We start from the raw sequence: 84,534 nt of genomic DNA on the forward strand, positions 1-84,534 counted from the left end.
GATGCTCGATGCTGTGAGTGCCCACACAGATTGCTTGATTCAAATTGTTAAAGAGCGTGGCGCTTGTCGCGCTGAGGTGGCGTATAATACCGACCTCACTTCGAAAGTCAAGCGCTTGTTTTCGCTTTTCTTTCGGCGCTGGCTTCCAGAGGAAGCGAGCTTATCAGGTTGGCGTGGACCGCCGTGCTGGTAGGGGCGCATTATAGGGAGCCGCGCCGGGATGACAAGGGAAAATATGCAAAAACATTCCTTTTTCTTACTTTGAGCCTTCGAGTGCTTATTTATCCAACAAAAAGCCCCGCATCAGCGGGGCCTCGGGCAATGAAAGTGCCATTTTGCTATCTTTTTGACCAGAACTCGCGGGCAAAGGCACGTACCTTCTCCCAATCGGTGAACTCGATATTCTGGCTGGTATCGGTACTGCCACCGGTGATTTTCATGATCAGCTGGATAATGCGGGTCTGCCACCAGTTATAGCGTGAGTATTGCAGCGCCCCGGCGAACACGCCCTGAGTCTTCGGCTTCCAGGGGGAGAGACGCAGGAACTTCTTCATATAGGCATTGGTCTGCGGCGTCTGTTTCTCGGGCTTGCGGGCCGTCAGATTGACACAGAAGAAAGCCGCATTGGCCACCTCCAGCTGCTCATGATGGGCATGGATGAAGCTCAGCAAGCTGGGATGGAAATTGCCGTAACGGATGGAGGCGCCGATCAGCACCTTGGCATACTTGCTGAGGTTACACTTGGGCAGAGTATGCAAGTCATGCATCACCACCTCACACCCTGGTTTCTCCTCCAGCATGGCATCCACGATTTTCCGCGTTTGCCCGTCCCGAGAAGAATAAAGCACCAAAATCTTGTCCATACCTACCTCAACTACGCCAGAATGCTGGAGTAAACAGTACCAGAAGCGTGAAAATTTCCAATCGGCCAAACAACATGGCCACGATCAATATCCACTGGGCAGTGGCCGAGATATTGCCAAAGTTGGCTGACACTTCCCCCAGACCGGGCCCCACGTTGGTAAAAGCAGCGGCCACGGCGGAGAAAGCGGTCACCTCGTTCAATCCCGTCATCAACAGCAGCAGCATGAAGATGAAGAACAGGATGATATAAGTGGCGAAGTAGCCCCACACCGCTTCGACAATCCGCTCAGGCACGGCACGGCGCCCCAGTTTCAGGGTGTAAATGGCGCGCGGGTGCACCAGGCGTTTGAGCTCGCGCATCCCCTGCAGGAACAGGATCATGAAGCGCATCACCTTGATGCCGCCACCCGTGCTGCCGGCGCAGCAGCCGATGAAGGCAGAAAACATCAGCAACATGGGCAGGAAGGAGGGCCAGTCCGCATAGCTGGTCGTGCTGTAGCCCGTGGTGGTACCCAGCGACACCGCCTGGAACAGGCCGTGATTGAGCGCCTCCTGCCAGGTGGCGTAGTGGCCGTGGAACAGCAGGGATATGAAGCAGATGAGTACCAGCACACCCTGGATCCCCAGGAACACCTTGAGCTCGGAGTCGCGCAGATAGCTGCTCAGCCGCACCGGCTTGTGGGCAAACACCATGAAGTGCAGGGCGAAGTTGACGCTCGCCAGCAGCAGGAACACCACGGTGATCAGGTTGATGGCCGGACTGTTGAAGAAGCCAATGCTGGCGTCATGGGTCGAGAAGCCTCCCACCGACAGGGTGGAGAAGGAGTGGCAGATGGCATCGAACAGGGTCATGCCCGCCATCCAGTACGCCAGGGCGCAAAGAGAGGTGAGCAGCAGATAGATGAACCAGAGCGCCTTGGCGGTCTCGGCGATGCGCGGGGTGACCTTGTTGTCCTTGACCGGCCCCGGGATCTCGGCGCGATAGAGCTGCATGCCCCCGATGCCAAGCAGCGGCAGTATGGCGACCGCCAGCACGATGATCCCCATGCCCCCCAGCCACTGCAGCAGCTGACGATAGAAGAGGAAGGCCTTGGGCAGGTTGTCCAGCTCCGTCAGCACGGTCGCCCCCGTTGTCGTCAGGCCGGAGAACGACTCGAAGAACGCCTCCGAGACCGTCATACCGGGCACCTCGCCGAGCAGGAAGGGCAAGGCCCCCACGCTGCCCAGCACCACCCAGAACAGCACCACGATGAGGAAGCCTTCCTTGGATCTCAGGTCTTTCTTCTGATGACGGTTGGGGAACCAGAGCATGGCGCCCAACAGCAGGGCGATGAAGAAGGCGTTGACGAACTCGGCACCACCGCCATCACGATACCCAAACGCCACCATCGCAGGCAACAACATGGTTGAGCTGAACAGCGCAACCAGAAGGCCCACGATACGAATGATGCTCAGGATCTGCATTTCGGCTCCCTTTTCGGACTAAAAGAGCGATGGATTCTAGCCATCTAAGGGACGAAGTGATACCCGGCCGTGGGTTCTGTCGGTCAATTCCTGAGCCACCTGAGCCCAGATCTCGTCATCCCAGGCCACCTGGAGACTGACCCGCTGGCCATAATCCGCCGTCAGCAGGTGCCCCTGACGGACACTGATCAGCGCTTCCACCGTGCCCATGTCGCCGTAGTCACATTGGATGAGGGAAGGGCGTTGCAGCCGCTTTTGCTCGGTCACCAGCACTTTCAAGGCGGCGCCGACACCGCCCCCATAGGCTTTGACCAGGCCGCCGGTACCGAGCAGCACGCCACCGTAATAACGCACTACCACGGCCGCTATCTCGCCGATGCCGGAACCCATCAGCTGGGCCAGCATGGGCTTGCCCGCCGTGCCAGAAGGTTCGCCGTCATCGCTGAAGCCGTAAACCTGGCTATCGTGCGGCGCCCCTGCGACAAAGGCCCAGCAATGATGCCGGGCCGTCGGATGTTGCCGCTTGATCTCTCCTACCCAGGCTTTGGCCTCGTCCACCGTCGCCTTGTGCGCAATCAGGGTGATGAAGCGGCTCTTCTTGATCTCCTCGCTCAGCTCCAGTGGCGCCGCCGGAATGGCATAGGCTGCCGCCATCAGAGCCCCGCTTGCCGGGTGAGGTTCTCCACCCCGTCCCCGTGCAGCACCACGTTGTCCTCGATGCGGATGCCGCCGTAGGGGCGCAGTGCCTCCACCTTGTTCCAGTTGATGCGCTTGCCCTGCTCACCCTGGCGCAGCGGCTCCAGCAGGCTGTCGATGAAATAGAGACCGGGCTCGATGGTGAACACCTGGCCCACTTCCATCACCCGGGTGCAACGCAGATAGGGGAACTGCTCGGGAGCGGACAGGTGAGTGCCGCGCTCATCCTGCATGAAGCCACCGGCATCGTGCACCTGCAGGCCGAGGAAGTGACCCAGCCCATGGGGGAAGAAGACATTGGTGACGCCGGTATGGATCATCTCGTCCACCGACATGTCCACCAGTTCAACCGATTGCAGCAGGCGCGCCAGTCTGTGGTGCATCTGCAGATGCAACTCGCTGTAGCGACGACCCGGCTTTATCTCGCCGATGATCTCCTGCTGCTGGGCATCCAGCGCGGCGATGAGGTCGGCAAACTCGCCACGGCGCCAGGCCCAGGTGCGGGTAATGTCGGAGGCGTAGCCTTGATAGTCCACCCCGGCGTCGATCAGGAAGGAGTAGCGCTCCGCATCCGGGATCCGCTGGGTGGAGAGGTGGGTGTAGTGCAGGATGGCCGCATTGCGGTTGATGGCGATGATATTGCCATAGGGTGCCTCGTTGGCCCCCTGCCCCACCGCCTTCATGTAAGCCAGGTTGATCTCGAACTCGCTCGCCCCCGCCATGAAGGACTCCTTGGCGGCGATGTGTCCACGCACACCGATGCGGTTCGCATCGCGCAGGCATTCGAGTTCATAGGCTGTCTTGTAGGCCCTGTGATAGTGCAGGTAGTTGAGTACGGCTTCGGGATTGGGATGACCCAGCCCCAGCAGTTCGGCCACCTCGAGGTGTCCCCCCAGATAGGCCCACTCCTGCTTGTTGGCAGGCAGGTGATCGGCGACCTGCTCCGGCCTGGTCAGGAAGCGGATGTCAAAGAAGTCGACCCAGAACGCAGTGGGCAAGTCCGCCACCTTGTGCCAGAAGTCCACCGGCCGGTAGAACAGCAGCACCGGCTTGTTCACCCCATCCACCAGCAACCAGCAATGGGGGTTGTCCAGCACGGGCAGCCAGGCCTTGAACTGCGGATTGACCTTGAAGGGATAGTCCTGATCGTCGAGGAAGATGCGATGGGTCTGGCCCGAGTGAATGGCCAGGCCACCCAGTCCCTGCTGTTGCAAGATGTCGCGGGTGCGCTGCTGCAGGGTATCGAGATGCTGGGCAAAAAGTTGGCTGTAACTGCTCATGGCGTCCTGCTCCGGGCAAATGTGGGATCAGCATAACATCAAGCGGATCAAGGCTCGAGCCGTCAAGCTTTCCCTTCGTGAGGTAACGCATAGGTTACAGGGTTTTGTTATGAAGCAAAAACCAGGCATTAACAAATTGAGAACAATTCAATACACTGCCTCCAGACAGTAGAAATCAGCCGTCAGGAACGACTCATGCAAAACCTTTGTCTGTGGCAGCCGGATCAGGACAGGATGCAACACTCCAACCTTCATCAGTTCATGGCCGAGGTCAACCACTTCCACGATCTGCAGCTGCGCAGCTATGCCGACCTCTATCAATGGTCGGTGGAGAAGACCACCCGCTTCTGGCCGCTGGTCTGGCAGCACTGTGGCGTCAAGGGTGAGCTGGGAGACATAGTGGCGGAAAACCGCCAGGAGATGCAGCGCGCCCGCTGGTTCCCGGACAGTCGCCTCAACTTCGCCGAGAACCTGCTGCGCCGCCATGACGAAAGCCCGGCCATCATCTCCCGCATAGAAGGCGGCGAGAGCCGGACGCTGAGCTGGGCCGAGCTGGGGGAACAGGTTGCCCGTCTGAGCCAGTGGCTGCGCAGCCAGGGCATAGGCCGCGGTGACGTGGTGGCCGCCTATCTGCCCAATATCCCCGAGACAGTGATCGCCATGCTGGCCACCACCAGTCTGGGGGCGGTCTGGACTTCCACCAGCCCGGACTTTGGCGAGGCCAGCGTGGTGGAGCGCTTCGGCCAGACGAAGCCCCGCGTGTTGTTCGCGGTGGATGGTTATCGTTACGGCGGCAAGGCCATCGACATCCAGGCCAAGGTCGCCGGCGTGGTCGCCCAGATCGACAGCATCGAGCAGACGGTCATGATCCCCCTGCTCGGCAATTCCTTGCAACTCGGTCAGGAGTGGGGCCAGATCCTGGCAAGCCAGACAGACGCAACCCTGCGGTTCGAGTCCATGGGCTTCAACGACCCTCTCTACATCCTCTATTCGTCCGGCACCACGGGCAAACCCAAGTGCATCGTGCACGGCATCGGCGGCACCTTGCTGCAGCACCTGAAAGAACACCAGCTGCACTGCGACATCAAGCCGGGGGAGCGGGTCTTCTACTTCACCACCTGCGGCTGGATGATGTGGAACTGGCTGGTGAGCGCCCTGGCCTCCGGCGCCACCCTGGTGCTCTATGACGGCTCCCCCTTCTATCCGGATGGCAACGCACTCTGGGATCTCGCCCGCGACGAAGAGGTCGCCCTGTTTGGTACCTCGGCCAAGTATCTGGATGCCCTGCACAAGCAGGGCTATGCCCCCATCAAGAGCCACGAGCTGCCCAGGCTGCGCCTCCTCTGCAGCACTGGTTCCGTGCTTTCTCCTGAAGGATTCGACTACGTATATCAAGGGATAAAGCAGGATGTTCTGCTGAGTTCCATGTCAGGCGGTACGGATATCTGCTCCTGCTTCGTCATCGGCAACCCCCTCAGCCCCGTCTATCGCGGCGAGAGCCAGGGACGCGGCCTCGGCCTCGCGGTTCAGGTGTTCAACGAGGCGGGTCAGGCGGTGAAAGGGGAAAAGGGGGAGCTGGTCTGCACCAAGCCCTTCCCGGCCCAACCCATCTATTTCTGGGGGGATGATAAGGGCGACAAATACCACGCCGCCTATTTCGAACGCTTCCACAACGTCTGGTGCCACGGTGACTGGATCGAGCTGACGGACCATGACGGCATCCTGTTCTACGGGCGCTCCGATGCCACCCTCAACCCGGGAGGCGTGCGTATCGGCACCAGCGAGATCTACCGCTACGTGGAGCAGCTCGACGAGATCGAGGAGAGCATCGTCATCGGCCAGCAGTGGCAACAGGACGAGCGGGTGGTGCTGTTCGTCAAGCTCAGGACTGGGCTCAAGCTGGACGACCCCCTGCGCGAGCGCATCCGCCAGCAGATCAGGGAGCACTGCACCCTGCGCCACGTCCCCGCCCGCATCCTGCAGGTGGATGCCATCCCCCGCACCAAGTCCGGCAAGATAGTGGAGCTGGCGGTACGCGAGGTGGTGCACAACAGGCCGGTCAACAACACCCACGCCCTCGCCGATCCCGAGGTGCTGAGCCAGTATCGCGACCGGCCTGAACTGGCCAGCTGACCCGGATACCCCACGTGAAAGGCGCCCAGAGGCGCCTTTATTCTGCCTCCTCCCCGGACAAGAGCTTTTACACCAAAAGTGTTAAACGAATGTTTTAAATAGGTGTTGTAATTGTCTCGCTTTGGATCAATATTGAGCCTCGCCCCCTGCTGGGGAGAAAGGAGCAAAGCCCCCCACCACGTGGGAACAAGGAGACACTCTCATGATCTACCAAGGCGAAACCCTGTCGGTCAGCTACCTCGAACACGGCATTGCCGAACTGAGGTTTGATGCCCCGGGTTCAGTCAACAAGCTGGATCGCGCTACCCTGCTCTCGCTGAGCGAAGCGATCGCCACATTACAACAAGAACGTGAACTAAAAGGTCTGATCCTCACCTCCGGCAAAGACGCCTTCATCGTCGGCGCCGACATCACCGAATTCCTGGAGCTCTTCGATCTGCCGCAAGAAGATCTGCTCGGCTGGCTGAAAAAGGCCAACGACATCTTCAGCGCCATCGAAGATCTGCCGGTGCCGACCCTGTCCGCCATCAAGGGCCACGCCCTGGGCGGCGGCTGCGAGACCATCCTCTCCACCGACTTCCGCCTGGCCGACACCAGCGCCAAGATTGGCCTGCCCGAGACCAAACTCGGCATCATGCCGGGCTTTGGCGGTACCGTCCGCCTGCCGCGGGTGATCGGCGCCGACAATGCGCTGGAATGGATCACCACCGGCAAGGATTACCGTGCCGATGACGCCCTCAAGGTTGGCGCCGTCGATGCCGTGGTCGCCCCCGCCGCCCTGCAGAGCGCCGCCCTGCAGATGATCAAGGATGCCATCGCGGGCAAGCTGGACTGGCAAAAACGCCGTGCCGCCAAGAAGGCCCCGCTGCGCCTGTCCAAGCTGGAAGCCATGATGAGCTTCAGTACCGCCGCCGGCATGGTTGCCGCCGTGGCGGGCAAGCACTACCCGGCTCCGATGACGGCGGTGAAAACCGTCGAGGCCGCCGCCGGCATGAGCCGTGACGAGGCCCTCAACGTCGAGGCGCAGGGCTTCATCAAACTCGCCAAGACCGACGTGGCCAAGGCCCTGGTCGGCATCTTCCTCAACGATCAGCACATCAAGGCCCTGGCCAAGAAGGCCGCCAAGCAGGCGAGCAAGGCCACCGGCCACGCCGCCGTGCTGGGTGCCGGCATCATGGGGGGCGGTATCGCCTACCAGTCCGCCAGCAAGGGCATACCCGCGGTGATGAAGGACATCAACGAGAAGGCGCTGGCACTCGGCATGGGTGAAGCCACCAAGCTGCTCAACGGCCAACTCGAGAAGGGCCGCATCGACGGCATCAAGATGGGCCAGGTGCTCTCCGCCATCACCCCGACCCTGAGCTACGACAACGTCAAGCACGTGGATGTGGTGGTCGAAGCCGTGGTGGAGAATCCCAAGGTGAAGGCCGCCGTGCTCGGCGAAGTGGAAGGCATCATCGGCGATGACGCCGTCCTCGCCAGCAACACCTCCACCATTCCCATCTCCCTGCTGGCCAAGGGCCTGAAGCGCCCCGAGAACTTCTGCGGCATGCACTTCTTCAATCCGGTGCACCGCATGCCCCTGGTTGAGATCATCCGCGGCGAGCAGACCTCGGGTGAAACCATCAACCGCGTGGTGGCCTACGCCGCCGCCATGGGCAAGTCCCCGGTCGTGGTCAACGACTGCCCGGGCTTCTTCGTCAACCGGGTGCTGTTCCCCTACTTCTTCGGCTTCACCAAGCTGGTCGCCGATGGCGCCGATTTCGTGGCCGTCGACAAGGTGATGGAGAAAGAATTCGGCTGGCCCATGGGCCCCGCCTACCTGCTGGACGTGGTCGGCATCGACACCGGCCACCATGCCGGTGACGTCATGGCGCAGGGCTTCCCGGCGCGCATGAGCAAGGACGGTCGCACCGCCATCGACGTGATGTACGAGGCGAGCCGCTTCGGTCAGAAGAATGGCAAGGGCTTCTACGCCTACGAGCAGGACAAGAAGGGCAAGCCGAAGAAGGTGGCGGACGCCGCCGCTTACGAGCTGCTGGCTCCCATCGCCAAGGCGCAGCAAGCCTTCGACAAGGACGCCATCATCGCCCGCATGATGATCCCCATGATCAACGAAGTGGTGCTCTGCCTGGAAGAGGGCATCATCGCGACGCCGGCCGAAGCAGACATCGCCCTGGTCTACGGTCTGGGCTTCCCTCCCTTCCGCGGCGGCGTGTTCCGCTATCTGGACACCATAGGTCTGGATACCTACGTGGCCATGGCCGACCAGTATGCCGACCTGGGCCCGCTCTATCGCGTCAGCGACAAGTTGCGCGAGATGGCCGTCCAGGGCAAAACCTTCTACTGATTGCGGAAAGGAGATCCATTCATGAAAGACGTAGTCATTGTCGACTGTATCCGGACCCCCATGGGCCGGTCCAAGGGCGGCGCCTTCCGCAACGTGCGTGCAGAAGACCTGTCCGCGCACCTGATGCAATCCATCCTGCTGCGCAACCCCGACCTCGATCCGAACGAGATCGAGGACATCTACTGGGGCTGCGTGCAGCAGACCCTGGAGCAGGGCTTCAACATCGCCCGCAACGCCGCCCTGCTGGCCGGCATTCCGAAGCAGGTCGGTGCGGTCACCGTCAACCGCCTGTGTGGATCTTCCATGCAGGCGCTGCACGATGCCTCCCGCGCCATCCAGGTCGGTGACGGCGACATCTTCATCATCGGCGGCGTGGAACACATGGGCCACGTGCCCATGAGCCACGGGGTGGACTTCCACCCCGGCATGGCAAAATCCGTGGCCAAGGCCTCCGGCATGATGGGGCTGACCGCCGAGCTGCTCGGCAAGCTGCACGGCATCAGCCGAGCGCAGCAGGACGAGTTCGCCGCTCGCTCCCATCGCCGCGCCCATGCCGCGACCGTGGAAGGACGCTTCGCCAAGCAGATCGTCGGGCTGGAAGGCCATGACGCCAGCGGCGCCCGCTTCTTCTACGACTATGACGAGGTGATCCGCCCGGAGACCACGGTCGAAACCCTGAGCCAGCTGCGCCCTGTGTTCGATCCGGTCAACGGCACCGTCACCGCCGGCACCTCCTCGGCCCTGTCCGACGGCGCCGCCGCCATGCTGCTGATGAGTGCGGACAGAGCCAAGGCGCTGGGGCTGACCCCGCGCGCCAAGGTGCGTTCCATGGCCGTGGCCGGCTGCGACGCCGCCATCATGGGCTACGGCCCCGTGCCCGCCACCCAGAAGGCGCTCAAGCGTGCCGGCCTGACCGTGGCTGACATCGACCTGTTCGAACTGAACGAGGCATTCGCCGCCCAGTCCCTGCCCTGCGTCAAGGATCTGGGGCTGATGGATCAGGTAGACGAGAAGGTGAACCTGAACGGCGGCGCCATCGCCCTGGGTCACCCGCTCGGCTGCTCCGGTGCCCGCATCTCCACCACCTTGATCAACCTGATGGAGGAGAAGGATGCCACCCTGGGGGTCGCGACCATGTGCATCGGTCTGGGCCAGGGTATCGCCACCGTCTTCGAGCGCGTGTAACGAGAGGCCCTGCGTCGACCGGGTCGGTCGCGCCGGGCATCGTCAGTCCCCCTGCGAGGGACGCTAGTCTTGTCAATTTTCGGGCCGCTCTTGCGGCCCTTTGTCGAGTCTGTGGAGCCCACCACACGGGGTAGCTCCTGCCGTCGGCATCTGCGCATGGCCGTCCCGTTTGGGTCGGCCTTTTTTCCTTGCCGCCACTGAAGATCCGCGATTCCGGGGTTATATTGCCCATAACTTCACATTCGAAGGGGGCCTTGCTTGCTTTTTACTCCCCCGACAGGTTCAATCTGCACAAAAAAATGGGTGGATGCACATACATATGTCAACGAGCAAACAACTGCTGATCGTCGACGACGACCAAGAGATCCGCGAGCTGCTCAACGAATACCTGACCCGGGCGGGCTTCGAGGTATTGACCGCGGCCGAAGGCAACGAGATGCGCAAGCAACTCGCCCAGCACAGCCCGGATCTGATCATTCTGGACATCATGATGCCCGGCGACGACGGCTTTACCCTCTGCCAGCAGATCCGCCGCGACTCCCAGGTGCCCATCATCATGCTGACCGCGGCCTCCGACGAGGCGGATCGGGTGATCGGCCTCGAGCTCGGGGCAGATGACTACATCGCCAAGCCGTTCAGCCCCCGCGAGTTGCAGGCCCGCATCAAGGCGCTGTTGCGCCGCGCCGAATTTCGCCAGCCGGAGAAAGAGAAGGAGCCGAGCCGCCGCCTGCGCTTCGCCGACTGGACTCTGGACACCCTGAGCCACCAGCTGACCCACGACGATGGCAGCCTGCTGGATCTCTCCGGCAGCGACGCCCTGCTGCTCGGCATGTTTTTGCAGCAGCCCGGCGTGGTGCTGGACAGGGACACCATCTCGGACGCCACCCGTGGCCGCGAGAGCCTGCCCATGGAACGGGGCATCGACGTGCAGATCAGCCGCCTGCGCCAGAAGCTGGGTGACAACGGCAAGAGCCCGCGCATCATCAAGACAATTCGCGGCAGCGGCTACATGCTGATCGCCGAAGTCCACGAGATCCCCTGAGCGCACGCTGACGCGGCGGGATCCACTACAGGTGCACCAGACCCCATGACAGGCAGACTCCGCGGTAGCGACCCGATGCAGGCAGACAAGAGGTACGAAACCCCATGAGAGGTCGGCGATTCTGGCAAGCCCTGGTGCCCCGCTCCCTGCTGTCGCGGATGTTGCTGCTGTTGCTGCTCGCCATCCTGCTCTCCCAGACCATACTCACCGGCATCTGGATGCAGCAGATCCAGAAGCGGGAGCTGGAGGGCATGCTCAGCACCACCCGCAACCTGGCGCTGTCGGCGGCCTCCACCGTCAACTTCTTCAAGTCCCTGCCCCTGCAATACCGCCACATCGCGCTGGATCAGCTGCGCAACATGGGGGGCAGCCGCTTCTTCGTCTCCCTCAATGAAGAAGAGATCCACATCAGCGCCATTCCGGACAGCGAACGCAAGACGCTAGTCCTGAAAGAGGTGCAGGATGTACTGGGCCGCAAGCTCTCCGATGCCATGGCCATCAAGGTGGACTTCTCCCGCCCCGAGGAGTTGCACGTCTTCAACAACGACACCCTGCTGGCGGACTTGCCCTCCTCCTGGGCCCGCTACACCCTGTCGCTTGAACCCATCAACCCGCCGGTGCTGGTGACCCAGATCGAGATAGAACCGGGGGAGTGGCTCTATCTGGCGGCCTTGCTGCCCGCCCCCTACATGACCCTCGACGACACCGTGATGCCGAGCAACCAGGTGCGCTTCATCGCCCTGATGACGGTTTTCCTCTGCTTCTTCACCTTCATGCTGGTGCGCTGGCAGACCCGGCCCCTGCGCCGGCTCGCCAAGGCGGCGGCCAACCTTGGCAAGGACATCGATCAGCCCGCTCTCAAGGAGGAAGGGGCCTCGGAGATCGTCGCCGCCACCCGCGCCTTCAACATCATGCAGCAGCGCATCCGCCGCTTCATCGACGATCGGGAGCGGCTGTTCAGCTCCATTTCCCACGATCTCAAGACCCCCATCACCCGGCTGCGGCTGCGGGTCGAGCTGCTGGACGACGAGGTGCAGATCGCCAAGTTCAACAAGGATCTGGACGAACTGGAACTGATGGTGAAGGGGGCACTGCAGACCGTCAAAGAAACCGACATTCACGAGAACATCGAGCAGATCGACGTCAACGCCCTGCTGGAGCAGATGGCGGAGTCCTTGAACCTGCACGAGGACCTGCTCTTCATCGAGGGGCAGTGCAAGTGGCCCTATCGTGGCAAGCTGCTGGCGCTCAAGCGCTGCATCGGCAACTTGGTGGACAACGGCATCAAGTACGGCAACCGGGTGCGCATCATCATCATGGATGACGAAGAGATGCTGATCCTGTTCATCATGGATGAGGGGCAGGGCCTCCCGGACGATCAACTCGAACGCATCTTCGAACCCTATTACCGGCTGAGCACGGACCCCTCGGGCACCGGCCTTGGCCTTGGCATCGCCCGCAACATCGCCCATGCCCATGGCGGTGATCTGGTGCTGGAAAATCGCCCCCAGGGTGGCCTGCAGGCCACTCTCTCCCTACCAAGGCAGTAATCATGAAGTGGTCCCCGTTCGCCGTCGTCACCCTGCTCTCCCTTCCTGTCAACGCTTCGCAAGTGGAGGTGCTGCACTGGTGGACCTCAGGTGGCGAAGCCAAGGCCGTGGAGGTGCTCAAGTCAGAGTGGGCCGAGCGCGGCAACCAGTGGAACGACTTCGCGGTACAGGGCGGCGGTGGCAAGAGCGCCATGACGGTGCTGAAAAGCCGGGCGCTCGCGGCCAACCCGCCGGAGGCGGCCAATCTCAAGGGCTATGAGCTGGATGAATGGGCCAGCCTCGGCTTCCTGCGCGACCTCAGCCCCATGGCCGAACACCTCGGCTGGTATCCCAAGATGCCGCCCATGGTGCGGGATACCCTCAGCCACAACGGCACCCTGATGGCCGTCCCCATCGGCATCCACCGGATCAACTGGCTCTGGCTCAACCGCGCCGTCTTCGAGCGGCTCGGGCTCACCCCGCCCACCGACTGGGATCAGTTCGTGACGGTGGCCAAGCAGCTCAAGGCCAAGGGGGTGACACCGCTCGCCATCGGCAATGAACCCTGGCAGCTGACCGTGCTGTTCGAAACCGTGGTGCTGGGGGAAGGAGGCAAAGCCTTCTATCGCAAGGCCTTCCTGGAACAGGATCCGGCCACCCTCACCGGCCCCGAGATGGTGCGGGCACTGACCCGCTTCCAGCAGCTGCGCGACTTCGTACCCGAGAAGTACGCCGGGTTGAAGTGGCATCAGGCCACCAATCTGCTGGAGAGCGGCGGTGCCGCCATGCAGATCATGGGGGACTGGGTGAAAGGGGAGTTGAGTGCCGGCAACTATCGCCCGGGGGAAGACATCGAGTGTCTGCCGAGCCCCGGCAGCGCGGGCCTGTTCAGCTACAACCTGGACTCCATCGCCATGTTCAAGCAGCGGGACCCCGCCCAGTTGCAGGCTCAGGGAGAGCTGGCCCAGTTGCTGATGACGCCCGAGTTCCAGGCTCAATTCAACCGGGTCAAGGGCTCGATCCCGGCGCTGAGCCAACCTGACATGCGCCAGTTCGATCGCTGCGCCATCCGCTCATACCAGGACTTCCAGCAGGCGGAGCAGGATGGCAACCTGCTGCCCAGCATGTCGGACGGGATGGCGGTGCCCACCAATATGCGCCAGGCGATCATGGATGTACTGAGCAGCTTCTTCAACGACCCCAGAGCCAACCCCGAGCAGACGGCGCTGCAACTGGAGCGGGCCATGCGTTCGACCCGCAGCGGCACCGGCGCGGAGCAGGAATGACAAAGGCGGACCGGGTCCGCCTTTGAGTCGTCATCTTGGGGTCAGGATCGATCGTTTTCGTCCTCATCCTCGTCATAGTAGTCGCTGAGCTCTATCCAGAGTCCCAACCCTATCATCACCATGGACCCGAACCAGGTGCCGGTGTTTCCGATGGGGCTGCCCAGCACTATCATCGCGAATGACAAGAACCCCATGCCTGCGTAGGCTTGCAATCTGCCGTAGGAGACCTGCATATTCACACCTCCTTGTTGAATATGGTTCAATTTTTATATTACTCATCGGGCGGGGTGTGAATAGAGCCAGATCACACTTTGGTTACATATGCTGCCAAATGGCCTCCCGATTTGATTATTTTTTCGCCTTGAGTATCATTGGCAGCTGAATTGGTTGAAGGTTTATTATTGATGAGTGCTTTATTCTGCGACGCAACTCATGAGTTGGACGCAATTGGGCTTCGTTGTCCCGAGCCCGTGACGATAACGCGCAAGAAAGTGCGGCTGAAGGTTGATTATTAATGAGTACTTTATTCTGCGATGCGACACATGAGTTGGACGCAATTGGGCTTCGTTGTCCCGAGCCCGTAATGATGGTGCGTAAAAAAGTGCGGCTGATGGCCGAAGGCGAGACCCTGCTGGTCAGTGCCGACGATCCCTCCACCACCCGCGACATCCCCAGTTTCTGCCGCTTCATGGATCACACCCTGATCGCCAGTGAAACCGAGCAGGCCCCATACCGTTATCTGATCCGCAAGGGTCAGTGATCCCACAGCAGGAAGAGCCCATGACAGCCATTACCCGAGTCGGTACCACCCAGCGTTGGTCAGATGTCGTCATTCACAACGGCACCCTCTATGTGGTGGAAGTGCCCGCCACGGATGAAGCCGACATCCATGAGCAGACCCGCGAGGTACTGACCAGCCTGCAACGCCTGCTGGAAGCCAATGGCTCAGGGGTCGACAAGATCCTGATGGCCAACATCTATCTCAAGGACATTGGCGACATCGCCGCCTTCAACGCCCAGTGGGACGCCTGGATCCCGGCAGGCACCGCCCCGGTGCGAGCCTGCGTGCAGGCCCGCCTCGCCCACGAAGGCTACAAGGTCGAAGTACAGCTGACCGCCGCCGTATAAGTCGAGCGCGCCGCCTGGATCCTCTCGCCAACACGGCCCCGGTGCGAGCCTGCGTGCTGGCCCGTCTCGCCCACGAGGGCTATAAGGTCTAAGTGCAGCTGACCGCAGCTGTCTGAGGCGGGGTTAGCCCCTCATCCCCAACCCTTCTCCCGCAAGGGGGAGAAGGGGGCAAAGAACACAGGTCATGTCCCCATGAAAAAGGCCCCGCCAGATTGGCGGGGCCTTTTTGTTTGAACGAACCGCAGCGTTATCAGGCGGTCGGAGTCAGGGTGATGGTTACCCGACGGTTCTGGGCCTTGCCTTCGGCGGTGCTGTTGGTGGCGACCGGCTGATCCGGGCCCACCCCGGTGGTGGAGATGCGGCTGCCGGTGACACCCTGGCCGATCAGCTGGGCGGCGACGGCGTCGGCACGCTGGGCGGAGAGCTTCATGTTCAGCTCGCGGGAACCGGTGCTGTCGGTGTGACCGACCACATTCAGGCGGGTCTTGTCGAACTCGGCGACCACCATGGCGACACCGGACAGGGTGTTGGCACCGGCCGCCTTCAGCTGGGCGCTGGAGCTGTCGAAGGTGACATTGTTCGGCATGTTGAGGATCAGCTGATCGCCGTTGCGGGTCACGCTGACGCCGGTGCCCTGCAGCTTCTCGCGCAACTTGGCTTCCTGCACATCCATGTAGTAACCGATACCGCCACCCAGGGCGGCGCCAGCGGCCACACCGGTCAGGATACCCTTCTTGCGATCCCCCTTGCTGGAGGAGAGCGCGCCCACGGCGGCACCGGTGGCGGCACCGGCCAGCGCGCCCCAGGCTCCCTTGGAGGTCTGGGATTCACCGGTGTAGGGATTGGTGGTGCAGCCAGTGATGGCGATGGTCAGTGCAAGGGCGGGAACAAGTTTCTTGAAATGCATGGGACAACCTCTGAAGAAGAATGACTCTGGCCAATGGCCCGGCATTCTACCCGAGAGGGGCGCCAGAGTGTGACGCTCGAAAACAAGAATCACCACGAGGGCGCAGGGCTCCCTCGTGGTGACATGGCAGGCGAGCCAGCCTCACCTCAGTATTTGATTTCCCGGGCCTTCTGGCGCCCTTCCTGCTTGTCATGACGGTGATCCTGACGGCAATCGGCATTGCCCACCAGGCCATCGCGGCACTCCTGCTTCTGCTCGCGGGACTCCTGGCGCGTTTCCTGGCGAACGTCGCGCGCCTCGCGGCGCTGCTCACCCTGAACGGTGGCCTGGGCGGGCAGGGCGGCGGCCAGCAGCGTGGTGGTGGCCAGCAACATCAATACAGACTTTTTCATAAACACTCCTCGACTCAGTACCCCGACACGGGCACGGCATCTGTGCGATCAAAAGAGATATTTTGGCTCTTCAGGCTGTATCCAGGCTGTACCAGAGGCAAGAGAGCCCTATGACTGCTGACACTCGGCGTGGCAGGGACAGGTCACCAGATGATCGTTCACCATGCCCACCGCCTGCATGAAGGCGTAGCAGATGGTGCTGCCGACGAAGGTGAAACCCAGCTTCTTGAGCGCCTTGGCCATGGCGTCGGATTCGGGTGAGGTGGCGGGAATGTCGCCGTTGCCCTGGCGCTGGTTGACGATGGGCGCGCCGCCGACGAAGCCCCACAGGTAGTCAGCAAAATCGATACCCTGCGCCTCGAGCGCCAGATAGGCGCGGGCGTTTTTGATGACTGACTGCACCTTGAGGCGATTGCGGATGATGCCGGTGTCCTGCATCAACCGCTCCACATCCTGCTCATCGAAGCGCACGATGAGGTTGGGATCGAAATCCGCATAGGCGCGATAGTAGCTGTCGGTGCGTTTGAGAATGGTGATCCAGGAGAGGCCCGCCTGCTGGCCGTCGAGGCAGAGCTTGGCGAACAGCTCTCGCGGATCGCGTACCGGCCGCCCCCACTGTTTGTCATGATATTCGATGTATTCCGGGTCCTTGGTCACCCAGGCGCAGCGCAGTTCCATTCTTTGTCTCCTGTGATTGAATCGTCGCCTCTCGGCGGGATTTCGACGATGAGATCATGCCGCCATCACCCCGGCCCCACCAGGCCGGATGCAGCATTCCCCCACTAATCCCCTGTAATTTCGCCTATTATCCGACCATGCCAGACGGTATACTCCTTCGGTTCACATTCAGCAAATCTTGCTCTGATTTCACTTCGCGCGAAAAACACTATGCAAAAATTCGATGTCAAAACCTTTCAGGGCCTGATCCTGCAGCTGCAGGACTATTGGTCCCGCCAGGGCTGTACCATCATTCAGCCGCTGGATATGGAAGTGGGTGCCGGTACCTCCCACCCCATGACCTGCCTGCGCGCCCTGGGCCCGGAGCCCATCGCCTGCGCCTACGTGCAACCGTCCCGCCGTCCCACCGACGGCCGCTACGGTGAGAACCCGAACCGCCTGCAGCACTATTACCAGTTCCAGGTGATCATCAAGCCGTCCCCCGACAACATCCAGGAACTCTACCTCGGCTCCCTGAAAGAGCTGGGCATGGATCCCGAGATCCACGACATCCGCTTCGTGGAAGACAACTGGGAAAACCCGACCCTGGGTGCCTGGGGTCTGGGCTGGGAAGTGTGGCTCAACGGCATGGAAGTGACCCAGTTCACCTACTTCCAGCAGGTTGGCGGCCTCGAATGCAAGCCGGTCACCGGCGAGATCACCTACGGTCTCGAGCGTCTGGCCATGTACATCCAGGGCGTGGACAGCGTCTATGACCTGGTGTGGTCCGACGGCCCCCTGGGCAAGACCACCTACGGCGACGTGTTCCATCAGAACGAGGTGGAACAGTCCACCTACAACTTCGAGCACGCCGACGTGGACTTCCTGTTCCACTGCTTCGAGCAGTACGAGAAGGAAGCCCAGCACCTGCTCGGGCTGGAAAAACCGCTGCCCCTGCCCGCCTACGAGCGCATCCTCAAGGCCGCGCACTCCTTCAACCTGCTGGATGCCCGCAAGGCCATCTCGGTCACCGAGCGTCAGCGCTACATCCTGCGCATTCGCACCCTGACCAAGGCCGTGGCCGAGGCCTACTACGCCTCCCGCGAGGCGCTGGGCTTCCCCATGTGTCAGCGCACTGAGAACAAGCAAGGTTAAGGAACGGACATGGCACAACATACATTTCTGGTAGAGATCGGCACCGCCGAGCTGCCCCCCAAGGCCCTGCGCTCCCTGGCCGAAGCCTTTGCCGACAACTTCAAGGCCGAGCTGACCAAGGCCGATCTGGCCTTCGGCGGCGTCGAGTGGTTCGCCTCCCCGCGCCGTCTGGCACTGAAAGTATCCGAACTGGCCAGCGATCAGCCGAGCAAGAGCGTCGAGAAGCGCGGCCCGGCCGTCTCCCAGGCGTTCGATGCCGATGGCAAGCCGACCAAGGCTGCCGAAGGCTGGGCCCGTGGCAACGGCATCACGGTCGAACAGGCCGAGCGTCTGGTCACCGACAAGGGCGAGTGGCTGGTCCACAACGCCAAGGTTGAAGGCCGCCCGGCCAAAGAGCTGCTGGGTGATCTGGTCGCTGCCGCATTGGCCAAGCTGCCTATCCCCAAGATGATGCGCTGGGGCGACAAGACCATCCAGTTCGTGCGTCCGGTGTTCACCGTGACCCTGCTGCTGGATGGCGAGCTGGTGCCCGCCACCATCCTGGGTATCGACTCCGCCCGCACCCTCCGCGGCCACCGCTTCATGGGTGAGAGCGAGATCATCATCGACAAAGCCGGCCAATACCCGCAGATCCTGCTGGAAAAAGGCAAGGTAGTAGCCGATTTCATGGCCCGCAAGGCCAAGATCAAGAGCGATGTCGAAGCGGCCGCCACCGCCTTCGGTGGGGTCGCCGATCTGGACGACGCCCTGCTGGAAGAAGTCACCGCCCTGGTCGAATGGCCGGTGGTGCTGACCGCCAACTTCGAAGAGAAGTTCCTGGCCGTGCCCGCCGAGGCGCTGGTACACACCATGAAGGGTGACCAGAAGTACTTCCCGGTCTATGACAAGAGCGGCAAACTGCTGCCCAAATTCATCTTCGTCACCAACATCGAGTCCAAGGACCCGAGCCAGATCATCAGCGGCAACGAGAAGGTGGTTCGTCCCCGTCTCTCTGACGCCGAGTTCTTCTTCAAGACCGATCTGAAGCAGACCCTGGCCTCGCGCCTGCCGCGCCTCGAAACCGTGCTGTTCCAGCAGCAGCTCGGTACCGTCAAGGCCAAGGTCGAGCGCATCGAGACCGTCGCCGGCTTTATCGCCGAGCGCATCGGTGCCGACGTGGCCAAGGCCAAGCGTGCCGGCCTGCTCTCCAAGTGCGATCTGATGACCAACATGGTCGGTGAGTTCGCCAGCACCCAGGGGGTGATGGGGATGCACTACGCCCGTCACGACGGCGAAGACGAAGTGGTGGCCGTGGCTCTGAACGAGCAGTACATGCCGCGCTTCGCCGGTGATGCCCTGCCGTCCGGTCTGGAAGCCTGCGCCGTGGCGCTGGCTGACAAGCTCGACACCCTGGCCGGTATCTTCGGCATCGGCATGCTGCCGAAGGGTGACAAAGACCCGTTCGCCCTGCGCCGCGCCGCCATCGGTGCCCTGCGCATCATGACCGAGAAGCAGCTGGATCTGGATCTGGTGGAATTGGTGGAAGAGGCTGTTCGCGTCTACGGTGACAAGCTGACCAACAAGACCGTCGTCACCGACGTGGTCGACTTCATGCTGGGCCGCTTCCGCGCCGCCTATCAGGACGAAGGCATCGGTGCCGACGTGGTGCTGGCCGTGCTGGCCCGCCGCCCGACCCGTCCGCTCGACTTCGATCGCCGCGTCAAGGCCGTCAGCCACTTCCGCAGCCTGGATGCCGCCCTCGCCCTGGCCGCCGCCAACAAGCGCGTGAGCAACATCCTTGCCAAGGTGGAAGGCGAGCTCCCGACCGTGGTCAAGACTGAGCTGTTGCAGGACGCCGCCGAGAAGGCGCTGGCCACCCAGGTTGCAGCCCTGCAAGCCGAGCTGGCCCCGCTGTTCGCCGCCGGCGACTACCAGGCCGCCCTCACCCGTCTGGCCGCCCTGCGCGAGCCGGTCGACACCTTCTTCAACGAGGTGATGGTGATGGCCGACGACGAGGCCCTCAAGGCCAACCGTCTGGCGCTGCTGAACAACCTGCGCAACCTGTTCCTGCAAGTGGCGGATATCTCCCTGCTGCAGTGATCTTGGTTGGGTTGAGTGATATTAAAAACGGCGCCGAGAGGCGCCGTTTTTTAACTATTAACCAAGAGCCTATAAAATTAAATATTAATAATCATTCCCCTATATATTTATCAAAAACCCAACTATTTTTCTCTCAGTTAGAATTTTCCTACAATAGTTAGCAAGGCCATAAATAACTAGCAGCTTAACAATGACATCATTAATTTCTTCTTGGTTTTTTGGTATCTTAATATCTTCGGCTATTAATAGCTGTCTATTCAACCGTTCAAATTCTAAAGCATGTGTATCTGCGACACTGGAAAAATCAACTATTAACTGTTTTAAATCAAGTGGGGCCGTTTCAATATAAATGCTTAAATACTTAGCAACAAATATTTTTATTTCTCCAGCCTCATTTTTCTCAGACAAAGAAAGACCTGCAAAAAAACCAAAGCCCTCATTGATTTTCAATATGGCCTCATCAAACAAGTCGTACTTGTTCTTATGAAAATCAAATATCCTTTCATGAGCCTTGAATTTATTAGCTTCAACAAGATCCTTCACCTTAATCTTGAACTGAAACCTAGCTGTAAAATAGGCAGCCAATGCTGTTATTATTGCAGGCCCTAATATTTTAACTGATTCCAATGCAACATCTTGCCAAGTCGTACCCATCACATCCCCTAACAATTAATTCAGAGAGTACAATAAAAAATACTTTATCAAAAAGTTGAGATACCTACCTAGACCTAAACCAACGTTACAAGTCACTCATCACATACTTTCTTTAGATAGCTTGTAGGTTCGATTAGCCGTCAGGCGTAATCGGACGTTCGCGTAAATCGATTCTCCCGCCATCACAGCCAGCCGAGTTTCCCCCTCCGGCTGGCTGCCCCTGTTTCATGGCAACAATCGCCATCAAAGCCTCTCGATCGTCCGATTAGGCTGCGCCAATCGAACCTACAACGGCTTTACCAACGCGGCGACAATCTTTTCCACGCTCTGGGTGACCGACAGGGTGGCGCTATCCAGCACCAGACGCTCACTGTCCCAGGGTTCATAGTCGCGGTCGATCACCGCCTGCCAATCCGGCAATGCAAATCCCGTAATATCGGTCGTCCGGCTCTCGACCCGCTCACGGTGCAGCTTCGGATTGGAGCAGACCACTTCGACATCGAGACAGGGCACCCCGACCGAGAGGGCGATCTCGTGGTAAGCATCCCGGGTGAGCCGCATGGGATTAACGGAATCCGTGATGACAATCGAGCCAAGTGCCAGGTTCTCTCTGGCCAGCCCATAGGCAACGAAATAACCGGCGGGCCCCATCTCGTGATCCACCTGCTCGGCGGCACGAATGGCCTGCTCTATGGTATCGATGCGCAGGTAGACGGCGCCCAGCCGCTGGGCCAGCGCCCGCGCTATGGTGCTTTTTCCGCTGCCCGGCAAACCACTGAAGATGATCAGCATGTTCCATTCCTGTGATGAAAGAAGACCAGAGCCACATGGTATCGGATTGCCATCGCGCCCACAGCGCCTTGTTCAAGGCGGTACAGGATAGGGTGCTGGGCCACCCACCTGTTTGGACGGCAAGACCCTCAAGGCCAACCGGCCGGCGCAGCTCGACAACCTGCGCAACCTGTTCCTGCAAGTGGCGGATACCTCCCTGCTCCAGTCATTGGGTTGAGTGACATTAAAAACGGCGCCGCAAGGCGTCGTTTTCTTCCAGATGCATCAACAAGGTCGCGTTGAGGCACGGATCCTTGGTGCACAGCCCACCTTTCCAGATACAGTGGTGCCGTTATCACTTCCATCAAGGATAAAGGAATTAGCCATGCTGGAATCACAGCTGACGACCCTGCACGTGGTCTCGCTGGCGCTCGACTACCTGTGCGAGGAGGCTTCCCCCCAGCAGCAGGAGCGGATCACCGCCGCCCTGCTGGCCCACAGCGCTATCGATGTGACCGACGTGCACAACAACGACGCCCGCATCACCCGCCAGCAGGAGCTGACCGTGTGCGCCAACGGCCTGTCTCACCACCCGGATCTCGGCCTGCAGCTGGGACAGCGCATGCATATCTCCGCCTATGGCCTGCTCGGCTATGCCGCCATCTCCAGCGCCACCCTCGGCGACGCGCTGCAGTTGATGTTTGCCTACCCCTCTCTGCTCGGGACCTACTTCCACCTGCAGCTGCGCATCAATGGCGATCTGGCCTGGATCTGTGCCAGTCACTACCGCCAGCGTGAAGACTTGCGGCGCTTCAACATCGAGATGTGCCTGGCGTCGCTGCGCCAGACCTGCAGCGATCTGGTCGGCCAGCCGCTGCCGGTACGCCGCGCCGAGTTCAGCCAGCCCGAGACGAGCTACGCCGACAGCTACCACGCCAGTTTCGGCCCCCACATTCGCTACGACAGCGATCAGGATGCCTTTGCTATCGACACCCGTGCCCTGAAAATGCGGCTGCCGCTGGCCAACCCGGTCACCCACAACGAGATGCTGGTGCGCTGCCGCAAACTCAACGCCGAATTCAACACCCGCCAGCGCTGGCTGGCCCGGGTACGCGAGCTGCTCGGCACCCAGCTCTCGGCCCCGCCCCGGCTGGAGGCCCTGGCCGAGCAGATGCACTGCTCCGCACGCACCCTGCGCCGTCACCTCTATGAGATGGGCACCAACTATCAGGAGCTGCTCGACGATCTGCGCTTCGAGCGCGCCAAGCAGTTGCTGGCGGAGAAACGCCACGCCATCTATCAGATCGCCGAAGAGCTGGGATTCAGCGAGAGTGCCAGCTTCCGCCACGCCTTCCAGCGGTGGAGCGGTGTGCCCCCCAGCCAGTTTCGCCATTGATGTGCGCATAAAAAGGGCAATCAGGCCGTCCAGATTGGCCTGATCTGTCCCCTTTTGGCCGCAGCCAGCATTCACATATTTGCAACACTCTCCAACAATGGTGCTGTCACCCCAGCAAAAGGAGAGCCGCAATGCTCACCATCTACAGCGATGATCACCATCTGCACCACGGAAGATGCGAGCTGATCGACGGTCAGTTGATGCCCTGTTTCGAAAAGCCGGAGCGGGCCGATTTCATCCGCGAACGCCTGCTGGCACGCCAGCTCGGCCCCATACAGCCAGCCCAGGATTGGGGACTGGAGCCAATCCTTCGGGTGCACGATCAGGGGATGCTCGACTTTCTGCAAGGCGCCTGGGCTCGCTGGGCGGCCCTCGGGCAGGAGGGGGATCTGCTGCCCTACACCTGGCCGACCCGCACCCTGCGCCAGCAGAAACCGGACAGCGTGCATGGCCAGTTTGGCTACTACAGCTTCGATGCCGGCGTCCCCATCACCGCCGGCACCTGGCAGGCGGCCTACAGCTCGGCCCAGGTGGCACTCACCGCCCAGCACCATATCACGTCCGGTGCCAACAGTGCCTTTGCCCTGTGCCGTCCCCCCGGCCACCATGCCGCCGCCGATCTGATGGGGGGCTACTGCTATCTCAACAATGCCGCCATCGCGGCGCAGGCCTTCATCGATCAGGGCTATCGCAAGGTGGCCATCCTCGATGTGGACTATCACCACGGCAACGGCACCCAGTCAGTCTTCTATGAACGCAGCGACGTGCTGTTTGTCTCGATCCACGGCGACCCGGCCATCGAGTTCCCCTTCTTCCTTGGCTATGCCGACGAAACCGGGATCGGTGCGGGAGAGGGTTGCAACCTCAACCTGCCGCTGCCCGCCGGCAGCGACTGGCCGGTCTGGAGCGCGGCACTGGAGCAGGCTTGCCAGGCCATCGACGACTATCAGCCCGAGGTGCTCGTGGTCTCGCTCGGGGTCGACACCTTCGAGCAGGATCCCATCTCGCGCTTCAAGCTGACCAGCCCGGATTACCTGACAATGGGCAAGCGCATTCAGGCGCTGAACCTGCCGACGCTGTTCGTGATGGAGGGGGGTTATGCGGTGGAAGCCATCGGCATCAATGCCGTGAACGTGCTGGAAGGGTTTGAACAACGCTGATTTGCAACCGTTTTTGCAACATGGAGATTACTGTCATGAAGACACTCACCCGTTTGTATGCCGCCAGCCTGCTGGCTGGCACACTGCTCTCCCCCGTCGCCCAGGCCAAGAGTGGCGAGCTGCATGTCTACAACTGGTCAGACTATATCACCGACCAGGCGCTGACCGATTTCAAGGCCCAGACCAGGATCAAGCTCACCTATGACGTCTTCGATACCAACGAAGCGCTGGAGTCCAAGCTGCTGGCCGGCCGCTCCGGCTACGATGTGGTGGTGCCGTCCAACATGTTCCTGGCCAAGCAGGTGCAGGCGGGGGTCTTTCTCAAGCTCGATCGCGACAAGTTGCCCAACTGGCAACACCTCGATCCCAAGTTGATGCAACTGCTGCAGACAAACGATCCCGGCAACGAGCACGCCGTGCCCTACATGTATGGCACCGTGATCATGGGTTACAACGTCGACAAGGTAAAAGAGGCGCTCGGTGACCAGGCGCCGGTGGACAGCTGGGATCTCATCTTCAAGCAGGAGTACGCCAGCAAGCTGGCCAAGTGCGGCATCACCCTGCTCGACTCGCCGGCCGAGATCATCCCCATCGCCTTGAACTATCTGGGCTTGCCCCCCAACAGCACCAACCCGGCTGACTACGAGAAAGCCAAGGTGCTGCTGCTCTCTGTCAGGCCCTATATCCGCTACTTCCATTCGTCCAAATACATGAACGACATCGCCAGCGGCGATATCTGCGTGGCCGTGGGCTACTCCGGCAGCTTCTACCAGTTCGGCAACGTCGCCAAGGATGCCGGCAACGGGGTCAAGGTGGCGATGCGCCAACCCAAGGAAGGGGCCCCCATCTGGTTTGACATGCTGGCCATCCCCAAGGATGCCCCCAATGTCGACGAAGCCTACCAGTTCATCAACTTCCTGCTGCAACCCAAGGTCATTGCGCCCATCAGCGACAAGACCGGCTATCCCAACCCCAACAAGGATGGCATCGGGCTGGTGAAGGCCGAGATCCGCGACAACCCGGATCTGGTCCCCACCGCCGCGCAGATGGCACACCTGTTCCCGCTCAAGCCGCTGCCGGCCAAGGCAGAACGGGCACGCACCCGTATCTGGACCGCCATCAAGTCAGGGGTCTGACACAGGCACACCGAAGGGGCCGTCCGGCCCCTTCACTTCAGCCATGCCCTCCAGACGGCCTCCCCCGCCCGCACCAGGGTGCCCGTCTCTCTCGCCCATAGGCAGCCCATCGATTTGGGCCTATCTTGTCTGGGTGGCTCTGCCAGAGTGACAGGGCCCTCCTCACGAGGTGCAACAATGAAAAGAGCGATCCAGGCCGCCCTGCTGGCCATGACGCTGGTGGCCGGGGCCCAGGCGGCCGACAAGGTCACCACAGTGCCGGTGCAATTTGCCAAGGGGGCACACAGCGCCCAGATGAAGGGCAACTTCAAGGGCTACGACAGCATCAACTACACCCTGGTCGCCAAGGCGGGCCAAACCATGACGATCAGCATCGCTGGCAGCAGCAATGCCAACTTCAACGTCTTCGCGCCGGGGGCCGTGCCCGGTGAGGCCGAGGCATTGGGATCCGGCGCGGTCGGCAAGAAGTGGCAAGGCGCCCTGCCCGCCGCCGGCAAGTACCAGATCCAGGTCTACCAGATGCGCGCCTCCGCCCGCCGCGGCGAACAGGTGCCTCACACCCTGTCGGTCAGCATCCAGTAAGCCCCCATATGCGCTCTCGGCTCGTCCGGGCCCGTTCGCCGCAGAGAATGCCGCCATGCCCCCCAGACCGGGATGGGCATGGCGGCGTTGCGCTGTTAGGGTGGGGCATCATTTCATCAACGCGCGAGGCATCATGCAACGCAAGACAATCGCCCTGCTGCTGGCCACTCACCTGCTGGTGGGGGGCGCGGGCTTTGCCGCCGGCATCTATCTGCTGCCGATCCTGATAGCACCGCCCGGCCCGAGCGGCGAGCAGGTGGCGGCCAGCCAGGCGCAGGCGACCTATCAGGGCACCTTCAAGCGAGAGCTCAAGGACAGCGATCGGCTGCACTGGGGAGAGGGCCGGGTGAGCGTCGGGCCCACCGCCATCAGCCTGATGGGCAGGCTGGCGCCCGGACCCGACTATCAGCTCTATCTGTCGCCGGAATTCGTGGAAACGGAGGCGGATTTTGCTCGCCTCAAGGGTCGGATGGCGCACGTCGGCGCGGTGAAGACCTTCGACAACTTCATCGTGCCGCTGCCGACCGATGTGAACCCGGCCGATTACAACAGCGTGATCGTCTGGTGCGAGACATTTGGACAATTCATTACCGCTGCCCAGTATCAAGATCGCCGATCACCCTGACTACAGCAGCCATAATGACAGCACGAAACGCTGCAATAACCCCTCTCGTCTTTGCACCAATCAGGTTTCCGCCTCACCACTGAGCTAGGCTGGTAACTGTCGCGCCAGAGTAGGCTGGCGGACATTCAGGGAGCCGGTATGGCATTTGTATCGCGATGTTTCATGCTGATGATGGTACTGCTGGCCCCCTTTGCCATGGGGGCCAGCGGACCGGATCAGATCACTCTGGTGAGTTCCACCGAGACCAAGGAGTCCATGTATGGGCGCTGGCTCGAACTTATCTATCGCGATGCCTTTACCCGCCTCGGTTATCGCTTCACCTATCTTGGCTATCCCGGTGGACGGGCTCCCTATCTGGCGGCCAGGGGAGAGGTCGATGGCGAGATCCACAGACCGGCGATCTACCAAAGCCAAACCCAGGCCCTGTTGCGAGTGCCGGAGTCTCACTTCCCCCTCTCCTACGAGGTCTACACGGCTCTGCCGAACATACGGCTGTCAGGATGGCAGAGCCTGCAACCGACCTCCTATCGGGTGGAGTACAGGCGCGGAGCCAAACTGCCGGAGATCGAACTCGGCAAAGTGGTCAGCGGGGAACGACTCTCCACCATCGGCACCGTGGCCCAGGGCATGAACAAGCTGCTCAAGGGCCGCAGCGATATCTACGTAGAACAGTCCATGATTGCCCGCCAGGCTCTGCAACATCTGGTGGTTCACTCTGTCGACTACCAACGGATCTACTCCGCCGGCGTCATGATCACGGCGGATTCTTTCGTCTATCTGCACCGGCGCCATCAGAGCATGCTCGGCCCTATCGCCGCCGTGCTGAAACAGATGAAGCAAGAGGGCGTCATCGAACGATACCGGAAGCTGGCACTGCAAGAGAGTGGCACCACCACCTTGGCGCCTCCCTCTGCCCCCACGTCCCCATAAAAAACGGCGCCGGAGCGCCGTCGTGATGACTCGTCCGTCACTCAACTCGGCGGAAAGTGGCCGCCAATGCTGATGACATTGACCTGCTGCAGGGTGCCGTTGAGGGTAAAAGCGACCCTGTGCTCCTGGCTGAGGCGTATGGTGTAGATCCCCTTGTTCACCCCGGCGAGCTGCTCGTAGTGCATGTCGCCCACCTTGTCGGCGGCATTCTTGGGGTGGGTGCCGCGCTCGATTTCCCGTCGCCATTCGTGATACTTGCTCATGCCCGCAGGGGGCACGGCCACGTGCTTGCCCTTGTTGTAGAGGATGCGTTGTTGAGAGTCATCGATAGTCCATGCCATGGTCGGCTCCTTGTTTAGGCTCAAAAGAGAACCAAAGCATAGTCAAGGCATGGAGGATGGGGATCAATCAGATCCCAAAATGTTGTCACGGCAGGCGTTGGCCGCCGGGTGTCAGGCTCAGCGCGCAGCGATCGAGTACGCGTACCAGCAAAGACGGCGCCCGCAGGCACCGTCTTTGCTGTTCTCCGGCACACACGCCGGGGGTCATCGGTCTCAGCCGGTGTAGGCAGGTAGCCAGCCCACCATGTTGAGCAGATGGAAGGCGGCGGTCAGCACCCCGAACAGGATGATCAGGCCTATCATCAGCACCCCGCCCGGCGCCCGGAAGCCTTCGCCCTGATCCTTGCCCGCCCGTACCTTCCAGGCCAGCAGGGGCGGAATGATGCAGGTCCAGAGGGTGGCGACGGCACCGGCGTAGCCGATGGCCACCAGGAAGCCGAACGGGAACAGCAGGGAGAGCACCAGGGGCGGCAGGAAGGTGGCGGCCCAGGACTTGGCGCGGCCGCCCCGGCTGTTGTCGAACTTGAACAAGTCCGCCAGATAGTCGAACACCCCGAGCCCCACCCCGATGAAGGAGGAGAGGATGGCCGCCATGGAGAAGGCGTTGAGGGCGCTCGCCACCGCCTTGGATTCGATGACGGAGCCGAGCGCCTTGAGCAGGGCATCCACGTTGCCCCCCTCGGCGATCACCGGGCCGAACTCGCTGCGGGGCAGGTTGCCAAACACGCTGGCCAGCCAGACGAGGTAGAAGGCGAGCGCGATGACGGTGCCCCCCAGGATGGCGCGGCTGGCGCGGCGCTCCTCGCCGTAATAGGCGCGCATGGAGGAGACGGAGTGGTGATAGCCGAAGGAGGTGAGGGCCACCGGCAGCATCACCAGGGCATAGGGAGCATAGTGACTCTCGCTACCGACCCGATCCAGCAGCAGGTCGAGGCGGATGTTCATGGACATGCCGGAGATACCGAAGGCGAAGCTCAGCCCCATCAGGATCACCAGCAAGATCGAGATGCGGTCCACCGCCCGGGTGGAGTGCCACACCACCAGGGAGAACACCAGGGTGAAGAGGATGGAGGAGAGCTTGCTGCCGAGCCCGGTCATGCCCTCGATAATGAGGCCCGCCGAGGTGATGTAGGCGTAGAGCAGAATGCCGCCCACGAAGTAAACGCTCAGATTGTTGAGGGCGTTGACCTTGTTCCCCAGCAGATCCCGGGTCACGGTATCGAAGGAGACGCGCAGGGGATAGCCCCTGTAGGACTCCAGCAGCATCCAGCCGGAGACCGTCATCACCACCATGGTCAGCGCCACCGCGAGCATGGACCAGAGGGTCCAGGCGCCCGCTCCCGCACTGGGCAGCCCCAGCATACCGGCTCCGACACAGACGCCGGCAATGATGCATGCCCCGCCCACCAACGATGGTTTATGTTCCATTTATTTCCCCAAAGACGATTGTTGATCTGGTCGCGACCGCGGACCGTTGCATCTGCTACGCCGGTTGTCATCGTAAGATCGCGCTCATCTGTACTATCGGTGCCCAGCCGCTTGCTGCTACATCGGCGGCAGAAGCTGTACTATCGGCGCCCAGCCACTTGCTGCTGCGTCAGCGGCAGAAGCTGTACTATCGACGCCCAGCCGCTTGCTGCTGTATCGACGGCAGAAGCTGTACTATCGGCGCCCAGCCACTTGTTGTTGCGTCAGCGAGACAAGACGTGGCTGAGGCTGGCTACCGATCTCAAAATGGCAGCAGGGCCGCCATTTTTGAGGGTGAGACTTTACCCTGCATGCCCCCGGGTATCAAACCCGAAGGACGCAGAGAGTGAGGTGCAGGCGGTTTTCCACCAGAGGGGGAGTGGGCAGGAGGCAACGCAAGGGCGCCCGCTGGCGCCCTCTCGATATGACGGGAGGGGGGCGACTCAGCCCCCATAGACGGGCAGCAGACCCGCCATGGCCAACAAGTGGAAGATGGCGGTCAGCACCCCGAAGGCGATGACGGCGACCACCATGGGTTGCCCCCCCGGCGCCTGGAAGCCGACCCCTCCCCCCTCGCTCTCCCGCGACTTCTTCGCCAACAGGGCGGGGATGATGCAGGCCCAGACGGTGGCGGCCGCACCGGCGTAGCCGATGGCGACCACGAAGCCAAACGGGAATAGCAGCGAGAGCAACAGGGGCGGCAGGAAGGTTACCGCCCAGGACTTGGTGCGACCGGCGCGGCTGTTGTCGAACTGGAACAAGTCCGCCAGATAGTCGAACACCCCGAGCCCCACCCCGATGAAAGAGGAGAGAATGGCCGCCATGGAGAAGAGGTTGATGGCCTGGGACACCTGGCTGGACTCGACCACCGAGGCCAGCGCCTTGAGCAGCACATCCACGTCCCCGCCCTTGGCGATGACGGGGCCAAAGTCGCCGCGGGGCAGGTTGCCGAAGATGCTGAGCAGCCACAGCAGGTAGAGCGCCAGCGCGATCAGGGTGCCGCCGAGGATCGCCTGCTTCGCCTTGTGCTCCTCCCCGTAGTAGGCCCGCATGGAGGCGACCGAGTGGTGATAGCCGAAGGAGGTGAGGGCCACCGGCAGCATGGCCAGGGCGTAGGGGGCCTGGCGCATCTCCTCGGCAAGGCTATTGAACAGCAGGGCGGTGTCTATCTTGGCCGCCAGGCCCGACACCCCAAACACGAAGCTCAACACCATGAAGACGATGAGCACCACCGAGATGCGATCCACCGCCCGGGTCGAATGCCAGACAAACCAGGAGAACGCCAGCACGAACAACACGGAGGCAAGCTGGCTGCCGATGTCGAACAGGCCGCTCAAAATGAGGCCGGACGACGTGATATAGGCGTAGAGCAGAATGCCGCCGACGAAATAGACGGTCATATTGTTGAAGATATTTATTTTATGGCCGAGCAGATCCTTGGTCACCGAATTGAAAGAGGCGCTCAACTCATAACGCTTGAATGCCTCCAGCAACATCCAGCCTGAAATAGTCATTATTATCATGGTCAGAATAATGGCCAGGGATGACCATGTGGTCCAGGCACCGGCGCCAGCACTCGGCAGGCCAAGCATGCCGGCACCGACGCACACGCTGGCAATAATACAGGCCCCTCCTGCAACGGATGGTTTGGCTGTCATCTTGTGTTACTCCCAAATATTCACAGAGCTGTGAAATAAAAGGGGCACCCAATAGGGTGCCCCTGACTCGTTATGCTTCTATTAATTTTTCGCTCTTGCTGGCGGTCGTTTTCTGTTGAGTGTCGACTTCTTTGAGCCTGGCGGTGAAGTGGCGCAATACCGCCGGTTCGTAGATGAAGTCCAGACCCTTCACGTTGCTGGCATTCTTCTTCACCTCGCCGAAGGCCTCGATGACAAAGTCCATGTGGGTTTGGGTATAGGTCGCGCGGGGGATGGTCAGGCGCAGCAGCTCCGCCGGGCAGGGGTGCTGCTTGCCGGTGGCGGGGTCGCGCCCCAGCAGCAGGGAGCCTATCTCCACCGCCCGGATGCCGGCCACCTTGTAGAGCTCGCACGCCAGGGCGTGGGCCGGGAACTGATCCGCCGGGATATGGGGCAGCAGCTTGCCCGCATCCACGAAGGCCGCGTGGCCCCCGGCCTGCTGGCACACCACGCCGATGGCCTCGAGGCCATCCACCAGGTACTGCACCTGACCGATGCGATAGGCCAGCCAGTCCTGGCGCATGCCGTCGCGCAGCCCCACCGCGAGCCGCTCCATGGCGCCCCCTTCCAGGCCGCCGTAGGTCGGGAAGCCCTCCTGCACCACGCACAGGGTACGGCACTCGGTGTAGACGTCCAGCATGCTGTCGTCCTTGAAGCAGAGCAGGCCGCCCATCTGCACCATGGCATCCTTCTTGGCGGACATGGCGAGGCCGTCCGCGTACTTGTAGGACTCCAGGGTGATCGCCTCTATGGACCAGTCGGCGTAGCCGGGTTCGCGCTGCTGGATGAAGTAGGCGTTCTCCGCGAAGCGGGCCGAATCCATGATCACCGGGATGTCGTACTTGCGGGCGATCGCGTACACCGCCTTGAGGTTGGCAATCGACACCGGCTGGCCGCCGGCAGAGTTGCAGGTGATGGTGCTGACGATGTAGGGCACGTTGGCCGGGCCCGCCTCCAGGATCGCCTCCTCCAGTTTCAGCAGATCGAAGTTGCCCTTGAAGTCGGCGGTGACCGAGGTATCGAACGCCTCCTGGGTGTAGACGTTCTTGGCCACGCAGCAGTTGATCTGGGTGTGGCCCTGGGTGGTGTCGAAGAAGTAGTTGGAGAGCGCCACCATCTTCTTGCGATCCAGCCCCTTCTCCTGCTCCCGCTTCTTGATGAGCACCGGAATGTAGATCTGCTCGGCGCCGCGCCCCTGGTGGGTGGGGATGGTGAGGGCATACCCGAAGATGGCCTGCACCGCCTGCTGCAGGGCGTAGTAGCTGCGGCTGCCGCTGTAGGCCTCGTCACCGCGCAGCATGGCGGCCTGCATGTCCTGGGTGATGGCACCTGTGCCGCTGTCGGTCAGCAGGTCGATGAAGACGTCCTCGCTGTCCAGCAGGAAGGGGTTCATGCCTGCGCGGACGATCGCCTCCTCCCGGTAGGCGCGGGTGGTGCGCTTGACCGGTTCGATGACACGGATGCGGAACGGCTCGGGCAGATGCTTGAAGTTTTCCATGATATGAAGATCCATATTTAAATATTCAGGATGAATCTCACCCTCCACCAGAAATAATATTCAGGCAGATATATATGAATGAGATAAAGGGGCACGTCAGCGTCTCGCCAATCTATTTGGCGAGCAAGCTTGAATGCTATTTAAAATCGGGATGGGTGCGGACCATCATATTGTCAGCAATATGAAAGACACCGCGGGATATTACAGCGGGAAGAAGAAGGCGATCTTGTGATCCAGGGTGAACCATTTCGGTGAGGCGATCATGGTAGCCATGTTTTTGCTCATCTGGTTGGAATGAATAACGCTCAATTAACGTACTCCATTATGGTGTACGTTAATTGATTGGCAATTATGAAATGAGCAATTTGGGATGACGCTAACAGTTTTATCGGCGCCGCTGATCTTCCTCGCCGCCCCCTGGGGCGGCGAGTGTCCAGTCAGTGGCTCAACCCGGGCAACATCTGCAGCAGGTAGGCGCGATCGGACAAGGGAGTCTGGCTGACCCAGGTATCCAGCAGGCCATGGGAGAGCAGTGGCAGCACCAGCAACAACAGGCAGAGCAGGGCCAACAGCCAGGCCGGGCTGAGCCGGCGTTGCCGGGTGCCGAGGTGGAGCGCATCGGCTCGCTTGGGGCAGGCGGCCACGCAGCTCATACAACTGGTGCACTCCAGGCTTCGCACCGCAATCAGCTGATGCACCTGGATGCGTGACGGGCAGGCCCGGCTGCACTTGTCACAGTCGTGACCCTGGCTTCGCAGGCAACGAGCCGGGTCACGGCGGATGCGCAGGGGCGTGAGCAGCCCGAGCAGGGCCAGCCAGGCGCCATAGGGGCAGAGGTAGCGGCAGAATCCCTGCCTGAAGGCCGCCGTGAGCAGCAGCACCCAGCCCAAGCAGAGGCCGGAGATCAGGGTCAGGTTGAAGAAGAAGGCCCCCATCTTCATGTCGGCGGCCTGATGATAGGGACTGGCGAGATAGCCTGGCAGGGCGGCGGTCGGCACCGCGATCAGCACGATGAACAGCAGGAAAGCCAGCACCAGGAATTTCTGGCCGCGCAGGACGAGATCCAGCCAGCGCGGCGGCGTCCACTCTCCCGGCAGCAGGCGCGCACGCAGGCCGTGCAGCCACTCCCCCACCAGCCCGAGGGGGCAGAACCAGGCACAGAAAGCCCGCCCCAGCAGCAGGGCCGACAGACAGAGCACCAGCACGGTGACGGTAGCCGCCGGATGGTGAGGATCCACCAGCCCCTGAGTCAGCCAGGCCCGCAACCCGAGCCCGCCGGCAATGGGCAGGAAGCCGTCCACCACGTCCGGACGCATCAACCAGGGGGTCATCCCCGGCCCGAGCCGCTCGATATGGACGACATATTGCACCGCCACCAATCCCCAGCACAGCAGCAACAACTGCCTTGTCGTGGTTCTAAGACGCTGGCTATCCATGGAAGCCAGGATTGGCAGGGGTTGATGGCGCCGCCACAAAGCGAGCCCCGTGGCGACCAGCCCCAGCGCGAGCCAGAGCACGGAGTCCGCCGCCAGCAACCAGAGGACAGCGGCCAGCAACAGGGAAAGCGTCCAGCCCCAACCACGGCGACGCTGCCATAGCAGCAGGATCAGATAGACCAGACCAGTGGTCATGGTCAGGGCTTCCAACAGGCTCATGTTTCCCTCACAGTGCTCATCCGAATCGAGGGGGCAGGATAACGAACATCTGAATTGACAATTTTGATCTGCATGGGCAGGGGGAGCGATTTCTCCCCCTGCCCCACGCTCACGCTTTGCGACTGCCGAACGCGGTTATTGGCGGCTGTTGAACCCTATGCTTTTCGGCTATTGAACAGCGGCTGATCCGATTCGGCCTGCTCGGCCCAGAAGTGAATGTTGAAGCGGGCATCCTCCGACAACTCGACCCTGTGCCAATACTGGGGCGGGCTGGTGGCGAACTCCCCGGCCCGGATCACCAGGCTTATCTCCGGTTCCTCGGCCTGCTCGTCGGCGAAGCCGTGATAGGTGACGCTGCCCTCCATCACGCAGAGCTGACCGAACACCCCGGCGGCGGTGTTGTGATGGGTCAGCAGGGCGGCGGGCACGTTGTCACGGGTGAAGAAGGGGGTGGAGCGACGCACCACCCAGTGGGACGGGATCAGTTTCATGGACATGGTCATTCTCCTCAATCTGGCCGGGTCATCCCGGCCTTGGCATATTGAACAATCAACGGGGCAGCTGGCGCAGCAGGGGGAAGGCAACGCTCATCTGATCGCCTCCCACCACGAAACCGCACAGCTCTCCATCGGCACCGCGGGCCTCGGCCACCATACCCAGGTGGTTCCAGCGGCACTGCCAGGCGAGATCGTCGCCCCGGGTGCGGCCCGCCAGTTGCAGCGGGTAGTGCGGTGTCTTCACCTTCACCAGCATGGGGGGCAGGGTCAGCGCCGTCGGGGTGCCGAGCAGGGTCTTGGCCAGGGCGTTGGCCCCCAGCACGATGGGCTGCAGGAAGGGTAGCAGCTCACCCCGCCATTCGATGCCATCCCCCAGGGCATAGATATGGGGATCGCTGGTTCCCAGGCTGTCATCGACCCGAATGCCCCGTCCCACCTCGAGTCCGGCATTCTCGGCCAGGGCAAGATTGGGGCGCAGGCCGATGGCGGCGATCACCAGATCCTGCGAGCTGGTCTGGCCGTCATCCAGGGTGACTCGCCAGCCCTCACCGGGCAGCGGGTCGATCCCGCTGATGCCCTGCCCCAATTTCAGGCTCACTCCCAGCGCGCGCAGCGCCTGCTGCAGCGGCTGACTCAGGGTCGCTGGCAGCAGGCTGGCGAGCGGGCTGGGAGCCATATCCACCAGAGTGACCGCTTTCCCTGCGCTCGCCATGTCCATCGCCAGCTCGCAGCCGATGAGGCCGGCGCCCAGTACCAGGATGCGGTTGGCCCCGCGGATCCGCTCCTCGGCGGCGGCATACTCCTGCTGGCTGTTGAGGGTGACCAGGTAGTCGCTGCCCGGAATGTCGGGACGCACCGCACTGGCCCCCGTGGCCAGCACCAGCTTGCCGTAGGGATGCTCCCCCGCGGCGGTCTGCACCAGACGGCGAACGGGGTCGATGGCGAGCACGGGGCTGTGGGGCAGCAGCGTGATGCGCTGCTGCTCGGCGAATTCGGCTCCGGAGAGCCGGGTCATGGCGGCGGCGCTGCAATCCCGGCTCACCACATGGCTGAGATCGGGCTTGTTGTACTCGTCACCACCGTCGGCGGTGATGAGGCGGATGGGCCTCTCACCGTCGAGCTTGCGCAGGCTCTTGACCAGCTGCTGGGCGGCGAAACCGCTGCCGATCACTACTATCTCGTCACTCTTGGGAAGCGGGCTCATACGCAGGCCTCCACCGCGCAGGGTTCGAACACCTCCTTGCCGATGCCGCAGCCCGGGCAGAGGAAGCAGTCCGGCACCTGGGCCCAGGGGGTACCCGGCGCCACCAGCTGATCCGGCTCACCCAACGCCGGGTCATAGACCCACTGGCAGACGGTGCAGAGCATGGCCTGGTCGTCATCCCACTCTGCTGCCACCGGTGCGGCTTGCGGCGCCGGGGTCACCGCAGCCGCCATCGCGGGAGCCGGTGCCTTTTCGGCCTGGGTTGTGGTGATCGGGCGGGGCGCGTCCAGGGGATGCAGCGCCCACTGGCGAGCGATATGGCGGCCGTGCTCGCGGCATTCAGCCAGGGCAGAACCGTCAGGGCGCCACTTGGCCTTGAGGGAGAGGCTGATGTCGAAGCCTGCGTCCATCAGCCGGGTCTGGATGCGATCCACGGCACCGCCGGTCCAGCCGTAGCTGCCGAAGGCGGCGGCACGCTTGTTTCTAAAGCGCAGGCCGGTGATCTCTTCGAGCATGCCCGCCACCTTGGGCATCATGACGTTGTTCATGGTGGAGGAGCCCACCAGAATGCCCTTGGAGCGGAACACCTGGGTCAGGATCTCGTTCTTGTCGTGGCGGGCCACGTTGTAGATCTTCACCGCCACGCCCGGGTCCACCTCGTGGATCCCCTGGGCGATGGCATCGGCCATCATGCGGGTGTTGTTGGACATGGAGTCGTAGAACAGGGTGATGCGATCCTCCTGGTAGTTGTCCGCCCACTCCAGGTATTTGAGGATGATCTGGGTGGGATCCTCGCGCCAGACGATGCCGTGGGAGGTGGCGACCATGCTCACCGGCAGGTTGAAGCCCAGCACCTCCTTGATCTTGGCGGTCACCAGGGGGCTGAACGGGGTGAGGATGTTGGCGTAGTAGCGCTGGCACTGCTCCATCAGTTCGGTCTGATCCACCTCGTCGTTGAACAGGTGCTCGTCGCAGTAGTGCTGACCGAAGGCATCGTTGGAGAAGAGCACGGCGTCCTCGGTCATGTAGGTCATCATGCTGTCGGGCCAGTGCAGCATGGGAGTCTCGATGAACACCAGCTGCTTGCCGTTGCCGATATCCAGGCTGTCACCGGTCTTGACCGGCTGGAAGTTCCACTCCGGGTGGTGATGGTGACCGGTGATGGAGTCGATGGCGTTGTGGGTGCAGTAGATGGGGGTGCCGGGGATGCGGGCCATCAGCTCGGTCAGGGCGCCGGCGTGATCCTCTTCGGCGTGGTTGATCACCACATAGTCGATGGAGGCGAGATCGATCTCGGCGGCCAGGTTCTGCACGAACTCGCGGCTGAACTTGTGATCGACGGTATCGATCAGCACGTTCTTCCCTTCACGGATGAGGTAGCTGTTGTAGCTGGTGCCCTTGTGGGTCTTGTACTCGGTGCCGTGGAAGTCGCGCACTTCCCAATCCCGTTGACCGACCCAGTGGATGTTGTTCTTGACGTGAATGCTCATCTGGCTGTTCCTTGAATGCAAAGTGTATGTTCGACTGAACTGGCTATTGCAGCGGACGTGCCAACTTGTAACTCATTGTTTTTAAACAACACCAACATCCATGATTGTCATTAAGACACATCATCATTATAGTCAAAACAACAAACACACTGTCATTTGGACAATTACCGTGATCTCGACCGACAGCCTGGCGCGCATCGCCCTCGACCTGCAACTCGGCATCTCCCATCAGGACAGATTCCATCGTCTGATCCAGAGCGTGCGCAGCCTGCTGAACTCCGATGCCTCGGCCCTGCTGCGCTACGAAGGGGGGCAGTTCGTGCCGCTCGCCATCGACGGCCTGATGCAGGACGTGCTGGGGCGCCGTTTCGCCTTGCGGGATCATCCGCGCATGGAGGCCATCGCCCGCGCCGGCGACGTGGTGCGCTTCCCCGCCGACAGCTTGCTGCCCGACCCCTATGACGGCCTGATCCCGGATCACGATGACTTCAAGGTGCACGCCTGCGTCGGCCTGCCCCTGTTCGCGGATCAGACGCTGATCGGCGCCCTGACCATAGACGGCATGAACCCGACCCAATTCGACGACATCAGCGACGAGGAGCTGCGGCTGGTGGGCGCCCTGGCGGCGGCGGCCCTCAGCAACGCCCTCTTGCTGGAGCGGCTCGCCCGCCAGAGCAGCGAACCCATCGCTCCGGGCCCGCAGGCCGGCCAGGGCCAGCCGGAGATGATCGGCCAGTCCCCCGCCATGGCGAGGTTGCGCCACGAGATAGAAGTGGTGGCGAGTTCGGAGCTGAACGTACTGATCCTGGGGGAGACGGGGGTCGGCAAGGAGCTGATCGCTAAGGCGGTGCACCAGGGCTCCCAGCGGGCGGAGAACCCCCTGGTCTACCTCAACTGCGCCGCCCTGCCCGAATCGGTGGCGGAGAGCGAACTGTTCGGGCATGTGAAGGGGGCCTTCACCGGCGCCATCCACAACCGGGCGGGCAAGTTCGAACTGGCGGACAGGGGCACCTTGTTTCTGGACGAGATCGGCGAACTCTCCCTGGCGCTGCAGGCCAAGCTGCTGCGGGTGCTGCAATACGGCGATCTGCAGCGCATCGGCGACGATACTCCCCTCAAGGTGAACGTGCGCATCCTGGCAGCCACCAACCGGGATCTGAAGCAGGCAGTGGTAGAGGGGGCCTTCCGGGCCGATCTCTATCACCGGCTGAGCGTGTTCCCGATCCATGCCCCGGCCCTGCGGGAGCGCACGGGCGACATCCCCTTGCTGGCGGGTTACTTCTGCGAGCGCTGCCGGGTCAGCCTGGGGCTGGAACGGCTGCGCATCCAGCCCCAGGCCCTGCAACTGCTCGAGCACCACGACTGGCCGGGCAACGTGCGGGAGCTGGAACACGCCATCCACCGCGCCGCCGTGCTGGCGCGGGCCGAGCAGGGCAGTCAGACCCCCAGCCTCGCCAGCCACCACTTCACGCTGGGAAACGGTGCCCCGCCGTCCACCAGCCCCAGTGTGACGCCCATCCAGCCACCTCTGCCCGCCGGCCTGGGACTGCGCGCCGCCACCGACGCCTTCCAGCTCGCCCTGATCGAGCGCACCCTGGCTGCCCACAATGACAACTGGGCCGCCACCGCCCGGGCTCTCGAACTCGACAGCGGCAATTTGCACCGCCTCGCCCGGCGGCTCGGCCTCAAGGCCTGACCGTCCTGCAGCAGACGATAAATCCCAAAAACAAAAACCCCCTCGCGAGGGAGGGGGTCTGGGGCAACCGGGGTGGGGTCAGCGCAGGGATTTGACCGAGCTGCGCACGATGAGCTCGGGCTGCACCGTCATGGACTCCACTTCCAGCTCCTTGTTGCGGATCCGGCTCACCAGCTGCTGCACCGCCAGCAGGCCGAGTTCGGCCTTGGGGTGACGGATGGTGGTCAGCGGCGGGCTGGAGAAGCGCGCCATCTCGATGTCGTCATAGCCGATCATGGAGATGTCGTCCGGTACCTTGACCCCGGCTTCCCAGGCGGCGCAGATGGCACCGATCGCCATGGGATCGTCGAAGGCGAAGACGGCGGTGGGACGCGGCTGGAGTGCCAGGATGCGCTGCATGGCATCGTAGCCGCTCTGGCTCTCGTAATCCCCCTCGAAGATCTGCTCGTCCTTCAGGGTCAGTCCCTGCTCGGCCAGGGCGTCACGCACCCCGTCCAGCCGCTGCTGGGTGGTGGGCTTGGCGAGATGGCCGGTGATGCAGACGATCTCCCGGTGGCCCAGCTCCAGCAGATGGCTCACCGCCAGACGCGCGCCGATGCGGGCGTTGTCGTTGATCACGTTGGCAAAATCACACTCGTTGCCCCAGTCCAGCACCACCTGCGGCACATTCTTGTGGATCCGCAGCATGTCCCGGAACTGGGTATCGATGTCGGTCCCCAGCACCAGCAGACCATCCACCCGCTTCTCCATCAGCATGCGCAGATAGTGCTGCTGACGGGGCGGCTGGTTCTCGGTGTTGCACAGGATCAGGCTGTAACCCTGCTCGAAGCAGTAGGCTTCCACTCCCTGTACCACTTCCGCGAAGAAGGGGTTGGCACTGGTGGTCACCAGCATGCCGATGGTCTTGGTCGAATTGATCTTGAGACTGCGCGCCACCGAGTTGGGCGCGTAGTTCAGCTCTGCCACCGCCTCAAGCACCTTCTGGGTCGCGTCTTCGCTGACCCGGCGGGTGTGATTGAGTACATGTGAGACGGTGGAGATGGATACGCCTGCGCGCGAGGCGACATCCTTGATAGTTGCCATCTCTGTCTCCTGAATAACAAAGGCGGAACAGTAGCAGATTTCCCGAATAAAGGCTTGGTTTTAACGGGCACTGCCAGTGAATTGTCAATCTCGGCTAATCTAGGCGGTCGTTTCTATTTGCGCAAACGAATTTTGGTCAAAATGAGAGCAGACGCAGAACGAAATGTCGTCAGTTTTTTACTCTGAAAATTGTCACCATGACAATTTGTTGTCAGTATGTTAATTGGCATTGACGATATTAAATTCCACAAACGAAACTTAAACAGGGCTTTTGTTTCATAAAACCCCTACCCGACCCGCTCCGGTTAGTATCTTTAACATCTTGTTATTGCCTGGCGAGGAATGATAGAACCTTACCTATTACCGGGCCCGCCGGATACAGGCTCGGAATGATGCCCATAAAACGAAACAATTCACTGATTAAGGGACGAATCAATGCATAACTTCAGCAAAATTGCAGTCAGAGCAGCGGTTTCTTTGGCTCTGTTTGGCTCGGTTTCCATCGCCAATGCCGCCGATACCATCAAGATCGGCATCGCCGGCCCCCTGACCGGCCCGGTCGCCCAGTACGGTGACATGCAGTTCACCGGCGGCAAGATGGCGGTCGAGCAGATCAACAAGGCGGGTGGCATCAAGGGCAAGCAGATCGAAGCCGTCATCTATGACGACGCCTGCGATCCCAAGCAGGCCGTGGCCATCGCCAACAAGGTGATCAACGACGGCGTCAAGTTCGTGGTCGGCCACCTCTGCTCCGACAACACCCTGCCCGCCTCCGACATCTATGAAGATGAAGGCGTGCTGATGATCACCCCGGCCTCCACCAACCCCAAGATCACCGAGCGTGGCTACCAGCTGACCATGCGCACCATCGGTCTGGACAGCGATCAGGGCCCGACCGCCGCCAAATACATCATCGAGCAGGTCAAACCCCAGCGCGTGGCCGTCATCCACGACAAGAAGCAGTACGGTGAAGGCATTGCCTCCAGCGTGAAAGCCGCGCTGGACAAGGCCGGCGTCAAGGTCGTGGCCTTTGAGGGCATCACCGCCGGGGACAAGGACTTCTCCGCCCTGATCGCCAAGCTGCAGAAAGAGAACGTGGACTTCGTCTACTACGGTGGCTACCACCCGGAACTGGGTCTGATCCTGCGCCAGGCTGGCGAGAAGGGCCTGAAGGCCAAGTTCATGGGTCCGGAAGGGGTGGGTAACAAGGACATCTCCGCCATCGGCGGCCCGGCTTCCGAAGGCCTGCTGGTCACCCTGCCGAACAAGTACGACCTGGTGCCGGCCAACGCCCCCATCGTCGCCGCGTTCAAGGCCAAGGGTCAGGACTCCTCCGGTCCGTTCGTCTGGACCACCTACGCCGCGGTACAGACCCTGGCTGCCGGTATCGCCAAGGCGGGTGAGGATGATCCCGCTGCCGTGGCGGCCGCCATCAAGGCCGCGCCGATCGACACCGTCATGGGCCCCCTGAGCTGGGCACCGAACGGTGACCTGAAAGGCTTCGAGTTCGGCGTCTTCCAGTGGCACGCCGACGGCACCTCCACTCAACTCAAATAATCTGCCGGTCGGGGGTGACAAGCGTCACCCCCTCCTTTCTTTGCGGGCAAGTACAGGGAACGCAGTATGTCCGAACACCTTCTTTATCTGGTTCAGCAGTTGCTGAACGGATTGACCATAGGTAGCACCTATGCGTTGATCGCCATCGGCTACACCATGGTCTACGGCATCATCGGCATGATCAACTTCGCCCACGGCGAGGTCTACATGATCGGGTCCTATGTCGCCTTCATGGTGATGGCCGCCCTCATGATGATGGGCATCGACAGCACTGTCCTGCTGCTGGGGGGCGCCTTCCTGGTCAGCATCATCATCACCGGCAGTTATGGCTGGACCATAGAGCGGGTCGCCTATCGCCCGTTGCGGGGCGGCAACCGCCTCATCCCTCTCATCTCCGCCATCGGCATGTCTATCTTCTTGCAGAACATGATGCGGATGGCCCAGGGCTCGCGTGACATCGCCATGCCCAACCTGATCTCCGGGGGCTGGTCCCTCGGCGCCGAGGATGGCTTCCAGGCCAGCCTCTCCTACATGCAGCTCATCATCTTCGTGGTGACCTTCGTCACCATGCTGGCGCTGACCCAGTTCATCGGCCGTTCCCGCATGGGCCGCGCCTGCCGCGCCTGCTCGGAAGACATCAAGATGGCCAACCTGCTGGGGATAGACACCCACGTGGTCATCTCCATCACCTTCGTGCTGGGGGCCACCCTGGCCGCCGTGGCCGGGGTGCTGCTCGGCATGTATTACGGCGTGATCAACCCCTACCTCGGCTTCATGGCCGGGCTGAAGGCCTTCACCGCCGCGGTATTGGGCGGCATCGGCAGCATTCCTGGCGCCGTCATCGGCGGCCTGCTGCTCGGGGTGGTGGAAGCCCTCACCGCTGGCTACCTCAGCACCGAATACAAGGATGTGATGGCGTTCGCCCTGCTCATCTTCGTGCTGCTGTTCATGCCCACCGGCATCCTGGGTCGCCCGGAGGTCGAAAAGGTATGATGCAACATCAATTTATTCATGCACCTATCACCTGTCTGATGCCGCTGTTCATGTCCATATGCAGCATCCTGGGTCGCCCGGAGGTCGAGAAGGTATGATGAAACGTCAATTTATCCATGCCTGCATCTCCAGCCTGATGCTGCTGGTGCTCTCCTTCTGGCTGCTCGGCTTCAAACTCGAGACGGAAGGCTCCCGCCTGCTGGTGGTGAGTCGCCTCGATGTCTCCCTGGCCTGGCTGCTGGGGGGCGCCACCATCGTCTTCTGGTTCCAGATGCTGCGCGGCCAGATTTCCAAGCTGTTCCAGGCTTCCATCAGCGGCTTCTCAGTCGGCTTCACCAAGCTGGTACTGCCAAGCCCAGAGGAAGCGCCCAAGCTCTACAACCTCACCGCCGTGCTGGTGCTGTTGTTCGCGGTGAGCTGGCCCTTCATGGCCTCCCGCGGGGCCATCGATCTCGCCACCCTGGCGCTCATCTACATCATGCTGGGTCTGGGCCTCAACGTGGTGGTGGGCCTCGCCGGGCTGCTGGATCTCGGCTACGTCGGCTTCTACGCGGTCGGTGCCTACAGCTATGCCCTGCTCAACACCTACTTCGGTCTGAGCTTCTGGGAGTGTCTGCCCATCGCCGGTCTGATGGCGGCCACCTTCGGCTTCCTGCTTGGCTTCCCGGTGCTCAGACTGCGAGGAGACTATCTGGCCATCGTCACCCTGGGCTTTGGCGAGATCATCCGCATCCTGCTCAACAACATGACCAGCCTGACCGGCGGCCCGAACGGCATCTCCGGCATTCCCAAACCGACCCTGGGGGGGCTGGAGTTCAACCGCACCGTCAAAGACGGGGGCTTCGAGACCTTCCACGAATTCTTCGGCATCGCCTACAACGCCAACCACAAGGTGATCTTCCTCTACCTGATGGCGCTGGTGCTGGTGATTGCCACCCTGTTCGTCATCAACCGCCTGCTGCGCATGCCGCTCGGCCGCGCCTGGGAGGCGCTGCGGGAAGACGAGATCGCCTGCAAGTCCCTGGGTCTCAACCCCACCATCATCAAGCTGACCGCCTTCACCATCGGCGCCTGCTTCGCGGGGTTCGCCGGCAGCTTCTTCGCCTCGCGCCAGGGCTTCATCAGCCCGGAATCCTTCGTGTTCATCGAGTCCGCCATCGTGCTCGCCATCGTCGTGCTCGGCGGCATGGGCTCCCAGATCGGCGTGGTGCTGGCCGCCATCGTCATGACGGTGCTGCCGGAGCTGGCCCGTGAATTCAACGAATACCGCATGCTGATGTTCGGCCTGCTGATGGTGTTCATGATGATCTGGCGACCCCAGGGTCTGCTGCCCATGAGCCGTCCCCATCTGGAGATCCGCAAATGAACAATCATCAGAAGTTGTTGGAAGTCTCTGATCTGTCCATGCGTTTCGGGGGATTGCTGGCGGTCAACGGCGTCAAGCTGGACGTGGACAAGGGAGAGGTGATCTCCATCATCGGTCCCAACGGCGCGGGCAAGACCACCATCTTCAACTGCCTGACCGGCTTCTACCGTCCGAGCGGCGGCGTCATCCGCTACCAGGGGGAGGAGATCCAGGGGCTGCCCGGCCACCTCATCGCCCGCAAGGGCATAGTGCGGACATTCCAGCACGTTCGTCTGTTCAAAGAGATGACGGCAGTGGAAAATCTGCTGGTAGCTCAGCATCGCCACCTCAATACCAGCTTCATCGCCGGTCTGTTCAAGACCCCGTCCTTCCGCCGCGCCGAGAAAGAGGGGCTGGAGCAGTCCGCCTTCTGGCTGGAGAAGGTGGGCCTCAAGGAGCTCGCCAACCGCGCCGCCGGCAACCTGGCCTATGGTCAGCAGCGTCGCCTCGAGATCGCCCGCTGCATGGCTACCCGTCCCGACCTGCTGATGCTGGACGAACCGGCTGCCGGCCTCAACCCCAAGGAGACCGATGAGCTCAACGAGCTTATCTCCAACCTGCGGGACGAGTTCGGGGTCTCGGTGCTGCTCATCGAGCACGATATGAAGCTGGTGATGGAGATCTCCAACCGCATTTTCGTGGTCAACCAGGGCACGCCGCTGGCTCACGGCAAACCGGATGAGATCCGCAGCAACCCGGACGTGATCAAGGCCTATCTGGGCGAGTCATAGGAAGAAGCAAGATGTTAGAACTTCGCAACGTATCGACCCATTACGGCAAGATCCAGGCGCTGCACGATGTCAGCGTGGAAGTCAAAGAGGGCGAGATAGTCACCCTGATCGGCGCCAACGGCGCCGGCAAAACCACCCTGTTGATGACGCTCTGTGGGGAACCCAAACCCAGCAGTGGCAGCATCTGGTTCGAGGGGGAGCAGATAGACTCCCTCACCACCGCCAGCATCATGCGCAAGGATATCGCCGTGGTGCCGGAGGGACGCCGCATTTTCTCCCGCCTGACGGTGGAAGAGAACCTGATGATGGGAGCCTTCTTCGTCGACAAGCAGGAGCAAAACGGGTTGCTGGATCAGGTATTTACCATGTTCCCGCGGCTGCATGAGCGACTGGAGCAGCGGGCCGGCACCATGTCGGGGGGCGAGCAGCAGATGCTGGCCATCGGCCGCGCCCTGATGAGCAAGCCGCGTCTGTTGCTGCTGGATGAACCCTCACTTGGGCTGGCCCCCATCATCATCCAGCAGATCTTCGACATCATTCTGAAGCTGCGGGATCAGGGCATGACCATCTTCCTGGTGGAGCAGAATGCGAACCAGGCCCTGCGGCTCGCAGATCGCGGCTATGTGCTGGAAAATGGCCGGGTAGTGCTGCAAGACACCGGTGCGGCCCTGCTGGCCAACCCGGCGGTGCGCCAGGCCTACCTCGGTGGCTGACCGCCCAGATCGGTTCATCCGGGTCGCCCAGCCAGGATGAGCCGCTCCCCTTCAGGGCCGGATCGCCACCACTTCTGGTGCGATCCGGCCCTGCCATTCATCGAGACCCGGGCGGTGCAGGATGGCCGTCAGGTCTGCTACGACAAGCACAGCCACCCCCACTTCTCCATCGGCGCCATCACCGGTGGCCACAGCCACTACCTCAACCAGCGTAGCCGACAGGAGGTCGGTACCGGCAGCCTGGTGCTGATGAACCCGGAAGAGGTGCATGCCTGCAATCCCATCGCGGATCATCCCTGGTCCTATCTGATGTTCTATCTCGACACCCGCTGGCTGCACGAACTGCAGCAGGAGGCGGGGCTCGGCGGTGACTTTCGTCCATTCGACATGACCGCCAGCCGTGACCCCGTGCTGTATCTGGGGCTGCAACAGCTGCACCACCAGCTGGTGGAGGGTCGGGACCCGCTGGCCAAGGCAGTGGCCTGCCAGATGTTCGGCCACCAGCTGCTGACCAGGCTCACCCCTGCCCGCTGGGATGACAGGCCGCCACTGCACCTGCAGCGCGCCGCCGAACTGATGCAGGATGAGAGCACCAACCCGCTCAGCCTGCAGCAGCTGAGTGCCGTCGCCGGGCTCAGCCCCTCCCACTTCGTGCGCGCCTTCAATCATCATTACGGCATGACCCCCCACGCCTATCTGCTCGACAGGCGCGTGCGCCACGCCCGCCAACTGCTCAGACTGGGGCACCCCCTGGCCGAGGTGGCGCTGGCGAGCGGCTTTGCCGATCAGGCCCACTTCCAGCGCCAGTTCAAACGGCGGGTCGCCGCCACCCCGGGGCAATACAGGTTGCAGTTCAGCCCTCTGCAAACAGCAGATAGCCGGCACTGAGCAGCAGTAACAGGGCCATGACGCGGTTGAACCAGCGCAATCGCCGGGGGCTGAGCAACGCCTGCTGCAGGCAGCTGCCGACATAGGCCCAGCAGGCGATGGAGCCGAGACAGATCACCAGATACAGCGCCGTGAACATCACCATCTGCCCCCACTCACCTGCGCCGCCGTAGGCCCCCATGCCCATGCTGGCTGCCAGCCAGGCCTTGGGATTGAGCCACTGCATCAGGGCGCCATACCAGAAGGCGGGCCGTTGCCCTGACTCCCCCTCCAGCTCTCCCCCGCTCCTGACCAGCTGCCAGGCCATGTACCCCAGGAAGAGGATGCCACCCCAGTGCAAGGCACCGACCACCAGGGGCCAGCGGGACAGAAGGGCCCCCAGCCCCAGCCCCATCAACAGGAGCAGCAGGATGAAGCCGAGTGTGGCCCCGACCACATGGCGCAGGCTGGCACGAAAACCGTGCTGGGCCCCGCTGCCGAGAGCGACCAAGTTGACCGGGCCGGGGGAGATGGACATGGCGAGAGCAAACCCGCACATCGACAGTAACAGACTCGTTTCCATGAAGAGGACTCCTTGCTGATTGAATGTCGTCAGCCTACGGAGCCGGGGATGAGGGGTATTGAAGGAAATTGCGCTCAAGCGGTCATTCACAAAAAGCCCCGCCAGAGGGCGGGGCTTGCGCGGGATCAGCGCCAGGCTCAAGCGATCTGCCATCCCTTGGCGCTGTGGCGCTGGTTCAGGAAGTCGGCGTAGCGACCCCGTAGCGAACAGAGCTGTTCGTGGGTGCCGGACTCAGCCACCCTGCCGGCTTCCAGCACCACAATCTGGTCGGCCATGGCCACGGTCGACAACTGGTGTGCGATGACGATCAGTGTGTGTCTGCCACGCAATCGTGCCAGCGTCTCGGCGATGGCGGCCTGATTCTCCGCATCCAGCGCGGCGGTTGCTTCGTCCACCAGCAGTATGGGGGCTCCCTTGATCAGAGCGCGGGCGATGGAGATGCGCTGCCGCTCGCCACCGGAGAGGCGGGCACCGCCCTCCCCGACCTGCGAATCCAGCCCCTGCGGCAGGCGCGAGACGATCTCGGCCACTCCTGCCTGTCGGGCCGCCTCCATGACTTCGGCGTCCGTTGCATCCGGTTTGCCGATGCGGATGTTGTCCGCAATGCTGCCCTGGAACAGATAGGTACTCTGGAAGATCTGGCTGATCTGGCCAGCCAGGCTGGCGCTGTCGATGGCGCGCACATCGGTGCCACCGATGCGCACACTCCCCTCATCCACGTCGAAAAAGCGCGCGATCAGCTGCATCAGGGTGCTCTTGCCCGAACCCGATGCTCCGACCAGCGCCACCATCTGCCCAGGCGCGATGCACAAGTCCACCCCACGCAGCACCTCGGGCGCCCCGGCGCCATAGGAGAAGCGCACATCCCGCAGCTCCACGGAGCCATCGGACGGCGCCTCGCCGTTGACCGGCTCCGGCAGGGGTTGCTCGTCCATCACCTCGGCGACTGCCTCGAGCTGACCCCGTGCACTGCGCAGCACTTCCCCATAACCGGCGATGTCCAGCAGCGGATCGATGAACCGGTTGACCAACAACAGGGAGACCATGGTGGTGATCGCCACCTCGCCCTGCCACTGCGTTCCCAGTTGGCTGTTCAGCCACATGACAGCCGTGATGAACAGGGCCGCAAACACGGCCTGCACCGCCCAGCTGTTGAGCACCACAGAGGCGGTAGAGACATAGATCAGCCGCGAGCCGGCCGCGTACTGTTTGTCGATGGCACGCTCCAGAAAGCCCATGCTGTCCCCCTTGCCACTGAAGGCCCGCAGCATCGACTGGGCCTGGGCGAACTCGACAATGCGCTGGCTGGTATGCGCTGCATGGTTGTGGAATGCGGCGTCGGCACGGCTGCCGAGGCGAGCGCTGATGACGAAGACTCCGGCCAGTATGGGCAGGGCCACCAGCATGGTGAGGCCGAGGGGCCAGTGCAGAACCAGCAGGGCCAGCACCAGTACCAGCGGCGTGACCAGACCGCTCAGAATAGGGGTAAACAGGTGGCCGGGCAGTTCGGACAGCTCAAACATGCCGTGGGTCATCACATGGTTGAGCCGTGCCGTGTTCTGCGGGGTAAACCAGCCCACCGGCAGACGGGCGATGTGATCGCCAATCCGGTGGCGGCAACCCTGCAACACCGCCACCCGAACCGCCACGCTGGCCTGCTCGACCCGACGACGCCAGGTCCAGCAGAGCAGCAGCCCTGCCGCCAGCGCAGTCAACCAGAACCCGGCCCCCCGCACATCATGCGCCAGCAGGCGTTCGAGCACTGGCACCAGAAGCGTGAGAGTCAGGCCGTTCAGGATGCCGAGGGTGATGGCCATCCAGCCATAACGACGGAAAACATGGGCATCTTCACCCAACAGTCGAAGGAAAGTCATGAGCATGGTTATACCGCCATCCGTTGTTGATCTTGCTGTTCATGTCCACCCAGCGCCCACAGGCGAGCGTAGCGGCCACCCTGCGCCAGCAGCGCGTCGTGACGACCCTGCTCGACGATGGCCCCGTCTTCCACCACCAGGATGCGATCGGCATGCATCACTGTATCGAGCCGGTGGGCGATCACCATCAGGGTCCGCCCCTTGGCGAAGCGGGAAAGGGCCTGCTGGATGGCCACCTCGTTCTCGGCGTCGGCTGCGGCGGTCGCCTCGTCCAGCACCAGAACGGGCGGATCCAGCAGCACGGCGCGGGCTATGCTGACCCGTTGGGCCTCACCGCCGGAGAGCTGAGCATCCTCGCCGATGACGGAGTCATAGCCCCGTGGCAGGCTCAGGATGTGCTCGTGGATATTGGCGGCCCTGGCGGCCTCTTCAATCTGCTGATAGGTCGCGTCGGGAAGACCGAGCGCGATGTTGTCACGCACGCTGGCGTGGATCAGACGCACCTCCTGCAGCACGAAGCCTATGTGTCGATACAGCTCACGGGTATCCAGGTTGCGCAAATCCACCCCACCCAACGTGATGCGCCCCTCGCTCGGATCGAAGAAGCGCAGCAGCAGGCGGGCCAGCGTGGACTTGCCCGCACCGGATGCCCCCACCACGGCCGTCACAGTACCGGCGACCAGGGTGAAGCTCACCTTGTCGAGCACCTTGTGGCCACCGTCATAGGCATAACTCACCTCTTCGGCGCAAACCTCTACTCCCCTCGGGTGCTCAACCTCGTCATAAGCAGGTTGCTCCAGCTGCGGCGTCTGCAGCAGAGTCTGGACCCGCCCCGCGGCAGCTTTGGCGGGCTCCAGCCCGTGGGCCACAAACACCAGCAGCATCAGGGGTGCCGAGATGCAGGGGGCGACCAGCACGAACGGCAACACTTCCACCGGCGCCATCCAGCCGAGACCGACAAAGAGGGTACCGGCAGCCAGCACGACCCCCAGCACGGCGACGGGGGACATCAGGGCATTGGCGATGGCCATGGCGCCCAGCATAGGCTTCAACAGGCCGAGGAAGGCTTCCAGAAAGCTCTCCACCGCCGTCCGGTAGTTGCCGTGCACCTTGCCGCTGGTGCCAAAGGCTTTGATCACCGGGATCCCGTTGACGAGCTCCACCACGGCATCGTTCACCCTGGCCTGGCCTTCGCCAAAGGCCCGGGTCTGCGTCTCGCTGAACTTCATGGCCGAACCGATCAACAGAAAGCCGGCGACATAGGGCAGAATAGCGACCAGGGCCAGCCCCCAGTGCATCGCAAAGAGATAGACGAGTGACGCCAGGATGGCTCCCAGGGTACGGCCCAGGGTGGTGTAGAAGTGGGCAGTCAGCTCGTGCAGGGTGCCGATGTCGTCCTGCATCGCCTGTTTCACTTCACCGGATGCGTGGGAGGTGAACCAGCCGAGAGGCACCCGGGCCAGGCGCCGCGCCGCGGCAAGCCGCAGATGACGGGTGATCCTGTTGTCTGCCACATGGGCGCAGGTCTCCGCCGCCAGCGACAGCAACAGACCGAGAAACAGGCCGACGAGGCTGAACATCACCGTCAGCCACACCTCTCCCCTCAGCAGGGCCAGGCTCTGTACCACAGACTCCTCGCCGCCGAGCGCGAACCGGGCGATTTGGGCTATGCCAGCAAGGGGGGTCAAGGTCAGCGCCGCGCCCAGGCCTGCCAGTAGGGTGGCCGCGATGAGACGCCCCTTGATGGGCTTCAATATCTGGCCCAGGGGATCCGGGGTATTTGACAGCGCCTTTGCCGGATTACTGGTACTCATAGGAACTTCCTGAAGGCTTGTGCAGGGGGGCATGGATCTGGGCAGTGCGCTCGGCGAGGAAACGCTTTGGCGGAGCCCCGACCGCCTTGTGGAACATGGTGATGAAGGCACCGGAGCTGTCGTAGCCAAGCTCGTCTGCAATGGTCTGGATCAGCCGACCCTGGGCCAGCATCGGCAAGGCGGTGATCACATGCATCTGGCGGCGCCAGCGGCTCACGCTCAGACCGGTCTCGGCACTGAACAGGCGTGACATGTTGCGCTCGCTCATGCCGATCCTGGATGCCCACTGCTCGAGCGTCGCCCGATCGGCGGGGGCGGCCAGCATGCCGTCCGCCAGCTTGCGCAGCCGCAGATCGGCGGGCATCGGCAGGTGCAGCCACTCCAGTGGGGCGGCGATGAGCTCGTCCAGCAACACCGACATCAGCCGTCCCGGTGCTCCCTCGATCCGATAGTGCTCGGGCAGCGCCGCTGTGCGCTCCAGCAGTGCGCGCATGAAGGGAGAGACCGAGATAGTGCAGCAGCAGTCCGGCAACCCGGGTGCGGCATCCGGCTCGACGAATGCCACAAAGCCACGCGGTTCACCGCTGCTGCTGGCACGGTGGACCATGCCACCCGGGATCCATACCGCCCCCTGCGGCGGCACGACCCAGAATCCCGTGTCCGTCTCCAGCGTGATCAAGCCGCTGTCGGCAAACAGCAGCTGTGCCTTGCGGTGCTGATGGAGCGGCAGCTCCCAGTTTTCCGTGACCCTGCCCAGGCCGATCACGACCACCGGGCGCTCAATCTTGTCGGGATAGTCGGACTCGATATCGGTCATGTCATTGTTATCGGTGATGTACATGGGAGACTCTCCGCTATCCGGTTCAGACATTGGCCAGCAAGGCGTCGGCCTTGGCCCGCGCCTCTTCTTCGCTGGCGACGACAAACATGGGGTAACCCCAGAATTTGGCGAAGACGACCGCGAAAGCCCGCATCGCCACGCGTTTGGTCGACTCCGGTACTATCTGCACGTGGCCAAGGGCAAAGCGCCGGATCGCGTGCTTGTTGCTCTTCATCCAGAGCGCAACCGTCCGGCGATCCTCAGCCCCGGCCTTGTCGTTGCCATTGCCCGGCTCTCCGGTGGCAAGAAACACCAGGGGCTGACCGCGGACAAGCAGGGCCGAGATGTCGGCAAGTGCCGCTTCCACGGATGCCCCCCGGGCCGGTTCGTAATCCATCCAGACGATGGGGTACTCTGTTGCATCAATGTTCATGACTGGCTCCTCGGTGCAGGCAATAACGGCACCTAAATGATAATAATTATTATATCTACCTCTGTGGTGTGCTTCATTGGCGAATTCGGACATTAAAGTTATCAATCCAGCCAATGCGACTCACCTGCACACCCAGAACCCCAGCCCGCATCTCTTGTGTCGTCACCCAGACCAAGCCACCCAAGTGCAGCGTCCTACCTTCCCCTGCTCTATTGAGTTCGCTTGGGGTAAACTGATCCCCAATCATCTATTTGCAGGACATCTCAATGGACCAGTTTGCCCATATCAGCGCCCAGGATGCCCACCAGAAGCTGGAGGCCGGTGAGGCCCGCCTCGTGGACATTCGCGATCCCCAGTCGTTCGAGACGGCCCACGCGGTGGGCGCCTTCCACCTCACCAATGGCACCCTGGTCCGCTTCATGAATGAAGTGGACTTCGATACCCCGGTGATCGTGATGTGCTATCACGGCAACAGCAGCCAGGGGGCCGCCCAGTACCTGCTGCAGCAGGGCTATGACGCCGTCTACAGTCTGGATGGCGGCTTCGAGGCCTGGCGCAGGGAGTTCCCGATCCTGGCGGGCGACGCATGACAGGAGCCGGCAACGCCTCCCCGGCCGGCATGATCCAGCTGCTGGTGCTGGACAATGCCCGCATGGCCCAGGCTCTGGTGGACTATCTGGCCACCCTGGGGATCTCCTGCGAGCTGACCCAGTCCGAGCTCGGTGTCTCGGTCTGGCTGGCGGACGAACAGCGCCTCGCCCAGGCCCAGCTGGAGGTCAAACGCTTCCTGAGCGAGCCCAATCACCCCCGCTACATGGAGGCCTCCTGGCAGTCCGGTCGGGCGGATGCCCGCATCGACTACAGCAAGGGGATGACGGATCCGGTCACCGATTTTCTGCATCAGGCGGGACCCCTGACCCTGGTGGTCATCATCGCCTGTCTGGCGGTCTATGCCCTCGACGCCATCGGCCTGCCCATCTTCGACGAGCTGGCATTCCACCCCACCCTGGCCCAGTTCACCGACTGGCAGGCCTGGCGCTACATCACCCCCGCCTTCATCCACTTCTCGGTGCTGCACCTGGTGTTCAACCTGCTGTGGTGGTGGTATCTCGGGGGGCAGATAGAGCAGCGACTCGGCAGCGGCAAGCTGTTCATCCTGCTCATCGTCGGGGCGGCGCTGCCCAACGTGGCGGAGTTCTTCGCAAGCGGCCCGCTGTTTGGGGGTCTCTCCGGCGTGGTCTATGCCCTGCTCGGCTATTGCTGGCTGCGCGCCAGGCTGCAGCCAGACTGCGGCCTCAGTCTGCCGCCGGCGCTGATGGGCTTCATGCTGTTCTGGCTGGTGCTCGGCTTCATGGATTTGCTCGGCACGCCCACCGCCAACATCGCCCACCTGACCGGCCTGCTGGTGGGTCTGTTGCAGGGCTGGCTGGACAGGCATCACAGGCCCGCCTGATGCCCTGCCATCCCGTGTTCTGATGGCCGACAACGAAAACGCCGCCCAGAGGGCGGCGTTTTTATATGGTTGGCTGACGCTTACTGCTTGAGCAGGCTGGCGTCTGTCACTGCGACGGCCGCACCGCCGCTGGCGAAGAAGCTGCCGAACTGGGTCTGCATCTCGCTTGTCACGGCGCCGGTCGGATCGAAGTTTTCATCCGGTGCCAGCAAGGAGCTGTGACCACCGGCCACGAAGCGGCCCGCATGGTGACTGACCGGAACCAGCCCAGGGCCAGTCGCGGTCAGGGATTTCAAGCCCATCACCTTGAACAGCGGCTCGGTCCCCGCCAGCGGCGCGGAGGCGACGCTGTTCGGGATCACCTGATCCGGCAGGCTCAGGGCGCCATCACCCACTATTTCCGTGGCAAACAACGGGAAGTCCGCCTTGATGCCGCTCGCTAGGTTGATCGGATCAGCCGAGTCCAGCACCGACTGGGCCGCGAAGACGTAGCTCTGCAGGGTGCTGGCGGCGCTTGCCTGCGTGGTGCCATCCAGGCTCGGCAGGAACTCGTTGACGAAGCAGCTTGCCACCGCGCTCTTGCAGGTCGGGGCATAGGCGGTGAAGGCCGTCTTCAACTCGGGACTGCCGCCGGTCAGCACGCTCATCTGTATGGTCGGGCCGAAAGTGGGGGAGTTCAGCAAGAGCGGCGCTATGCCACCACCCGGCATGGCCAGGCCGCCGGTGGTGAACTTGAACAGGGCATCGGCCGTAGGGTTGCCCAGCGACTGGTTGGCCACCGCCAGCAGGTTGGCCCCGGAGATGGCGCCGAGGGAATGACCCAGGAAGTGCACCTTGAGGCTGCCGGCGGTGCCGATGACACCCTTGGCATTGGCCAGCCCCACCGCCAGACGCAGGCCCAGCAGATCCGCCACGCTCTGTTTCAGGTTGTCCCGCGCCACCGTCAGGTAGCTCAGGTTCAGATAGGGGGTCGGGTTGTCCGAGGTGGTCACCGAATCCAGGCCACCGGTCAGGGCGAAGCCACGCTCCCCGTGCAGCGGATGATCGATCACCACCACGGCGACGTTCTTGCTTGCCTTGGCACCGGCACCGATCTGACCCAGGGCCAGGGCATAGGCATTCTCCTTCACCGAGGTGACGCCATGCTGATAGATGATGACGTCGGTGATAGCCGACAGCGGCGCCGCGGCGAAGATGCGCATCGGCACGGACTGCACCTCTTCCAGCTTGGGCAGCGGGTTGAAACGGCCGATGTTCATCTCGGGATCCAGCGCCTTGCCACCTGAGGTGAGGGTCACCCCGATCAGCTTGCTCGCCTCCGCCAGCAGCTCGGCCTGACGGGTCGGGTCGGCGATGAGCGTACCCAGCAGGGCCGGATCCACTCCCGCCCCCACCAGACCGCCGATCACCTCGCTGTCGCCCGCCTTCAGGGCATTGGCGATGGCGTACAGGCTGGGGATGGCCCCATGCCAAGACTGGGTTCTGGCCTTGTCCCAGGAGCCGGCGCTGGCCGGAGAGGAGAGGAAGTAGGGCAGCTTGACCGCACCGGTATAGACAGTAGTGCCCAGCGCCAGATTGTGGAGAGGCGTACCGGAGCCAAAGGCGGCGGCAATGGCATCCTTCTGCTCCTGCAGCAGGAACTGCTCGGCTTCCAGCTTGGTCAGGAAGGCAGTACCAGCATCCAGACTGGCGATAGTGTAGGTACCCGGCAGGCTGGTATGGCCCAGCGCATCCTGTTTCCACAGGGCCGCCGCATCCAGGGTCGGGCTCTTCAGCACGGATGCCGCCGCTCCTTTTACCGCCACCAGCACATCGGCGCCGGACTGGGTACCAAACCAGTCGGAGAAGATCACGTGATCGCTGGTGATGCCGGTGGCGGCCTTGAACAGCCCCTCCTGCAGGGTGATCAGACCGTTGATGGTCTGATCCTGGGCACTGCTGCCCGGGTTGCTCTTGTAGTTGCTGTAGTCGGAGCCGGCACGCACGGCATTGCCGTTGCTGTCCTTGAGGGTATCGGTCGCCACTATCATGTAATAGGAAGAGGGATTGAGCGGCTTGAGAGGCACCAGATTCAGCTTGCCACCCGCCTCGGCCACCACGAAGTCCACCCCGTAGGTCAGCTGCTTCTTCACGCCGCTCGGGCGCAGGGCCGCACTGTCAAACTCCAGTTCAAGCAGATAGAGCGGGGCGATGGACGCCGCAAACTCGGCCGCGGCCGGAGCCTTGATGCTGATCCCCGAGGCGGTCACGGGCACGACCTGGATGGCCTGGGTCGTGGACCAGCCATCCAGGGTGGAGAGAGCGGAGACAGGGTTGGAGAGATCCGCCGTTTCGGTGGAGAACTTCAGGGTGCCGTCGGAGGCACGGGCAGCGAGGGCGCTGGGGCGAACGGCATTGGAGCCGCTCAGCAGGTAGTCGAGATAGCTGGAGGTATCGCCTTTGTTATCGTCACTGCCACCACAACCGCTCAATAGCGCACTGAGGACGGCTGCATAAATCAGGTTTTTTTTCATATCCTTATCTCTTTTTATGTTGTTATCCATGATGAGCCTGACGGGGTAGGGTTCAAACCCGACCGAAACATATTAACAGCAACGCAACAATTGATAAGCCTCTGGTCGGTCATCTGATCTGCTTTTTTTGTGTACAACATCAAGGAATTGGAATTGTCACCCCGGCGGCGGAGAGTAACAGCATCCGGCGCAACACCAGACCCGACCAGAGCCAGCGTGCCTGCGAGGCGCAAAAAGCCAGCCCCGATCTCGGCAAAGGGAGGGATTTGTCGGTAGAATGGCCCATCGCTTAAGGAGAACCCCATGATCGACCCGAAAAAACTGGAAGAGATCGCCAAACAGGTACACAACGCCCTGCCCCCCGGCATTCGCAGCATGGGTGAAGAGGTGGAGAAGAAAACCCGTCAGGTGCTGCAATCCCAGCTGAACAAGCTGGATCTGGTCAGCCGCGAGGAGTTCGACGTGCAGACCAAGGTGCTGCTGCGCACCCGGGAAAAGCTGACCGCCCTGGAAGCCAAGCTGGCCCAGCTGGAGCAGCAGCTCGCCGCCAAGGGCGAATAAGCCCTTCCGCGCGCGAACGGCCCAGCCCTCAGCGCACATAAAACAAACCCCAGCCAGGCTGGGGTTTGTTGTTTATGGAACAGGGAAGAGGTTCAAGGGCCGTTGCGAGAAGCCGTCGACAAGGTGAAGTACAGGAACCGGAGTGCACCGATATACATGAGCACTCTTTACCGCACATAAGCGAGCAGCACCTGAGCCTTGATCACGGCTTCGCAGTCGGCGCTCAAATGAACTCGTAGGCATCACCGAAGATGCGCTCGGGTTCGGCCCCCAGCACCTTGAACTCTTCCCGGGCGGCCCCCGCCATCTCGAAGCGACCCGCCACATAGATGTCGTAGTCATGCAGACTGACGAAGTCGTCCATGATGGCCTTGTGCACCAGCCCGGTGCGGCCGGTCCAGTCCGCTTCCGGCTCCTGTACCACGGGCACGAAGGTGAGCGGGGCATAGTCCTGCGCCCACTGCTGCATCTGCGCCTGCTCGTACAGCCAGTGCGCCTGACGCACACCCCAGTAGAGGAACACCGGGCGCTTGCTGCCGGTCGCCATCAGATATTCCAGGATGGAACGGGCATAGGAGAAACCTGTGCCGCCCGCCATCAGGATCAGGGGGCGCGGGGATTCGTCCCGCAGGAAGGCCTTGCCCGCCGCCAGTTCGATCTCGATCTCCCCCTGCTCACGCATGCGCGCCAGCACCTGGCCGGCGTAGGCGTTCTCCGGGGTGGCTCCTATCTGCAACTCCAGCACACCGTCACGGGTCGGCGAGTTGGCGATGGAGAAGGGGCGCTTGTCCGAGTCACTCATCACCACCAGCAGATACTGGCCGGGCTTGAAGCTGATAGCCTGCTGCGGCGCCAGGGCCACATGCCAGACGGTGTCGACATATTCGCGCAGTTCCTCTACGCGGCACTTGATACGTTGCATTCTTGTCCTTTTGACGGGCCAGCCCGGCCCGTTTTCACTCATTGATTCACTGTGTTCTGGCGACCCGCCAGGGGTCCGGTCAGTCGAGCATACCCAATTCAGGCCGGCAATACCGCTCTTTGTGCACCGACTGGCCGGAAACAGGCGCCATTGCATCATTCAACCCGGCCCGGCACCGCCCTTTTCCATCAAACGGGCGCGCCGACCGCCTCAGCGGCTAGTCCAGGATCTTCAATTCATCCCAGATGGCGTCGATCTTCTGCTTCACCGCCTCGTCCTGGACGATGGGTTGACCCCACTCGCGGTTCGTCTCTCCCGGCCACTTGTTGGTGGCATCCAGCCCCATTTTGGAGCCTAGCCCGGAGACCGGTGAGGCGAAGTCGAGGTAATCGATGGGCGTGTGCTCGATCAGGGTGGTGTCCCGCGCCGGATCCATCCGGGTGGTGATGGCCCAGATCACGTCCTTCCAGTCCCGGGCGTTGATGTCGTCGTCGCAGACGATCACGAACTTGGTGTACATGAACTGGCGCAGGAAGGACCAGACCCCCAGCATGACCCGCTTGGCATGGCCTGGGTAGCGTTTCTTGATGGTCACCACCGCCATCCGGTAGGAGCACCCCTCCGGCGGCAGGTAGAAGTCCACGATCTCGGGGAACTGCTTCTGCAGCAGCGGTACAAACACCTCGTTCAGCGCCACCCCGAGCACCGCCGGCTCATCGGGGGGACGGCCGGTATAGGTGCTGTGATAGATGGCATCGCGACGCATGGTCATGTGGGTGATGGTGAACACCGGGAACTCGTCCACCTCGTTGTAGTAACCGGTGTGATCCCCATAGGGGCCTTCCGGTGCCATCTCGCCGGGCTCCAAGTAGCCTTCCAGCACGATCTCGGCGCTGGCGGGCACCTCCAGCTCGCAGCTCAGGGCCTTCACCACCTCGGTGCGACTTCCCCGCAACAGACCGGCGAAGGCGTACTCCGAGAGGCTGTCCGGCACCGGCGTCACGGCGCCGAGTATGGTGGCCGGATCGGCGCCGAGCGCCACCACCACCGGGAAGCGTTCACCGGGGTGCGCCTCCTGCCACTCGCGAAAATCGATGGCCCCGCCCCGATGATCCAGCCAGCGCATGATCAGCTTGTTCTTGCCGATCTTCTGCTGGCGGTAGATGCCGAGGTTCTGCCGTTTTTTGTAAGGGCCGCGGGTAATGGTCAAGCCCCAGGTCACCAGGGGGGCGACATCGCCGGGCCAGCAGTGCTGGATCGGGATCTGGTCGAGATCGACCGCGTCGCCTTCCAGTACCACCTGCTGACAGGGGGCCGAGGAGAGCCGCTTGGTCGGCATGTTCAGCACCTGCTTGAAGATGGGCAGCTTCTCCATCAGCTCCTTGAGACCGCGGGGGGGCTCGGGTTCCTTCAGGTAGGAGAGCCAGGTGCCCACCTGACGCAGGGCGCCGACATTGGGTTGACCCATGCCCATGGCGACCCGATCCGGCGTGCCGAACAAATTGGTCAGCACCGGCATGGCATAACCCTTGGGATTTTCGAACAGCAGGGCCGGGCCACCGGCACGCAGGGTGCGATCGCTGATCTCGGTCATCTCCAGATAGGGGTCTATCTCGCGCGTGATGCGCTTGAGCTGTCCGTTCTGTTCCAGCTGCGCGATAAAATCACGCAAGTCCTTGTATTTCATGCGGGTACCCTGTGTGCAGGCGATGGGGCATTATAACCCCGGCTGGCCATCCGGTGTACCCGTATCGGGCCGCAGGACGGACATGGTGTGACGCCGCTCCTGATGGGTGAGCCTGTCCGCCAGCTGGGCCAACAGCCTGGGTTCGTCCAGTTGCAGCAACACGCCGGCCACCAGCCCGCTGTATTGCTGTTTGCCGAGCTCCGCCAGCAGGTATTGGCGGGCTTCGTCCGGCAGGGGGGAGAGTCGGCTCAGCTGATGCAGGGCCGGGATCATCAGCCGTTCATTGCGGCTGGCGGCGATCAGCATATCGCTCGCCGTCTGGCCATGGTAGAAGCGGGGTATGCTGCTCAATGCAGCCAGACTGTCGTTATCCACTGGCTGACGCCACAGTTTCTGGTACAAGTCAGGGTTGCCAGTCCGCTCGATGAGGTGCAGCAGCAACTGGTTGTCCGGCAGGAAGAGGGTCAGGGCGGCCAGCCGCTGGGCCTCACGACGCTGTACGGCGGTCGGCTGGCTGTCCAGCACCGTCAGCAACGCCTGCTGTTGCTGCGCCAGCTCCGGGTTGCGGCTGTAGTAGAGATGTTTGAAATCGAAGCTGTCGCGCGCCAGCTGCTGGCGATAGTTGTCCTGCCAGGCGAGCTGTTGCCAGCGGTTCAGCACCAGCCGCGCTTCGGCGGCGAAATCATAGGCGGGCAGCTGCACCAGGAAGCCATCCACCTCCCCTTCCACCAGCCATTGCGGTGCCTTGGCGGCCTGCGCCCGCACCCAGGCATGGAGCGCAGGGCTCGGATGGCTGACCGTCTTGAGACCCGCCAGCACCTGATATTGCAGATATTCACGCTGACCCAGGGCCAGGGCCTCCAGCAGGGAGTCCATGGCGGCAAACTGTTCGAGCGCGAGCCGGCTGTGCAGGTAGTCGAGGTGCCCCTGCAGCCCTTCATCCGCCACCAGGGGGGCATTGCGTTGCGGGGGAGAATCGGCCTGCACGGGTGCGGCCAGCAGCCACCCAATCCATAGCAAGAAAATCAGCTTCATGACGTCTCTATCCTTGTGACATCCGGCCTTGTGGCGTCCTGGCCCCATAGTACTAAGGGCACCGGCAAATAGATAAACAAAAACCGCGACCTGGGCCGCGGTTTTGTCATTCTGCTACATCATCACTTCTGCTGACGCTTCATGGAGTCGAAGAACTCGTCGTTGGTCTTGGTGGCAGAAAGTTTGTCGATGAGGAACTCGATGCTGTCGATCTCGCCCATGGGGTGAATGATCTTGCGCAGTATCCACATCTTCTGCAGCTCGTCCGGCGCAGTCAGCAGCTCTTCCTTGCGGGTGCCGGAGCGAGTGATGTCGATGGCCGGGTAGGTGCGCTTCTCGGCGATCTTGCGCGAGAGGTGCAGTTCCATGTTGCCGGTACCCTTGAACTCTTCGTAGATGACTTCATCCATCTTGGAGCCGGTGTCGATCAGCGCGGTGGCGATGATGGTCAGGCTGCCGCCTTCCTCGACGTTACGGGCCGCACCGAAGAAGCGCTTGGGTCTGTGCAGGGCGTTGGCATCCACACCACCGGTCAGAACCTTGCCGGATGAGGGGATGACGGTGTTGTAGGCGCGGGCCAGACGGGTGATGGAGTCCAGCAGGATGACCACATCCTTCTTGTGCTCGACCAGGCGCTTGGCCTTCTCGATCACCATCTCGGCGACCTGGACGTGACGGGAAGCCGGCTCGTCGAAGGTGGAGGCGATGACTTCGCCCTTGACCATCCGCTGCATCTCGGTCACTTCTTCCGGACGCTCGTCGATCAGCAGCACGATCAGCTCACAATCCGGGTGATTGTAGGCGATGCTCTGGGCGATGTTCTGCAGCAGCATGGTCTTACCGGCCTTGGGCGGTGCGACGATGAGGCCACGCTGACCCTTGCCGATGGGGGATGCGAGATCCAGTACACGGGCGGTGATGTCTTCGGTGGAGCCGTTGCCGCGCTCCATGCGCAGACGCTCGTTGGCGTGCAGCGGGGTCAGGTTTTCAAACAGGATCTTGTTGCGGGAGTTTTCCGGACGATCGTAGTTGACGTCGTTGACCTTGAGCAGGGCGAAATAGCGCTCGCCCTCTTTCGGCGGCCGGATCTTGCCGGAGATGGTGTCGCCGGTACGCAGGTTGAAGCGGCGGATCTGGCTCGGGGAGACGTAGATATCGTCCGGGCCGGCCAGGTAGGAGCCATCTGCGCTACGCAGGAAGCCGAAGCCATCGGTCAGGATTTCCAGCACACCGTCGCCAAAGATGTCCTCACCGCCCTTGGCGTGCGCCTTGAGGATGGCAAAGATGATGTCTTTCTTGTGCGCCCGAGCCAGATTTTCCAACCCCATGGATTCGCCAAGCTGGACCAGCTCGGACACAGGAGTGTTCTTAAGTTCAGTCAGATTCATAGTGGTGAAAGTCTGTAAGCAAGGATTGAAATGAGGAGACAGTCTGCTGGATTGATGCTGATCGGATTTGACTTGCCAGGCTGATGTGAAGCAAAGAGTCAGGCAAAAAGGTTAGCAAACGAGCGATAAACTAGCACCAATCGGGATGAGCGTCTAGGTGATAAAACACAAGGAGCGCATTATTGCAATGCGCTCCTTCTTGATTATTACAGGTTACCGTCCAAGAACTCTTTCAGCTGAGTCTTGGAGAGGGCACCGACCTTGGTCGCTGCCACTTCGCCATTCTTGAACAGCAGCAGGGTCGGGATACCGCGAATGCCATACTTGGGCGGCGTGTCGGCGTTATGATCGATATTCAATTTCGCCACGGTCACGCGACCGGCATATTCTTGGGCGACTTCGTTCAGGATGGGGGCAATCATCTTGCACGGACCGCACCATTCAGCCCAGAAATCTACCAGAACGGGGCTGTCGGCTTTGATTACATCAGCCTCGAAGCTGGCATCGCTCAGCTGAACAATCTTGTCACTCATCTCCAACTCCAGTCAGTAATTAAGGCTTTATTGACGGATCAACAAAGGCAATAGTTGCCCTATTTGAAATGATCCTGTTTATTATTGCAAGCCTAACCTGATAACCTACCGCCATGAGCAAAACACATCTAACGACCGAAAAATTCGCCCAAATGGGCCTCGAACCCGAAGTTCTGGCTGGTCTGGAATCAAAGGGATTTCACTATTGCACCCCCATCCAGGCGCTGTCTCTGCCACTGCTGGTAGAAGGCCATGACCTGGCCGGTCAGGCCCAGACGGGAACCGGCAAAACCCTCGCCTTCCTGGCTGCGACCTTCAACTATCTGTTGACCCATCCGCTGACCAAGCCGCGCCTCATCAACCAGCCACGCGCCATCATCATGGCCCCGACCCGTGAGCTGGCGGTGCAGATCCACAACGATGCCGAGAGCATGGCGGCCTCGACCGGTCTGAAGCTCGGCCTCGCCTACGGTGGTGAAGGCTACGACAAGCAGCTGGCCGTGCTGGAGCAGGGTGTCGACATCCTGATCGGCACCACGGGCCGCATCATCGACTACTTCAAGTCCAATGTCATCGATCTCGGCAACATTCAGGTCGTCGTCTTGGACGAAGCGGATCGCATGTTCGATCTCGGCTTCATCAAGGACATCCGCTTCCTGTTCCGCCGCATGCCCCCCGCCACCGAGCGTCTGAGCATGCTGTTCTCCGCCACCCTCTCCCTGCGGGTGCAGGAGCTGGCCTACGAGCACATGAACCACCCGGAACACGTGCAGGTCGAGCCGGAGCAGATGACGGGCGTACGCATCAAGGAGGAGCTGTTCTACCCCTCCAACGAAGACAAGATGCTGCTGCTGCTCTCCCTGATGGAAGAGGAGTGGCCGGAGAAGGCCATCGTCTTCGCCAACACCAAGCATGTGTGTGAAGACGTCCACGCCTGGCTGGAGAACGACGGCCACCGCGTCGGTCTGCTGACCGGTGATGTGCCCCAGAAGAAGCGGATGAAGATCCTGGAAGAGTTCACCAAGGGTCAGCTGGACATCCTGGTCGCCACCGACGTGGCCGCCCGTGGTCTGCACATCCCTGACGTGACCCACGTCTTCAACTACGACCTGCCCGACGACGCCGAGGACTACGTACACCGCATCGGTCGTACCGGTCGCGCCGGCAAGAGCGGTCACTCCATCAGCCTGGCCTGTGAAGACTATGCCTTCAACCTGCCGGCCATCGAGGAGTACATCCATCACCCCATCCCGGTCAGCAAGTATGACCGCGAGGCGCTGCTGGATGATGTGACCGCCCCGAAACGGGTGTTCCGCAACCGTCAGCCGGTGAACCGCAACATGCGTGATCGCCAGGGTGGCAACAGCAACAACCGCCGCCGTCCGCCCCGCAAGAACTGACAGGACAGGCCCAGTTGCACAACTCGCCGCTCTATGCCGCCATCGACCTCGGCTCCAACAGCTTTCACATGCTGGTGGTGCGCGAGGTCGCCGGTGCTCTGCGCACCGTCACCAAGGTCAAGCGCAAGGTTCGCCTCGCCGCCGGTCTCGATTCGGAATTTCGCCTCAGCCGTGCCGCCATGGAGCGGGGCTGGGACTGTCTGCGCCTGTTCTCCGAGCAGTTGCAGGACATTCCGTCCGACAACATCCGGGTGGTGGGCACCGCCACCTTGCGCCTTGCCACCAACGTCGACGAGTTCCTGAGCGAAGCGGAACGGGTGCTCAACCACAGCATCGAGATCATCTCGGGCGAGGAAGAGGCCAAGACCATCTACGAGGGGGTCTCCTGGACCTCCGCCGGGGAAGGCAACCGGCTGGTGATCGACATCGGCGGCGCCAGCACCGAACTGGTGATCGGCGAGCACAGCGAGGCCAAGCTCCTCAACAGCCTGCACATGGGCTGTGTCACCTGGCTCAACAATCACTTCGGTGATGGCGAGCTCTCCGAGACCCGTTTCAACCAGGCCATCGCCAGCGCCAAGACGGTGCTGGAAAACGTGGCCGAGGATTACAAGACCCTCGGCTGGCGCACCTGCGTCGGTGCCTCCGGCACCGTCCAGGCGCTGCAGGAGATCATGCTGGCCCAGGGCAAGAGCGAGCGGGTCACCCTGCCGAAGCTGCAGGAGCTGATGGGTCAGGCCATCGCCTGCGGCAAGCTGGACCAGCTTCAGCTGGAAGGGCTGGCGGCCGAGCGGCTGACCGTGTTCCCCTCCGGTCTCGCCATCCTCATAGCCATCTTCGAGACCCTCGGCATCGAGAGCATGACCCTCGCCGGTGGCGCATTGCGGGAAGGACTGATCTACGGCCTGCTCGGCAACAATCACGACTGTGACGCCCGGGATCGTACCGCCGACAGCCTGATCAACCGCTATCAGCTCGACAAGGAACATGCCGAGCGGGTACGCGACACCGCCATCGAGGCCTTCAACCAGTTGCAGCCGGCCTGGCGTCTCTCCCGACGCTATGGTCGCCCCATACTCCGTTATGCCGCCCTGCTGCACGAGATCGGGCTCTGCATCGAGTACAAGAAGGCCCCGCAACACGCGGCCTACATCATCGACAACATCGACATGCCGGGCTTCACCCCGGCCCAGAAGAAGCTGTTGTCGGCCCTGCTGCTCAACCAGCGGGATGATTTCAAGCTGGAGCAGCTGGAGAAGCAGGGGGCCGTCACCGGTCGCCAGGCGATCCGGCTGGCCCGCATCCTGCGCATCGCCCTCATTCTCTGCATGCGTCGCACCCAGGGCACGGTCCCCCGCTTCACCCTGGAAGCCAGCGAGGATGCCCTGACCCTGACCCTGCCCAAGGGCTGGCTGGACGAACACTACCTGCGGGCCAGCGAGCTGCGCCTGGAAGTGGAGCGCCAGCAGAAGATGGGCTGGGCCACCCGTTTGCTGGAAGCCTGAACACTCCCAAAGGAAGCACCATGACGGATTATCAACCCATCAGCTGTGACCTCTATGACTGGCTCGAAATCGCCGCTCGCTGGCAACTGCCGGTGACGCTCACCGACCGCAGTGGCCGGCAGTGGGAGGACAAGGTGCAGACCATAGTGGCGAAAGAGGGGATTGAATACCTGTTGCTGACCAGCGGGGAGCGGCTCAGTCTGGCGGAGTTGGCGACCCTGGCTCTCATCTGGCAGGGGGAAGAGAAACTTGTCCGTTTCTAATCGGACAAGTAAAGAGGGCCCGCACTGCGGGCCCTCTTCGTATGGGGATAACGGTCAACCGGCCAGCGCCGCCATCACATAGACGTCGAAGCGGTTGCTCTTGGTTTCGATCGCCATGCTGGGTTTGTGCTCGTTGAGCCAGCCCGCGTAGTCGGGCCGCTTCACCACCACCCGTCGGGTCGCCATCTTGAGCGCCGCCGGCAGCAACGCATCCGCATCGAGATCCGGCCCCACTAGGGACTGGAACACCCTCATCTCTTTTTTCACCAGCGCCGATTTCTGCTTGTGGGGGAACATAGGATCCAGATAGACAACCTCCGGCCGTTCGCTCAATGCCAGCAGGTTGTCCACCGCCGGCCCTTGCAGCAACTGCATCCGCTCGCTCACCCAGCCTCCGATCTCGGGATCCCGGGCCGCCCGCGTCAATCCATCCTGCAGCAGGGCCGCCACCACGGGGCTGCGCTCGATCAGGGTCACCCTGCAACCAAGTGAGGCCAGCACGAAGGCATCACGGCCGAGTCCGGCGGTGGCATCCACCACGGTCGGCATGGCCCCCGCCTTCAGTCCTACCGCCTTGGCGATGGACTGGCCACGACCACCACCGAACTTGCGCCTGTGTGCCACCGCCCCTTCCACGAAGTCCACGTAGACAGCTCCCAGCTTGGGCTCATCCAGCTTGCGCAGCTCCAGCCGCGCCTTGGTCAACACCAGGGCGAAGGGAGCGGGAAACTCCACGTCGGCCAGGCGCTGGCGCAGGGCCTCGAGCTCCCCTTCCCGGGCGGGCACTTCACTGAAAACCTGAATACGGGGCATAACGATGACTCATGGCGGCATGGAGCCGAGCATGATAACAGAAGCGGGAGATCAGCTCACGATGGTGAGATTGGCCAGGTTCATTCCCTGCCGGTTGAGGGTCAGGTACTCCGTCAGATCCTCGAATGGCAGCGGCCGGCTGAGCAGATAGCCTTGGGTGAAGGCGCACCCCTTCTGACAGAGGAAGTTGAGTTGCTCCCGGGTTTCCACCCCTTCGATCACCACCTGCATGCCGAGGTTGTGCACTATGTTGATGATGCCGTCCAGCAGCAGCCTGTCCTGTTCGTTGAAGGGAATATGGCGCACGAAGGAGCGATCTATCTTCACCAGATCCACCGGGAAGGTACGCAGGTAGTTGAGCGCCGAGTAGCCGGTACCGAAATCATCGATGGCCAGCTTGCAACCCGCCTCGCGCAGGGCGTCGATCCGCACCCTGTGCTGATCGCTGCTCTCCATCAAGAGAGATTCGGTGATCTCGATGATGATGTCCTTGGGGTCCAGGCCGAAGTGACGGATCACCCGCAGCCATTCGTTGGCCTCCGGATCTATGGTCTGGAACTCCAGAGTGGAACGGTTGATGGACATCTGCAGATCCGGGAAGCCGGATTTTTGCAGTCGTGCCAGATCCCGGCACGACTGCCACAACACCAGAGCGCCCAGCCCCTGCATCAGCCCGGCCTCCTCCGCCAGCGGGATGAAGTCCGCCGGCGAGACCTGGCCCCAGTGGGGGTGATACCAGCGCACCAGCGCCTCCAGCTTGGCCACCCGGCCGCTGCGGTTGTCCCAGATGGGCTGATAGGCCATGGTCAGTTGCGACAGCTTGATGGCCTCCGCCAAATCCTGCTGCATCTGGTGGCGCTGGCTCACCTCCTCCCGCATGGAGGCGCTGTAGGTGCCCAGGGTTCGGCCCTGCCGCTTGGCGACGAACAGCGCCTGCTCGGCGTTGCGCAGCAGCTCGTCGCTGTCCGCCCCATCGTAGGGACAAAGGGTGATCCCCAGGGTCGCCGTCACATAGAGGTGCTGATTGGCCAGCATGAAGGGTCTGGCGAAGCCGCCGATCACCTGTTTGGCGAACACCTCGGCCTGACGGCGGTTGACGATGCCAGGCACCAGGAAGGCAAATTCATCCCCGCCGATGCGGGCCACCAGATCCTCGGTGCGCACCCGGCTCACCAGCCGATCCGACACTTCCCGCAGCAGGGCATCACCCACGTGGTGATCCATGCTGTTGTTGACCGCCTTGAAGTTGTTGAGGTCCAGCACCATGAGGGCGAAGCGCTCCCCCCGCTCGCAGAAACGGGCAAGGCAGCGACCAAACAGCCAGCGGTTGGGCAGGCCGGTCAGGTTGTCGTAGTTCGCCTGGGCCGCGATTTTCTGCTCCGCCAGCTTGGTCTGGGAGAGATCGCTGAAGATGGCGATGTACTGGCTGATCCGGCCCCCTTCTCGCAGGGCGCTGACCATCAGTTGCTGGGGGTAGAGCTTGCCGTTCTTGCGCTTGTTCCACACCTCCCCACGCCAGATCCCCACCCGCTCCAGGGCGTGATACATGTCGGCGTAGAAGGTCTGATCGTGCAGTCCGGATTTGAGCAGGCTGGGGCGCTGGCCGCAGGCCTCCTCCTCGCTGTAACCGGTGATCCGTTCGAATGCGGGATTCACCGAGATGATGCGGCTCTCCCCGTCACACACCAGGATGGCTTCGGAGAGGTTGTCATAGACCCGGTGGGAGAGCTTGAGCTGCTCGCTGTGACGCTTGATGGGATCGATGTTCTCCAGCACCAGCATCAGATAATCGGGGTGCAACTGCTCGTTGCGAATGAGGGTGACGGTCACGCGCCCCCACAGCACTGAACCATCCCGGTGCCGGTAGCGCTTCTCCTGGGTGAAAGCGGGGCGTTCTCCGCGCCGGATCTCCTCGTAGAGCGGGAGGCTCGCCTGCCAGTCTTCCGGGTGGTTGAACTCGGCGGCGGTGCGGTTCAGCAACTCGTCCGGACGATAGCCCAGCATCTTCTCGATGGCCGGGTTGATCCAGAGAATCCGCCCGTCCAGGTCCATCTTGCCGATGCCCACGGGGGCGTGGGACATCATGGTATCCAGCACCTGCATGGCGCCCGGCCCCATGGATTGCGAAGGGGCCTGCTGCTGGTACATCAGGGCTAGCTCGCGACCGGCGATGGGGGCCAGCAGCCTCAGCAGCTGCATGATCTTGTCCATGCTCGGCATCGCCTGCTTGAACATGACGCTGCACAGTCCCAGGGTCTCCCCCTGGGCATTCTTCAGGGCGATGCCGGCATAGCCACGGATCTGCCAGAATTCCAGCACGGCGGCATGGGGAAACAGCTGGCAGATGCAATCGTTGAACCAGGCTTCCCCTTGCTGCATGACGATCTCCCCCGGGGTACTGGCGAGGGGAAAACTGTAGGAGCCGATGTCGAGGGAGGCGGGATAGGCGGCATGGATGGTGAAGAACAGGCCGGTCTGGTCCTGTCCCGAAATCAGGACGAGATCCGCCCCCACCGAGCTGGCGATCTCACTCACAAAAGTATCGAAAAATCCCTTGCCACTCAGATGAGACAAGCCGGAGATGATTTGATAGACAGACTCGAGTGCTCGCCTCATGGCAAGTGGCTTTCTCTCCTTGGAAACTAGAACCCGACTCTACTGGAAGAGGCGGTGGCTGTGCAAACATGCTATCGGCAAGATATTAAAAAGCCTTGAAAAAAGGGACCACGCGGTCCCTTTTTATCTTAAAAATCATGCCGGGATCCCACTCTGCCCAAGCCAAGTACCTGCTTGAAGCTCATCTCGGCACAGGGCTGACACATCAGGCGGCGATACCGCTGTGTCGCAGCAACGCATCCACCTGGGGCTCTCTGCCCCGGAAGGCACGGAACAGCTCCATCGGTTCTTTCGACCCGCCCTTCTCCAGAATATTTTTCAGGAAGGCCTGGCCGGTGGCCGCGTTGAAGATCCCCTCTTCCTCGAAGCGGGAGAAGGCATCGGCGGAGAGCACTTCTGCCCATTTGTAACTGTAGTAACCCGCCGCATAACCGCCGGCGAAGATGTGGGAGAAGCTGTGCTGGAAGCGGTTGAACGCCGGCGGCGTCATCACCGCAACCTGGTTGCGCACCTCGTCCAGCAGCGCCGGGATCTGGTTCGGTTTGGCCGGATCAAACTCCTGGTGCAGACGGAAGTCGAACAGGGCGAACTCCAGCTGGCGCAGCATCTGCATGGCCGCCTGGAAATTGCGGGCCGTCAGCATCTTCTCCAGCAGATCCGCGGGCAGCGGCTCCCCTGTTTCGTAATGGCCGGAGATAAAGGCCAGCGCCTCGGACTCCCAGCACCAGTTCTCCAGGAACTGGCTCGGCAGCTCCACCGCATCCCAGGCCACGCCGTTGATGCCAGCGACCCCGGCCACGTCGATCTGGGTCAGCATGTGGTGGATGCCGTGGCCGAACTCGTGGAACAGGGTCACCACCTCGTCGTGGGTGAACAGGGCGGGCTTGCCATCCACAGGGCCGTTGAAGTTGCAGGTGAGATAGGCCACCGGCTTTTGCAGTGAACCGTCCTGACGGTAGCGACGGCCCAGGCAGACATCCATCCAGGCACCGCCGCGCTTGTTCTCACGGGCATAGAGGTCGAGGTAGAAGCTGCCGCGCAGCTCGTCCTCGCCGTCGAAGATGTCGTAGAAGCGCATGTCCGGATGCCAGGTGTCGATGCCGAGGCGCTCGCGCACCTTGACCCCGAATACCCGTCGCACCACCTCGAACAGCCCCTTCACCACCTTGCCGGCGGGGAAATAGGGGCGCAGTTGCTCGTCGGAGATGGAGAACTTGTGCTGCTTGAGCTTCTCCGCGTAATAGGGGATGTCCCAGGCCGCCAGCTCGCTCTGACCGAAGTGTTCAGCAGCGAAGGTCCGGATCTCTTCCAGCTCGACCTTCCCCTGGGGCAGGGACTTGGCGGCGAGGTCGGTGAGGAATCCCACCACCTGTTCAGTCTTGTCCGCCATCTTGGTGGCCAAGGAGAGCTCGGCATAGTTGCCAAAACCCAGCAGCTGGGCCAGTTCCCGGCGCAGGGTGAGCAGTTCCGTCATGATGGCGGAGTTGTCCCACTTGCCGGCGTTGGGGCCCTGATCCGAGGCGCGGGTGGTGAAGGCCTCATACAGCTCGGCACGCAGGGTGCGGCTGTCGGCATACATCATCACCGGCAGGTAGGAGGGGATGTCCAGGGTGAACAGCCAGCCCTGCTGACCCTTGTGCTCCGCCAGCTGGCGGGCGGCGGCCAGGGCGCTGGCGGGCAGACCGGCCAGATCGGCCTCATCGGTCACCAGCTTGCTCCAACCCATGGTCGCATCCAGCACGTTGTTGCTGAAACGGGAGGCGAGCTCGGAGAGCCGGGCCTGGATCTCGCCATAGCGCTGCTGCGCCTCGGCAGACAGGCCGATACCGGATAGGTGGAAGTCGCGCAGGGTATTCTGGATCTCCTTGCGCTGGGCACCGCTCAGCAGGGGGAAGTCGTCGCTCTCGGCCAGCTCGCGATAGGCCTGATAGAGGCCTTCGTGCTGACCGACATAGGTCTGGAATTCGGACAGCAGCGGCAAGCAGGCATCATGGGCCTCCCGCAGAGCCTCGCTGTTCTGCACGGCGTTGAGGTGGCTCACCGGCGACCAGATGCGTCCCAGCCGATCATTGACCTCTTCCAGGGGGGCGATCAGGCTGTCCCAGGTGTGGGGCTCGCGCCGGGCCAGCACGTCATCAATCTTCTGTTTGCAGTCGGCGATGGCCTGCATGACGGCAGGCTGCACCTGTTCAGGCTGGATCTGGCTGAAGGGAGGCAGCGAGTCCATGGTCAGCAAAGGGTTGTTCATCTGCGGTACCTCTAAAATGCTCTGCAGCCCCTGCCGTCCAGAAGCTTGCTTGGACCATCTAAGATGTAGGCAGAAACCTCATTTATCAAGCCTTTGCCGCCAGTAACAGGGCCAAGTGCCCACTTTTCGCGACCCCTTGCCTATTAAATCACCGGTTCGGTCATCGACGACGAAGAGGGCGGGCCTGCATGGCCTGCGCCTAGCCCTATCAGGTGCATCAGCTGGGTGCAGCACGCCTCCAGCCCCTCTTGCGGCAGATTGGTGATCCCCAGCAGCAGACCCGATCTCGCTCGCGCCGGGTCTGCGAACCAGACGGACAGGGGGGCTGGTGCCAGGCCGACAGCCTGGGCCCGGCGCACGATGGCGACATCATCGCAGCCCTGAGGCAGGTGAAGTAGCAGCGCCAGCCCCGCCATGGTGACCGTCTCGGCGGACACCGACAAAGCCTGTTGCAGCGCCACCGCCCGCGCACGGTAGATACGCTTCATCCTGCGCAAGTGACGCAGATAGTGTCCCTTGCGCATGAACTCAGCGAGCGCCCACTGGCTGGCCACCGAGGCGGCAGGGGCGAGTGCGGCGGCCACGTCCCCCATCTTGCTGACCAGGGCCGGCGGCACCACCATGAAGCCGAGACGCAGGCCTGGGCTGATGGTCTTGCTGAAGGTACCGACATAGATGACCCGGCCATGGCGATCCAGGGAGGCCAGGGCTGGTGCCGCCCGGCCGGTGAGTTGAAGCTCGCTCAGGTAATCATCCTCGATGATCCAGCCGCCGCGGCTGGCGGCCCACTCCAGCAACCGGTGGCGACGGGTAAGGGAGAGAGTCATGCCCAACGGCGCCTGCTGGCCGGCGGTGACTATGGCCAGCGCGGCGTCCGCCGCACGGGCTATCCCCTCGTCAACATCGAGCCCCTGTGCATCGACCGGGACAGGCACAGGCGTCACACCCGCCATGGCGAGCGCCATCCGCGACAGTGGATAGCCAGGATCCTCAATCCAGGCCTCTTTCCCCTGCAAGCCGAGGCCGTGGACAAGCAGCCCGAGGGCACCGCTATACCCCGAGGTGATGAGGATCTGGGCTGGTGAGCAGCTGATCCCGCGAGCCACGGACAGATAGGCGGCGATCTCGGTGCGCAGCGTCAGCTCGCCACGGGGATCCGGATAGCTGACCGTTGCCATGGCGGCCTGACTGGCAGCCTGGGCCGCCACCCGGGACCAGAGCTTGCCGGGAAAACCGTCCTGCGCAGGTACGCCGACCTGGAATACCCGAGGGCGCTCGCCGAAGGGATGTTGATAGAGCTCGGGCAAGGGGTTGGGTTGCCCCCCGAGATCGGGCGGCGAGTCCATCGGCAGGCACTGGGCGACGAAGGTGCCCGCCGCCCCCTGCGAGACGATCAGCTGCTCATCGATCAACCGCTCATAGGCGGCACGGACTGTGCCCCGCGCGACCCCGAGCTGGATACTCAGATCCCGCCATGAGGGCAGCCTGGCCCCCGCGTAGAGCGAGCCCTGGCGGATCGACTGGCCGATGGCCGTGGCGATCTGGTCAGCCAGCGAGCTCCCGGCTTCGCGCCGCAGCGCTATGTGCAGCTCAGTCATGGGCACTGGCCAATATCCGCGACGGTACAGTGAAAACAGACATTCATGGTCCTTATTAATGGACTGTCAAACTGACTAAAATGTGTCATTAAACCATCCTCGGTACATGTTCGAAAGTCGTAAGGAGTCCATCTTGCCCCTGCCCTCACTGACCAAACCCCTCGCCACCCTGTTGCTCCTGCTCGGCATCAGCCAGCCAGTCTGGGCGGACGACAACAGCTACGACGCCGAAGGCGAGCGACGCGCCAAGAGTGCAGGCAGCGCCTTGATCGGCCAACCTGCCCCGGCGGTCAAGCTGACCACTTTGGACGGAAAACAGCTCGATCTGGCCGAACTCTACGGGAAAAAGCCGGTCTATCTGAAATTCTGGGCCACCTGGTGCGTGCCTTGTCGCCAGCAGATGCCGGGCTTTGAGGCCATAGAGCAGAAGTTTGGCGACCAGATCCAGGTGATCGCCGTCAACACCGGCTTCTCTGACGACGCCGACGCCATCCGTGCCTACCGCAAGGAGCTGGGCCTGACCATGCCCATCGCCATCGATGACGGCACCCTGGCAACCGCGCTGAACCTGAGGGTCACCCCCCAGCATGTGGTGATCGGGCGCGATGGCAAGATCATGCATGTGGGCCATCTGGAGGATCAGGCACTGCACACAGCGCTACAACAGGCTATCTCCGAAGAGTCACAGCCCATCGCCCGGGCCACCAGCGCCAGCACTGCCCCTACCTTCGCCGTGGGCGACAAGGTGAGCGGTCTCGGCATCACCACGCTGGGCGGCCGCAAGCTGGACCTGGGCGCCGCGAACCAGAAGCCGCGCGCCATCGTCTTCTTCGCCCCTTGGTGCGAATCCTACCTGGCCGAGAGCCGTCCGCAGACCGCCAAGAACTGCCAGTTCGTGCGCGAAGAGGCCGAGAAGCTGATGGCGAACGAGAAGGGCGTCGAGTGGCTGGGGGTCTCCTCCGGACTCTGGGTCTCGGTGGCCGATCTGCAGGATTACCGGAAGAGTTCGGGCAGCACTCTGCCGCTGGCACTGAACGAAGATGACTCCCTGTTCCGTGCCTTCGGGGTACGCGACATCCCCAGCGTGGTGCTGCTGGATAGCCAGGGCCGCATCGCCCGCATCCTGAGCCCGCAGGATCGCGACCTGGCCGACGCAATCAAGGGCCTGAAGTAACCGTCAGCCGTCATGGACACCGGCCCCACTGGCTGGTGTCTTTTTTTCTCCCGCACGAAGAGACCCATGAAACTCGACACCCTGAAGCGGTTGCTGCTTTGGCTCTGCCTGAGCCTCAGCGCCCCCATGCTGGCCGCAGCCGATATACCTGGCGCCGAGGAGGTGCTGATCGCCTCTTCCCTGCATGCCGCCAGCCCCACCCCCGCCGCCAACGGCACCACCACCCTGGCGATCAGGATGACCCCCCAAGGGGAATGGCACGGCTACTGGAAACAGCCGGGGGATGTCGGCCTGGCCCCCAGGCTGACCTGGCACCTGCCCGATGGCGTCAGCGTCGGCGAGGTGGCCTATCCGCTCCCCCAGACCCTGCCGATCGACGGCATCATGAACCATGTCTACGGCCAACCCTACGCGCTGCTGGCGGAGCTCTCCACCGCCGAGGGGATGGCTCAGGGCACCCAACTGCCGATCCGCCTCGACATGCAGTATCTGGCCTGCCGTCACGACGCCTGCGTCCCGGAGCGCGCCAGCCTGCAGATCACGCTGCACGTCGGCCACGGCGAACCCGACGCAGCCCTCGCCGCCGACTTTGCCAAGTGGCGTCAGGCGCTGCCCAGACCGCTCGGCTCCCCCGTCGGCTTCACTGTCGATGAGCAACGGCTGCGCCTCGAGGTACCGCTCCCCGCCAGCATAGAGGTCGACGAGCCGCACCTCTTCAGCGCCACCAGACAGGCCATCGTCGATGCCGCCCCCCAGCGGTTTGAACGCCGGGGCGATCTGCTCATCGTCGAGACCCGGGCAGGAGCCAAGCCGACCGAGGCATTCGAGGCGACCCTGGCGCTCGGCAACGGCCTGGGGCTGGATCTGGACGCCCGGCTTGCCGCCGCTCCGGCCAAAGGTGGGAGCGGTGCAACCGCCCTGCTGCTGGCGCTGGCCGGGGCGATCGCCGGTGGCCTGCTGCTGAACCTGATGCCCTGCGTCTTCCCCATCCTCAGTCTCAAGGCGATGAGCCTGGCACGGGCAGGAACCAGCGCCCGTGCCGCGCGGCGCGAGGCGCTGGCCTACACCGCCGGGGTGATGGCGACCTGCATGCTGCTCGGTGGCGTGCTGCTGGTCATGCGGGCGGGCGGTGCCCAGCTCGGTTGGGCCTTCCAGCTGCAGGATCCACGCATGATACTGCTGTTGCTGCTGCTGACCTGCGTCATCGCCTTCAACATGGCCGGCCTGTTTGAGCTGAGCACTCTCGACGCCGGAGCCGGACTGACCCGGCGCGACGGCGCCGCCGGGGCGTTCTGGACCGGCGCCCTCGCCGCCTTCGTCGCCACCCCCTGCACCGGCCCCTTCATGGCGGCGGCGCTCGGCACAGCCCTGATCCTGCCGCCCCTGGCGGGCATGCTGGTGTTCGCCGGGCTGGGGCTTGGCATAGCCCTGCCCTTCCTGTTGCTGGGATTTGTCCCGGCCCTGCAGCGCCGGATGCCGAAACCAGGGCTCTGGATGGCGACCCTTCGCCGCTTGCTCGCCGTCCCCATGTTCCTGACCATGCTGGCGCTGTCGTGGGTGCTCGGCCAACAGGTGTCCGCCAACGCGCTGACCGCCAGCCTTGGCTGTGCCATGCTGCTGACGTTCGGCCTCTGGCTGACCGGCCTGCGCCAGCGAGCGATGAAGCCGCGGGCCTGGCTGCCTGCGCTCTTGGCTGCCGTTCTCGTCATCCCTCTCGGCCTGAGCCAGATGAGCGAGCGCGCCACCCAGCCCCAACCCGCAAACAGGCTCGCCTTCGACCCAGCCAAGCTGGAAGCCCTGAGAGCGGGAGACAAGCCGGTGTTCCTCTACTTCACCGCCGATTGGTGCATGACCTGCAAGGTCAACGAGCGGGTCGCCATCGATCGCCGCGCCACGGAACAAGCCTTGGCCGAGGCGGGCGTCGAGGTGATGCGGGGGGACTGGACCCAAGGCGATCCCGGGATCACCGCCTTCCTGGCGCAGCACGGTCGCTCCGGTGTGCCGCTCTACCTCTGGTATGTACCTGGCCAGCGCGAGCCCAGGGTGCTTCCCCAGGTGCTCGGCCCGGACAGCCTGATCGATCAGGCTCGCGCCCAGCCCTGAAAAGCAAAATGCCAGTCGTATCGACTGGCATTTTTTCATTCGCTCAAACCGTTCAGCTCCGGCGAGCGTCTTCCTGCAGCCACTGGGCCACCCGCTTGGCGAAGTAGGTGAGGATGCCGTCGGCCCCTGCCCGCTTGAAGCAGACAAGGGATTCCAGGATGCACTCCTTCTCCTTCAACCAGCCGTTCTGGATGGCGGCCATGTGCATGGCGTACTCGCCACTCACCTGATAGGCGAAGGTCGGCACCCCGAACTGGTCCTTGACCCGGCGGATCACGTCCAGATAGGGCATGCCCGGCTTGACCATGACGCTGTCGGCCCCTTCCTGGATGTCCAGTGCCACCTCGTGCAGGGCCTCGTTGTCGTTGGCCGGATCCATCTGATAGGTGGCCTTGTTGCTCTTGCCGAGGTTGCCGGCGGAGCCCACCGCATCGCGGAACGGGCCGTAGTAGCAGGAGGCGTACTTGGCGGAGTAGGCCATGATCTGCACGTTGACGAAGCCGTTCTCCTCCAGTGCGGCGCGGATCGCACCGATGCGACCATCCATCATGTCGGACGGTGCCACTATGTCGGCGCCGGCGGCGGCATGGGAGAGCGCCTGTTTCACCAGGATCTCGGTGGTGATGTCGTTTTGCACATAGCCTTCGTCATCGATGATGCCGTCCTGACCGTGGGTGGTGAAGGGATCCAGCGCCACGTCGGTGATGACCCCGAGTTCCGGGAAGCGCGCCTTGAGGGCTCGGGTGGCGCGCTGGGCCAGGCCGTCGGAGCTGTAAGCCTCCTCCGCCATCAGGCTCTTGCTTTGAAGCGGCGTCACCGGGAACAGGGCGATGGCTGGTACGCCGAGAGCCACCAGTTCCGCGGCCTCCTCCAGCAGCAGGTCGATGGAGAGGCGATCAACTCCGGGCATGGAGGCAACGGCCTCGCGCTGGTTCACCCCTTCCAGCACGAACACCGGATAGATGAGGTCATCGACGGTCAGCGTATTTTCACGTACCAGACGACGGCTGAAGTCATTCTTGCGCACCCGGCGCAGGCGGCGGCCCGGGAAGGCGCCCGGAAGAGTAGTTGCCATGAGTCACTCCTGGAGTGGAAGTTGGAAGAACGCGGCAGAGGTGGCCCGGGTGTGGGCCAGCAAGGCCTCGGGCGTCTCACCACGACAGGCCGCCACCACCTTGGCGATGTGCGGCAGAAAAGCGGGTTCGTTGCGTTTGGGTCTGGGCTTCAGATCCCGTGGCACCAGATAGGGGGCGTCGGTCTCTATCATCAACCGGCCGGCCGGGATCCGCGCCACCTGTTCGCGCAGCAGCTGACCACGGCGCTCGTCGCACAGCCAGCCGGTCACACCGATATGCAGCCCCAGCGCCAGACACTCATCCAGTTCGGCATCGGCGCCGGTGAAGCAGTGCAGCACGGCGCCGGGCAGACGCGGCAACCAGGGCCGCAGGATCTCGATGAAACGCGCGTGAGCATCCCGGCAGTGCAGGAACACCGGCATGTTCAGCTCGGCAGCCAGCGCCAGCTGGGCGTCGAATACCGAATCCTGCACCGGCCGGGGCGAGAAGTCGCGGTTGTAGTCGAGACCGCACTCGCCGATGGCCACCACCTGGGGCAGGGCCGCTAGCTCGCGCAAGGCGGGCAGGGTCTGCGCATCGATACTCGACGCGTCGTGGGGATGCACCCCGGCGGTGGAGAAGCAGTAACCCGGCCAGCGGGCGGCCAAGGCGGCGCTCTCCCGGCTGCCCGCCAGGCAGGTGCCGGTGAGGATCAACCCCTCGACCCCGGCAGCGCGGGCGCGGTTCACCAGCTCGACCTGTTCGCCGGCAAACTGGGGACTGGTGAGGTTGATTCCGATGTCGATCATGGGGTGAGCATTTCCAGATAAAGAGGCTGTATATCAGGCATTTGAAAACCATCTACAGGATGGGGCCTTACCATACGCTTGTGCGGGGGGCATGAAAAGAGGAAGGGAGCCTGGGCTCCCCTCATCCTTCCACAATCACGGCTCTTCACCCGCCTGTTCTGTCTCGGCGGGATCGTCCTTCTTCACGTAGAAACGGGCGAAGAAGAGGCCGAGCTCCCACAGCGCCCACATGGGGATCGCCAGCAGGGTCTGGGAGAAGACATCGGGGGGCGTCAGCAACATGCCCACCACGAAGACCCCGACGATGACGTAGGGGCGCTTCTCCTTGAGGCTCTTGGGCGTGGTCACTCCGGTCCAGCACAGCAGTATGGTGGCGATGGGGATCTCGAACGCCACCCCGAACGCGAAGAACAGGGTCAGCACGAAGTCCAGGTAGCTGGCGATGTCGGTCGCCACCGTGACCCCGGCGGGAGCCGTGCTGGTGAAGAAGCCGAACACCAGCGGAAACACCACGTAATAGGCGAATGCCATGCCGGCATAGAAGAGCACGGCACTGGAGGCGACCAACGGCAGGACCATGCGCCGCTCATGCTGGTACAACCCGGGCGCGATGAAGGCCCAGGCTTGATACAGCAGATAGGGAATGGCCACGAAGAAGGAGACCATCAGGGTCAGCTTGATGGGCGTGATGAAGGGGGTCGCCACGTCCGTCGCTATCATGCTGGTGCCTTCCGGCAGCTGGCTGAGCAGCGGCTGGGCCACGAAGTCATAGATGTTGTTGGAGAAGTAGATGAGTCCGACAAACACCAGCAAGATGGCCAGAATGGAGCGCATCAACCGGGTCCTCAACTCCACCAGGTGGCTGATCAGGGGTTGCTCGGCCTGACTCATGACTTCACCTCCTGGTTCTCTTTCACCGGAGGAGTGGGCACGGCGTCGAGCTGAGGAACTGCCTCTGCCTCCGCTTCTGCCTCAGGCAGGGCCTGGGGCGCCGGAGCGGTATTGGGCTCAGGCGCGGGCGTCACCGGGGGACGGATCTCGTTCTGTGACTCGGGTTGCGGCTGGTAGGGGCGATTCACCGACTGGGCCGCCGTCTTCAACTGCTCGATGGACTCCTGCAGCTCGGGGCTCAGGTTGCTCATCTTCAGGGTTTCGGCCTTTTTCAGGTCATTGTGCAGCTCTTGCAACTTGAGCTCCTGCTCCAGCTCGGACTTCACCGAGTTGGCTGTGCTGCGAATGAGCTTGATCCAGTGGGCTGCCGTACGGATGGCGCCGGGCAGCCGTTCCGGCCCCAGCACCACCAGGGCCACCACGGCGATGACGACCAGCTCCCAAAAACCGATGTCGAACATGGCTTAGGCCTGATCTTTGTCTTTCTGCTTGGTGGTGTCGGCGCTGTTGGCCGTCTCGTTCAGTTGCTTTGGCGGAAACTCCGCATCCTTCTGCTCGGGCTTGGCATCGGCCGGATCGTCGGACAGCGCCTTCTTGAAGCCCTTGACCGCCGCACCCAGATCACCGCCGATCCCGCGCAACTTCTTGGTGCCGAACAGCAGCACCACGATGACTGCGATGATCAACAACTGCCAGATACTGATACCACCCATGATATTTCTCCAAAATTGGCGCCAGTCGGCGCATTTGAGCGTTTAGCGGAAAGATTAGTGTGAGCGGGCCTTCAGCCAGCCGAGTACCCAGCATACACCGGCGCCGGCTAGCGTTATTTGTCCCCACTCAATGTGTTGTCTCTGGGTCAGCAAGAATACACCCGCAAGCAACAGGCTGGCTCCAACCCCTAAGAGGTAGCGCGCCTGCCCCTGGCGGCGGCTGTGCTTGCGAAAATCGGCGAACATCTGATCGAAATGGTGTTGCTGATGGCGCGCCTGACGCAGGGTCTCGTAGACCAGCTCCGGCAGTTCCGGCAGCTTCTCGGCCCAGAACGGCGCCTTTTCCTTGATGGCGTTCAGCACGGCCTTGGGGCCCACCTGCTGATGCATCCAGCTCTCCAGATAGGGCTTGGCGGTCTGCCACAGATCCAGCTGGGGATATAGTTGACGCCCCAGCCCTTCCACGTAGAGCAGGGTCTTCTGCAGCAGCACCAGCTGTGGTTGCACCTGCATGTTGAAGCGGCGGGCGGTGTTGAACAGGTTGAGCAGCACGTGGCCGAAAGAGATCTCGGACAGGGGCTTCTCGAAGATGGGCTCCAGCACGGTGCGGATGGCGAACTCGAACTCGTCCACCTTGGTATCGGCAGGCACCCAGCCGGACTCCACGTGCAGTTCCGCCACCCGGCGATAGTCCCGGTTGAAGAAGGCGAGGAAGTTCTCCGCCAGGTAGCGCTTGTCTTCCCGGTTCAACGTCCCGACGATGCCGCAGTCGATGCCGATCCAGAGGGGGTTCTCCGGGTGCTCATACGAGACGAAGATGTTGCCCGGGTGCATGTCGGCGTGGAAGAAGCTGTCCCGGAACACCTGGGTGAAGAACACCTCCACCCCGCGCTCCGCCAGCAGCTTCATGTTGGTACCGTTGGCTTCCAGCGCCTCGATGTCGGAGACCGCGATGCCGTAGATGCGCTCCATCACCAGCACCTGCTCGCGGCAGTGTTCGGTGAACACCTCGGGCACGTAGAGGGCGTCGGATCCGGTGAAGTTGCGGCGCAGCTGGATGGCGTTGGCCGCCTCGCGCATCAGGTTCAGCTCGTCGAGTATGGTCTTGCGATACTCCTCCACCACCTCCACCGGGCGCAGTCGGGCGCTCTGGGGTACGAAGCGTGCGGCCAGTTTGGCTACCGCCTGCATCAGGCGCAGGTCCGCCTCGATGATGGGCTCGATGTCCGGGCGGATCACCTTGATGACGATCTCGCGGCCATTCTCCTTCAATCTGGCGGTGTGCACCTGGGCGATGGAGGCGGACGCCAGCGGCGTCTCGTCGAAGTCGTCGAACAGGGTCTCGATGGGGCAGCCCAGGCTCGCCTCTATCTGACGGCGGGCGGCCTGACCGCAGAAGGGAGGCACCCTGTCCTGCAACAGCGCCAGCTCCTCGGCGATATCCGGCGGCAACAGATCCCGCCGGGTCGACAGCATCTGGCCGAATTTGATGAAGATGGGGCCCAGCGCCTCGAAGGCGAGGCGGATGCGGGCACCGCGATTGAGGGTCGGCTGCTTGTTCTTGAGCCAGAACAGGCTGCGGCGCAGCAGGCGTCCCGGCCAGGGTTGATAGCGGGCGGGCACCAGCTCATCGATACCCTGCTCCAGCAGAATGCTGACGATGCGATAGAGGCGTTTGAACTCTTTTGGAGTCATCAGCTCACCCGTTGTTCGAGGCGGGCCAGTCGCAACTCGACCGCCTTCATGTGCTGGGCCAGCAACTCGACATCGTCGTTGAAACTGGCGACCTCCAGCGGACCCGGCGCGACTCTGGCCTCTTCGGTCAGGTACTCCGCCAGCTGACGCTGGCTGCGGCACAGCTCGCGCCCCACCAGACGACGCGCCTGACGGGCACCGCTGCACAGGGTATGGGCCAGCACGTCACCGGTGTAACGGGAGAGCTCCTCCTCCCAGTCGATATCCAGCTCCCCCAGCAGGGCGCTGAATGCCTGTACCAGCTGGGGATCGCCGCTCAGGTCAAGCCGCTCCTCGCGGATATAGCGGGTCAGGGAAGAGGGATCTTTGAGCAGACCCAGGGCCGTCAGGGAGAGGCTCAGCACCGCATCGGCCTCCCCTTCAAACTGGGCCAGCACATCGAAGCGACGCTCGGAGAACACGAACCAGAGTGGTTTGAGCTCACGCAGTTCCAGCTTGAGCACCTTGCCCGCCAGCTTGCGCAGCCGCTCAGGGCTCTGCTTGTCGAGTGCCAGCAACTGGTTGAGGCTGGTTTCGATCACCGCGGTGACCATGGCATCCATCGGCATAGGCAACCTTAAAACTTGTAACCACGGTGCAGGGCGACCACGCCCTGGGTCAGGTTGTAGAAGTCCACCTGATCGAAACCGGCGTTCTCCATCATCCCCTTCAGGGTCTGCTGATCCGGGTGCATGCGAATGGACTCCGCCAGGTACTTGTAGCTCTCGCTGTCGTTCGCCACGATCTCGCCCATCTTGGGCAACAGCTTGAAGGAGTAAAGGTCATAGAGCTTGGCGATCACCTCGCTCTCGGGCTTGGAGAACTCCAGCACCAGCAGGCGTCCACCCGGTTTGAGCACCCGGTACATGGAAGCCAGCGCCTTGTCCTTGTCGGTGACGTTGCGCAGGCCGAAGCCAATGGTGATGACATCGAAGTGATTGTCCGGGAAGGGCAGCGCCTCGGCGTTGGCCTGCACGTAGGAGACGTTGTTCGCTACCCCCAGGTTGCGCAGCTTATCGCGGCCCACCTTCAGCATGGAGTCGTTGATGTCCGCCAGCACGACCTGGCCGGTTTCACCGACGATGCGGGAGAACTTGGCAGTCAGATCACCGGTACCACCGGCCAGATCCAGCACTTTCTGTCCTTTACGCACACCGGAGCAGTCGATCGTAAAACGCTTCCAGAGGCGGTGGATGCCGAACGACATCAGATCGTTCATCAGATCATACTTGGCCGCCACCGAATGGAAGACGCCGGCAACCAGAGTTTCCTTCTCGGTCGTCGCCACGGTTTTATAGCCAAAATGCGTAGTATTCGTCTGTTCCGACATCCCTCAAACACCCATAGAGCAAAGAATGGCCGTCAGTTTACCAGAGCAGCCAGCGTCCGGACACCTCGGAACCGGTTTACTGCCCGCTCAGAGGGCGGCCGGTCGGATGATATGGAGTGAGCCTTCTCTTCCGGCAAGGGGACAAGGCATGCCTCAACCCCGGCTTGCCACCAACTGCATACCCAGCATAACCATGGCCAGGCAGAGGAAGAGGTTGAGGCTCATGTTGAGCAGCGCCTTGAGATAGGCGCCCTGCTGGGCCAGCAGCACGGTATCCAGCGCGAATGAGGAAAAAGTAGTCAAAGCCCCCAGAATACCCACCATGAGTAGTGGTTTCATCGGGTGATCCGGCACATAGCCGTGGCTTATCAGGGCATAGGCCAATCCCATGATGAAGGAGCCGATGACGTTGACCGCCAGGGTACCGTAGGGAAAATGGCGCCCCAGCAGCAATGCCATCAACTCGCCCATGCCAAAGCGCAGACAGGCGCCGATCGCCCCGCCGGCGGCCACACATAACCAGGTTTGCATATCGATGGATTCCGTTGTGCCAGGCCAGTATTCGGGGATTATGCAAAAGCGCCGTCAGGGATGACAGGGCCAGGATCAATTCATCCAGGGTTAACGGCGAAAATCGACCGCCTCTTCCCCCGGCAGGTGCAGGGACGTCTGCGCCGGTCGGGTCTGGGCGATCACCCGTCCTCCCCGGATGGAGTAGCGCACCGGCACCTGCCGCCGCACCGCATCGAAGCCATTCTCCGCCGGCAGGATCACCAGATTGGCGGGCTTGCCAACCTCGATGCCATATCTGTCCTGCACATTCAGGGTGCGGGCGCAGTGCTCGCCGATGAGCTTGAGGCTATCGTTTATCTGCTCGTAGCCCATGATCTGACAGACATGCAGCCCCATGTGCAGTACCTGCAGCATGTTGCCCGTCCCCATGGGATACCAGGGGTCAAACACGTCGTCATGGCCGAAGCAGACATTGATGCCCGCCTCCAGCATCTCCTTCACCCGGGTGATCCCCCGGCGTTTGGGATAGGTATCGAACCGCCCCTGCAGATGGATATTCACCAGCGGGTTTGCCACGAAGTTGATCTCTGCCATACGCAGCAGCCGGAACAATCGGGAAGCATAGGCGCCGTTGTAGGAGTGCATGGCGGTGGTGTGGCTGGCGGTGACCCGCGGACCCATGCCGCGCTCGTATGCGAGGGTGGCCAGGGTCTCGATGAAGCGGGACTGCTCGTCGTCGATCTCGTCGCAGTGCACATCGACCAGCACCCCGTATTGCTCCGCCAACTCGAAGATGTGATGCAGGCTCTGCACCCCGTACTCCCGAGTAAACTCGAAGTGAGGAATGGCGCCGATCACATCGGCTCCCAGCCTGAGCGCCTCTTCCAGCAGGGCCTTGCCGTTGGGATAGGAGAGTATCCCCTCCTGCGGGAAGGCCACTATCTGCAGTTCGACCCACTCCTTCATCTCCTCGCGTACCTCCAGCATGGCCTTCAGCGCCACCAAGTGAGGATCCGAGACGTCCACATGGGTGCGCACGAACTGGATTCCGTTGGCCATCTGCCACTTGAGCGTCTGGATGGCACGACGCTTGACGTCCTCGTGAGTCAGCAGCGCCTTGCGCTCGGCCCAGCGCTCGATCCCCTCGAACAGGGTGCCGGACAGGTTCCAGTTCGGCTCGCCCGCCGTCTGGGTGGTATCCAGGTGAATGTGAGGCTCGATGAAGGGCGCGATGGCAAGACCGCCTTCCCCGTCCAGTTCGGCAACAGAGGGGAGAGGTGTCCCCATGGGCTCGATGACCCGGATATAGCCATCCTCACAAAGGAGCTGCCAAAAACCCGTCTGCCCGGCCAGGCTCACATTCTTTATCAGCATGTTTTCATTCCCTATTTTAGGAAAATTCCGCCTTTTTCAGCTCATAACTTAGCTTGGATCAATTTACTAGAAAAGCGTTCACATTGAATACATATGAAATCGCTACCATTGATAAATATATAAACAAACACAATAGAAGAGGTGACGAGGATGAAACCTGGAATGACCGAAATAGGAAGTGCCGGCCTGTTTCACGAGTACTTGCAGACGCTGGGTATCGTCAAGCCCCCTTTGACATCGATCGAAAGGAGCTGGGAATACAAACGCGGTGAAAAGCTGGTCGCGGCCATCCAGATAGAGAAGTCGGGACAAGCCCGTTTCTACCTCGACGCCAGAAAGATATCGGTGAATTGAGAATGCAAAAAAGCCTCCCGACTGGGAGGCTTTCTTTTTAATGGTGCTGATACCCAGAATCGAACTGGGGACCTCATCCTTACCAAGGATGCGCTCTACCGACTGAGCCATATCAGCACACTAACCGGTA

78 protein-coding genes and 1 tRNA gene are annotated in these 84,534 nt (G+C 62.2%); 33 read left to right on the forward strand and 46 right to left on the reverse strand.

The window, feature by feature from the left end; genetic code table 11:
• Positions 1–193, forward strand: a 193-nt coding sequence (locus tag ACW5W7_RS18135; RefSeq protein WP_456502592.1) for a hypothetical protein, incomplete at its 5' end; no start/stop codon positions are given.
• A 145-nt stretch (positions 194–338) separates the two neighbouring features.
• On the opposite strand, the gene hemG is transcribed toward ACW5W7_RS18135, so the two are convergent.
• Genes hemG through pepQ form a run of 4 tightly spaced genes read right to left on the reverse strand, consistent with a single transcriptional unit; the run spans position 339 to position 4,304 of the window.
• Positions 339–863 (reverse strand): menaquinone-dependent protoporphyrinogen IX dehydrogenase, encoded by a 525-nt coding sequence (gene hemG, locus ACW5W7_RS18140; RefSeq protein ID WP_456502593.1) that lies wholly within the window; start codon positions 861–863, stop codon positions 339–341.
• A 7-nt stretch (positions 864–870) separates the two neighbouring features.
• Positions 871–2,328, reverse strand: coding sequence for a TrkH family potassium uptake protein (locus ACW5W7_RS18145; protein ID WP_456502594.1), 1,458 nt, complete (start codon positions 2,326–2,328; stop codon positions 871–873).
• Between the two features lie 36 nt (positions 2,329–2,364).
• Complete coding sequence (locus tag ACW5W7_RS18150; protein WP_456502595.1) at positions 2,365–2,982, reverse strand: YigZ family protein; 618 nt, start codon at positions 2,980–2,982, stop codon at positions 2,365–2,367.
• Complete coding sequence (pepQ, locus tag ACW5W7_RS18155; RefSeq protein ID WP_456502596.1) at positions 2,982–4,304, reverse strand: Xaa-Pro dipeptidase; 1,323 nt, start codon at positions 4,302–4,304, stop codon at positions 2,982–2,984. Before pepQ ends, ACW5W7_RS18150 begins: the two co-directional genes overlap by 1 nt.
• Positions 4,305–4,499: 195 nt before the next feature.
• Between pepQ and ACW5W7_RS18160 the strand changes: the two genes are divergently transcribed.
• From ACW5W7_RS18160 to ACW5W7_RS18185, 6 genes are all read left to right on the forward strand, one after another.
• A complete protein-coding gene (locus ACW5W7_RS18160) occupies positions 4,500–6,437 on the forward strand; it encodes an acetoacetate--CoA ligase (RefSeq protein WP_456502597.1) in 1,938 nt (645 codons plus the stop codon).
• A gap of 202 nt (positions 6,438–6,639) precedes the next feature.
• Positions 6,640–8,787 carry a fatty acid oxidation complex subunit alpha FadB gene (gene fadB / locus ACW5W7_RS18165; protein WP_456502598.1) on the forward strand — a complete coding sequence of 716 codons (2,148 nt, stop codon included), beginning with the start codon at positions 6,640–6,642 and terminating at the stop codon, positions 8,785–8,787.
• 21 nt (positions 8,788–8,808) lie between these two features.
• On the forward strand, positions 8,809–9,972 hold the full coding sequence (fadA, locus tag ACW5W7_RS18170; protein ID WP_456502599.1) for an acetyl-CoA C-acyltransferase FadA: 1,164 nt from the start codon (positions 8,809–8,811) through the stop codon (positions 9,970–9,972).
• A gap of 319 nt (positions 9,973–10,291) precedes the next feature.
• Positions 10,292–11,014, forward strand: a complete 723-nt coding sequence (locus ACW5W7_RS18175) for a response regulator transcription factor (protein WP_349920555.1) — start codon at positions 10,292–10,294, stop codon at positions 11,012–11,014.
• A gap of 104 nt (positions 11,015–11,118) precedes the next feature.
• A complete protein-coding gene (locus ACW5W7_RS18180) occupies positions 11,119–12,564 on the forward strand; it encodes an ATP-binding protein (protein ID WP_456502600.1) in 1,446 nt (481 codons plus the stop codon).
• A gap of 2 nt (positions 12,565–12,566) precedes the next feature.
• Positions 12,567–13,829 (forward strand): ABC transporter substrate-binding protein, encoded by a 1,263-nt coding sequence (locus ACW5W7_RS18185; RefSeq protein ID WP_456502601.1) that lies wholly within the window; start codon positions 12,567–12,569, stop codon positions 13,827–13,829.
• 41 nt (positions 13,830–13,870) lie between these two features.
• On the opposite strand, the gene ACW5W7_RS18190 is transcribed toward ACW5W7_RS18185, so the two are convergent.
• The gene (locus ACW5W7_RS18190) at positions 13,871–14,062 is read right to left on the reverse strand and encodes a hypothetical protein (RefSeq protein WP_033132548.1); all 192 of its coding nucleotides are present in this window, start codon (positions 14,060–14,062) and stop codon (positions 13,871–13,873) included.
• A 281-nt stretch (positions 14,063–14,343) separates the two neighbouring features.
• Between ACW5W7_RS18190 and tusA the strand changes: the two genes are divergently transcribed.
• Together tusA and ACW5W7_RS18200 are read left to right on the forward strand one after the other, a co-directional pair.
• The gene (gene tusA, locus ACW5W7_RS18195; protein WP_043128975.1) at positions 14,344–14,589 is read left to right on the forward strand and encodes a sulfurtransferase TusA; all 246 of its coding nucleotides are present in this window, start codon (positions 14,344–14,346) and stop codon (positions 14,587–14,589) included.
• A gap of 20 nt (positions 14,590–14,609) precedes the next feature.
• Positions 14,610–14,957: a RidA family protein gene (locus ACW5W7_RS18200; RefSeq protein ID WP_349920552.1), complete on the forward strand. Its 348-nt coding sequence runs from the start codon at positions 14,610–14,612 to the stop codon at positions 14,955–14,957.
• A gap of 250 nt (positions 14,958–15,207) precedes the next feature.
• On the opposite strand, the gene ACW5W7_RS18205 is transcribed toward ACW5W7_RS18200, so the two are convergent.
• The 3 genes from ACW5W7_RS18205 to ACW5W7_RS18215 form a co-directional block, all read right to left on the reverse strand.
• A complete protein-coding gene (locus ACW5W7_RS18205) occupies positions 15,208–15,864 on the reverse strand; it encodes an OmpA family lipoprotein (protein WP_349920551.1) in 657 nt (218 codons plus the stop codon).
• Positions 15,865–16,010: 146 nt separating this feature from the next.
• On the reverse strand, positions 16,011–16,256 hold the full coding sequence (locus ACW5W7_RS18210) for a hypothetical protein (RefSeq protein WP_456502602.1): 246 nt from the start codon (positions 16,254–16,256) through the stop codon (positions 16,011–16,013).
• Between the two features lie 108 nt (positions 16,257–16,364).
• Positions 16,365–16,934, reverse strand: a complete 570-nt coding sequence (locus tag ACW5W7_RS18215) for a DNA-3-methyladenine glycosylase I (protein ID WP_456502603.1) — start codon at positions 16,932–16,934, stop codon at positions 16,365–16,367.
• A 210-nt stretch (positions 16,935–17,144) separates the two neighbouring features.
• Here ACW5W7_RS18215 and glyQ point away from each other — a divergent pair, with 210 nt between their 5' ends.
• Together glyQ and glyS are read left to right on the forward strand one after the other, a co-directional pair.
• Positions 17,145–18,068, forward strand: a complete 924-nt coding sequence (gene glyQ / locus ACW5W7_RS18220) for a glycine--tRNA ligase subunit alpha (RefSeq protein WP_100860856.1) — start codon at positions 17,145–17,147, stop codon at positions 18,066–18,068.
• 9 nt (positions 18,069–18,077) lie between these two features.
• Complete coding sequence (glyS, locus tag ACW5W7_RS18225; RefSeq protein WP_456502604.1) at positions 18,078–20,147, forward strand: glycine--tRNA ligase subunit beta; 2,070 nt, start codon at positions 18,078–18,080, stop codon at positions 20,145–20,147.
• Positions 20,148–20,246: 99 nt separating this feature from the next.
• Here glyS and ACW5W7_RS18230 read toward each other — a convergent pair whose 3' ends face one another.
• Both ACW5W7_RS18230 and ACW5W7_RS18235 read right to left on the reverse strand, forming a co-directional pair.
• Positions 20,247–20,801, reverse strand: a complete 555-nt coding sequence (locus ACW5W7_RS18230) for a hypothetical protein (RefSeq protein ID WP_456502605.1) — start codon at positions 20,799–20,801, stop codon at positions 20,247–20,249.
• A gap of 285 nt (positions 20,802–21,086) precedes the next feature.
• Positions 21,087–21,593 carry an AAA family ATPase gene (locus tag ACW5W7_RS18235; RefSeq protein WP_456502606.1) on the reverse strand — a complete coding sequence of 169 codons (507 nt, stop codon included), beginning with the start codon at positions 21,591–21,593 and terminating at the stop codon, positions 21,087–21,089.
• A 364-nt stretch (positions 21,594–21,957) separates the two neighbouring features.
• On the opposite strand from ACW5W7_RS18235, the gene ACW5W7_RS18240 reads away from it, so the two are divergent.
• The 6 genes from ACW5W7_RS18240 to ACW5W7_RS18265 all read left to right on the forward strand — a co-directional run bounded on the left by ACW5W7_RS18240 (position 21,958) and on the right by ACW5W7_RS18265 (position 27,401).
• Positions 21,958–22,968, forward strand: coding sequence for an AraC family transcriptional regulator (locus ACW5W7_RS18240; RefSeq protein ID WP_456502607.1), 1,011 nt, complete (start codon positions 21,958–21,960; stop codon positions 22,966–22,968).
• 131 nt (positions 22,969–23,099) lie between these two features.
• A complete protein-coding gene (locus ACW5W7_RS18245) occupies positions 23,100–24,128 on the forward strand; it encodes a histone deacetylase family protein (RefSeq protein ID WP_456502608.1) in 1,029 nt (342 codons plus the stop codon).
• A gap of 35 nt (positions 24,129–24,163) precedes the next feature.
• Complete coding sequence (locus ACW5W7_RS18250; protein ID WP_456502609.1) at positions 24,164–25,264, forward strand: polyamine ABC transporter substrate-binding protein; 1,101 nt, start codon at positions 24,164–24,166, stop codon at positions 25,262–25,264.
• A gap of 177 nt (positions 25,265–25,441) precedes the next feature.
• On the forward strand, positions 25,442–25,846 hold the full coding sequence (locus ACW5W7_RS18255; protein WP_456502610.1) for a g-type lysozyme inhibitor: 405 nt from the start codon (positions 25,442–25,444) through the stop codon (positions 25,844–25,846).
• A 133-nt stretch (positions 25,847–25,979) separates the two neighbouring features.
• Positions 25,980–26,471, forward strand: coding sequence for a DM13 domain-containing protein (locus tag ACW5W7_RS18260; protein WP_434664927.1), 492 nt, complete (start codon positions 25,980–25,982; stop codon positions 26,469–26,471).
• A gap of 138 nt (positions 26,472–26,609) precedes the next feature.
• Positions 26,610–27,401, forward strand: a complete 792-nt coding sequence (locus tag ACW5W7_RS18265; protein WP_456502611.1) for a hypothetical protein — start codon at positions 26,610–26,612, stop codon at positions 27,399–27,401.
• Between the two features lie 41 nt (positions 27,402–27,442).
• Here ACW5W7_RS18265 and ACW5W7_RS18270 read toward each other — a convergent pair whose 3' ends face one another.
• The 9 genes from ACW5W7_RS18270 to norV all read right to left on the reverse strand — a co-directional run bounded on the left by ACW5W7_RS18270 (position 27,443) and on the right by norV (position 37,250).
• Complete coding sequence (locus ACW5W7_RS18270) at positions 27,443–27,742, reverse strand: hypothetical protein (protein ID WP_456502612.1); 300 nt, start codon at positions 27,740–27,742, stop codon at positions 27,443–27,445.
• Positions 27,743–27,955: 213 nt separating this feature from the next.
• A complete protein-coding gene (locus ACW5W7_RS18275) occupies positions 27,956–29,170 on the reverse strand; it encodes an aromatic amino acid transporter (RefSeq protein WP_456502613.1) in 1,215 nt (404 codons plus the stop codon).
• 482 nt (positions 29,171–29,652) lie between these two features.
• The gene (locus ACW5W7_RS18280) at positions 29,653–30,867 is read right to left on the reverse strand and encodes an aromatic amino acid transporter (protein ID WP_456502614.1); all 1,215 of its coding nucleotides are present in this window, start codon (positions 30,865–30,867) and stop codon (positions 29,653–29,655) included.
• Between the two features lie 70 nt (positions 30,868–30,937).
• Entirely contained in the window at positions 30,938–32,404 is a 1,467-nt protein-coding gene (gene tnaA / locus ACW5W7_RS18285) for a tryptophanase (protein WP_456502615.1), read from the reverse strand.
• A 201-nt stretch (positions 32,405–32,605) separates the two neighbouring features.
• A complete protein-coding gene (gene tnaC / locus ACW5W7_RS18290) occupies positions 32,606–32,713 on the reverse strand; it encodes a tryptophanase leader peptide (protein WP_434664921.1) in 108 nt (35 codons plus the stop codon).
• 128 nt (positions 32,714–32,841) lie between these two features.
• Positions 32,842–34,059, reverse strand: a complete 1,218-nt coding sequence (locus ACW5W7_RS18295; RefSeq protein WP_456502616.1) for a 4Fe-4S binding protein — start codon at positions 34,057–34,059, stop codon at positions 32,842–32,844.
• A gap of 155 nt (positions 34,060–34,214) precedes the next feature.
• Positions 34,215–34,556 (reverse strand): DUF1971 domain-containing protein, encoded by a 342-nt coding sequence (locus ACW5W7_RS18300; RefSeq protein WP_349920534.1) that lies wholly within the window; start codon positions 34,554–34,556, stop codon positions 34,215–34,217.
• 52 nt (positions 34,557–34,608) lie between these two features.
• A complete protein-coding gene (gene norW, locus ACW5W7_RS18305; protein WP_456502617.1) occupies positions 34,609–35,760 on the reverse strand; it encodes an NADH:flavorubredoxin reductase NorW in 1,152 nt (383 codons plus the stop codon).
• On the reverse strand, positions 35,757–37,250 hold the full coding sequence (gene norV / locus ACW5W7_RS18310; RefSeq protein WP_434664916.1) for an anaerobic nitric oxide reductase flavorubredoxin: 1,494 nt from the start codon (positions 37,248–37,250) through the stop codon (positions 35,757–35,759). Before norV ends, norW begins: the two co-directional genes overlap by 4 nt.
• 169 nt (positions 37,251–37,419) lie before the next feature.
• Between norV and norR the strand changes: the two genes are divergently transcribed.
• The gene (gene norR, locus ACW5W7_RS18315; protein WP_456502618.1) at positions 37,420–38,946 is read left to right on the forward strand and encodes a nitric oxide reductase transcriptional regulator NorR; all 1,527 of its coding nucleotides are present in this window, start codon (positions 37,420–37,422) and stop codon (positions 38,944–38,946) included.
• A gap of 78 nt (positions 38,947–39,024) precedes the next feature.
• On the opposite strand, the gene ACW5W7_RS18320 is transcribed toward norR, so the two are convergent.
• Positions 39,025–40,029 (reverse strand): substrate-binding domain-containing protein, encoded by a 1,005-nt coding sequence (locus ACW5W7_RS18320; RefSeq protein WP_349920530.1) that lies wholly within the window; start codon positions 40,027–40,029, stop codon positions 39,025–39,027.
• A gap of 435 nt (positions 40,030–40,464) precedes the next feature.
• Here ACW5W7_RS18320 and ACW5W7_RS18325 point away from each other — a divergent pair, with 435 nt between their 5' ends.
• The 6 genes from ACW5W7_RS18325 to ACW5W7_RS18350 all read left to right on the forward strand — a co-directional run bounded on the left by ACW5W7_RS18325 (position 40,465) and on the right by ACW5W7_RS18350 (position 46,316).
• Complete coding sequence (locus ACW5W7_RS18325; protein ID WP_349920529.1) at positions 40,465–41,586, forward strand: branched-chain amino acid ABC transporter substrate-binding protein; 1,122 nt, start codon at positions 40,465–40,467, stop codon at positions 41,584–41,586.
• Positions 41,587–41,652: 66 nt separating this feature from the next.
• Positions 41,653–42,579: a high-affinity branched-chain amino acid ABC transporter permease LivH gene (gene livH, locus ACW5W7_RS18330; protein WP_349920528.1), complete on the forward strand. Its 927-nt coding sequence runs from the start codon at positions 41,653–41,655 to the stop codon at positions 42,577–42,579.
• A 97-nt stretch (positions 42,580–42,676) separates the two neighbouring features.
• A complete protein-coding gene (locus ACW5W7_RS18335) occupies positions 42,677–43,945 on the forward strand; it encodes a high-affinity branched-chain amino acid ABC transporter permease LivM (protein WP_456502619.1) in 1,269 nt (422 codons plus the stop codon).
• The gene (gene livG, locus ACW5W7_RS18340; RefSeq protein WP_456502620.1) at positions 43,942–44,715 is read left to right on the forward strand and encodes a high-affinity branched-chain amino acid ABC transporter ATP-binding protein LivG; all 774 of its coding nucleotides are present in this window, start codon (positions 43,942–43,944) and stop codon (positions 44,713–44,715) included. The genes ACW5W7_RS18335 and livG overlap by 4 nt, the downstream gene beginning before the upstream one ends.
• Before the next feature lie 11 nt (positions 44,716–44,726).
• Positions 44,727–45,428: an ABC transporter ATP-binding protein gene (locus ACW5W7_RS18345; RefSeq protein ID WP_349920526.1), complete on the forward strand. Its 702-nt coding sequence runs from the start codon at positions 44,727–44,729 to the stop codon at positions 45,426–45,428.
• Positions 45,429–45,464: 36 nt separating this feature from the next.
• Positions 45,465–46,316 (forward strand): helix-turn-helix domain-containing protein, encoded by an 852-nt coding sequence (locus ACW5W7_RS18350; protein WP_456502621.1) that lies wholly within the window; start codon positions 45,465–45,467, stop codon positions 46,314–46,316.
• Here ACW5W7_RS18350 and ACW5W7_RS18355 read toward each other — a convergent pair.
• The 5 genes from ACW5W7_RS18355 to ACW5W7_RS18375 form a co-directional block, all read right to left on the reverse strand.
• Positions 46,282–46,878 carry a LysE family translocator gene (locus tag ACW5W7_RS18355; protein ID WP_456502622.1) on the reverse strand — a complete coding sequence of 199 codons (597 nt, stop codon included), beginning with the start codon at positions 46,876–46,878 and terminating at the stop codon, positions 46,282–46,284. The two genes, ACW5W7_RS18350 and ACW5W7_RS18355, sit on opposite strands and share 35 nt — an antisense overlap.
• A gap of 137 nt (positions 46,879–47,015) precedes the next feature.
• Positions 47,016–48,752, reverse strand: a complete 1,737-nt coding sequence (locus tag ACW5W7_RS18360; protein ID WP_456502623.1) for an ABC transporter ATP-binding protein — start codon at positions 48,750–48,752, stop codon at positions 47,016–47,018.
• A gap of 8 nt (positions 48,753–48,760) precedes the next feature.
• A complete protein-coding gene (locus tag ACW5W7_RS18365; protein ID WP_456502624.1) occupies positions 48,761–50,566 on the reverse strand; it encodes an ABC transporter ATP-binding protein in 1,806 nt (601 codons plus the stop codon).
• Complete coding sequence (locus ACW5W7_RS18370) at positions 50,553–51,407, reverse strand: AraC family transcriptional regulator (RefSeq protein WP_456502625.1); 855 nt, start codon at positions 51,405–51,407, stop codon at positions 50,553–50,555. The genes ACW5W7_RS18365 and ACW5W7_RS18370 overlap by 14 nt, the downstream gene beginning before the upstream one ends.
• A gap of 22 nt (positions 51,408–51,429) precedes the next feature.
• On the reverse strand, positions 51,430–51,819 hold the full coding sequence (locus ACW5W7_RS18375) for a hypothetical protein (RefSeq protein ID WP_456502626.1): 390 nt from the start codon (positions 51,817–51,819) through the stop codon (positions 51,430–51,432).
• A gap of 266 nt (positions 51,820–52,085) precedes the next feature.
• Here ACW5W7_RS18375 and glpE point away from each other — a divergent pair, with 266 nt between their 5' ends.
• The gene (gene glpE, locus ACW5W7_RS18380; protein ID WP_427249496.1) at positions 52,086–52,409 is read left to right on the forward strand and encodes a thiosulfate sulfurtransferase GlpE; all 324 of its coding nucleotides are present in this window, start codon (positions 52,086–52,088) and stop codon (positions 52,407–52,409) included.
• A 29-nt stretch (positions 52,410–52,438) separates the two neighbouring features.
• Positions 52,439–53,272 (forward strand): rhomboid family intramembrane serine protease GlpG, encoded by an 834-nt coding sequence (glpG, locus tag ACW5W7_RS18385; RefSeq protein ID WP_456502647.1) that lies wholly within the window; start codon positions 52,439–52,441, stop codon positions 53,270–53,272.
• 80 nt (positions 53,273–53,352) lie between these two features.
• Here the strand turns inward: glpG and ACW5W7_RS18390 are convergent, their stop codons facing one another.
• Positions 53,353–55,785: a VolA/Pla-1 family phospholipase gene (locus ACW5W7_RS18390; RefSeq protein ID WP_456502627.1), complete on the reverse strand. Its 2,433-nt coding sequence runs from the start codon at positions 55,783–55,785 to the stop codon at positions 53,353–53,355.
• A 303-nt stretch (positions 55,786–56,088) separates the two neighbouring features.
• Between ACW5W7_RS18390 and ubiK the strand changes: the two genes are divergently transcribed.
• Complete coding sequence (gene ubiK, locus ACW5W7_RS18395; RefSeq protein WP_349920518.1) at positions 56,089–56,346, forward strand: ubiquinone biosynthesis accessory factor UbiK; 258 nt, start codon at positions 56,089–56,091, stop codon at positions 56,344–56,346.
• 223 nt (positions 56,347–56,569) lie between these two features.
• Here ubiK and fre read toward each other — a convergent pair whose 3' ends face one another.
• The 5 genes from fre to trxA all read right to left on the reverse strand — a co-directional run bounded on the left by fre (position 56,570) and on the right by trxA (position 61,911).
• Positions 56,570–57,268, reverse strand: a complete 699-nt coding sequence (gene fre, locus ACW5W7_RS18400; RefSeq protein ID WP_456502628.1) for an NAD(P)H-flavin reductase — start codon at positions 57,266–57,268, stop codon at positions 56,570–56,572.
• A gap of 217 nt (positions 57,269–57,485) precedes the next feature.
• On the reverse strand, positions 57,486–58,955 hold the full coding sequence (gene ubiD / locus ACW5W7_RS18405; protein ID WP_456502629.1) for a 4-hydroxy-3-polyprenylbenzoate decarboxylase: 1,470 nt from the start codon (positions 58,953–58,955) through the stop codon (positions 57,486–57,488).
• Positions 58,956–58,985: 30 nt separating this feature from the next.
• Complete coding sequence (locus ACW5W7_RS18410; protein ID WP_456502630.1) at positions 58,986–59,990, reverse strand: hypothetical protein; 1,005 nt, start codon at positions 59,988–59,990, stop codon at positions 58,986–58,988.
• A 122-nt stretch (positions 59,991–60,112) separates the two neighbouring features.
• Entirely contained in the window at positions 60,113–61,378 is a 1,266-nt protein-coding gene (rho, locus tag ACW5W7_RS18415; protein WP_042079206.1) for a transcription termination factor Rho, read from the reverse strand.
• A gap of 206 nt (positions 61,379–61,584) precedes the next feature.
• On the reverse strand, positions 61,585–61,911 hold the full coding sequence (trxA, locus tag ACW5W7_RS18420; RefSeq protein ID WP_025328829.1) for a thioredoxin TrxA: 327 nt from the start codon (positions 61,909–61,911) through the stop codon (positions 61,585–61,587).
• A gap of 113 nt (positions 61,912–62,024) precedes the next feature.
• Between trxA and rhlB the strand changes: the two genes are divergently transcribed.
• The 3 genes from rhlB to ACW5W7_RS18435 are packed head-to-tail and all read left to right on the forward strand — an operon-like array spanning position 62,025 to position 65,079.
• Complete coding sequence (gene rhlB, locus ACW5W7_RS18425) at positions 62,025–63,311, forward strand: ATP-dependent RNA helicase RhlB (RefSeq protein WP_456502631.1); 1,287 nt, start codon at positions 62,025–62,027, stop codon at positions 63,309–63,311.
• A gap of 14 nt (positions 63,312–63,325) precedes the next feature.
• Positions 63,326–64,816: a guanosine-5'-triphosphate,3'-diphosphate diphosphatase gene (gene gppA, locus ACW5W7_RS18430; RefSeq protein WP_456502632.1), complete on the forward strand. Its 1,491-nt coding sequence runs from the start codon at positions 63,326–63,328 to the stop codon at positions 64,814–64,816.
• Positions 64,817–64,836: 20 nt separating this feature from the next.
• Positions 64,837–65,079 (forward strand): Rho-binding antiterminator, encoded by a 243-nt coding sequence (locus tag ACW5W7_RS18435; RefSeq protein ID WP_456502633.1) that lies wholly within the window; start codon positions 64,837–64,839, stop codon positions 65,077–65,079.
• A gap of 54 nt (positions 65,080–65,133) precedes the next feature.
• Here ACW5W7_RS18435 and ACW5W7_RS18440 read toward each other — a convergent pair whose 3' ends face one another.
• The 4 genes from ACW5W7_RS18440 to pdxR all read right to left on the reverse strand — a co-directional run bounded on the left by ACW5W7_RS18440 (position 65,134) and on the right by pdxR (position 72,354).
• Positions 65,134–65,883: a class I SAM-dependent methyltransferase gene (locus ACW5W7_RS18440; RefSeq protein WP_456502648.1), complete on the reverse strand. Its 750-nt coding sequence runs from the start codon at positions 65,881–65,883 to the stop codon at positions 65,134–65,136.
• A 60-nt stretch (positions 65,884–65,943) separates the two neighbouring features.
• Entirely contained in the window at positions 65,944–68,508 is a 2,565-nt protein-coding gene (locus tag ACW5W7_RS18445; RefSeq protein WP_456502634.1) for a putative bifunctional diguanylate cyclase/phosphodiesterase, read from the reverse strand.
• Between the two features lie 205 nt (positions 68,509–68,713).
• On the reverse strand, positions 68,714–70,756 hold the full coding sequence (gene prlC / locus ACW5W7_RS18450; protein ID WP_456502635.1) for an oligopeptidase A: 2,043 nt from the start codon (positions 70,754–70,756) through the stop codon (positions 68,714–68,716).
• A gap of 143 nt (positions 70,757–70,899) precedes the next feature.
• Positions 70,900–72,354, reverse strand: coding sequence for a MocR-like pyridoxine biosynthesis transcription factor PdxR (gene pdxR / locus ACW5W7_RS18455; protein ID WP_456502636.1), 1,455 nt, complete (start codon positions 72,352–72,354; stop codon positions 70,900–70,902).
• A gap of 133 nt (positions 72,355–72,487) precedes the next feature.
• Between pdxR and ACW5W7_RS18460 the strand changes: the two genes are divergently transcribed.
• Positions 72,488–73,528, forward strand: coding sequence for a TlpA family protein disulfide reductase (locus ACW5W7_RS18460; RefSeq protein WP_456502637.1), 1,041 nt, complete (start codon positions 72,488–72,490; stop codon positions 73,526–73,528).
• A 66-nt stretch (positions 73,529–73,594) separates the two neighbouring features.
• Positions 73,595–75,631, forward strand: a complete 2,037-nt coding sequence (locus ACW5W7_RS18465; protein ID WP_456502638.1) for a protein-disulfide reductase DsbD family protein — start codon at positions 73,595–73,597, stop codon at positions 75,629–75,631.
• A gap of 52 nt (positions 75,632–75,683) precedes the next feature.
• Here ACW5W7_RS18465 and hemB read toward each other — a convergent pair whose 3' ends face one another.
• From hemB to ACW5W7_RS18515, 10 genes are all read right to left on the reverse strand, one after another.
• Positions 75,684–76,706, reverse strand: coding sequence for a porphobilinogen synthase (hemB, locus tag ACW5W7_RS18470; RefSeq protein ID WP_456502639.1), 1,023 nt, complete (start codon positions 76,704–76,706; stop codon positions 75,684–75,686).
• Positions 76,707–76,709: 3 nt separating this feature from the next.
• Positions 76,710–77,495, reverse strand: coding sequence for a TatD family hydrolase (locus ACW5W7_RS18475; RefSeq protein WP_456502640.1), 786 nt, complete (start codon positions 77,493–77,495; stop codon positions 76,710–76,712).
• 135 nt (positions 77,496–77,630) lie between these two features.
• The gene (gene tatC / locus ACW5W7_RS18480; RefSeq protein WP_456502641.1) at positions 77,631–78,386 is read right to left on the reverse strand and encodes a twin-arginine translocase subunit TatC; all 756 of its coding nucleotides are present in this window, start codon (positions 78,384–78,386) and stop codon (positions 77,631–77,633) included.
• Positions 78,383–78,847, reverse strand: coding sequence for a Sec-independent protein translocase protein TatB (tatB, locus tag ACW5W7_RS18485; RefSeq protein ID WP_456502642.1), 465 nt, complete (start codon positions 78,845–78,847; stop codon positions 78,383–78,385). Before tatB ends, tatC begins: the two co-directional genes overlap by 4 nt.
• A 3-nt stretch (positions 78,848–78,850) precedes the next feature.
• A complete protein-coding gene (tatA, locus tag ACW5W7_RS18490) occupies positions 78,851–79,099 on the reverse strand; it encodes a Sec-independent protein translocase subunit TatA (RefSeq protein ID WP_349920502.1) in 249 nt (82 codons plus the stop codon).
• A 54-nt stretch (positions 79,100–79,153) separates the two neighbouring features.
• Positions 79,154–80,794 carry a ubiquinone biosynthesis regulatory protein kinase UbiB gene (gene ubiB / locus ACW5W7_RS18495; protein ID WP_349920501.1) on the reverse strand — a complete coding sequence of 547 codons (1,641 nt, stop codon included), beginning with the start codon at positions 80,792–80,794 and terminating at the stop codon, positions 79,154–79,156.
• The gene (locus ACW5W7_RS18500) at positions 80,794–81,402 is read right to left on the reverse strand and encodes a ubiquinone biosynthesis accessory factor UbiJ (protein WP_456502643.1); all 609 of its coding nucleotides are present in this window, start codon (positions 81,400–81,402) and stop codon (positions 80,794–80,796) included. Before ACW5W7_RS18500 ends, ubiB begins: the two co-directional genes overlap by 1 nt.
• 8 nt (positions 81,403–81,410) lie before the next feature.
• The gene (ubiE, locus tag ACW5W7_RS18505; protein ID WP_434664873.1) at positions 81,411–82,163 is read right to left on the reverse strand and encodes a bifunctional demethylmenaquinone methyltransferase/2-methoxy-6-polyprenyl-1,4-benzoquinol methylase UbiE; all 753 of its coding nucleotides are present in this window, start codon (positions 82,161–82,163) and stop codon (positions 81,411–81,413) included.
• 153 nt (positions 82,164–82,316) lie between these two features.
• Positions 82,317–82,694, reverse strand: a complete 378-nt coding sequence (crcB, locus tag ACW5W7_RS18510) for a fluoride efflux transporter CrcB (protein WP_456502644.1) — start codon at positions 82,692–82,694, stop codon at positions 82,317–82,319.
• Between the two features lie 90 nt (positions 82,695–82,784).
• Entirely contained in the window at positions 82,785–84,050 is a 1,266-nt protein-coding gene (locus ACW5W7_RS18515; RefSeq protein ID WP_456502645.1) for a cytosine deaminase, read from the reverse strand.
• A 150-nt stretch (positions 84,051–84,200) separates the two neighbouring features.
• Between ACW5W7_RS18515 and ACW5W7_RS18520 the strand changes: the two genes are divergently transcribed.
• Complete coding sequence (locus ACW5W7_RS18520) at positions 84,201–84,404, forward strand: hypothetical protein (RefSeq protein ID WP_456502646.1); 204 nt, start codon at positions 84,201–84,203, stop codon at positions 84,402–84,404.
• 41 nt (positions 84,405–84,445) lie between these two features.
• Here the strand turns inward: ACW5W7_RS18520 and ACW5W7_RS18525 are convergent.
• Positions 84,446–84,521 (reverse strand) — tRNA-Thr (locus ACW5W7_RS18525).
• Positions 84,522–84,534: the final 13 nt, after the last annotated feature.

The sequence above is a fragment of the Aeromonas intestinalis genome (assembly GCF_054052485.1).

Bases quoted from the DNA above. Each gene is read 5' to 3' on its own strand.
- ACW5W7_RS18375 (WP_456502626.1), bottom strand. From the start codon at position 51,819: ATGAACATTGATGCAACAGAGTACCCCATCGTCTGGATGGATTACGAA.
- ACW5W7_RS18160 (WP_456502597.1), top strand. From the start codon at position 4,500: ATGCAAAACCTTTGTCTGTGGCAGCCGGATCAGGACAGGATGCAACAC.
- ACW5W7_RS18265 (WP_456502611.1), top strand. From the start codon at position 26,610: ATGGCATTTGTATCGCGATGTTTCATGCTGATGATGGTACTGCTGGCC.
- glyS (WP_456502604.1), top strand. From the start codon at position 18,078: ATGGCACAACATACATTTCTGGTAGAGATCGGCACCGCCGAGCTGCCC.
- ACW5W7_RS18245 (WP_456502608.1), top strand. From the start codon at position 23,100: ATGCTCACCATCTACAGCGATGATCACCATCTGCACCACGGAAGATGC.
- ACW5W7_RS18325 (WP_349920529.1), top strand. From the start codon at position 40,465: ATGCATAACTTCAGCAAAATTGCAGTCAGAGCAGCGGTTTCTTTGGCT.
- ACW5W7_RS18335 (WP_456502619.1), top strand. From the start codon at position 42,677: ATGAAACGTCAATTTATCCATGCCTGCATCTCCAGCCTGATGCTGCTG.
- prlC (WP_456502635.1), bottom strand. From the start codon at position 70,756: ATGAACAACCCTTTGCTGACCATGGACTCGCTGCCTCCCTTCAGCCAG.
- tatA (WP_349920502.1), bottom strand. From the start codon at position 79,099: ATGGGTGGTATCAGTATCTGGCAGTTGTTGATCATCGCAGTCATCGTG.
- ACW5W7_RS18280 (WP_456502614.1), bottom strand. From the start codon at position 30,867: ATGACAGCCAAACCATCCGTTGCAGGAGGGGCCTGTATTATTGCCAGC.
- ACW5W7_RS18275 (WP_456502613.1), bottom strand. From the start codon at position 29,170: ATGGAACATAAACCATCGTTGGTGGGCGGGGCATGCATCATTGCCGGC.
- ACW5W7_RS18465 (WP_456502638.1), top strand. From the start codon at position 73,595: ATGAAACTCGACACCCTGAAGCGGTTGCTGCTTTGGCTCTGCCTGAGC.
- ACW5W7_RS18240 (WP_456502607.1), top strand. From the start codon at position 21,958: ATGCTGGAATCACAGCTGACGACCCTGCACGTGGTCTCGCTGGCGCTC.
- ACW5W7_RS18235 (WP_456502606.1), bottom strand. From the start codon at position 21,593: ATGCTGATCATCTTCAGTGGTTTGCCGGGCAGCGGAAAAAGCACCATA.
- hemB (WP_456502639.1), bottom strand. From the start codon at position 76,706: ATGGCAACTACTCTTCCGGGCGCCTTCCCGGGCCGCCGCCTGCGCCGG.
- trxA (WP_025328829.1), bottom strand. From the start codon at position 61,911: ATGAGTGACAAGATTGTTCAGCTGAGCGATGCCAGCTTCGAGGCTGAT.
- pepQ (WP_456502596.1), bottom strand. From the start codon at position 4,304: ATGAGCAGTTACAGCCAACTTTTTGCCCAGCATCTCGATACCCTGCAG.
- ACW5W7_RS18200 (WP_349920552.1), top strand. From the start codon at position 14,610: ATGACAGCCATTACCCGAGTCGGTACCACCCAGCGTTGGTCAGATGTC.
- glyQ (WP_100860856.1), top strand. From the start codon at position 17,145: ATGCAAAAATTCGATGTCAAAACCTTTCAGGGCCTGATCCTGCAGCTG.
- ACW5W7_RS18370 (WP_456502625.1), bottom strand. From the start codon at position 51,407: ATGTACATCACCGATAACAATGACATGACCGATATCGAGTCCGACTAT.
- ACW5W7_RS18445 (WP_456502634.1), bottom strand. From the start codon at position 68,508: ATGAGGCGAGCACTCGAGTCTGTCTATCAAATCATCTCCGGCTTGTCT.
- ACW5W7_RS18250 (WP_456502609.1), top strand. From the start codon at position 24,164: ATGAAGACACTCACCCGTTTGTATGCCGCCAGCCTGCTGGCTGGCACA.
- ACW5W7_RS18180 (WP_456502600.1), top strand. From the start codon at position 11,119: ATGAGAGGTCGGCGATTCTGGCAAGCCCTGGTGCCCCGCTCCCTGCTG.
- ACW5W7_RS18360 (WP_456502623.1), bottom strand. From the start codon at position 48,752: ATGACTTTCCTTCGACTGTTGGGTGAAGATGCCCATGTTTTCCGTCGT.
- ubiK (WP_349920518.1), top strand. From the start codon at position 56,089: ATGATCGACCCGAAAAAACTGGAAGAGATCGCCAAACAGGTACACAAC.
- ACW5W7_RS18515 (WP_456502645.1), bottom strand. From the start codon at position 84,050: ATGCTGATAAAGAATGTGAGCCTGGCCGGGCAGACGGGTTTTTGGCAG.
- ACW5W7_RS18390 (WP_456502627.1), bottom strand. From the start codon at position 55,785: ATGAAAAAAAACCTGATTTATGCAGCCGTCCTCAGTGCGCTATTGAGC.
- rhlB (WP_456502631.1), top strand. From the start codon at position 62,025: ATGAGCAAAACACATCTAACGACCGAAAAATTCGCCCAAATGGGCCTC.
- livH (WP_349920528.1), top strand. From the start codon at position 41,653: ATGTCCGAACACCTTCTTTATCTGGTTCAGCAGTTGCTGAACGGATTG.
- ACW5W7_RS18475 (WP_456502640.1), bottom strand. From the start codon at position 77,495: ATGATCGACATCGGAATCAACCTCACCAGTCCCCAGTTTGCCGGCGAA.
- livG (WP_456502620.1), top strand. From the start codon at position 43,942: ATGAACAATCATCAGAAGTTGTTGGAAGTCTCTGATCTGTCCATGCGT.
- fre (WP_456502628.1), bottom strand. From the start codon at position 57,268: ATGCAACGTATCAAGTGCCGCGTAGAGGAACTGCGCGAATATGTCGAC.
- ACW5W7_RS18150 (WP_456502595.1), bottom strand. From the start codon at position 2,982: ATGGCGGCAGCCTATGCCATTCCGGCGGCGCCACTGGAGCTGAGCGAG.
- ACW5W7_RS18185 (WP_456502601.1), top strand. From the start codon at position 12,567: ATGAAGTGGTCCCCGTTCGCCGTCGTCACCCTGCTCTCCCTTCCTGTC.
- fadB (WP_456502598.1), top strand. From the start codon at position 6,640: ATGATCTACCAAGGCGAAACCCTGTCGGTCAGCTACCTCGAACACGGC.
- ACW5W7_RS18350 (WP_456502621.1), top strand. From the start codon at position 45,465: ATGAGCCGCTCCCCTTCAGGGCCGGATCGCCACCACTTCTGGTGCGAT.
- crcB (WP_456502644.1), bottom strand. From the start codon at position 82,694: ATGCAAACCTGGTTATGTGTGGCCGCCGGCGGGGCGATCGGCGCCTGT.
- ACW5W7_RS18205 (WP_349920551.1), bottom strand. From the start codon at position 15,864: ATGCATTTCAAGAAACTTGTTCCCGCCCTTGCACTGACCATCGCCATC.
- norV (WP_434664916.1), bottom strand. From the start codon at position 37,250: ATGAGCATTCACGTCAAGAACAACATCCACTGGGTCGGTCAACGGGAT.
- ACW5W7_RS18190 (WP_033132548.1), bottom strand. From the start codon at position 14,062: ATGCAGGTCTCCTACGGCAGATTGCAAGCCTACGCAGGCATGGGGTTC.
- glpE (WP_427249496.1), top strand. From the start codon at position 52,086: ATGGACCAGTTTGCCCATATCAGCGCCCAGGATGCCCACCAGAAGCTG.
- ubiB (WP_349920501.1), bottom strand. From the start codon at position 80,794: ATGACTCCAAAAGAGTTCAAACGCCTCTATCGCATCGTCAGCATTCTG.
- tatC (WP_456502641.1), bottom strand. From the start codon at position 78,386: ATGAGTCAGGCCGAGCAACCCCTGATCAGCCACCTGGTGGAGTTGAGG.
- ACW5W7_RS18410 (WP_456502630.1), bottom strand. From the start codon at position 59,990: ATGAAGCTGATTTTCTTGCTATGGATTGGGTGGCTGCTGGCCGCACCC.
- ACW5W7_RS18145 (WP_456502594.1), bottom strand. From the start codon at position 2,328: ATGCAGATCCTGAGCATCATTCGTATCGTGGGCCTTCTGGTTGCGCTG.
- tatB (WP_456502642.1), bottom strand. From the start codon at position 78,847: ATGTTCGACATCGGTTTTTGGGAGCTGGTCGTCATCGCCGTGGTGGCC.
- ACW5W7_RS18270 (WP_456502612.1), bottom strand. From the start codon at position 27,742: ATGGCATGGACTATCGATGACTCTCAACAACGCATCCTCTACAACAAG.
- ACW5W7_RS18320 (WP_349920530.1), bottom strand. From the start codon at position 40,029: ATGGCAACTATCAAGGATGTCGCCTCGCGCGCAGGCGTATCCATCTCC.
- ACW5W7_RS18255 (WP_456502610.1), top strand. From the start codon at position 25,442: ATGAAAAGAGCGATCCAGGCCGCCCTGCTGGCCATGACGCTGGTGGCC.
- rho (WP_042079206.1), bottom strand. From the start codon at position 61,378: ATGAATCTGACTGAACTTAAGAACACTCCTGTGTCCGAGCTGGTCCAG.
- ACW5W7_RS18295 (WP_456502616.1), bottom strand. From the start codon at position 34,059: ATGAGCCTGTTGGAAGCCCTGACCATGACCACTGGTCTGGTCTATCTG.
- glpG (WP_456502647.1), top strand. From the start codon at position 52,439: ATGATCCAGCTGCTGGTGCTGGACAATGCCCGCATGGCCCAGGCTCTG.
- ubiD (WP_456502629.1), bottom strand. From the start codon at position 58,955: ATGAAATACAAGGACTTGCGTGATTTTATCGCGCAGCTGGAACAGAAC.
- ACW5W7_RS18520 (WP_456502646.1), top strand. From the start codon at position 84,201: ATGAAACCTGGAATGACCGAAATAGGAAGTGCCGGCCTGTTTCACGAG.
- ACW5W7_RS18345 (WP_349920526.1), top strand. From the start codon at position 44,727: ATGTTAGAACTTCGCAACGTATCGACCCATTACGGCAAGATCCAGGCG.
- tusA (WP_043128975.1), top strand. From the start codon at position 14,344: ATGAGTACTTTATTCTGCGATGCGACACATGAGTTGGACGCAATTGGG.
- ACW5W7_RS18230 (WP_456502605.1), bottom strand. From the start codon at position 20,801: ATGGGTACGACTTGGCAAGATGTTGCATTGGAATCAGTTAAAATATTA.
- ACW5W7_RS18210 (WP_456502602.1), bottom strand. From the start codon at position 16,256: ATGAAAAAGTCTGTATTGATGTTGCTGGCCACCACCACGCTGCTGGCC.
- ACW5W7_RS18215 (WP_456502603.1), bottom strand. From the start codon at position 16,934: ATGGAACTGCGCTGCGCCTGGGTGACCAAGGACCCGGAATACATCGAA.
- ACW5W7_RS18435 (WP_456502633.1), top strand. From the start codon at position 64,837: ATGACGGATTATCAACCCATCAGCTGTGACCTCTATGACTGGCTCGAA.
- hemG (WP_456502593.1), bottom strand. From the start codon at position 863: ATGGACAAGATTTTGGTGCTTTATTCTTCTCGGGACGGGCAAACGCGG.
- ACW5W7_RS18300 (WP_349920534.1), bottom strand. From the start codon at position 34,556: ATGTCCATGAAACTGATCCCGTCCCACTGGGTGGTGCGTCGCTCCACC.
- norW (WP_456502617.1), bottom strand. From the start codon at position 35,760: ATGAGCCCGCTTCCCAAGAGTGACGAGATAGTAGTGATCGGCAGCGGT.
- ACW5W7_RS18500 (WP_456502643.1), bottom strand. From the start codon at position 81,402: ATGCCGATGGATGCCATGGTCACCGCGGTGATCGAAACCAGCCTCAAC.
- ACW5W7_RS18260 (WP_434664927.1), top strand. From the start codon at position 25,980: ATGCAACGCAAGACAATCGCCCTGCTGCTGGCCACTCACCTGCTGGTG.
- ACW5W7_RS18355 (WP_456502622.1), bottom strand. From the start codon at position 46,878: ATGGAAACGAGTCTGTTACTGTCGATGTGCGGGTTTGCTCTCGCCATG.
- ACW5W7_RS18175 (WP_349920555.1), top strand. From the start codon at position 10,292: ATGTCAACGAGCAAACAACTGCTGATCGTCGACGACGACCAAGAGATC.
- ubiE (WP_434664873.1), bottom strand. From the start codon at position 82,163: ATGTCGGAACAGACGAATACTACGCATTTTGGCTATAAAACCGTGGCG.
- ACW5W7_RS18365 (WP_456502624.1), bottom strand. From the start codon at position 50,566: ATGAGTACCAGTAATCCGGCAAAGGCGCTGTCAAATACCCCGGATCCC.
- pdxR (WP_456502636.1), bottom strand. From the start codon at position 72,354: ATGACTGAGCTGCACATAGCGCTGCGGCGCGAAGCCGGGAGCTCGCTG.
- tnaA (WP_456502615.1), bottom strand. From the start codon at position 32,404: ATGGAAAACTTCAAGCATCTGCCCGAGCCGTTCCGCATCCGTGTCATC.
- fadA (WP_456502599.1), top strand. From the start codon at position 8,809: ATGAAAGACGTAGTCATTGTCGACTGTATCCGGACCCCCATGGGCCGG.